The organism is Vibrio sp. YT-18 (genome assembly GCF_033337345.1).
In the GTDB taxonomy this organism is placed as follows: domain Bacteria; phylum Pseudomonadota; class Gammaproteobacteria; order Enterobacterales; family Vibrionaceae; genus Vibrio; species Vibrio alginolyticus.
The window spans coordinates 173015-288357 of sequence record NZ_JAWOQO010000004.1; the positions used below are offsets into that span (position 1 = coordinate 173015).

At 45.7% G+C, this 115343-nt stretch carries 109 protein-coding genes (1 of these 109 cut by a window edge); 42 read left to right on the plus strand and 67 right to left on the minus strand.

Annotated features, from left to right (window positions below; genetic code table 11):
- Positions 1 to 30: 30 nt before the first annotated feature.
- From mutM to R7M72_RS07685, 6 genes are all read right to left on the minus strand, one after another.
- Complete coding sequence (gene mutM / locus R7M72_RS07660) at positions 31 to 840, minus strand: bifunctional DNA-formamidopyrimidine glycosylase/DNA-(apurinic or apyrimidinic site) lyase (RefSeq protein ID WP_053303393.1); 810 nt, start codon at positions 838 to 840, stop codon at positions 31 to 33.
- Positions 841 to 942: 102 nt separating this feature from the next.
- The gene (locus R7M72_RS07665) at positions 943 to 1419 is read right to left on the minus strand and encodes a hypothetical protein (protein WP_025998646.1); all 477 of its coding nucleotides are present in this window, start codon (positions 1417 to 1419) and stop codon (positions 943 to 945) included.
- Positions 1420 to 1694: 275 nt separating this feature from the next.
- On the minus strand, positions 1695 to 1865 hold the full coding sequence (rpmG, locus tag R7M72_RS07670; RefSeq protein WP_004410866.1) for a 50S ribosomal protein L33: 171 nt from the start codon (positions 1863 to 1865) through the stop codon (positions 1695 to 1697).
- Between the two features lie 13 nt (positions 1866 to 1878).
- The gene (gene rpmB, locus R7M72_RS07675; RefSeq protein ID WP_005384783.1) at positions 1879 to 2115 is read right to left on the minus strand and encodes a 50S ribosomal protein L28; all 237 of its coding nucleotides are present in this window, start codon (positions 2113 to 2115) and stop codon (positions 1879 to 1881) included.
- Between the two features lie 302 nt (positions 2116 to 2417).
- The gene (radC, locus tag R7M72_RS07680) at positions 2418 to 3092 is read right to left on the minus strand and encodes a RadC family protein (RefSeq protein ID WP_017820707.1); all 675 of its coding nucleotides are present in this window, start codon (positions 3090 to 3092) and stop codon (positions 2418 to 2420) included.
- Positions 3093 to 3206: 114 nt separating this feature from the next.
- Positions 3207 to 4880, minus strand: a complete 1674-nt coding sequence (locus R7M72_RS07685) for a methyl-accepting chemotaxis protein (protein WP_017820706.1) — start codon at positions 4878 to 4880, stop codon at positions 3207 to 3209.
- Between the two features lie 193 nt (positions 4881 to 5073).
- On the opposite strand from R7M72_RS07685, the gene coaBC reads away from it, so the two are divergent.
- The 3 genes from coaBC (at position 5074) to R7M72_RS07700 (ending at position 7992) form a co-directional block, all read left to right on the plus strand.
- On the plus strand, positions 5074 to 6273 hold the full coding sequence (gene coaBC / locus R7M72_RS07690; RefSeq protein ID WP_053303394.1) for a bifunctional phosphopantothenoylcysteine decarboxylase/phosphopantothenate--cysteine ligase CoaBC: 1200 nt from the start codon (positions 5074 to 5076) through the stop codon (positions 6271 to 6273).
- 171 nt (positions 6274 to 6444) lie between these two features.
- Positions 6445 to 7035 carry a nucleoid occlusion factor SlmA gene (slmA, locus tag R7M72_RS07695; RefSeq protein WP_005379386.1) on the plus strand — a complete coding sequence of 197 codons (591 nt, stop codon included), beginning with the start codon at positions 6445 to 6447 and terminating at the stop codon, positions 7033 to 7035.
- A 6-nt stretch (positions 7036 to 7041) separates the two neighbouring features.
- Positions 7042 to 7992: a Kdo(2)-lipid IV(A) acyltransferase gene (locus R7M72_RS07700; RefSeq protein WP_033905948.1), complete on the plus strand. Its 951-nt coding sequence runs from the start codon at positions 7042 to 7044 to the stop codon at positions 7990 to 7992.
- 84 nt (positions 7993 to 8076) lie between these two features.
- Here R7M72_RS07700 and pyrE read toward each other — a convergent pair whose 3' ends face one another.
- Together pyrE and rph are read right to left on the minus strand one after the other, a co-directional pair.
- On the minus strand, positions 8077 to 8718 hold the full coding sequence (gene pyrE, locus R7M72_RS07705; protein ID WP_005379384.1) for an orotate phosphoribosyltransferase: 642 nt from the start codon (positions 8716 to 8718) through the stop codon (positions 8077 to 8079).
- 104 nt (positions 8719 to 8822) lie between these two features.
- Complete coding sequence (gene rph, locus R7M72_RS07710; protein WP_031780917.1) at positions 8823 to 9539, minus strand: ribonuclease PH; 717 nt, start codon at positions 9537 to 9539, stop codon at positions 8823 to 8825.
- A gap of 184 nt (positions 9540 to 9723) precedes the next feature.
- On the opposite strand from rph, the gene R7M72_RS07715 reads away from it, so the two are divergent.
- Complete coding sequence (locus R7M72_RS07715; protein ID WP_005384776.1) at positions 9724 to 10590, plus strand: YicC/YloC family endoribonuclease; 867 nt, start codon at positions 9724 to 9726, stop codon at positions 10588 to 10590.
- A 55-nt stretch (positions 10591 to 10645) separates the two neighbouring features.
- On the opposite strand, the gene R7M72_RS07720 is transcribed toward R7M72_RS07715, so the two are convergent.
- From R7M72_RS07720 to R7M72_RS07745, 6 genes are all read right to left on the minus strand, one after another.
- On the minus strand, positions 10646 to 11071 hold the full coding sequence (locus R7M72_RS07720; protein ID WP_136976541.1) for a phosphate-starvation-inducible protein PsiE: 426 nt from the start codon (positions 11069 to 11071) through the stop codon (positions 10646 to 10648).
- A 168-nt stretch (positions 11072 to 11239) separates the two neighbouring features.
- Positions 11240 to 12079: an ABC transporter ATP-binding protein gene (locus R7M72_RS07725; protein ID WP_005379372.1), complete on the minus strand. Its 840-nt coding sequence runs from the start codon at positions 12077 to 12079 to the stop codon at positions 11240 to 11242.
- Positions 12080 to 12114: 35 nt separating this feature from the next.
- Positions 12115 to 12972 carry an ABC transporter ATP-binding protein gene (locus tag R7M72_RS07730; RefSeq protein ID WP_080960121.1) on the minus strand — a complete coding sequence of 286 codons (858 nt, stop codon included), beginning with the start codon at positions 12970 to 12972 and terminating at the stop codon, positions 12115 to 12117.
- A 9-nt stretch (positions 12973 to 12981) separates the two neighbouring features.
- Positions 12982 to 14808: an extracellular solute-binding protein gene (locus R7M72_RS07735; RefSeq protein ID WP_064368906.1), complete on the minus strand. Its 1827-nt coding sequence runs from the start codon at positions 14806 to 14808 to the stop codon at positions 12982 to 12984.
- Between the two features lie 38 nt (positions 14809 to 14846).
- The gene (locus R7M72_RS07740; RefSeq protein WP_005379369.1) at positions 14847 to 15890 is read right to left on the minus strand and encodes an ABC transporter permease; all 1044 of its coding nucleotides are present in this window, start codon (positions 15888 to 15890) and stop codon (positions 14847 to 14849) included.
- A gap of 1 nt (position 15891) precedes the next feature.
- Positions 15892 to 16917 (minus strand): ABC transporter permease subunit, encoded by a 1026-nt coding sequence (locus R7M72_RS07745; protein ID WP_005384771.1) that lies wholly within the window; start codon positions 16915 to 16917, stop codon positions 15892 to 15894.
- Positions 16918 to 17737: 820 nt separating this feature from the next.
- Between R7M72_RS07745 and R7M72_RS07750 the strand changes: the two genes are divergently transcribed.
- The 13 genes from R7M72_RS07750 (at position 17738) to R7M72_RS07810 (ending at position 33751) form a co-directional block, all read left to right on the plus strand.
- The gene (locus tag R7M72_RS07750) at positions 17738 to 20338 is read left to right on the plus strand and encodes a TonB-dependent receptor plug domain-containing protein (protein ID WP_017634998.1); all 2601 of its coding nucleotides are present in this window, start codon (positions 17738 to 17740) and stop codon (positions 20336 to 20338) included.
- Positions 20339 to 20403: 65 nt separating this feature from the next.
- Positions 20404 to 21168 (plus strand): DUF3450 domain-containing protein, encoded by a 765-nt coding sequence (locus tag R7M72_RS07755; protein WP_005379365.1) that lies wholly within the window; start codon positions 20404 to 20406, stop codon positions 21166 to 21168.
- A 3-nt stretch (positions 21169 to 21171) separates the two neighbouring features.
- The gene (locus R7M72_RS07760) at positions 21172 to 22533 is read left to right on the plus strand and encodes a MotA/TolQ/ExbB proton channel family protein (protein WP_318056120.1); all 1362 of its coding nucleotides are present in this window, start codon (positions 21172 to 21174) and stop codon (positions 22531 to 22533) included.
- Between the two features lie 9 nt (positions 22534 to 22542).
- Positions 22543 to 23070 (plus strand): MotA/TolQ/ExbB proton channel family protein, encoded by a 528-nt coding sequence (locus R7M72_RS07765; protein ID WP_047103760.1) that lies wholly within the window; start codon positions 22543 to 22545, stop codon positions 23068 to 23070.
- A 25-nt stretch (positions 23071 to 23095) separates the two neighbouring features.
- Positions 23096 to 23503 carry an ExbD/TolR family protein gene (locus R7M72_RS07770; RefSeq protein WP_005379359.1) on the plus strand — a complete coding sequence of 136 codons (408 nt, stop codon included), beginning with the start codon at positions 23096 to 23098 and terminating at the stop codon, positions 23501 to 23503.
- Positions 23504 to 23507: 4 nt separating this feature from the next.
- Positions 23508 to 24140, plus strand: a complete 633-nt coding sequence (locus tag R7M72_RS07775) for an energy transducer TonB (protein ID WP_005379353.1) — start codon at positions 23508 to 23510, stop codon at positions 24138 to 24140.
- A gap of 9 nt (positions 24141 to 24149) precedes the next feature.
- Positions 24150 to 25373, plus strand: a complete 1224-nt coding sequence (locus R7M72_RS07780) for a tetratricopeptide repeat protein (RefSeq protein ID WP_169644337.1) — start codon at positions 24150 to 24152, stop codon at positions 25371 to 25373.
- A gap of 448 nt (positions 25374 to 25821) precedes the next feature.
- Positions 25822 to 26445 carry a guanylate kinase gene (gene gmk / locus R7M72_RS07785; protein ID WP_005379347.1) on the plus strand — a complete coding sequence of 208 codons (624 nt, stop codon included), beginning with the start codon at positions 25822 to 25824 and terminating at the stop codon, positions 26443 to 26445.
- A 181-nt stretch (positions 26446 to 26626) separates the two neighbouring features.
- Positions 26627 to 26899 carry a DNA-directed RNA polymerase subunit omega gene (gene rpoZ / locus R7M72_RS07790; RefSeq protein WP_005379346.1) on the plus strand — a complete coding sequence of 91 codons (273 nt, stop codon included), beginning with the start codon at positions 26627 to 26629 and terminating at the stop codon, positions 26897 to 26899.
- A 39-nt stretch (positions 26900 to 26938) separates the two neighbouring features.
- Positions 26939 to 29059, plus strand: coding sequence for a bifunctional GTP diphosphokinase/guanosine-3',5'-bis pyrophosphate 3'-pyrophosphohydrolase (gene spoT, locus R7M72_RS07795; protein ID WP_005379340.1), 2121 nt, complete (start codon positions 26939 to 26941; stop codon positions 29057 to 29059).
- Positions 29060 to 29111: 52 nt separating this feature from the next.
- Positions 29112 to 29795 (plus strand): tRNA (guanosine(18)-2'-O)-methyltransferase TrmH, encoded by a 684-nt coding sequence (gene trmH, locus R7M72_RS07800; RefSeq protein WP_017820702.1) that lies wholly within the window; start codon positions 29112 to 29114, stop codon positions 29793 to 29795.
- A gap of 253 nt (positions 29796 to 30048) precedes the next feature.
- Positions 30049 to 32130: an ATP-dependent DNA helicase RecG gene (gene recG / locus R7M72_RS07805; protein ID WP_315956759.1), complete on the plus strand. Its 2082-nt coding sequence runs from the start codon at positions 30049 to 30051 to the stop codon at positions 32128 to 32130.
- A gap of 232 nt (positions 32131 to 32362) precedes the next feature.
- Positions 32363 to 33751, plus strand: coding sequence for a uracil-xanthine permease family protein (locus R7M72_RS07810; protein ID WP_047103752.1), 1389 nt, complete (start codon positions 32363 to 32365; stop codon positions 33749 to 33751).
- Positions 33752 to 33822: 71 nt separating this feature from the next.
- Here the strand turns inward: R7M72_RS07810 and envZ are convergent, their stop codons facing one another.
- From envZ to R7M72_RS07835, 5 genes are all read right to left on the minus strand, one after another.
- Positions 33823 to 35115, minus strand: coding sequence for a two-component system sensor histidine kinase EnvZ (gene envZ, locus R7M72_RS07815; RefSeq protein ID WP_017820700.1), 1293 nt, complete (start codon positions 35113 to 35115; stop codon positions 33823 to 33825).
- 102 nt (positions 35116 to 35217) lie between these two features.
- The gene (gene ompR, locus R7M72_RS07820; RefSeq protein ID WP_005379333.1) at positions 35218 to 35937 is read right to left on the minus strand and encodes a two-component system response regulator OmpR; all 720 of its coding nucleotides are present in this window, start codon (positions 35935 to 35937) and stop codon (positions 35218 to 35220) included.
- A 129-nt stretch (positions 35938 to 36066) separates the two neighbouring features.
- On the minus strand, positions 36067 to 36462 hold the full coding sequence (locus R7M72_RS07825; protein WP_017635004.1) for a DUF1090 domain-containing protein: 396 nt from the start codon (positions 36460 to 36462) through the stop codon (positions 36067 to 36069).
- Between the two features lie 105 nt (positions 36463 to 36567).
- Positions 36568 to 37059: a transcription elongation factor GreB gene (greB, locus tag R7M72_RS07830; protein ID WP_053307281.1), complete on the minus strand. Its 492-nt coding sequence runs from the start codon at positions 37057 to 37059 to the stop codon at positions 36568 to 36570.
- A gap of 117 nt (positions 37060 to 37176) precedes the next feature.
- Positions 37177 to 39057, minus strand: a complete 1881-nt coding sequence (locus R7M72_RS07835) for an ATP-dependent zinc protease (protein ID WP_318056121.1) — start codon at positions 39055 to 39057, stop codon at positions 37177 to 37179.
- A 229-nt stretch (positions 39058 to 39286) separates the two neighbouring features.
- On the opposite strand from R7M72_RS07835, the gene R7M72_RS07840 reads away from it, so the two are divergent.
- Complete coding sequence (locus R7M72_RS07840; protein WP_315956758.1) at positions 39287 to 41608, plus strand: Tex family protein; 2322 nt, start codon at positions 39287 to 39289, stop codon at positions 41606 to 41608.
- A 104-nt stretch (positions 41609 to 41712) separates the two neighbouring features.
- Here R7M72_RS07840 and R7M72_RS07845 read toward each other — a convergent pair whose 3' ends face one another.
- Positions 41713 to 42177, minus strand: coding sequence for a hypothetical protein (locus R7M72_RS07845; protein ID WP_005379316.1), 465 nt, complete (start codon positions 42175 to 42177; stop codon positions 41713 to 41715).
- 124 nt (positions 42178 to 42301) lie between these two features.
- Complete coding sequence (gene bioH, locus R7M72_RS07850; RefSeq protein WP_005384724.1) at positions 42302 to 43069, minus strand: pimeloyl-ACP methyl ester esterase BioH; 768 nt, start codon at positions 43067 to 43069, stop codon at positions 42302 to 42304.
- An 84-nt stretch (positions 43070 to 43153) separates the two neighbouring features.
- Here bioH and R7M72_RS07855 point away from each other — a divergent pair, with 84 nt between their 5' ends.
- The 4 genes from R7M72_RS07855 to cysQ all read left to right on the plus strand — a co-directional run bounded on the left by R7M72_RS07855 (position 43154) and on the right by cysQ (position 46179).
- Positions 43154 to 43879 carry a phosphoribosyltransferase family protein gene (locus tag R7M72_RS07855; protein WP_205461479.1) on the plus strand — a complete coding sequence of 242 codons (726 nt, stop codon included), beginning with the start codon at positions 43154 to 43156 and terminating at the stop codon, positions 43877 to 43879.
- 97 nt (positions 43880 to 43976) lie between these two features.
- Positions 43977 to 44561, plus strand: coding sequence for a Fe-S biogenesis protein NfuA (gene nfuA / locus R7M72_RS07860; RefSeq protein WP_005379313.1), 585 nt, complete (start codon positions 43977 to 43979; stop codon positions 44559 to 44561).
- A 176-nt stretch (positions 44562 to 44737) separates the two neighbouring features.
- Positions 44738 to 45307 carry an ADP compounds hydrolase NudE gene (nudE, locus tag R7M72_RS07865; protein ID WP_005379309.1) on the plus strand — a complete coding sequence of 190 codons (570 nt, stop codon included), beginning with the start codon at positions 44738 to 44740 and terminating at the stop codon, positions 45305 to 45307.
- Positions 45308 to 45351: 44 nt separating this feature from the next.
- Complete coding sequence (gene cysQ, locus R7M72_RS07870; RefSeq protein ID WP_205461481.1) at positions 45352 to 46179, plus strand: 3'(2'),5'-bisphosphate nucleotidase CysQ; 828 nt, start codon at positions 45352 to 45354, stop codon at positions 46177 to 46179.
- Positions 46180 to 46471: 292 nt separating this feature from the next.
- Here the strand turns inward: cysQ and R7M72_RS07875 are convergent, their stop codons facing one another.
- Genes R7M72_RS07875 through gspC form a run of 12 tightly spaced genes read right to left on the minus strand, consistent with a single transcriptional unit; the run spans position 46472 to position 57780 of the window.
- Positions 46472 to 47233, minus strand: a complete 762-nt coding sequence (locus tag R7M72_RS07875; RefSeq protein WP_017635007.1) for a type II secretion system protein N — start codon at positions 47231 to 47233, stop codon at positions 46472 to 46474.
- A 1-nt stretch (position 47234) separates the two neighbouring features.
- A complete protein-coding gene (locus R7M72_RS07880; protein WP_047103746.1) occupies positions 47235 to 47726 on the minus strand; it encodes a type II secretion system protein M in 492 nt (163 codons plus the stop codon).
- Between the two features lie 7 nt (positions 47727 to 47733).
- Complete coding sequence (gspL, locus tag R7M72_RS07885; protein WP_053303405.1) at positions 47734 to 48936, minus strand: type II secretion system protein GspL; 1203 nt, start codon at positions 48934 to 48936, stop codon at positions 47734 to 47736.
- Complete coding sequence (gspK, locus tag R7M72_RS07890; protein ID WP_005382999.1) at positions 48905 to 49915, minus strand: type II secretion system minor pseudopilin GspK; 1011 nt, start codon at positions 49913 to 49915, stop codon at positions 48905 to 48907. Before gspK ends, gspL begins: the two co-directional genes overlap by 32 nt.
- Positions 49908 to 50585, minus strand: a complete 678-nt coding sequence (gspJ, locus tag R7M72_RS07895; RefSeq protein ID WP_132936677.1) for a type II secretion system minor pseudopilin GspJ — start codon at positions 50583 to 50585, stop codon at positions 49908 to 49910. The genes gspK and gspJ overlap by 8 nt, the downstream gene beginning before the upstream one ends.
- Positions 50572 to 50961, minus strand: a complete 390-nt coding sequence (gspI, locus tag R7M72_RS07900; RefSeq protein ID WP_017635009.1) for a type II secretion system minor pseudopilin GspI — start codon at positions 50959 to 50961, stop codon at positions 50572 to 50574. The genes gspJ and gspI overlap by 14 nt, the downstream gene beginning before the upstream one ends.
- Positions 50948 to 51547, minus strand: coding sequence for a prepilin-type N-terminal cleavage/methylation domain-containing protein (locus tag R7M72_RS07905; protein ID WP_031779019.1), 600 nt, complete (start codon positions 51545 to 51547; stop codon positions 50948 to 50950). Before R7M72_RS07905 ends, gspI begins: the two co-directional genes overlap by 14 nt.
- Positions 51548 to 51576: 29 nt before the next feature.
- Positions 51577 to 52020, minus strand: coding sequence for a type II secretion system major pseudopilin GspG (gspG, locus tag R7M72_RS07910; RefSeq protein WP_005379298.1), 444 nt, complete (start codon positions 52018 to 52020; stop codon positions 51577 to 51579).
- A 59-nt stretch (positions 52021 to 52079) separates the two neighbouring features.
- Positions 52080 to 53297, minus strand: coding sequence for a type II secretion system inner membrane protein GspF (gene gspF / locus R7M72_RS07915; RefSeq protein ID WP_005379297.1), 1218 nt, complete (start codon positions 53295 to 53297; stop codon positions 52080 to 52082).
- A complete protein-coding gene (gene gspE, locus R7M72_RS07920) occupies positions 53297 to 54799 on the minus strand; it encodes a type II secretion system ATPase GspE (RefSeq protein WP_005379296.1) in 1503 nt (500 codons plus the stop codon). The genes gspF and gspE overlap by 1 nt, the downstream gene beginning before the upstream one ends.
- On the minus strand, positions 54799 to 56817 hold the full coding sequence (gene gspD, locus R7M72_RS07925) for a type II secretion system secretin GspD (RefSeq protein ID WP_005379295.1): 2019 nt from the start codon (positions 56815 to 56817) through the stop codon (positions 54799 to 54801). The genes gspE and gspD overlap by 1 nt, the downstream gene beginning before the upstream one ends.
- Positions 56818 to 56853: 36 nt before the next feature.
- A complete protein-coding gene (gene gspC, locus R7M72_RS07930; RefSeq protein WP_005379294.1) occupies positions 56854 to 57780 on the minus strand; it encodes a type II secretion system protein GspC in 927 nt (308 codons plus the stop codon).
- A gap of 253 nt (positions 57781 to 58033) precedes the next feature.
- Between gspC and hslR the strand changes: the two genes are divergently transcribed.
- From hslR to R7M72_RS07950, 4 genes are all read left to right on the plus strand, one after another.
- Positions 58034 to 58420: a ribosome-associated heat shock protein Hsp15 gene (gene hslR, locus R7M72_RS07935; protein WP_005379292.1), complete on the plus strand. Its 387-nt coding sequence runs from the start codon at positions 58034 to 58036 to the stop codon at positions 58418 to 58420.
- Between the two features lie 31 nt (positions 58421 to 58451).
- On the plus strand, positions 58452 to 59327 hold the full coding sequence (gene hslO, locus R7M72_RS07940) for an Hsp33 family molecular chaperone HslO (protein ID WP_005379290.1): 876 nt from the start codon (positions 58452 to 58454) through the stop codon (positions 59325 to 59327).
- A gap of 336 nt (positions 59328 to 59663) precedes the next feature.
- Positions 59664 to 61292 (plus strand): phosphoenolpyruvate carboxykinase (ATP), encoded by a 1629-nt coding sequence (gene pckA, locus R7M72_RS07945; RefSeq protein WP_315956757.1) that lies wholly within the window; start codon positions 59664 to 59666, stop codon positions 61290 to 61292.
- 190 nt (positions 61293 to 61482) lie between these two features.
- Positions 61483 to 63600, plus strand: a complete 2118-nt coding sequence (locus tag R7M72_RS07950) for an AsmA family protein (protein ID WP_318056122.1) — start codon at positions 61483 to 61485, stop codon at positions 63598 to 63600.
- Here the strand turns inward: R7M72_RS07950 and R7M72_RS07955 are convergent.
- The 3 genes from R7M72_RS07955 to R7M72_RS07965 all read right to left on the minus strand — a co-directional run bounded on the left by R7M72_RS07955 (position 63586) and on the right by R7M72_RS07965 (position 65960).
- On the minus strand, positions 63586 to 64503 hold the full coding sequence (locus R7M72_RS07955; protein ID WP_005379283.1) for a bifunctional GNAT family N-acetyltransferase/hotdog fold thioesterase: 918 nt from the start codon (positions 64501 to 64503) through the stop codon (positions 63586 to 63588). The two genes, R7M72_RS07950 and R7M72_RS07955, sit on opposite strands and share 15 nt — an antisense overlap.
- A 106-nt stretch (positions 64504 to 64609) precedes the next feature.
- Entirely contained in the window at positions 64610 to 65044 is a 435-nt protein-coding gene (gene dtd, locus R7M72_RS07960) for a D-aminoacyl-tRNA deacylase (protein WP_258480667.1), read from the minus strand.
- Positions 65016 to 65960 (minus strand): virulence factor BrkB family protein, encoded by a 945-nt coding sequence (locus R7M72_RS07965; RefSeq protein ID WP_005379281.1) that lies wholly within the window; start codon positions 65958 to 65960, stop codon positions 65016 to 65018. The genes dtd and R7M72_RS07965 overlap by 29 nt, the downstream gene beginning before the upstream one ends.
- Positions 65961 to 65994: 34 nt before the next feature.
- Between R7M72_RS07965 and R7M72_RS07970 the strand changes: the two genes are divergently transcribed.
- Positions 65995 to 66636 carry a DUF2959 domain-containing protein gene (locus R7M72_RS07970; protein ID WP_005382972.1) on the plus strand — a complete coding sequence of 214 codons (642 nt, stop codon included), beginning with the start codon at positions 65995 to 65997 and terminating at the stop codon, positions 66634 to 66636.
- Positions 66637 to 66667: 31 nt separating this feature from the next.
- Here R7M72_RS07970 and R7M72_RS07975 read toward each other — a convergent pair whose 3' ends face one another.
- Positions 66668 to 67210 (minus strand): AAA family ATPase, encoded by a 543-nt coding sequence (locus tag R7M72_RS07975; RefSeq protein ID WP_031779018.1) that lies wholly within the window; start codon positions 67208 to 67210, stop codon positions 66668 to 66670.
- Positions 67211 to 67282: 72 nt separating this feature from the next.
- The gene (gene typA / locus R7M72_RS07980; protein ID WP_005379276.1) at positions 67283 to 69112 is read right to left on the minus strand and encodes a translational GTPase TypA; all 1830 of its coding nucleotides are present in this window, start codon (positions 69110 to 69112) and stop codon (positions 67283 to 67285) included.
- A gap of 530 nt (positions 69113 to 69642) precedes the next feature.
- Here typA and glnA point away from each other — a divergent pair.
- The 6 genes from glnA to add all read left to right on the plus strand — a co-directional run bounded on the left by glnA (position 69643) and on the right by add (position 78271).
- Positions 69643 to 71052: a glutamate--ammonia ligase gene (gene glnA / locus R7M72_RS07985; protein WP_005379275.1), complete on the plus strand. Its 1410-nt coding sequence runs from the start codon at positions 69643 to 69645 to the stop codon at positions 71050 to 71052.
- A gap of 195 nt (positions 71053 to 71247) precedes the next feature.
- Positions 71248 to 71829 carry a DUF4124 domain-containing protein gene (locus tag R7M72_RS07990; protein WP_017821939.1) on the plus strand — a complete coding sequence of 194 codons (582 nt, stop codon included), beginning with the start codon at positions 71248 to 71250 and terminating at the stop codon, positions 71827 to 71829.
- Positions 71830 to 71962: 133 nt separating this feature from the next.
- On the plus strand, positions 71963 to 73009 hold the full coding sequence (gene glnL, locus R7M72_RS07995; protein ID WP_318056123.1) for a nitrogen regulation protein NR(II): 1047 nt from the start codon (positions 71963 to 71965) through the stop codon (positions 73007 to 73009).
- 57 nt (positions 73010 to 73066) lie between these two features.
- On the plus strand, positions 73067 to 74470 hold the full coding sequence (gene glnG, locus R7M72_RS08000) for a nitrogen regulation protein NR(I) (protein ID WP_017821941.1): 1404 nt from the start codon (positions 73067 to 73069) through the stop codon (positions 74468 to 74470).
- A 102-nt stretch (positions 74471 to 74572) separates the two neighbouring features.
- Positions 74573 to 77119: an EAL domain-containing protein gene (locus R7M72_RS08005; RefSeq protein WP_315956753.1), complete on the plus strand. Its 2547-nt coding sequence runs from the start codon at positions 74573 to 74575 to the stop codon at positions 77117 to 77119.
- 147 nt (positions 77120 to 77266) lie between these two features.
- Positions 77267 to 78271 (plus strand): adenosine deaminase, encoded by a 1005-nt coding sequence (gene add / locus R7M72_RS08010; RefSeq protein WP_318056124.1) that lies wholly within the window; start codon positions 77267 to 77269, stop codon positions 78269 to 78271.
- Between the two features lie 69 nt (positions 78272 to 78340).
- On the opposite strand, the gene hemN is transcribed toward add, so the two are convergent.
- The 5 genes from hemN to R7M72_RS08035 form a co-directional block, all read right to left on the minus strand.
- Positions 78341 to 79732: an oxygen-independent coproporphyrinogen III oxidase gene (gene hemN, locus R7M72_RS08015; RefSeq protein ID WP_213905866.1), complete on the minus strand. Its 1392-nt coding sequence runs from the start codon at positions 79730 to 79732 to the stop codon at positions 78341 to 78343.
- A 184-nt stretch (positions 79733 to 79916) separates the two neighbouring features.
- Positions 79917 to 80405 (minus strand): DUF2489 domain-containing protein, encoded by a 489-nt coding sequence (locus tag R7M72_RS08020; protein ID WP_005379254.1) that lies wholly within the window; start codon positions 80403 to 80405, stop codon positions 79917 to 79919.
- Between the two features lie 7 nt (positions 80406 to 80412).
- Positions 80413 to 80955, minus strand: coding sequence for a Der GTPase-activating protein YihI (gene yihI / locus R7M72_RS08025; RefSeq protein WP_005379252.1), 543 nt, complete (start codon positions 80953 to 80955; stop codon positions 80413 to 80415).
- Entirely contained in the window at positions 80955 to 81593 is a 639-nt protein-coding gene (locus R7M72_RS08030; protein ID WP_005379250.1) for a class I SAM-dependent methyltransferase, read from the minus strand. The genes yihI and R7M72_RS08030 overlap by 1 nt, the downstream gene beginning before the upstream one ends.
- Before the next feature lie 839 nt (positions 81594 to 82432).
- Positions 82433 to 83050, minus strand: coding sequence for a c-type cytochrome (locus tag R7M72_RS08035; RefSeq protein WP_005379248.1), 618 nt, complete (start codon positions 83048 to 83050; stop codon positions 82433 to 82435).
- Positions 83051 to 83209: 159 nt separating this feature from the next.
- Here R7M72_RS08035 and yihA point away from each other — a divergent pair, with 159 nt between their 5' ends.
- Positions 83210 to 83869 carry a ribosome biogenesis GTP-binding protein YihA/YsxC gene (yihA, locus tag R7M72_RS08040; protein ID WP_031779017.1) on the plus strand — a complete coding sequence of 220 codons (660 nt, stop codon included), beginning with the start codon at positions 83210 to 83212 and terminating at the stop codon, positions 83867 to 83869.
- Between the two features lie 747 nt (positions 83870 to 84616).
- Here the strand turns inward: yihA and polA are convergent.
- The 3 genes from polA to hemB form a co-directional block, all read right to left on the minus strand.
- Positions 84617 to 87403, minus strand: coding sequence for a DNA polymerase I (gene polA / locus R7M72_RS08045; protein WP_053307273.1), 2787 nt, complete (start codon positions 87401 to 87403; stop codon positions 84617 to 84619).
- A gap of 619 nt (positions 87404 to 88022) precedes the next feature.
- Positions 88023 to 88457: a GNAT family N-acetyltransferase gene (locus R7M72_RS08050; RefSeq protein ID WP_005379245.1), complete on the minus strand. Its 435-nt coding sequence runs from the start codon at positions 88455 to 88457 to the stop codon at positions 88023 to 88025.
- 127 nt (positions 88458 to 88584) lie between these two features.
- Positions 88585 to 89646, minus strand: a complete 1062-nt coding sequence (gene hemB, locus R7M72_RS08055) for a porphobilinogen synthase (protein WP_031777176.1) — start codon at positions 89644 to 89646, stop codon at positions 88585 to 88587.
- Between the two features lie 184 nt (positions 89647 to 89830).
- On the opposite strand from hemB, the gene R7M72_RS08060 reads away from it, so the two are divergent.
- The gene (locus R7M72_RS08060) at positions 89831 to 90592 is read left to right on the plus strand and encodes a TatD family hydrolase (RefSeq protein WP_005379240.1); all 762 of its coding nucleotides are present in this window, start codon (positions 89831 to 89833) and stop codon (positions 90590 to 90592) included.
- Positions 90593 to 91051: 459 nt separating this feature from the next.
- On the opposite strand, the gene tatC is transcribed toward R7M72_RS08060, so the two are convergent.
- The 7 genes from tatC to rmuC form a co-directional block, all read right to left on the minus strand.
- On the minus strand, positions 91052 to 91804 hold the full coding sequence (gene tatC, locus R7M72_RS08065; RefSeq protein WP_005379234.1) for a twin-arginine translocase subunit TatC: 753 nt from the start codon (positions 91802 to 91804) through the stop codon (positions 91052 to 91054).
- Positions 91805 to 91872: 68 nt separating this feature from the next.
- On the minus strand, positions 91873 to 92271 hold the full coding sequence (gene tatB / locus R7M72_RS08070; RefSeq protein ID WP_017635021.1) for a Sec-independent protein translocase protein TatB: 399 nt from the start codon (positions 92269 to 92271) through the stop codon (positions 91873 to 91875).
- A gap of 3 nt (positions 92272 to 92274) precedes the next feature.
- Positions 92275 to 92520 (minus strand): Sec-independent protein translocase subunit TatA, encoded by a 246-nt coding sequence (tatA, locus tag R7M72_RS08075; RefSeq protein WP_005382958.1) that lies wholly within the window; start codon positions 92518 to 92520, stop codon positions 92275 to 92277.
- A gap of 52 nt (positions 92521 to 92572) precedes the next feature.
- Positions 92573 to 94207 carry a ubiquinone biosynthesis regulatory protein kinase UbiB gene (gene ubiB / locus R7M72_RS08080; protein WP_262600256.1) on the minus strand — a complete coding sequence of 545 codons (1635 nt, stop codon included), beginning with the start codon at positions 94205 to 94207 and terminating at the stop codon, positions 92573 to 92575.
- Positions 94204 to 94839 (minus strand): SCP2 domain-containing protein, encoded by a 636-nt coding sequence (locus R7M72_RS08085; protein ID WP_005379213.1) that lies wholly within the window; start codon positions 94837 to 94839, stop codon positions 94204 to 94206. Before R7M72_RS08085 ends, ubiB begins: the two co-directional genes overlap by 4 nt.
- An 11-nt stretch (positions 94840 to 94850) precedes the next feature.
- Entirely contained in the window at positions 94851 to 95630 is a 780-nt protein-coding gene (gene ubiE, locus R7M72_RS08090; RefSeq protein ID WP_005379210.1) for a bifunctional demethylmenaquinone methyltransferase/2-methoxy-6-polyprenyl-1,4-benzoquinol methylase UbiE, read from the minus strand.
- Positions 95631 to 95707: 77 nt separating this feature from the next.
- Positions 95708 to 97240, minus strand: coding sequence for a DNA recombination protein RmuC (gene rmuC / locus R7M72_RS08095; RefSeq protein ID WP_033905890.1), 1533 nt, complete (start codon positions 97238 to 97240; stop codon positions 95708 to 95710).
- 168 nt (positions 97241 to 97408) lie between these two features.
- Here rmuC and R7M72_RS08100 point away from each other — a divergent pair, with 168 nt between their 5' ends.
- Both R7M72_RS08100 and R7M72_RS08105 read left to right on the plus strand, forming a co-directional pair.
- The gene (locus R7M72_RS08100) at positions 97409 to 98314 is read left to right on the plus strand and encodes a DMT family transporter (protein WP_262600258.1); all 906 of its coding nucleotides are present in this window, start codon (positions 97409 to 97411) and stop codon (positions 98312 to 98314) included.
- Between the two features lie 194 nt (positions 98315 to 98508).
- Positions 98509 to 100956, plus strand: coding sequence for an EAL domain-containing protein (locus R7M72_RS08105; protein ID WP_318056125.1), 2448 nt, complete (start codon positions 98509 to 98511; stop codon positions 100954 to 100956).
- An 18-nt stretch (positions 100957 to 100974) separates the two neighbouring features.
- Here the strand turns inward: R7M72_RS08105 and R7M72_RS08110 are convergent, their stop codons facing one another.
- From R7M72_RS08110 to R7M72_RS08125, 4 genes are read right to left on the minus strand one after another with little or no spacing between them, the layout of a single operon-like run.
- Positions 100975 to 102045: an AI-2E family transporter gene (locus tag R7M72_RS08110; protein ID WP_005379202.1), complete on the minus strand. Its 1071-nt coding sequence runs from the start codon at positions 102043 to 102045 to the stop codon at positions 100975 to 100977.
- 45 nt (positions 102046 to 102090) lie between these two features.
- Positions 102091 to 102417 carry a hypothetical protein gene (locus tag R7M72_RS08115; RefSeq protein ID WP_005379200.1) on the minus strand — a complete coding sequence of 109 codons (327 nt, stop codon included), beginning with the start codon at positions 102415 to 102417 and terminating at the stop codon, positions 102091 to 102093.
- Complete coding sequence (locus R7M72_RS08120) at positions 102407 to 102919, minus strand: hypothetical protein (protein WP_033905884.1); 513 nt, start codon at positions 102917 to 102919, stop codon at positions 102407 to 102409. Before R7M72_RS08120 ends, R7M72_RS08115 begins: the two co-directional genes overlap by 11 nt.
- Before the next feature lie 48 nt (positions 102920 to 102967).
- Positions 102968 to 103216, minus strand: coding sequence for a hypothetical protein (locus R7M72_RS08125; protein WP_005379196.1), 249 nt, complete (start codon positions 103214 to 103216; stop codon positions 102968 to 102970).
- Positions 103217 to 103577: 361 nt separating this feature from the next.
- On the opposite strand from R7M72_RS08125, the gene R7M72_RS08130 reads away from it, so the two are divergent.
- Positions 103578 to 104015: a DUF2383 domain-containing protein gene (locus tag R7M72_RS08130; protein WP_005379194.1), complete on the plus strand. Its 438-nt coding sequence runs from the start codon at positions 103578 to 103580 to the stop codon at positions 104013 to 104015.
- 148 nt (positions 104016 to 104163) lie between these two features.
- Complete coding sequence (locus R7M72_RS08135; protein WP_005379193.1) at positions 104164 to 104562, plus strand: hypothetical protein; 399 nt, start codon at positions 104164 to 104166, stop codon at positions 104560 to 104562.
- Between the two features lie 202 nt (positions 104563 to 104764).
- Here R7M72_RS08135 and R7M72_RS08140 read toward each other — a convergent pair whose 3' ends face one another.
- From R7M72_RS08140 to R7M72_RS08160, 5 genes are all read right to left on the minus strand, one after another.
- Positions 104765 to 106429, minus strand: a complete 1665-nt coding sequence (locus R7M72_RS08140; protein ID WP_318056126.1) for a diacylglycerol kinase family protein — start codon at positions 106427 to 106429, stop codon at positions 104765 to 104767.
- Between the two features lie 144 nt (positions 106430 to 106573).
- Positions 106574 to 107005, minus strand: a complete 432-nt coding sequence (locus R7M72_RS08145) for a hemerythrin domain-containing protein (protein ID WP_005379185.1) — start codon at positions 107003 to 107005, stop codon at positions 106574 to 106576.
- A 103-nt stretch (positions 107006 to 107108) separates the two neighbouring features.
- Positions 107109 to 107306: a hypothetical protein gene (locus R7M72_RS08150; RefSeq protein WP_005379178.1), complete on the minus strand. Its 198-nt coding sequence runs from the start codon at positions 107304 to 107306 to the stop codon at positions 107109 to 107111.
- Positions 107307 to 107314: 8 nt separating this feature from the next.
- Positions 107315 to 107491: a DUF1328 family protein gene (locus R7M72_RS08155; RefSeq protein ID WP_005379177.1), complete on the minus strand. Its 177-nt coding sequence runs from the start codon at positions 107489 to 107491 to the stop codon at positions 107315 to 107317.
- A gap of 45 nt (positions 107492 to 107536) precedes the next feature.
- Positions 107537 to 108088: a BON domain-containing protein gene (locus R7M72_RS08160; RefSeq protein WP_005379174.1), complete on the minus strand. Its 552-nt coding sequence runs from the start codon at positions 108086 to 108088 to the stop codon at positions 107537 to 107539.
- A gap of 436 nt (positions 108089 to 108524) precedes the next feature.
- Here R7M72_RS08160 and R7M72_RS08165 point away from each other — a divergent pair, with 436 nt between their 5' ends.
- The gene (locus tag R7M72_RS08165; RefSeq protein ID WP_005382945.1) at positions 108525 to 109868 is read left to right on the plus strand and encodes a sigma-54 interaction domain-containing protein; all 1344 of its coding nucleotides are present in this window, start codon (positions 108525 to 108527) and stop codon (positions 109866 to 109868) included.
- Between the two features lie 93 nt (positions 109869 to 109961).
- On the opposite strand, the gene R7M72_RS08170 is transcribed toward R7M72_RS08165, so the two are convergent.
- The 3 genes from R7M72_RS08170 to ftnA form a co-directional block, all read right to left on the minus strand.
- Positions 109962 to 111155: an NAD(P)/FAD-dependent oxidoreductase gene (locus R7M72_RS08170; protein ID WP_005382944.1), complete on the minus strand. Its 1194-nt coding sequence runs from the start codon at positions 111153 to 111155 to the stop codon at positions 109962 to 109964.
- Positions 111156 to 111335: 180 nt separating this feature from the next.
- Complete coding sequence (gene uspB, locus R7M72_RS08175; RefSeq protein WP_005379169.1) at positions 111336 to 111659, minus strand: universal stress protein UspB; 324 nt, start codon at positions 111657 to 111659, stop codon at positions 111336 to 111338.
- Positions 111660 to 111750: 91 nt separating this feature from the next.
- On the minus strand, positions 111751 to 112278 hold the full coding sequence (gene ftnA, locus R7M72_RS08180) for a non-heme ferritin (protein WP_005379167.1): 528 nt from the start codon (positions 112276 to 112278) through the stop codon (positions 111751 to 111753).
- 282 nt (positions 112279 to 112560) lie between these two features.
- Between ftnA and uspA the strand changes: the two genes are divergently transcribed.
- The gene (gene uspA / locus R7M72_RS08185; RefSeq protein ID WP_005379165.1) at positions 112561 to 112986 is read left to right on the plus strand and encodes a universal stress protein UspA; all 426 of its coding nucleotides are present in this window, start codon (positions 112561 to 112563) and stop codon (positions 112984 to 112986) included.
- A 64-nt stretch (positions 112987 to 113050) separates the two neighbouring features.
- Positions 113051 to 113929 (plus strand): carboxylate/amino acid/amine transporter, encoded by an 879-nt coding sequence (locus tag R7M72_RS08190; protein WP_017635030.1) that lies wholly within the window; start codon positions 113051 to 113053, stop codon positions 113927 to 113929.
- Between the two features lie 69 nt (positions 113930 to 113998).
- Here R7M72_RS08190 and R7M72_RS08195 read toward each other — a convergent pair whose 3' ends face one another.
- Both R7M72_RS08195 and R7M72_RS08200 read right to left on the minus strand, forming a co-directional pair.
- The gene (locus R7M72_RS08195) at positions 113999 to 114571 is read right to left on the minus strand and encodes a hypothetical protein (RefSeq protein WP_017821113.1); all 573 of its coding nucleotides are present in this window, start codon (positions 114569 to 114571) and stop codon (positions 113999 to 114001) included.
- 186 nt (positions 114572 to 114757) lie between these two features.
- Positions 114758 to 115343: the 3' portion of a class I SAM-dependent methyltransferase gene (locus tag R7M72_RS08200; protein ID WP_025768285.1), read on the minus strand. The gene runs 194 nt beyond the window's last position; 586 of the gene's 780 nt are visible here — the last part of the coding sequence; its start codon lies off the right edge, out of view — the gene reads right to left on this strand; it ends in the stop codon at positions 114758 to 114760.

Consider the following 115343-nt stretch of genomic DNA (forward strand, 5'->3'; position numbering starts at 1 on the left):
ACAACAACTTAAGCTCGATATTAGCTCGTCTTACTTCTGACACTCACTACAAAAGAAGGTATTACGCTGCCCTATTTTTAGCTCTTGAAGTCGTTCGCCGCATGCTGGGCATGGCTCTCCGGCTTTTCCGTAAACTAATAACTCTTGTGCGAAGTAACCCGGCTTTCCATCGGCTTGCGCAAAGTCTTTCAGCGTAGTCCCACCTTGCGTAATGGCAATCTCAAGTGTCATTTTGATATTTTCAACAAGTACCCCCCACTCTTGAGAAGTAAGCTTACCTGCGGGCCTTGAAGGGTGAATTCGAGATTTAAACAACGACTCATTCGCGTAGATGTTCCCGACACCAACCACGACTTTGTTGTCCATGATGAACTGCTTGACGGCAACACGCTTATTTTTAGCTTTCTCCGCTACATATTCCGCATTGAACTCTTTAGTTAATGGTTCAGGCCCCATGTTTGCTAGTACAGCATGTGACTCGCCAGGAGCACACCATAACCATGCCCCAAAACGACGCGGATCGTTATAACGCAGTATTTTTCCACTGCTTAGTTTGAGATCCACATGATCGTGCTTTGCTGGCGGAAAGTCGGCATCTAGGACACGTAAAGACCCCGACATGCCCAAGTGAACAATGGCTGTACCTGTGTTTGTCTCGATCAGTAAGTATTTCGCACGACGGCTAATCGCACGGATCACCTGCCCTTCCAATTTTTTAAGCTCTGTAGGAATATCCCAGCGCAATTTAGGCGTTCGAAAAGTAAACGACTGGATCGTTTGTCCAACCATGTGGGGGCTAATCCCCATACGACTGACTTCAACTTCTGGCAACTCAGGCATTAGATTCTCCAATTCACCGGCTAATAGTTCTCGCTGCTAGCATAATCGAAAAGAAAAACGATAAATAGGGAAGCTTATTAGGGGTATAGACGCAAAAAGGCTTTACTCTGGCATAAGGTAGTTTTCATCAACGGAGATAGCGACCCATTTGTCTTGCCAGGTTTTAAATAGCCAAAAATCAGGTAAACGAAAGAAAGTCACCCGCTGCGGCTCTTCGAGATCCTGATACCAGACTTCTACCGTTTCAGGTACCGCTAGGTTAGGCTTTAAATGGTCGTACTGTTCTGAGGTAAGCTCGGTCCCTTCCAATGATTGCCAGCGTGATACAAGCTCACTGATCGGTGCATCAACTTTGATGTTGGATTGCCACCGTCCATCATGCAGCTCGAACTCCCAGCCACTATAGTACAAAGACTCCACCGTATAGTCGGAGCGAAGTACATTTGGGTAAGGGTCTGCTTGGTCTGTTAATAGGTAAGTTTTGATCCACATCGGCGCATTTAAGATCACTATAAACGCGATAATGCCCAGAATAAGAATATTGTTCCATCGGCGGCGACGAGCCGGACTCACACGCATAACCATCTCTACTCTCTTATCGTTATGAGTAAATTACCAAAGAGTATTGAGCTTGACTAGAACAACGGTGTGCAAGTGAGTAGGGAGTGGTGACTAAGCGGCAGAGAGCGATCAATCAAAAATTCGAGTATAGAGTCGGACCAGTAAAATAACTTCAGCAGTACTTTATAATCCGATGACGTACTGAACACTTTATCTTCAGCACTTTTATTCAGGTAATAAAAAACCCAACTCGAAAGTTGGGTTTTTCAATTCATCAAAGAGACTGAAACCAATTATTTGATTTTTGCTTCTTTGTACATAACGTGCTGGCGAACTACTGGATCAAACTTTTTGATCTCAAATTTGCCTGGCATGTTACGCTTGTTCTTATCAGTTGTGTAGAAGTGGCCTGTACCTGCAGAAGATACTAGACGGATTTTCTCACGAACGCCTTTCTTTGCCATTGCTTATTTCCTCTTAAACGTTTTCGCCACGTGCACGCATGTCTGCAAGAACAGTATCAATACCTTTCTTGTCGATGATGCGCATACCTTTAGCAGATAGACGTAGTTTAACAAAACGTTTTTCGCTCTCTACCCAGAAACGATGAGTTTGTAGGTTCGGCAGAAAACGACGCTTAGTAGCATTTCGTGCGTGTGAACGGTTGTTACCCGTTACTGGACGCTTACCAGTTACTTGGCATACTCGTGACATGAATGTCTTCTCCAAAATCGTTTCAGCTCGATATCAACCTTGGTGGCCGAACCTCTCTATCTCTCGAAAAGAAGTTAGAGGTTAAGAACCGCTATGGAAAATCCATACAAGGCTATCAAAGGTCGCGCATTATACTAACTTGATATGCATTGCTCAAGACCCGAACAGATCCTTTTTACAGGTTTTCGTGATCTTTTTTTAGACAGCAGATTTTTTTAGCAGTCCAAGCTGAATTCAGTTAAAAATTTAGTGGCGTGGATGATAGCAGATTTTTAGCAACTAACAACCTAAAAAACGCACAGTTATATCCAGCCTCTTTCAGCAAAAGAGACACTTTCCCCATCTCCGATGACGAAATGGTCCAAAATACGAATATCCACCAATGCTAATGCGTCGATGAGACGCCTTGTAATCCTTCTGTCAGCTTGGCTCGGCTCAGCGACGCCTGAAGGATGATTGTGCGCTAGAATCAAAGCCGCCGCGTTATGATGCAGAGCACGCTTGACGACTTCTCTCGGATACACCGACGCTGCATCCAACGTTCCTTCAAATAAAATTTCGTCTTTTATCACTCGGTGCTGGTTATCGAGAAAAAGAATATAAAAAGCCTCTCTTTGCCGATCCCTTAAAATAGAAGACAGATATAACTTAGTTTGGTCGGGGCTGGTTAAGGCATCACCACGCTTTAGCGTCTCCGCCAAGTAACGTTGTGTCATTTCTAGTACCGCTTGCAACTGAACATACTTGGCTTGCCCTAATCCTTTGTGACGACAAAACTCTTCTTCTGATGCTGAAAATAGTTGTCTGAGCGAACCAAAGTCTTGAATAAGGAAGTCTGCAAGCTCAATCACGTTCATTCCGCGGGTGCCTGTGCGCAAGAAGATGGCCAGCAGTTCGGCATCGGTCAAAGCTTGCGGCCCTCGTTGCAGTAGCTTCTCCCTGGGCATGGACTCATTTGGCAAAGCTTTCAGTATCATCTGATGTCTCTTTATATGGAAAGTGTCCCTATTCCACAAAACAAAAAGCGAAAGTCGAGTATGACTTTCGCTTTCTTCGTACCATTAGTGCTTTCCATGCAACTTAACAGTTCATCAGAGTTTAAAGTTGCCAACCAAGCCGTGAATTTCCGTTCCAGACTGTGATAGCTGCGTGCTGATTGACTCGGCATGCTGCAACGTCTCATTAATGTTGTTCACGATCTGTTGAATAGCCACTAAGTTTTGGTTGATGTCTTCTGCAACCGCACTTTGTTCTTCTGCGGCAGACGCGGTTTGAATACCCATATCTCGAATTGTTCCGATAGAATGATGAACACCAGAAAGAGATTGCTGAATGAGCGCAGATTCTTCCGCCGTTTTGACACCTCGTTTTTGGCTCACCGACATCGTACTGACCGCTCTTGATACACCATTTTGTAGCTGCTTGAGCATGTCGCCAATTTCATGAGTACTATTTTGCGTACGACTGGCTAACGAGCGCACTTCATCCGCAACGACGGCAAACCCTCGACCTTGCTCACCGGCTCTAGCCGCTTCAATCGCCGCATTTAGGGCCAACAAATTCGTTTGCTCGGCTATCTCGCCAATCACATCCAGCACTTTGGTTATTTTTTCGGTCTGTAAACTCAACTCAGAAATTGCATCTGACGTGCTGTCTATCTCCGTCACGAGTTCGGTAATGCCTTCTATTGCTTGCTCGACCTCATGCTGAGCGGCGGTGACTTGACTGTTGGCATCGTCAATTGCCTGCGCGGTCGCATTGGTATTGCTGGCTACTTCTTTGGCAGTCATGCTCATTTGCGTCACTGCCGTCACGACTTTGTCCGTCTCTAAACAGTGATCCTGCATTTGACCGCTCGCTTGGCTGGTCTGAGTGTTCAGGCTTTGAGAAACGGTCTGTACTGTCGTCGCAGAGCGATGAATGTCCTGCATCAGTGGGTGCAGCTTATCCATAAACTCATTAAACGCGGCCGCCACTTCACCGACTTCATCCTGACTTTCGACTTTTAAACGAGCCGTTAAGTCACCGCCGCCTGCGGCAACATCTTTTAATGAAGCCGCGACATGTTGTAATGGCTGAATGCCTTTAGACACCACGATACTGGTGAGAACACTGGTAATGATCAATCCAATAACGGAAATCAACACGGCAGATAATGTATGCTCTTTTAGCTCTTGAGTCTTTAACTCTCTGTGCATCGCAACTTGCTGGTCGATGTCATCAATATAAACGCCAGTACCTAAAACCCAGTCCCATTTCGATAGATATTCTGCATAGCCCAACTTAGGCGCTTGTGCGTCAATGGTCGGTTTGTGCCACGAGAAATAGAGGAACCCATCCCCTTTTTGAGAAGCGTCAATCAAGCCCGCAATAACTGCGACCCCATTTTCATCTTTTAAGTCGTAAAGGTTTTTACCCTCTAATGCAGGTTTGATGGCGTGCAACGTATTCACACCTTGAGAGTCGTAGGCAAAAAAGTAGCCATCGCTTTCAAAGCGCATGGCTTTCAAAATTTCTTTTGCTGCCTCTTTATTACTTCCATTTACATCCGCGTCGTATAACGGTTTTATCGCCGTCACGCCCATCATCATGTAGGCTTGTAACTCTTTCTTTTTCGTTTCGATGAGCTCTTGCCTGTCTCTTGCCAGCTCCGCTTCCAAACTTTTACTGCTGTTGATGTAATACACCACTGAGATCAACGTAGTGATCAACAACAGCGGAATTAGGGTTATCAGCAGCAATTTGTTTCGACTTTTCAACACCATGGTTTCCACTACCTCTTTTTCTTTTCAGACTTGCAAACTCCGCGCAACTTGTCTGTGAGGTAGGCGAGAATTTTCCCTTCCTCGGTCAGATTAATACTCTGGAGTTTGATGTGAATTATCTTCTCGTTATATATGCTCGGGCGGTCAGACTTTGAATTGTGTTAAAATCCGGTCATCAAATTGGAGATCTCACATGCAAACACTAGCAGGAAAGAAAATTCTACTCGGCATCAGTGGCGGTATTGCCGCGTATAAATGTGCGGAGCTAACCCGTCGCCTCATAGAGAGAGGAGCGCAAGTTCAAGTTGTAATGACGAAAGCCGCAAAAGAGTTCATTACCCCTTTAACCATGCAAGCCGTTTCGGGCCGTCCTGTCTCGGACAGTTTACTAGACCCAGCAGCGGAAGCCTCTATGGGCCATATTGAATTGGCCAAATGGGCAGATTTAGTGCTATTAGCGCCAGCGACCGCGGACTTAATCGCGCGCATGTCCGCAGGCATGGGGAACGATTTACTTACTACGCTCGTGCTCGCGACGGATTCCCCTGTTGCTGTTTCTCCTGCGATGAATCAACAGATGTATCGCAATATCGCAACCCAAGAGAACATCGCTACGTTAGCGCGTCGTGGTATGCACATCTGGGGCCCTGCGGCAGGAGAGCAAGCCTGTGGTGATGTGGGACTAGGTCGAATGCTGGAACCAATGCAGCTAGTACATCTATGTGAACAGTTCTTTCAACCAAAATTGTTAGAAGGTAAGTCGATACTCATTACCGCCGGACCAACTCGCGAAGCGATTGATCCAGTGCGTTACATTACTAACCATAGCTCCGGGAAAATGGGCTATGCATTGGCGAGCGCCGCAGCGCAGATGGGAGCAAAAGTCACCCTCGTGAGCGGTCCTGTCAGTTTAAATACGCCCGCAGGTGTTGAGCGCATAAATGTTTCCAGTGCCCAAGAGATGCACGAAGCCGTTATGACACATGCAAACCAGCATGATGCCTTTATTAGCTGCGCTGCCGTTGCCGACTACCGCCCACAAACGATCGCGTCTCAAAAGTTGAAAAAGACAGAAGACAACGACGAAATGGTCATTAATATGGTTAAAAATCCTGATATTGTTGCATCTGTGGCAGCAATGACGGAGAAGCGTCCGTTTACCGTCGGTTTTGCGGCTGAAACCAATGATGTAGAGACCTATGCTCGAGGCAAGTTAACAAAGAAAAACCTCAATATGATCTGTGCAAACGACGTTTCGGTTGCAGGGCAAGGATTTAACAGCAACGACAACGCGATTACCCTTTACTGGCCTGAAGGTGAACTTGCGCTCGCTTTAGAATCAAAAGAAGCATTGAGCTTTAAAATTCTCGAAAAAATGCATCAATTGATGTAACTAACGTTTGAAAACCCTGCCAATTTTTTACAAAAGCTGGCATAAATTTGGTACAAAAATGACAACTAAGGGTGTTAAATCTCCCATTCCACCCTTAGTGGTCTAGTTTGAGGCGAAATAGCGTCTTATAATCCCCTCCGCTCAACTTTGTATTTTGAAAGGAAGTAACTAATGGCCGGCAGTAAAAAATCCAACCGTCGTGAAGAGATCTTACAAGCATTGGCAGAAATGCTTGAATCAACAGATGGCGCTTCACGCATTACTACGGCAAAACTGGCCAAGCAAGTCGGCGTTTCAGAAGCCGCGCTGTATCGTCATTTCCCAAGTAAAGCGCGCATGTTCGAAGGGTTGATTGAGTTCATTGAAGAAGCCTTGATGACACGCATCAACCGTATTCTAGACGACGAAAAAGATACACTAGAGCGTATTCGTATGGTGATGCACCTTATTTTGGCGTTCTCTGAACGTAACCCAGGTCTGACACGCATTTTGTCGGGTCATGCTCTAATGTTTGAAAATGAACGTCTACGTGAACGCATCAATCAACTCTTTGAGCGTATAGAAACACAATTGCGCCAAATCCTGCGTGAACGTAAGATTCGTGAAGGGAAGTCTTTCCCTGTCGAAGAGCGCATCCTAGCTGCGCAAATTCTGGGACAAGTTGAGGGGAGCCTAAACCGCTTTGTGCGTAGCGACTTTAAATACCAGCCGACTGCAAACTTTGACGAGTACTGGGCGCTTTTAAGTGCACAAATAAAGTAAAAGACTATGAGTAAAGACAAATACACGCAGCCCGAGTTTTCTCTTTCACTTCTTCACCCTCGTAACTGGGGCGTATGGCTTGGTTTTGGTCTGTTGGCCATCCTCGTCAATATTCTTCCTTATCGGCTGCTGCTTTCATTAGGTCGTTCACTCGGTAAACTTGGCATGCGCTACGGTAAAAAGCGTGTCCACGTTGCTCAGCGTAACTTAGAATTGGCCTTTCCAGACAAAACACCTGAAGAGATTCAACATATTGTTGAAGAGAACTTCAAAAATACCGGTATGGCACTGATAGAAACCGGAATCACTTGGTTCTGGCCGACTTGGCGCTTTAAAAACCTGATCGTCGAGAAAGATCTCGGCGCACTGCGTGAAAAAGCCAAAGAAGGTAAAGGCGTCCTACTTTGTTGTGTCCATGCTCTTAATCTAGAGATCACTGCGCGTGCTTTCGCCGTGTTAGGCGTGGCCGGGTACGGCGCGTTTCGTCCGCATAATAATCCTGCTTATAACTTTATCCAGTATTGGGGACGAACACATAACGGCAATAAACTGATTGATCGTAAAGATGTAAAAAAGATGATTCGTGTTTTACGCAGCGGTGAGCGTCTGTTCTATTTACCGGATCACGATTACGGTCGCAAAAAATCAGTATTTGTGCCCTTCTTTGCCGTAGACGATGCGTGTACGACAACAGGCACGAGCATTCTGGCGTATACCTCAAAATGTGCGATCATCCCAGGCTCAGGGTTTCGCAATGACGAAGGAAAATACGACATCATCGCCGATAAGTGCATTGAAGCCGACTATCCACAAAAAGACGAAGTCGCCGCTGCCGCTTATATGAACAAGTATGTGGAAGAAGTCATTCTACGCGCTCCAGAGCAATGGATGTGGCTCCATAAACGCTATAAAACCATGCAAGATGAGCATGTCGAGAAAGGCATTCGCTATAAGTAAGTGGTCACGGCGATAAATCCAAAAACAAAAAAGGGCAGATGAATATCCATCTGCCCTTTTTACTTTTTCAGAAAAAGTAACCAATTAAATGCCGTATTCTGCGCGGTACGCTTTAACTGCTTCTAGATGCTCTTTGTCTGTGCCTTTCTCTTCAAGGAAAGTCACAAGGTCAGTCAGGCTAACGATTGAGATGATTGCACAACCAAAGTCACGCTCCACTTCTTGGATCGCAGACAACTCACCTTTGCCTTTTTCTTGGCGGTCAATCGCAACCAACACACCAGCAAGGTCTGCGCCATTTGCTTGAATGATTTCCATCGATTCACGAATCGCAGTACCTGCTGTGATTACGTCATCCACTAGCATGATGCGACCTTCAAGCGCAGAGCCTACAAGGTTACCGCCTTCGCCGTGATCTTTCGCTTCTTTACGGTTGAAGCAGTAAGGCGTGTCGATATCGTGGTGATCCGCCAGCGCGACCGCTGTTGTCGTCGCGATTGGGATACCTTTGTACGCCGGGCCAAACAGCACATCAAACTCAATGCCTGAATCAGCGAGCGCAGCTGCGTAAAAACGACCAAGACGCGCTAGGTCACGACCAGTATTGAAAAGACCAGCGTTAAAGAAGTAAGGGCTTTTACGGCCAGATTTCAAAGTAAACTCACCAAACTTAAGAACTTCTTTCTCAAGTGCAAACTCAATAAATTCACGCTGGTATGCTTTCATTATTTTCTCTCTATGTCCTTGGTTTCTTGTGTCTCTTCTCGACAATCATTCATTTCTCTATTGTCGAGATAAAAAAATAGCCCCCATAATGGGAGCTATCTAAATCAATTGGCTAACGCCGCCTTCTGCGCTGCGACAATTTCCGTAATGCCGACTTTCGCCGACTCGAGCAATGCCATCAGCTGTTCGTGACTGAACGGTTCACCTTCTGCGGTGCCCTGAATTTCAATCATCTTGCCTTCTTCGGTCATTACCACATTCATGTCTGTGTCTGCCGCTGAATCTTCAACGTATTCAAGATCACACAATACTTCGTCGCCTAGTAAGCCGACAGAAACTGCCGCTACGTGGCCTTTCATTGGATTCGCTTTTAGCTTGCCGCTATCCACTAGGTGTTGGAATGCATCGGCCATTGCAACACTTGCGCCGCTGATAGATGCAGTGCGAGTGCCGCCGTCTGCTTGGATAACGTCACAGTCAACGGTGATCATGAACTCACCCATGGCTTTTAGATCGACCACAGCGCGTAGGCTTCGCGCGATAAGACGCTGAATTTCCATCGTACGGCCGCCTTGTTTGCCACTTGCCGCTTCACGACGAGTACGAGAATGTGTTGCTCGAGGTAGCATGCCGTATTCAGCTGTAACCCAGCCTTTACCTTGACCTTTTAGCCAACGTGGCACAGATTCTTCGACGGTCGCATTACACAACACTTTGGTGTTACCGAACTCAACTAGCACTGACCCTTCAGCGTAAGCTGTGTAGTTACGAGTAATTTTGATAGGGCGAACTTGATCCGCCTTGCGATCGTTTGGACGCATGGGCATCTACCTTAAATATGAGGAGAAGACGATTTGGTTGGGCGAAGATTATAACGGAATAGATTCCGGATTCATAGGTTACGCATCTGGCACAACATAAACAATCCATACATCCCGCGCACCTATCGACGCAGCGTGATACACTCTTGAAGTAATTTTCAAAAAATGAAGACAGGAAAATTCGATGATTTACAGTATGACAGCGTATGCACGCAAAGAAGTAAAAGGCGATTGGGGCTCTGCGGTATGGGAAATCCGCAGCGTGAACCAGCGTTATTTAGAAACATACTTCCGCATGCCAGAACAATTTCGCGGGTTAGAGCCCGTTTTACGTGAGCGCTTTCGTAAGCGCTTAGCGCGAGGCAAAGTAGAATGTAATCTGCGTTTTGAAGCAAACCCTGCCGCAAAAGGTGAGCTTAGCATCAATGAAGCGCTTGCTAGCCAGGTAATTAAAGCCGCTGAACAAGTCATGCACATGACTGGTGAACTGAGCCGAATCAATCCATTTCAAGTCATGCAATGGCCGGGGGTAATGGAAACGCCAGAGCAAGACATGGATGCGGTAAATAAAGTGCTACTAGAAGCGTTTGATGGCGCAATGGATGAATTTATTGAAGCGCGCGCTCGTGAAGGCGAGAACATGAAGGCGCTGATTGAGCAACGCCTAGAAGCGATCACATCAGAAGTTGTGAAAGTGCGCGCACGCATGCCAGAAATACTAGAGTGGCAACGTGAGCGTCTGTTCTCTAAATTTGAAGATGCGAAAGTAGAGCTAGACCCATCTCGCGTTGAGCAAGAGCTTATCCTTCTGGCACAGAAATCAGACGTAGCAGAAGAGCTAGACCGTCTTGATTCTCACGTAAAAGAAACCACAAACATTCTGAAAAAAGGTGGCGCAGTGGGTCGTCGTCTAGATTTCATGATGCAAGAGTTCAACCGTGAATCGAACACGCTAGCGTCGAAATCCATCAGCACCGACATCACCGCATCGGGCGTTGAACTGAAAGTTCTAATTGAACAGATGCGTGAGCAGATCCAAAACATTGAATGATCTAAAAGTCATCGAGTATTGAAACAAAAAAGCCCCGCTAATACGGGGCTTTCTTTTATTCGTCTTTTTCCAAGGTACTGTTATCAACGTAGGGCCAATAATGGTGCCCAATTCTGATCAGCAAAGTAGCCGCAGCCAAAATAAACGCAGCCAGAGATAACCACACAACCAAAACTGCATCCAGCTCTTTCATTCCGAGAGTGATATAGCGGGCGATCGCCATCATCGCGATGTAGATAGGATAGCGTACCGGAATTTTACCGTTCATCACGAACTGCTGCACCATGGCGAGCACTTCCAGATAGATAAACATCAACAGAATATCTGTGAGTAAGACACGCTTCTCTACAAATACGTGCACAAACTCTTGCATCATGGCGTACAACGTCGCCAAGGTAATAGAGACTAATAATACCGCCTCCAAAATATGGAAGATTCTCAGGAAAGGTCGACTAAAGGATTTCGGTAAATTCGACGGCATGGTCCATTATCCAAACAAAGAAAATAGGCCTTGAGTTTAGCATGCAACGATCTTCAATCAATCAGAATAAACATCAGTGTAAATCGACTCCAAGTCCTGGCATTTGCTTATAAAAACGCTCCGCTTATTTGGCGGAGCGTTTTTGTGTTATAGGACCTGTGGCATCACTTACGCCACTTGCTGCTTTTTTTCAGCTACGCGCTTTTTCTTCCGATATTTAGGGTGAGTGATCGGAATCGCAGATAGGAGTTTTTTGGTGTATTCGTTTTGCGGGTTTGCATAAATTTCTTTAGCGCTGCCTGCTTCTACCACTTTACCAAAATACATCACGGCAACTTTGTCAGAGACATGTTTCACCACAGAGAGATCATGAGAGATAAATATGATCGCCAAATTCATTTCTTGTTGCAGTTGTAGCAATAGGTTCAAGATTTGCGCCTGTACCGACACATCTAACGCAGATACCGATTCATCACAAATCAGTAGTTTAGGCTTCAATGCAATCGCGCGAGCAATACCGATACGCTGCCGTTGTCCGCCTGAAAATTCATGTGGATAACGGTTTACTGCCGTTTCTGGTAATCCCACTTTGATTAAAAGCTCTTTTACCCATTGTTTACGCTCTGTTGGCGTGCCAATTTTATGAATAACAAACGGTTCTTCCAGAATCATACCGATGGTATGACGCTGATTGAGTGACTCCATTGGGTCTTGAAAGACGATTTGCATGTCTTTACGCAGCGAGCGCATCTCTTTCACAGACAATTTTGTGATGTCTTTACCTTCAAAGAAAATCTTACCTTCCGTTGGCTCGTATAACTTTAAGATCGTGCGACCAAGGGTGCTTTTACCACAACCTGACTCACCAACTAGCCCCAGTGTTTCACCTTCAGAAACAGACAGTGAAACCCCGTCTACCGCTTTGATGGTGTAGCCTTTCTTGAACAGCCCTTTACCAGAAACAAAGTGCTGCTTAAGATTTTCAATTCTTAATACTTCTTTTGCCATAACATCCTCTTTTATGACTGGTTCACTTTGCCCAGTTAACTGGCAAACATACTGGCATCAATAGGCTTGATATCGATCATCTGCTTCGGCTCATTATCTAAGCTCGGCATCAACCCCATCAAACGCTCTGTGTATGGGTGCTGCGGGTTATCAAACAACTCAAAAATTTCTGCTTTTTCGACAATACGTCCGCCATACATCACGGCAACATCATCACACACTTCTGCCACAACCCCGAGATCGTGAGTGATGAAGATCATCGCCATGCCCGTTTCTTCCTGAAGCTCGTTCATCAGTTCAAGGATAGACGCCTGAACCGTAACATCCAACGCTGTAGTCGGTTCATCACAAATCAGAATATCCGGCTTACAGGCCAATGCCATCGCGATCATGACACGCTGGCGCATACCACCAGATAGGTTATGGGGATACTCATTCAATCGCTTCTCTGGCATTGGAATTTTTACTTTTGCCAGCATCTCAATCGCGTACGCCTCCCGCTCCTTTTTGTCGAGCTCAGGTCGATGGAGCTCAAGCACTTCACATATTTGACGACCAATGGTGTGCACTGGGTTGAGCGCAGTCATCGGGTCTTGGAAGATGATCGAAATGCGATCGCCACGCATGGCGTACATCTCTTCCGCAGGCAAATCAACTAGGTTGGTGCCGCGATAATTCACTTCACCTTTAATGATGTTGCCATATGGCTTAGGTAATAGCCCCATGATCGACATTGAGGTTACGCTCTTACCACTACCTGACTCTCCCACCAGGCCGAGTGTACGTCCAGCTCGCACATCAAAGTTCACACCATGCAGAACCTTCACTGGCCCATCATCGGTGGTAAATTCAACTTCGAGATCTTTAACACTTAGGATTACATCGTTTTCCATAACCAATCCTTACAGCTTATAAGTGTCATCTACGACAACGACAGGTTCAAAAGCTTTGTCTGACTTCATCGCTTGTTTCGTTTCTTTTTTGATATCACTATCAATCCAGTAAGTGCCATCGCCTATGATTGCACCACTGAACAGCGCCTCTGTCATGCGATTCATTGGCTTATCTGGAAACTTTAACCAGCGCCAGTGACCATAGCGGACATAAGGAACCATGTAGCCTGGGACGATAACGTGAGCATCAATGATGTCACGCTGAATCTCATGACCTAGCTGGATCTTTTTATCCATATCCATGCCAAAACGATACTCGATGATCTTTTCATCCAGTTCAGGCGTGCTGTAGTTTGTGAAAGAGTTAGTTTGCGGCTTGTTCGCATTGACTGAATGGAAGTACTCCCAATACGTTGGGATCTCAGACGTACCCATATCTAAGAAAGCCAAATCGTGCTTTTTCTCACGTACGTATTTGAACATAGATGAGCCATCAACTAACTTGAGCTCAACATCCAGCCCTGCTAGCTTGGCTTGCTCACGCAAAAATGCAATACGAGGAGTATGAACAGGTGTTCCGTAGGTCAGCTCGAAGCTTAAGCGCTCACCTTTATCATTAACACGAATACCATCAGAACCAATTTTGTTAAAACCTGCGGCTTCGAATGCCTCGGCCGCTTTTGCGGGATCAAACTTCGGTGCCTTAGCATCTGGTAGGGTGTATTTACCATGACCATAACCGGTCGGGTTCGGTTTACGGGAGTAGTCGCCACGCATGACATTCTCTATCATGCCATCAAAGTCAATCGCGTAAGTAATGCCCTTGCGAATGTTTAAATCATCCAGCAAAGGCATCGCGGTGTTCATCCATACACCACCAGCCCCAACTGGAAATTGGTTGTAACCCCAGAACTTTTGAATGTATCCCTTTTGGTAAGGTTCCGTATTCGATTTATCATGCCATAAGCTTGGTAAAACAAGACCAAATGCGTCCAGCTTCCCTTTCTCAAAGTGCTTCATCGCGATATCACTGTCGCGAATCACTGTGATGCGGATTTTGTCGACATTATAACGATGTTGATAATACTTATTGCTGTAACCCCACCAGTCTTCACCGACATGTTTGAAGGTAACACTTTTACCTTTTTTAATGTCATCTAGGTAGTATGCACTGGTCGTTGGTTCACTTTTAAAATTGTAGTAGCGGACAAAGTTGTCATGTATACCGTCACCATTTTCATCTTTTGAAGGGTTAGCATAAAAATGTGCGGGGCGTGGGCGCAGAGCCCCCATTCGTAACAGCAATTCTTCCGGATTGAACTCTTTCGCCGCCTTAACAGCAAACGTATGAGTGTCGTACTTGATAACATCCGCAATCGTTTTGTTGTAGTAATCGTTGTACCAAGGTTCCAAGATGTCTTTGGAACGATAAAACTTCAGCATGAACACGAAATCGTCGGCAGTCACAGGTTTGCCGTCCGACCATTTGGCTTCAGGGTTGAGTTTAAAATAGACCGTTTTGTTGTCACCTGCTAACGCCCACTCGTTAGCAAGCTCAGGGATGAACTCTAAAGTATCTGGGTGGCGGACCACCAAGCCTGGTGTTTCATCTAAGATAAAAGAACGTAGCCCTGCATTAGCGTCTGGACCAACACTACGTAACGTCTGCGGGAAACTTGACATAAAGGTGCGATAAGTCCCTCCACGTTTCGCTTCTGGCGAACCATATTGAGGCTCATCCCAGTTTGTTTGCCAGTTTAAGTCGGTCGGAAGCGTTGCTGACATTGCACCAAAACTCAGGGCGCTCAGCGTGGACGCTAAAAATAATTTCTTCATAAAACTTCCCTTTTTTATGTTTTGCTCACAATGCTCGCTTAAACATAGCGTGTGAATTTTTTCGGGTCGAAAGCCGCTCGAATGGCTTCACCAATAAAGGTCACCATTACCAGAACCAGAACAATAGAAGTCACTACTGACGCAACAATCCATGGCGAATCTAAGTTTGACTTACCTTGTTGCAGTAGTTCACCCCAACTTGGCGTTGGTGGCATCAAGCCTAAGCCTAGATAATCGAGAGCAGTCAGTGCTGTGATGTTAGCTGCAATAGTGAAAGGCGCTAGGGTTACAATCATCACCATCGTATTTGGCAAGATGTGATTAAACAAGATACGTCCAGTCGATGCCCCTAAAGCACGAGCCGCCATTACATATTCTCGTGCCGCTTCTTTATAGGTCATGGTCCGCATGTACCATGTCATACCCATCCAAGTGAAAAGCACGTTAATAGCGACAAAGAGAGCAAACGTCGGCTGAACGATTGAGACAAGAATCATAATGACGTACAAAAACGGGACCATTGACCAGATTTCGATAAGTCGCTGTACAAACAAGTCAAATTTACCGCCCCAAAAACCCATAGCACAACCGACTGCAGTACCGATCGCGTAGGAAATGGCCATCGTAAGCAACGCAAATCCCATCGCCGTTCTGAATCCGTAGACGAGTCGCGCCAAAATATCGCGACCTATCACATCTGTACCTAAATAATGCTTATTTTCGGCACTAGGTGCTGTTGGCGGGAAATCACCACTAAAATCTTGTTCATATGGGTTCCACGGCACAAGCGGCAAAATAACAAAGTTGTCGCCCCCTTCAGCCTCAAACGCTTTTTGCAGTACACGATAATCGGCTTCACTGGATGACTCTTGGCCGAATTCGCTACCTAAACGTACGTCACTGACAACAGGAAAATAGTAGCTACCATCGTACTTGACGACTAGCGCTTTACTGTTGATCAAAAGTTCGGCGAATAAAGAAAGGATCAACATGATAGAAAGAGCAACAAACGACCAATAGCCTCGTTTGATCTCTTTAAAGTGACGAATTTTCTTTTGAGTTAATGGACTAACTTTAATCATGTTACGCTCCAAACTTCACACGTGGGTCGACTAAAGCAACACAAATATCTGAAATGATGTTACCAATGAGCAGTAACAACGCATTAATGGCGACAATACCCATAACAACAGGGTAATCACGCTCCATGATTGATTCGTAACCTAATAAGCCAATGCCATCAATATTGAAGATAACTTCAATCAGGAAGGCACCGGTCATGAAGAACAACAAAGAGTTACCAAAGTGACTCGCGATTGGAATTAAGCTGTTACGCAACGCGTGCTTACGAACTGCTTTTTTGAAAGGTAATCCTTTCGCAATTGCGGTGCGGATGTAATCTGAGGAAAGGTTTTCCATCAGGTTATTTTTCATTGTCATCGTCAGCGTGGCAAAATCACCAATGAGGTAACAGATCAAAGGCAACACCGCATGCCACATAATGTCTTTAGCGCGTTCAAAGAAGGTTTCGTAATCGTCGAAGTCATCGCCGACAAAGCCTCCCATCGGAAACCATTCCAAGTGATAACTAAATAACGTGATCAGCAATACACCCACCACATAACCTGGTAGCGCGTAGCCTACGAAAATGAGTACTGAAGAAGCGGAATCAAACACAGAACCGTGCTTGAGTGCCTTATAGTAACCAAGAGGAATCGAGATAAAATAACTAATAAAGAAGGTCATGCCGCCATAAAACAACGACACTGGCAAACGCTCTGCGATCATGTCCGAGACAGGCTCGTAGTAACGCGTCGACTCGCCAAGATCTAGCATTACCAAACGACTTAACCACTCGACGTACGCTTCCGTTACAGGTTTATCCAGGCCATAAAACGCATTCAGCTCCGCGATTTGATCGTCAGAAAGGGCCGTATTACCACCCGCAGACGTCATTGATGCGGCGCCATCTCCCTGAGACTGCATTTGTGACAACATGCGTTCAACAGGTCCGCCAGGCACGAAACGAGTGATAGCAAAGATGAGAATAGTTATCCCGAGAAACGTTGGGATAACCAACGCCAAACGGCGTAAAAAGTACGACAGCATATACAACTTGCTCCTTGTCTACTGTCCAGTTCAAACGGAGTGAAAGAGGATATTTTCCGCCCAAAATGGTGCATATTTATCTCGTAGTAACTAAAACTGTTGAAGCACACTCCCTGCGCCTCAAGAGCTAGACTTTTCTACTACTGCAATAATTTCAGCGTCATATTTATCTTGAATCCACATCAGCTTCAAGTGTTTGAAACCAAAACATGACAAACTTCCTTCGATGTCGAAAAACAGAAATGTTTTTGTAAAAAATTATAAAAAACCACAAAAATAATTCATACAGAATATCAATCTAGGCTGTTTAGAGCCAAAACCCTACATAAAAATGCACCCTACACACATAAATAGACACATAATCCAAGGTTATATTTGACCTAAAAATACGAGTGAGCCCTTTAACAGCAATGGGTATCATATTTTGATACCACCTAATAAGTTCGAGCTAACAAAGTATGGATTCGATATAAAACTCATCTCAGAACAATTCACTGGAAAAATATCTTTTTCCAGATTCAATTACCCACTAAAAAACCATAGGCAAGATAAGTCATTAAAGTTTATAAGAAACACAAAATACGGTGTTTTATTGAAATTTAATCTCGATTCATAAACCTTATTCGGTTTTTTATTCCGCCTTTTAAATAAAGCCTGGTTATTTACATCTTTTTTACATTTAAGCATCCCCGTTTACCACTGGTTTGACTTCCTTTTTTCATCTCGGTTATACATTGGCCGAACGTTAACGAAATATTAACGTCACATTTGGCCGCTATGCGGCCAGACATAGGAAATAATAATAATCGGAGCAACAAGGATGTATAAAAACACAACCGCTTTATCTGTTGCGATAAGCCTTGCTTTGGGGACAGCAGCAGTTGCAGCCCCAGCAACAGCACTGGCAGAAGAGCAGCAAGTTGAAAAACTTCAAAAGATGAAAGTTACTGGTTCGCGTATCTCCACGACGGATATGGAAGGTCCTTCACCAGTTACTGTTATTAATAGTAAAGACATTGAGTCTAAAGGCTTTAACAGCGCGCAAGACGTATTGAACAGTTTGACCCAAAACACAGGTGGTGTAATGGCTCAAACAGACTCTTTCTCGTTTACACCAGCAGCGCAGTCAGTCAACTTACGTGGCCTTGGCGCGTCACGCACATTGATTCTTATTGATGGCCGTCGTCTTCCTCAATACCCGCTAGCACAAGATGGTACATCTAACTTCCAAGATATCGGCCAAATCCCTGTCGCCGCTATTGAGCGTGTTGAAGTAATGACCGACTCAGGTTCTGCTATCTACGGCTCCGACGCAATCGGTGGTGTCGTAAACTTCATTTTAAAGAAAGACTTTGATGGCGTTTCTGTAAAAGTACGCGCGGGTGACGCGACGGATGGTGGTTACCAAAATGGTCGTTTAGACGTTGTAGCTGGCAAAAACTTTGACGACAAACGTATTCTCTTCGTTGGCCAATTTGCGGGCAACGAAATGCTAAAGCAATCTGACCGAGATGATTGGGCTGGCGATGACGGTTCTAGCCGTTCTCAGCTAAGTGGCTACTCTAGCTACGGTGCAAACTTTGAAGGCGCCAACGGAACACTTCTAACACCAGCTGATGCTGGTTCTTCCTGTAAAGAAGTCGTTGGTGATGCCGCGATTGAACGAGCGGATGGAAAGTGTGGTGTTAACCGCTCTGCATACCGAACATTAAAACCAGAAAACAAACAAGTAGACCTACTTTTACGTGGTGAAATGGACATTAACGACAATGTCACTGCCATGGCAGAAGCCCGTTTTGGCTACAAGTCTACAGAATCTGAATTCGAACCTAACCCTTACAGCGTTGAAGTTGATGCCACTCACTTCCGCGGCGAAGGCGAATACACTCGCCGTATGGTCGAATTTGGACCACGCGAAAGTAACACTGAAGCCGATTCTTTTGGCTTAACCTTAGGCTTGAACGGCCTGCTTGCTGATACGTATGATTGGGACCTATCCGCTGGTTACTCTGAGCAAAGCGTTGAAACAAGCAACCCAGCAATCTTCCTAACTCTCGACCAAGCTGTACAAAATGGTGATGTCGATCTTCTAGGGCCTATCTCTCAAGACGTTGTAGACAAATACAGCGGCACTTCAAGCAAAGAAGCTTACTCAAAGCTTTACTCTGTTAACGGCTCACTGGCTGGTGATTTGGTTGAACTTCCTGCAGGTATGTCTGGCTTTGCTGTTTATGGTGAATGGAACCGTACTGACTACAATGAGACGATTGATGCGACAACAGCAGCTGGTGGTTTCTCTGGTCTAGGTGGAACATCAGGCGGCGGTGACCGCGATCAGATTGGTCTTGGTGTTGAAGCTCTTATTCCTATCATTGAAGATTTAGAAATGACTGTCGCTGGTCGTTACGACCACTACTTCGACGACTCGGCAACTGGCGGCGCATTCACTCCTAAAGTAGCCCTAGCATACCGTCCTACTGACACCCTATTGCTACGTGGTAGCTACGGTCTAGGCTTCCGAGCTCCAGACTTGAAGCGACTATTTGGTGATCAAACTCGAGGCTTTGGTTCTGGTTTTGACCCTGTGCTTTGTGCCAACGCTGGTGGTAGCGGCCCACAAGATAAAGACAAGTACCCAGAGTGTGATACTCAGTACTTCGATACGCTTAATGGCCCTAACTCTGAGCTGAAAGAAGAAACAAGTACAAACATTAACTTGGGCCTAGCGTGGGAGCCTGTGGATGATCTTGGTGTAACTGTTGACTGGTACCACATCAAGATGGAAGACGTCGTAACAGCACCAACTTACCAAGACGTAATTAACGATCCAGGTAAATACCCAGGTACTGAAGTCGTTCGTAACCCAGATGGCACCATCAAGTCGGTATCCTATGGTCCAGTGAACCAGTCGTATGAAGAGCGTTCTGGTATTGACCTAGCGATCAAATACGCATACGACACTAATGAGTTCGGTTCATTTAACACGCGTGTTGCTGTAACGAAGATCTTGATTGCTGAATATCAAGAAAACGACAGCGAGCCTGTAACGGATGAAAGAGATTTCATGCCTGAATACACCGCAACGTTAAATCTTGGCTGGGCATATGAAGATGTCGCTATCAACCTATTTGGTAAATACCGCGACCGTATGTGTTCAAGCTACGCAAACCGTTACTACTTTGATGACTGTGATTCTGCTAAAAAAGCGGGTTACAAAGCAGAAATCGCTAGTATGACAACGTGGAACCTAACGGCTTCTTACCAATTCAACGAGAGTGGTCGTGTAACTCTTGGTGCTATCAACATGTTTGACAAAGTACCGCCTGCAGATCCTCTAAGCGATACCTCTCCATTCTATGCAACTGGGTATGACGATCCAATCGGACGTCAGCTATACGTCGAGGCATCATACGACTTCTAAAAAATATTTGGCGCGGGTTTTCCGCGCCCTTTTCGACTGACTAAAACACTGACAAGGATGCAACCATGAAATTCAAGGAATTTGGTCTCAGTGCCATAGCTGCAGCATTGCTTACTATCAGTAGTAGCTCTATAGCGGCCAACTCTGGTGCTGTCGTTTCCACACAAGCAAAAGCAAATCAATCTTCAGAAGCTTCGCAACAAAAAATCGACAATTATGCCGAAAGTACTGAAGGCATGTTGGCAGAATACAAAGGCTTACTACGTCAAATCGACAGCATGAAAGTCTACAACGAGCAAATTAATCGTATGGTTCAATCACAGCAAGGTGAATTGGACTCATTAAATAACCAAATTGCTCAGATCGATCAAACGGCAACAGAAGTAGTGCCACTAACACTTAAAATGATCGATGCACTCGATGAGTTTGTGACTCTCGATCTGCCTTTCCAGAAAAAAGAACGTAATAAACGTGTCCAAGAACTGCGTCGTCTCATGGATCGCGCCGACGTAACGACTTCTGAGAAATTCCGTAAAGTGATGGAAGCCTACCAAATTGAAGAAGGCTTCTCTCGCTCAATTGAATCTTACAAAGCTAGCCTAGATAGAAATGGGGAAACCGTGACTTACGATTTCCTACGTATTGGTCGCACGGCGCTTTTATTCCAATCTCCAGACGGTGGTGAGACAGGTATGTGGAACCAACAAACACGTCAATGGGAAACATTACCGGAAAGCTACCGCATAGCGGTACAGCAAGGCCTTCGTATCGCGAAGAAGCAAGCGCCACCAGCGCTAATCAAATTGCCTGTATATGCTGGGGAGGAATAAGAGATGAAAGGATTCAAAACTCTAGCCGCTGGTCTACTAGCGAGCTTATTTATGGCTTCAGGCGTACAAGCAGAAACGCCTAAAAACCTATCTGAACTACTCAAAAACGTAAAATCAGAAAGCATCGTTGAGTCAAAAGAGAATAAAGCCCGTGAAGCTGAGTTCAAGAACAATCGCGATAAGCAAGCGGTATTATTGCAACAAGCTCGCGAAGAGTTAGCTGCGCAGCAAGCACTGGGCGATCAACTTAAAGCAACATTTGATGAAAACGATAAGCAGCTAACTGAACTAACAGAAACCCTACGTGTTCGCTCTGGTACTTTGGGCGAAATGTTTGGTGTGGTCCGCCAGTATGCGGGCGAGTTTAAGGGCTTATTTGCAGCCTCTCAAAACGCTGTTCAGTTCCCAGAGCGTGACGCTCTACTAACGAAACTGGCTGGAAGCAAAGAACTGCCATCAACACAAGAGCTAGAAGCATTCTGGCATACCATTCTTCAACAAGTGGTTGCCTCAGGCGAGACAGCAACAACCCAAGCAACGGTTGTTTATGGCGAAGGTAAAGAAGCGGTTCGCGATGTTACTCTTGTCGGTGAATTTAACGCGATTGCCGATGGTAAGTACGTTACTTATGTACCTCAAACAGGTAAGTTCGAAGAACTCTCTCGACAACCTCGCACCAATATTACACGTCATGTTGCGGGCTTTGAGTCAGCGTCAAACAGCTATGAGCCACTGTTTATTGACCCATCCCGTGGTGTAATTCTGTCTCTACTTGTACAAAGCCCTACCGTTCAAGAACGTATTGATCAAGGTGGCATTGTAGGTTACGTCATCCTTGGTATGGGTGCAGTTGGCGCTATCATTGCTCTAGTTTGCTTCCTACGCCTTCAAGTGATTGGCGGTAAAATGCGTAAGCAAGCGAAATCAGAAACCGTGATTCCTGGTAACCCTCTGGGTGAAGTTATCCAAGCTTACCAAGAACACAAAGGTGACAACCTTGAAGATCTTGAAGCGAAACTGGACGAAATCATCCTACGTAACGCACCGAGCATTGAACGCTTTATCAGCTCAATCAAACTGTTCGCTTCTGTAGCACCACTTCTAGGTCTACTGGGTACGGTTATGGGTATGATCGGTACGTTCCAAGCAATCACACTATTTGGTACAGGTGATCCTAAGCTAATGGCTGGCGGTATCTCTGAAGCTCTTGTTACAACCATGCTAGGTCTGGTTGTCGCAATTCCATTGCTGTTCCTTTACACCATCGTACACAGTAAAGGTCGTCGTTTGGTTCAAACTCTTGAAGAACAGAGTGCAGGCTTCATCGCTCGCTATCAGGAAAAACTACATAAAGCCGAAAGCTAAGGAGGCGTTATGTGGTGGTTAGTTGGAGAACTTGAATCAATTAGGCGCTTCTTGGGAATGGGTGGCGATGTACTCGTCGCCATCTTCATCCTCAGCTTTATGCTGTGGGCAGTATTGTTAGAACGTTGGTTCTATTTTGCTGCCGTCGCTCCAAAAGCCATGAAAAAAGCCGTTGGCTCATGGCAGGAGCGCTCAGAGCACCAGAGCTGGAACGCTAAGATGATCCGACAAGAAATTGTTTCTCGTCAGGACATTGAGAATAAAAAGGGCCTGCCAATCGTGAAAGTATTGATTGCGCTTTGTCCCTTACTGGGTTTGCTCGGCACCGTTGTTGGCATGATCCAAGTATTCGACATCTTAGCGGTAACAGGAACAGGAAGCCCTCGAGCAATGGCCTCGGGGATCTCAAAGGCAACAATCCCAACTTTAGCCGGGATGGTGGCTTCTCTATCAGGACTGTTCTTTAGTTCACGTCTTGATCATTTAGCCAAAGTCACAACGCAAAAGCTGGAAGATAAGCTAAAGCATATTGCCTGAGTAAATGGAATTAGAGGTATAGGTCATGAAAAGACGCTATAGCAGTGATAGCAGTGATGAAACCGCTATCGATATGACACCGATGCTCGACATCGTATTCATCATGTTGATCTTCTTTATCGTAACAACATCGTTCGTAAAAGAAGCTGGTCTAGAAGTAAACCGCCCGACGGCAAGCTCTGCGCAAACCGTGAAAAAAGGTAACATCATGGTCGCAGTTGGTGCGGCGGGTGATGTTTGGGTTGATAAACGCCGCATCGAAGTGGACGCGGTTCGCGCGAATATTGAACGTCTTCGTGCAGAAAGCCCTGATGGCGCAGTTGTTATCCAAGCCGACACAGAAGCAAATGCTGGCGTAGTCGTGAAGGTTATGGACCAGATCAAAATGGCAGGTGTAGAAAGCATCTCCATTGCCGCAACCAATAAGGATTAAGCTTATGCGGTATCTGGCCTCAATTGCACTGGCGCTCATTGTCTCCCTCGGGTTGTTCTGGGGGATGGACAAGCTAGTAAACAAAGAGCGCCACGAGTTAGTGTCGAATGATGACCTGCGTATGGTCGAGTTTATTCGCATTAAACCAGACGAAAAAATACAGGAGAAAAAACGCGAACTTCCAAAGCCACCACCGCCTAAGCGTCCGCCGCCGCCGCCAGAAATGAAAGTGACAGCGACAGTAAAACCGGTGATGGAGCAGACCCCAATGGATATGCCAAAGCTTGACCTACCCGTAAATGTTACAGGTGGTTCGGTGCTTGGACATTATAGCCAGGGTGGAGGTGCGCAACTCGCGGGTAGCGGAGGTCCAACACCTCTAGCGACATTCCAACCTCAAATGCCTAGGAAGGCTGCGAAAGCAGGAATAGAAAAAGGGGTCGTCTTATTAGAGTTTACTGTCAACGCACGTGGTGCCGTAGAGGACATCAAAGTTCTTAAAGAGCAACCACGACGCTTAGGCCTCGGTCGAGCGGCAAGAAAAACAGTCTCTAAATGGACATTTAAACCAAAATTGGTTGACGGGAAACCTGTTAGCTCGCGCCTATCGCAAGAAATAGAGTTCTCAACCAATTAAGGAGTCACGATGAAAAGTTTATGGAAAAGCAAAGTGGCTTCTTTAATTCTCTTCGCAGGAGTGGCAATGACCGCTCCTACGATGGCAAAAGAAGCTCCTCAGTTATCAGATCGGACATTTCGAACCGTTAACAAAGTGCAAGAGTTGATCGCAACTGAAAAATATTCAGCAGCGAAAGAAAAACTAGCAAGCGCTTTAGAAAGCACAAGTTCGAAAAAATACGACCGAGCAGTTTTACTTCAGCAGACTGGCTTTTTGTATTCGCTACAAGACAATTATGTGCAAGCAGCAAAATACTTTGCCGAAGCATTACAGCTCGACGCACTTCCCGTTCCTGTTGCTCAACAAGTTCGCTACAGCTTGGCTCAGCTTTACCTAGCTGAAGAAAAGTATACGTTGTCTGTAAAAACGATGAAGGAATGGTTCAAGGTTGCAGAAACAACCAAAGAGAAGCCTCAAGCTCATGCTTATATCACGTTAGCGAGCGCTTATGTTCAGTTGGAAGATTACAAAAATGCAATCCCGCCAACCAAAAAAGCCATCGCGATGAGCAAGAGCCCAAGTGAGTCTTGGTACTTAATTCTCGTTGCATCTCACTACGAGTTAGGCCAGCTGAAAAGCGTTGCCAGTGTACTCAAAACTCTGACTTCAAAGTACCCTCAGAAAAAGCGTTACTGGATGCAACTTTCTGGTGTCTACATGGAGCTAGGTCAAGAGCGCAACTCTCTAGCCACCCTAGAAATGGTTTACAAAATGGGGAAACTAGAAGGAGAGAAGGAATATTTACGCTTTGTAAACTTCTTGGCTTATCAAGGTATTCCATATAAAGCAGCCAAAACTCTTGAAAAGGAAATGGCAGCTGGAAACATTGAAAAGACGAAGGAAAACTATGACCGCCTAGCCAGTTTCTGGCAGCAAGCTAAAGAGCTAGATAAATCAATTCTCGCTTATAAAAAGTCATATAACCTCGCTCCTTCTGCTAAAACGCAAATTCAGATTGCTCGCTTAATGATACAAGACAAGCAGTATTCTGAAGCAACTCGTTTTGTAGAAAGCGCGGCATCCAGTGCCTCTAAAGAGCAAAAGGCAGAACTTGAATACATTCGCGGGATGGCCTATTTCGAGCTTAAGCAACCACAAAAGGCCTTGCAGGCGATGAAAGGCGCTGCTCAATCGCCAAAATTCAGGTCAACCGTTAGCCCTTGGATAAATTTCCTAGAGTCTCAAGGATAATTCGAAGATTAAGTGTGAGTCAGTCGCACGCCTGGGGAAGTGAAAGCTTCCCCTTTTTTCCGTTTTATCTTTATTAACCCCTATTTTTAACCAGAGTCACTCACGCAAGCCAAATCGGGACTCTAAACCTAAAATCAGCACACTAAACGGTTGTAGAAATGGTTTTAATAACAGAGTGCGCGGATGGTAAGTCCTGTACCACGCTCCTTCTTCGCTGTTTAGGAACACTCTGGCGTAAGTAACTATTTCATCTGGGACGATCACAGACAGAAAGATCAACTGGTAACAAAATAGAGATCATGATACTCTTCGCCTCCATTTTTCTGGCGGGATTATCACCAACATCCACCCCTTTGGTGGTTGATTTCTCAATGCCAGTGCTATCGTTATAAGAATGTCGAACTTTCCTTCGGCACTCAATCAATCCAATCAAAAGTGGAACAGTACAATGGGCAAAGGTACTCTCTATATCGTATCTGCACCTAGCGGCGCAGGTAAATCTAGCTTGATCTCAGCGATGTTGGAACGCAACCCAACCTACGCAATGAAAGTGTCTGTGTCTCACACCACGCGCAACATGCGACCTGGTGAAGAAAATGGTGTCCACTACCATTTTGTAGCGAAAGATGAGTTTGAAGCCCTGATCGCTAAAGGTGACTTCCTAGAATACGCAGAAGTGTTTGGTAATTATTACGGCACATCTCGTGTATGGATTGAAGAAACACTAAATAAAGGTATCGACGTTTTTCTAGATATCGACTGGCAAGGCGCACGCCAAATCCGTGAACAAATGCCAGAAGCCAAAAGCATCTTCATCCTGCCACCATCAAACGGTGAGTTAGAGCGTCGCTTGAACACTCGTGGTCAAGATAGCGATGAAGTGATCGCAAAGCGTATGGCTGAAGCCAAGTCGGAAATCTCTCATTACAACGAGTACGACTACGTGATCGTAAACGACGATTTTGATACCGCTTTGATGGATTTTAAAGCTATCTTGCGTGCTGAAAGATTGAAGGAAGAAAAGCAAGCTGCTAAATATAAAGGTATGCTTGACGCGTTGTTAGCAGAGTAACTTCAAAAAAGTCACGCTGTAAAACATAAAGAATTTCCCGTTTTTTGCCCAGTGCGAAAAACACAATAAACTACCTGAGAAAGTCCACAAACGGTGGCTTGTCTAATTGCTAGTAAATAAAGTAGTTAGGTTGTATACTTTCTCGTCATTCTAAAATTTTAGTTAACTATTTGGAGTCCTCATGGCACGCGTAACTGTTCAAGACGCTGTTGAAAAAGTTGGCAACCGTTTCGACCTAGTACTGATTGCGGCTCGCCGCGCTCGTCAAATGCAAACTGGCGGTAAAGATGCACTAGTGCCAGAAGAGAACGATAAGCCAACGGTTATCGCTCTACGCGAAATCGAAGAAGGTTTAATTACTAAAGAAGTTCTAGACGCTCGTGAACGTCAAGAACAGCAAGAGCAAGAAGCGGCAGAGCTAGCGGCAGTAAGCAGCATCGCTCACAACCGTTAATTCTGACTTTAGAATTCAACAACCTCCCGGGCCTATAATTTGTATCTATTCGATAGCCTCAAAGACGTTGCCCAAGAATACCTAACAGAGCCTCAGATTGAGGCTCTGCGTCAATCTTATGTGGTAGCGAGAGATGCCCATGAAGGGCAAACCCGCTCTAGCGGTGAACCATACATCATCCACCCTGTCGCTGTGGCTCGTATCTTGGCCGAAATGCGCCTTGATATCGAAACCCTCCAAGCTGCTTTGCTGCATGACGTCATTGAAGACTGTGATGTAACTAAAGAAGATCTCGAAGAGAAATTCGGCAACACTGTCGCAGAATTGGTTGATGGTGTATCTAAACTGGACAAACTCAAATTCCGCGATAGGAAAGAGGCTCAGGCTGAGAACTTTCGTAAGATGGTTCTGGCCATGGTGCAAGATATCCGCGTCATTCTGATCAAACTGGCTGACCGCACGCACAACATGCGTACGCTTGGCGCGCTTCGACCAGATAAAAAGCGTCGTATTGCTCGTGAAACGTTAGAAATTTACGCGCCCCTCGCTCATCGTCTTGGTATTCACAATATCAAAACCGAACTCGAAGAGTTGGGCTTTGAGGCGCTATATCCCAACCGCTACCGCGTACTGAAAGAAGTGGTTAAAGCCGCACGTGGTAATCGTAAAGAGATGATCCAACGCATTCACAGCGAAATAGAAGGCCGTCTGCAAGATTTTGGCTTGAATGCTCGCGTCGTTGGTCGTGAGAAAAACCTGTTCTCTATCTACAACAAGATGAAAACCAAAGAACAGCGCTTTCACACCATCATGGATATCTATGCGTTCCGAGTCGTTGTTGATACCGCTGATACTTGTTATCGCGTTTTAGGCCAAGTACACAGCTTGTATAAGCCACGTCCTGGTCGCATGAAAGATTACATCGCGGTACCAAAGGCGAACGGCTATCAATCGCTACACACTTCCATGGTTGGCCCACACGGCGTACCTGTTGAAGTTCAGATCCGTACTGAAGATATGGATCAAATGGCGGACAAAGGTGTCGCGGCACACTGGTCTTACAAAGACAAAGGCGACAAGTCTGGTACCACTGCGCAAGTGAAAGCTCAGCGTTGGATGCAAAGCCTGTTAGAGCTACAACAAAGCGCGGGTAACTCATTCGAATTCATTGAAAACGTAAAATCCGATCTTTTCCCAGATGAGATTTACGTCTTCACACCAAAAGGTCGTATCGTTGAACTACCTTTAGGCGCAACGGCTGTCGACTTTGCCTATGCCGTACATACCGATGTAGGCAACTCTTGTGTTGGTGCTCGTGTTGATCGTAACCCTTACCCATTGAGTAAGGCATTGAAAAACGGTCAGACAGTGGAAATTATCAGTGCCCCTGGTGCGCGTCCGAATGCGGCATGGCTGAACTATGTCGTGACTTCTCGTGCCCGCACTAAGATTCGACAAGTACTGAAAACGATGCGTCGTGAAGAGTCGATTACTTTAGGTCGTCGCCTACTTAATCACGCACTTGGCCGTCACTCGATTGATTCAATTTATCCAGAAAATATCCAAGAAGTCTTGAATGATCTTCGCCTAGAAAGCATCGATGATTTATTGGCTGCTATTGGATTGGGTGAGTTGATGAGCATTGTGATCGCACGTCGTCTCCTTGGTGACACCGAAGAGCTCACGACAACAAGTTCAATCCCAACGGACTCGAAGAAGAAGCTTCCGATTCGTGGCGCAGAAGGCTTATTGCTGACGTTTGCAAATTGTTGTCATCCTATCCCAGATGATCACATTATTGCTCACGTATCGCCTGGTCGTGGTTTGGTTGTTCACCGAGAAACATGTCCGAACGTTCGTGGTTATCAGAAAGAGCCAGACCGTTATATGGCTGTCGCTTGGTCTGAAGACTACGATAAAGAGTTCATTGCTGAACTTAAAGTCGACATGCTTAACAACCAAGGTGCTCTTGCAGAACTTACCAACGTGATCTCGAAAACAGGATCAAACATTCATGGCCTTTCAACGGAAGAACGTGATGGTCGTCTATACACTGTGACTGTGCTGTTGACGACGAAAGATCGTGTCCACCTTGCTGGTATCATGCGTAAGATTAAGGCAATGCCTCAAGCAACCCGAGTCAGACGCAGAAAGAACTAACCTCTATCGCCACCTACTCTGTTAGGTGGCGATTTTTTATACCTCAATAAATATGAACCTAGAACGTTACAACCGTATTCACCAAGTCCTAAAAACTCGCCAAACTGATCTGACACTTTGTCTCGAAGAAGTACATAAGCCAAACAACGTCTCTGCCGTGATCCGCACCGCTGACGCGACAGGCTTACACAAAGTTCACGCAATTTGGCCTGACAAAATGCGTACGCTGAGCCATACCTCAGCTGGCGCGCGTAACTGGGTTGAAGTGGATACTCACGATTCGATTGAAACTGCGATTACCGAACTCAAAGCGCAAGGTATGCAGGTTTTGGTGACCAATCTTTCGGACACCGCCGTCGATTTTCGCGAGATCGACTACACCAAACCAACGGCAATCATTTTAGGCAGCGAAAAGGTTGGCGCTTCAGAGCAAGCCAAACAGCTTGCTGATCAAGACATTATTATCCCGATGGTGGGCATGGTGCAGTCACTAAACGTATCGGTTGCCAGTGCCGTAATTTTGTATGAAGCGCAACGTCAACGTGAAGCCGCAGGCATGTACGACCGAGAAGAAAGCGCTCTGCCTAAAGAGACAATCAACCGTATTCTCTTTGAACGTGGTCACCCAGTGCTGGCAAAGGTCGCGAAACGAAAAGGGCTCGTTTACCCACCACTCGATGAAGAAGGTCAAATCATCGCCGATGACGCGTGGTGGCAAGAGATGCAAAGCAAGTAACAGACTTTCGTCATCCTGAACGGCGGCGAAGGAGCGTGGTTCAGGATCTAATTCTCAAATATACAGATGCTGATAGTGTTAACTTCAGCGACATACTTGTTGAAAATAGAATCCTGATGTCGCTAAAGCTCCTCGGAATGATAGGTTATCAGTCAAATCATGACACTAACTAAAGCATGACTATTTTTTCCTGTACAAAAACACAGCTCCATGGTTAACATACTGCTATGTTAACCATTTTCTTGAGCCCTCTATGTCCGCCCAAATGTTATCTGCCGTCCCATTAACCTCCCTTTCTGGAGTTGGCGCGAAAGTCGCAGAAAAACTCGCCAAAGTTGGCTTACATAGCGTTCAAGATTTGCTGTTTCACCTTCCGTTACGCTACGAAGATCGTACTCGTATTTACCCTATTGCCAAACTGCATGCTGGCCTTTGGGCGGCAGTGCAAGGTAAGGTCATGGCAGTCGACACCATCTTCGGTAAGCGCAAAATGCTAACGGTAAAAATCAGCGACGGTAATGGCACTATCACGCTGCGCTTTTTCAACTTTACCGCAGCCATGAAGAACAATTTCACGCAAGGTAAGTTAGTACATGCTTACGGTGAAATTAAGCGCGGTGGCATGGGTTTGGAAATTGTTCATCCTGACTACAAGTTTTACGTCAGCGAGCAAAAGCCCGATGTAGAACAGAGCTTAACTCCTGTTTATCCCACTACAGATGGTTTACGCCAAATCACATTGCGCAACCTTACCGAACAAGCTTTAGCCCTGCTTGATAAAACCGCAGTGCAGGAATTACTTCCATCTGGGTTGTATGACCATCAAATCACGATGTCGCAAGCGCTGCACACCATTCATCGCCCACCACCAACCATTAATTTAGATGAGTTTGACGAAGGCAAACATCCTGCCCAAATCCGCTTGATCATGGAAGAATTGCTCGCACAAAACTTATCGATGCTGGCGGTGCGTAGCAAAGGTCAGAAGGATTCAGCGCTACCTCTCGGTCCTTGTCATAAACTAAAAACGCAGCTTTTAGCCCAACTGCCTTTCTCTCCTACAAACGCTCAAACCCGAGTAGTACAAGAGATTGAAGCCGATCTAGAAAAACCGCACCCAATGATGCGATTAGTGCAAGGCGATGTTGGTTCGGGGAAAACGTTGGTTGCCGCTTTGGCCGCTGTTAGAGCCATTGAGCATGGCCATCAGGTGGCACTCATGGCGCCAACCGAACTATTGGCCGAGCAACACGCTATCAACTTCGCAAACTGGTTTGAAACAATGGGCATTCAAGTCGGTTGGTTAGCGGGCAAACTCAAAGGTAAGGCAAAGGAAGCCGAGCTGGCTCGTATTGCCAGTGGTGAAGCGCAAATGGTAGTGGGTACTCACGCGCTATTCCAAGAGCACGTTGAATTTCATCACCTTGCTTTGGTCATCATTGATGAACAACACCGCTTCGGTGTCCATCAGCGATTAGAATTGCGTGAAAAAGGCGCAAAACAAGGCGCCTACCCACATCAGTTGATCATGACGGCGACGCCTATTCCTCGCACCTTAGCGATGACCGCTTACGCCGATCTGGAAACTTCCGTGATTGACGAGCTACCACCGGGTCGAACGCCGATTCAAACCGTTGCCATTCCAGATACAAAACGTGACGACATCGTCGAGCGTGTCCGAAATGCCTGCTTAAACGAAGGCAAGCAGGCATATTGGGTGTGTACCCTGATTGATGAGTCGGAAGTATTAGAAGCGCAAGCCGCGGCAGATACCGCAGAAGAGCTTCAACGTAAGCTACCGGACGTAAAAATTGGTCTAGTACACGGACGAATGAAGCCGGCAGAGAAACAAGCGGTGATGCAAGATTTCAAAGACAATAAACTGCATTTGCTGGTCGCAACGACAGTGATTGAAGTTGGTGTGGATGTACCAAACTCTAGCTTGATGATCATAGAAAACCCTGAACGTCTTGGTTTGGCACAATTACACCAGTTAAGAGGTCGCGTGGGCCGAGGTTCCGTTGCTAGCCATTGTGTACTGCTGTACCACTCTCCGCTGTCAAAAACCGCGCAAAAACGTCTCGGAGTACTACGTGAAAGTAACGATGGCTTCGTCATTGCGCAGAAAGACCTAGAAATTCGTGGCCCTGGAGAACTATTGGGTACAAAGCAGACAGGTCTTGCTGATTTCAAAATCGCAGACTTAGTTCGAGATCAACGCCTGATTCCCGAAGTTCAGCGTATTGCGCGTCATATTCATGACAATTACCCGTCTAACGCAACAGCGATTATCGATCGCTGGTTGGGTGAGCGGGATATTTACTCCAAAGCGTAATGATTGAAAGCGAGCCAAATGGCTCGTTTTTTAATGCGTCAAAAACAAAGCAAACGTTTGCTTTTTGAGTAAATCTCTCTATAATCGCGCACAAATTTTTAAGTGTGTTAGATCACACTCCACCAACCTGAGTTGACTCTGATTAACAGCAATCACAGGTAACGACGTCAACTCCACCCTGCTCTCCCATTCAGCGAGAACTAGGGACATATTGCGACTAGCGAGACAAACAATGACAACTTCAAACCGATCTTCGGAACTGGTCTATCAACTCAACGATCGACCACCTTTGCCTCAAACCATTTTTGCCGCACTTCAGCACTTATTGGCGATGTTCGTCGCGGTTATCACTCCTTCACTGATCATCTGTCAGTCTTTGGGTGTACCAGCAGACCAAACGAACACCATCATCAGCATGTCTTTGTTTGCGTCAGGCGTGTCTTCGTTTATTCAAATTCGCACCATTGGCCCAATTGGCTCTGGTTTACTCTCTGTTCAAGGTACCAGCTTTAACTTTTTAGGTCCTATTATTGGTGCAGGCCTATCGCTGAAAGCCGGTGGAGCAGACATCAGCACCATGATGGCTGCCATTTTTGGTACGATTTTAGTCGCATCATTTGCAGAAATTTTCCTATCTCGCGTATTGGAGCATGCCCGCCGAATCATCACTCCGCTCGTTTCAGGCATCGTCGTCACTCTTATCGGTCTCACACTGATTCAAGTCGGCTTAGTATCAATGGGCGGTGGCTACGCAGCATTAAATGAAGGAACCTTCGGCAGCTTAGACAAACTTGCTCTGGCTGGAACGGTACTTGGATTAATTGTGATTTTAAACCGCTCGAAAAACCCATACATCCGTGTGGCTTCAATCGTGATTGCGATGCTAGTGGGCTACATCATGGCGTATTTTATGGGGATGGTAGATACTTCTCAGCTAGGCGCAACCGAGATCGTAGCACTGCCCGTACCAATGCAATATGGCTTATCGTTTGACTGGTCTCTGTTCATTCCGCTGGTACTGATTTTCTTTATTACCGCACTAGAGGCCATCGGTGATATTACCGCAACATCTGAAGTGTCTGGTGAGCCAGTAAAAGGCCCAGTGTACATGAAACGCATTAAGGGCGGTGTGTTAGCAGACGGCTTAAACTCCGCAATCGCAGCCGTTTTCAACAGCTTCCCGAACTCAACGTTTAGCCAGAATAACGGCATCATCATGCTAACAGGAGTCGCGAGCCGCTACGTGGGTTACTTTATTTCTGGCATGTTAGTGATTCTTGGCTTGTTTCCTGGCGTCGCTAGCTTTGTTCAGCTGATTCCTGAGCCAGTACTTGGCGGCGCAACGATTGTCATGTTTGGTACGATTGCTGCCGCTGGTGTGCGTATTATCTCTCGTGTTGAGCTCGATCGCCGCGCAATTCTGATCATGGCCTTATCCTTCTCAATGGGACTTGGTATCGCACAAAAACCAGAGATCCTGCAATTTATGCCAGAATTTATTAAGAGTATTTTCTCAACTGGTGTTGCAGCAGGTGGCATCACAGCGATCATTTTAAATCTACTTCTGCCAGAGAAACTGGAAGACGAAGATGAACTTCCTCAGGAAGTGAAAGAGTCTTAAGATTATTGAGAATAAGAAAAGCCCAACCTATTTAGGTTGGGCTTTTTGTTTAAAGGGTGCAGGCCATCGACTTACTTGGTAGGAAAGCTGATTTGAGCGATTAAACCGCCTTCACTACGATTACGCATCACCACAGAGCCTGAATGTTGGCTGATTATACGCTTCACAATCGCCAACCCTAGCCCAGTGCCTTCACTACCGCGAGCGGTGTCACCACGCGTAAAGGGTTCAAATAACCTCGCGATTTGGGAATGCTCGATACCCGGTCCGTTGTCCTCTACTGAAATCCACACTAGCTGCTTATCTGCTGTCACACCAGTGCTGATTTTGACCCAGCCATTGCCATAACGTAGCGCATTCACAACTAAGTTACTGATCGCCCGCTTAATCGCAATCGCGCTTCCTTTGGCTGGCGGCAAGTTAAGATTAAGATCTGTTTCAATTTCAACCTCATAACCACCTTCAGAACTGGCGACGTCACTGGCAATCGTACTGATATCAACCGCTTCAAACGATTCTTGGTTCACCGGTTTGAGATAATCCATAAACTGACTGATGATCTCATTACATTCTTCCGTATCGCTAATGATCCCCTCCGCAAGATAGCTGTCCTCAGGAGACATCATTTCTGTCGCTAGGCGAATACGCGTCAGAGGCGTTCGTAAGTCATGGCTAATCCCCGCCATTAATAAGGCTCGGTCTTCTTCTAGCTCTTGAATACCTTTCGACATTTGATTAAAGGCTCGAGTTACAGAGCGAATCTCCGATGCGCCTTTCTCTGCTAAGGGGGGCGGGATCTCACCTCGACCGACGTCTTTCGCGGCTCTCTCTAAAGCCAAAAGTGGACGGTTTTGCAAACGAATAAACAACCAACCACCAGCAATGATCAGCAGCGCCATAATCAAACTGTTACGAAACAGCGGTGCAAAATCTTCTTCTTGCAGCTCAGATAACGGAATACGAATGATGGAGTTCGGCAACTTTTCGATGTGCATCCACAAAATGTAACTTTCATCGCCAAGCAATAAGCGTACTTCTGTAGGCGAACCCAGCTCTTGGCTCATTTCTTCAGACATCAAATCAATCGACATTGCGTGATGAAATTCAATCGCCTTATCGCTGTCAAGGCTGTGAACCGTCACCCCTAATCTTTCTAATAATTGACGCCTTAACGGTGCATCAGACTTTAAAGGTCCTTCATCATCAAGCACCAAATTGAGCTCATGGGCGAGAATTTTATTGAACTGCTGCAAACTCGGCATCAACGCGTAGTTAAAAACGGCGTAGTAAGAGAAAACTTGGCTCGCGAGAAGCAAAGAGATGAACAGCAGAATAGATTGTGTCAGTGAACTTCGGATGCGCATGGAACGTTCCTAGTGGCCCTAATCGCGAAATTTCAGCCTTCAAAGGGAAAGTAATGAAGGCTGAAGTTGCTATAGCCAAGTGCTGGCTATGGAGTGAAGAGGTTACACCTCTTTGCCGTCTGGGACGAAAACATAACCTAGGCCCCATACGGTTTGAATGTAGCGCGGCTTGCTCGGATCGTCTTCTAACATGCGACGTAAACGTGAGATTTGTACGTCAATAGAACGTTCCATTGCAGAATATTCACGGCCACGCGCCATGTTCATCAATTTGTCTCGTGACATTGGCTCACGTGCATTCATCACGAGCGCCTTTAGAACAGCAAACTCTCCAGAGGTGAGTGGCATTGCCTCGTCACCGCGGAACATCTCGCGAGTGCCTAGATTGAGTCGGAACTCCCCGAACTCCACCACTTTTTCTTCCGTGCTTGGTGCACCCGGCAACTCTACAGTTTGGCGGCGTAATACGGCCTTGATGCGAGCCAACAATTCGCGTGGGTTAAACGGTTTTGGCAAATAATCATCCGCCCCTACCTCAAGACCTACGATGCGGTCCACTTCATCACCTTTCGCGGTGAGCATTAAGATTGGCAACATATTGTTCGCGTGGCGTAGACGACGACAAATTGACAAACCGTCTTCACCTGGCAACATTAGGTCCAGCACCATTAAGTGAAAGTTTTCGCGCGTTAGTAGGCGATCCATCTGTTCGCCATTGGCGACACTTCGTACCTGAAAACCTTGCTCAGAAAGGTAACGCTCCAATAGAGCACGTAAACGAGCATCGTCATCAACCACTAAAATTTTATGATTTTCTTGCATTGAAACATCCTTTCAGAAGCGTCTATTGTCGAAAATGTATCACTGTTTTTCCTAACGTGCTCAAGCAAATTGTTACTCTTTTTATCTTAAGCGCTTTATTCTCTCTCTAGCAGGTATTTTCAGCACCTACTATTGACCATAATTCCATTCCAGTTCACGTTTGGCCTCAAGCAGCTCTTGCTGTGCCTCCGCCAACTTGTGACGTTTTTTCTCAATTTTGTCTGCTTTACCTGAATGCTGAGCTTCGACTAATTCTTCCTCTCGCTCCTCAACTTCTTTAGTCTTTTCTTCCACTTCTGCTTGCAGCTCTTGGCGCAGCTCACCTTCCGAGCATTCATTCTGGATAGCGGAAAGTGCTTGCTCCAAGCCTTTAATTCGATGTTCATTACCTTGCGCTTTTGCATACTCGAGCTGTTGCTCTACCGCTAACTCTTTAGCGTCACAGCCTTTCACTTCATCTTGAGCAAAAACTGAAAGTGAGAAACCTATTGTTAGTGCAGCACTACACATGACTGCTTTGTTCATTTTACTTCTCCGAGAAAGGCACCATGCCTTTATACCAAATATTCTGACGTTGAGACCCAAGTCACTCCTAGTGAACTTCATGAGACTTGAATCGGTGATAAAGCCTCAGTCTTCCGAGGCCGGTTGAATATATTCAATTGAGTTGATGAACCACTCTTTTTCACCTTCTGGGGTGCGTACCGTGAACTCTTCATCCACTTGTTTTTTCAACATCGCTCGCGCCATAGGTGAATCGATAGAGATGTAGTCTTTCGCATCGCCATAAATCTCTTCAGGCCCGACAATACGAAACTTTTTCACTTCTCCTGCCTCATTTTCTATTTCCACCCATGCACCAAAAAAGACTTTGCCTTCTTGTTGCGGAGAATAGTCAACGATCGTGACTTCTGGCAGGAATTTACGAAGGAAGCGGACACGACGGTCGATCTGACGGAGTAAACGTTTATTGAAGGTGTAATCCGCATTTTCTGAGCGATCGCCCAGGCTCGCCGCCCAAGTAACGATCTTGGTGATTTCCGGGCGCTTTTCATTCCAAAGGTAATCATGCTCTTGTTTGAGTTTGTTGTAACCTTCTCGTGTAATCAGCTTAGTTTTCAAATTAACTCCTATCTCAACTAAAAAATGCTGCTCTTTGGCAGCATTAAGGAGATGATATACCCAAAGGTCCAATGTTGTTCAGGCTTTGGGTATCAAGGTGATAAGGCGGCCAGAGTGTTACTTTTCGTAATCCGGTTTTTGCGTCACGATGTAATTCGTATCACTCGAAACAACCGCGCCATGTTTTAGGAAGTTTTTACCTAAAATCATGCTGTAATGGAAGCGACCTCGGTCCTGTAAGTTGACTCGGATCTTCTTCTCTAATTCGCCAAGCTTAACATGCATTTCAACCACAGGGCGTACGTTCGCTTTCTCGCCTTTCTTCGCTTTAATACGCATGACATCAACAACAGGCTTGGTAAACGCCTGTTTCATGCCAAGATCGTTCTCATAGGTAAAGCTCACCATGTCTTTGCCGTCTTTCTTAAACTGCTTGATGTTCTTAGCATTGATTGAGCTTACATCTGCACCCGTGTCTAACTTCACAGGGAAAGACATCCCCTCAACTTCAGCCACTTCGATATGGCCAGCTTTGAAAAGTGGCCTTGCATCTAGTAGATGGTCTGCGCGAGTGTTCAGCAACACACCACCCTTGGCTATGTCATGACCAAAGACGAAAAAGGGTTGAGTGTCACCCTCATCAAGCACATCGAGCGCAAACTTCATTGATGTGTCTTTTCTACCGAGAAGAAAGTCTCCTTCGACAACAGGGCGAACCGCGCTGCCAACCTTGAGCTTTTTCAACATTGGTTTGGTGATTTTTTCTTCTTTCCCCTCATCGTTCATTAAATAAAACGTGACGGATTCATCCTTACCTTTTTCTGTTACTTCAAACCCATTTACACGCAGTAATGGCGTTTTCACAGTAAAAGTGGGGTAAGCAGGGACGGTATAACCATCAATGGTGACCTGTTCTTCTGGTGAAACGACAAGAGGTTTTGATTTGAGTGCGCTTTTGAACGTTTTTTCTACGCCACCCAGTAGATTTTCTCTGTCCGTATCAATAACAAAGTGCTGACTCGCGACGTCCCGACCTAAGCGAATTTGCGAACTGAACTTACTGCGATCACGCAGATACACCAACCAACGTTGAGTTTCATTTTCGCCGACTTTGACGGGTAAATAGACTAAAGGGCGCTCGCTTTTGGTCGTTTTCAGCATTCGTACCAAGGGTAATGTCATTGGATGACGCTTGCCATTCTCGCCCTCTAACATAAAAGAGACTTCGTTATGCTTCTTGTCTACCTTGATGTCCAGTGCATGGACGTTGGTATAACGGCTAGAAGTTGAGATGCTGATCTTATATGGCACACCTTCGACTTCAACCGTCTCTTTTTTGCCAATCATTTTTGCGCGTGGCTGTTCTTGAAGGTAATCGTAACCAGCGAAGACCCATGCGTTATCATCGAGATAGGTTTTACCAATCAAGATAGGAGAAGAGAATTGCGTACGCTTGGTCAGGTTCACTTCCGTATCAACGGTGTGACCAGCGATTGTCATCGGCATTTTTATTGTCGGGCGTAGGATGGGCTTTTTGCTTGTTCGACTGCGAATCGCGCTCACTCTTTCCAGATCATCGGTAATCTGTATTTCCTTCCCTGTATAAGGGTGAGGAACCGTAAAGCTAACCTTTACTTGATATGGCTTAAAGCTGTCGGCGTCCCACTTTGCCTTCGTACCACCTAAGTCATCGACAATCGCCCAAAGTAACTCGTTATCTTTCAAATCTTGGTAATCTGGGTGTGAGCTACTGACATGGATATTCTCCGCATGCATCGATGTCGTATCTGCACCAGTATCAATCTTGCCAATAAATGGCACCGCTTTTAGTTCCGGAATGTCACTGTAGTAGACGCTCTCCACACGCCCTAGTACCAATTTGTTATCGAGCTGATAAACGGGAGCTTGTGTGGTTCCTGAGATAGACTGCGCCCAACTAAGCGGGGCGACAAGTAAGGCACTCGTAAGCGCTAACGCCAAAGACATTTTTTTCATCATGATTATCCGTATAAGCCGAGGTACATTTAGTGATATCAACAACCGTGGAATTAGGTTAGTCGATAACTGCGGATATAAGTTCTCAATTTAATTACAGTTTTGACATAAATCTGACTGATGTCCACCAGCGCCCGGTAAATTTTTGCCTCGTTAATTTAAAACATTGCAAATTCTTCGAACGACCCCAATGTTCTATACAACCAAAACCGAATTAAAAGAGAAAACACGGATGAGCCAAGCTATCTGTCGCATGATTGCTCAAGAACTGAATGTTCGCCCAGAGCAAGTCAACGCCGCTGTCACCCTAATTGATGATGGCAACACTGTCCCTTTTATTGCACGTTACCGCAAAGAGGTGACGGGGGGCCTTGATGATACCCAGCTTCGTACTTTGGACAGCCGTCTGTCTTACCTTCGTGAAATGGATGATCGCCGTCAAACCATCCTCAAATCAATCCAAGAGCAAGGCAAACTGACGCCAGAGCTAGAACAAGAGATCGCGCAGGCAGACAGCAAAACTCGTCTTGAAGACTTATACCTACCTTACAAACCCAAGCGTCGTACGAAAGGTCAGATCGCGATTGAGGCTGGTCTTGAGCCGCTCGCAGATCAGCTTTGGAATCACCCACAAACCGAGCCAGAAAGCGAAGCAAGCAAATACCTTGATGCAGACAAAGGCATCGCAGACACCAAAGCTGCATTGGATGGCGCTCGCGCGATCATCATGGAGCGCATCGCAGAAGACGCAAACTTACTGGAAAAAATTCGCAACCACTTAAATCGCAATGCGGAACTGGTCTCACGAGTCGTTGAAGGCAAAGAGCAAGAAGGCGAGAAGTTTAAAGATTACTTCAACCACAACGAGCCCCTAAGCAAAGTGCCATCGCACCGAGCACTGGCGATGTTGCGTGGCCGTAACGAAGGCTTCCTGACATTGGCGATGAACGCTGATCCAGAACAGGAAGAAGGCGCTCGTCAGTCTTACTGCGAAACGATTATCGCCGACCATTATGGCGTAACGCTAAGCAGCGCACCTGCGGATACCTGGCGTAAGCAAGTGATCAGCTGGGCATGGCGCATCAAAGTATCGATGCACATGGAAACCGAGCTAATGGGCGCAATGAAAGAGCGCGCTGAAATCGAAGCGATTGAAGTATTCGCCACTAACCTAAAAGACTTGTTGATGGCAGCACCGGCCGGCCCTCGTGCAACACTTGGTCTCGATCCGGGTCTGCGTACAGGTTCAAAAATCGCGGTTGTCGACTCAACAGGTAAAGTGCTTGCAACCGAAACCATCTACCCTCACCCACCACAAAAACAATACGACAAGTCAGCACAAATCGTTGAGCAGTTGGTGCGTAAGTGCAACGTGGATTTGATTGCGATTGGTAACGGTACGGCTTCACGTGAAACCGACAGCTTTGTCGCAGACGTCATCAAACGTGGCAACCTGAAAGTTCAGAAGATCATAGTAAGTGAAGCGGGGGCTTCGGTTTACTCAGCGTCTGAGCTTGCAGCAAAAGAGTTCCCGAATATGGACGTATCACTGCGTGGTGCAGTGTCGATTGCACGTCGTTTGCAAGATCCATTGGCTGAACTCGTGAAAATTGATCCGAAATCTATTGGTGTGGGTCAATACCAGCACGATGTAAGCCAATCTATGTTGGCAAAACGCCTAGATGCGATTGTGGAAGACTGTGTAAATGCGGTTGGTGTTGATGTGAACACCGCTTCTGCCGCACTATTAACACGCGTAGCAGGCTTATCAAGCACCATCGCGCAGAACATTGTCGACTTCCGCGATGAAAACGGTCGCTTTGAAGCACGTACAACCTTGAAGAAAGTACCTCGTTTAGGTCCTAAGGCGTTCGAGCAGTGTGCGGGCTTCCTACGAATCATGGATGGTAAGAACCCACTTGATGCGTCTGCGGTTCACCCAGAAGCGTACCCAGTGGTCAAAGCAATTTCTGAGAAGAACAACAAAGACATCAAAGCACTGATTGGTGATTCAAGCTTCCTTAAAGGTCTGCATGCGGTCGATTACACCGACGATAACTTCGGCGTTCCAACCATTACAGACATCATCAAAGAGTTAGACAAGCCGGGTCGTGACCCACGTCCAGAATTCAAAACGGCGACCTTTGCAGAAGGTGTAAACTCGGTATCTGACTTGGAACCGGGCATGATTCTAGAAGGTGTGGTATCAAACGTAGCCAACTTCGGTGCCTTCGTTGATATTGGCGTTCACCAAGATGGTCTCGTACACATCTCTGCACTGACAGATCGTTACGTGTCTGACCCACGTGAAGTGGTGAAAGCGGGCGACATCGTCAAAGTGAAAGTGATGGAAGTTGACGTGCAGCGTAAGCGTATTGGTCTATCGATGCGTATGAACGACGAACCGGGTCAAGACAACCGCAGCCAACGCTCATCAGCAGCGCCACGTCGTAATGACCAACCGCAGCGTCGTCAGCCTCGCCGTGATGATTCGTCATCGAACAGCGCGATGGGCGGTGCGTTTGCTGCAGCGTTTGCTAAAGCGAAAAAGTAACCTTACCTAGGCTTCACCGCTAACGAGCTTTCATAACTAAAAAGAAAACGCTCCAATCAGTCAACCTGCTTGGAGCGTTTTTGTTTGAGTAGGATATTGAGTCGTCATAATACTGCTATCACTTCTGACGGGGTATGGGGAGCGACTGCATGACCATAATGAAACTTGATCACCTTCCTGCGCTTTTCCATTAATCCTTCATTGATCGCAGCATCCAAAATGCGCTTTGGTAAGCGAAAGCGGATCGCGTAGCCTTTCCCCTGGTCTTCACTATACGATTTGAGCGCAAGCAAACTAAAAAGCCGTTCTAGTGTATCTTCCGGCTCTTCTTGATAACGCGTGTCGACTTCCGTTTCCATATCATAATCAGGATGCTCTGAAGGATCCCAAGAAGACTGACGTCGGCGCTTGTCATCACCTTTTACTTTTCGCTCTGCATTGGTTTTGGCCAATGCGACCGTTGGCGTTACAGGCTCTCGGACTTTATTGTCGCGAGCTGCTTGTTCCGTCTGCACATTCACGGATGGGGCGATCAGTGGCACACTTACGTTGGTCGGTGACACAATCATTGCGAACCCTCCTCAGAGTCGCCCAACTCGTCAATATGGCTTAGCTTTATTGGCTAATAAAACCTCACCAGTCTTTATGTCGACCACTTTTTAAACAACTTGAGGTATTTCCGTTCGCACTTGCTCAATCGTGAGCAAACTCTCGGATTTGAACACAAAATTCGTCATGTTCGGTGATAAAAGGCGCATGAGAGGACTGATTAAAAACAAACTGCTGGGTATGAGGCAACTGTTCACTCAAATCGTTAGCTACTTTAATTGGCACCAACCCATCTAAACGGCCATAAAGACGCAACATTGGAACAGAAAGAGACGTCAACGCATCGCGCAGATCCACATCAGCAAGGATGTTTAGCCCAACTAACAGCGATTCAGGGTTTGGCTGAGGGCGCGATAGTACCGCTTGCTTGAGCTGTTTAACGTCTTTACGCGCTGATGGGCTTCCCATCGCTTGCAACGCCATAAAGCGCTCAATGGTCAGTGAGAAATCTTCTAGCAACTGAGAGGTGAACGCACTCAGTACATTCGGTTGAATGCCACGCCACGGTTTTTCTGCGGCAAATTTAGGTGAGCTGGCAACCGTAATCAACTTAGCCACGCGCTCGGGCATATTTAATGCCACATGCGTCGCCACTAAACCTCCGAGGGACCAACCAAGCCAAATCGCTTTCTCTGGCGCACCTTGCACCACCAAGTTAGCAATATGGTCTAAATCTTCAGCATGAGATTCGGCGCTATGTCCGTACCCCGGAAGGTCAACCACATGAACTCGGAAATAAGGTTGAAGAGACTCGACTGTCTGCTGCCATACCGCACCATTCATGCCCCAACCATGCAGTAACACCAAATCTGGTCCCTGACCAAATGACTGCCAGTGTAATTTCGTGCTCATGCTCTCAATCTCTCCCACTTATTTTATTCCCTACGGCTTCAGCCAAGCGTTAGGCTGAGTAAAATATCACCATGAATAAACGCTATGTTATCTCATCACTGGCAAAACATCATGCATCGTGTATTGAGCAGTCAATGTGGCCTGTGTCGGTTCCCTATTCAAACACCAAGCCACACAAATACTCTGCGCTGGTGCGAGCACTGTTTAAAATACCTAACTCCGGTAAAACGATGTCAACGCTGCGGTTTATCATTACAGAAAGAAGAAATGAGTACGGATAGTATGTGTGGTGAATGTCTTTCAAAGCCACCGCCATGGCAAAGGCTGTACACGTTAGGCGATTACGACTTTCCCCTTTCACGGGAAGTACAACGCTTTAAAGATCACGGAGAGTCTTGGCATGTAAAAGCATTAACCGAGCAACTGGCACAGCGCATCACCACGCCAGCTCCAATCATTACCAGTGTGCCATTGCACTGGCAGCGTTACCTGCGCCGGGGTTTTAATCAAAGTGATGTTTTAGCCCGACACCTCGCCAAGCAATTGCAGACTAATTTTGATGCGAAGGTCTTTCGTCGAGTAAAGCTCGCCCAATCACAGCGTGGTAATACCAAAACAAGCCGTGAACAAAACTTAAAAGGCGCGTTTATTCTCAATAAGCGCCCTCACTCTTCCCATGTTGCCATCGTCGATGATGTAGTCACCACAGGCAGTACCGTCCGACAATTATGTCATTTACTACTTGAAGTTGGCGTAGAAAGCATCGATATTTACTGCATCTGCAGAACACCTGCTCCTCGTTCTCTCTAGATCGCTTCGCCATGCCTTAGCATCAAAAAGACTAGACCCATACGTCAACAAGAGTAGAATAGCAGCAGTAACCTACAAATTTACTCGGGTATTCGTCGTGTCAAATATTACTATTACAGAAACTGCGCAAACGCATTTCGCTAACCTTTTAGGTCAACAACCTGAAGGCACTAACATTCGTATTTTCGTTGTGAACCCAGGTACACAAAACGCTGAGTGTGGCGTGTCTTACTGCCCACCAGAAGCAGTAGAATCGACCGACACTGAACTCTCTTACAGCGGTTTTTCAGCTTACGTTGATGAGCTAAGCCTGCCATTCCTTGAAGACGCTGAAATCGATTTTGTTACCGATAAAATGGGCTCTCAGTTAACGCTAAAAGCACCTAACGCTAAAATGCGTAAAGTTGCGGACGACGCACCACTGGTTGAGCGCGTTGAGTACGTTATCCAAACTCAAGTGAACCCACAACTTGCTGGCCACGGTGGTCACGTAAACTTGGTTGAGATCACTGAAGACGGTGTTGCGATTGTTGCATTTGGTGGCGGTTGTAATGGCTGTTCTATGGTTGACGTAACACTAAAAGAAGGCATCGAGAAAGAGCTGCTAAACCAGTTCATTGGTGAACTAACCGCAGTTCGTGATGCTACAGAACATGACCGTGGTGATCACTCTTACTACTAAGAGTAAACACTGTCAGAAAATGGGAGGCTTCGGTCTCCCATTTTTGTATCGATACTGAGGTGATGGTGAGATGCTTAGCTCGACTCGTAAAATCCGCTAGAAACTCAGGCGGAGTTCTCATATATTAAGAATCTTACGCATCTCGTAAACGCCAACGACACCAAGGAGCCAGCGTCATGCCGAAACGAACCCCACCAGAGATACTCTCATGCCAGACGGTTGCAAAATCCAAACTGTTTGCTGTGGAAGCGCTCGACCTTCGTTTTTCCAATGGTGAGCACCGTACTTATGAGCGTATGAAGCCAAGTGGACGAGATGCTGTAATGGTAGTCCCTGTAACAGAACAAGGCGATTTATTACTGGTGCGTGAATACGCCGCTGGAACTGAACGTTACGAGCTAGGTTTCCCAAAAGGGCTGATTGACCCAGGAGAAACACCACACCAAGCTGCGGATCGTGAGTTAAAAGAAGAAATCGGCTTTGGCTGTAATCAGTTAACCCCGTTGAAACAAGTTATCCTCGCGCCATCTTACTTTTCGAGCAAAATGACTCTATTTTTAGGACAGGCGCTTTATCCAGAGAAGCAAGAAGGCGATGAGCCTGAACCACTGGAAATTGTGCGTTGGCCACTTGCGCAAGCCGAAGAGTTATTAACTCACATGGATTTCTGTGAAGCACGAAGCATCACAGCGCTAATGTTGGCACTGAAACACTTACCAAACACCACTCACAAGCATAACCAATAACGGTCATTAGAACCGAATAACACTGTGAGTAAGGACTATCACTTATGCCAATGACAAAAGATCTATCTCACCTACTTCCTCAAGCCATCGAGATTGCCCGCAGTGCTGGGCAAATGATCCTCGAAATATATGAAAAGAAGCAATACGAGGCCTACACCAAAAGTGACGAAACTCCCGTCACAAGTGCAGATATTGCAGCTCACAAGTTCATCACTGAGCGCTTGAGTGATCTGACGCCTGACATTCCCGTGTTGTCAGAAGAAGACGCAGACATAAGCTTAGAGCAACGCGCTCAGTGGGAACGTTATTGGTTAGTCGACCCTCTTGATGGTACTCAAGAATTCATCGCTCGCAGTGGTGACTTTGCCACTATTATTGCGTTGGTCGACAACAATCGACCAACCATGGGCGTCGTTTACGGCCCTGTATCTGGCGTGACTTACTACGCTTATAATGGCAAAGGCGCCTGGAAAATTCCCGACATGTCGGACAGCGTCAAAATCCATACACACAAACACGAACAGCCAGAGCAAAGCATCGCAATTGCTATTAGTCGTCGCCAAGACATCAATCGTATTACTAACCGTATGAGCAGCGCCTGGAATTACGACTTAATACCGCTCGGTTCTGCAGCATTGAAAGCATGCCTCGTCGCGGAAGGGGCGGTAGATTGCTATCTCCGACTAGGTCCAACAGGTGAGTGGGACACCGCTGCGACACAATGCATTGTTGAAGAAGCTGGCGGCCGTATTCTCAGCACGCAATTAGAACCGCTGTCATATAACGAGCGGGAAACACTAGAAAACCCGAATTTTATTGTTCTTGGTGATGCGGATTTACCTTGGAATGAGATTTTACAACGCAAAGATTAAGCGCCCTATCGGTAAAATTTAGATCACAAAATTCTAGCAATAGAAAGGCCACGAATATCTTCGTGGCCTTTTCTTTTTGACCTTCTGTACAGCACTTGGAGTATTTGGCCTACTATGTTCCAATTGCCTGTAAAGCTGAACGAAAGAAAACAAATCAATTAAAAATCATGGTTTTAAATTTCCATTCATTCCCAATGTACAGCGAATAGAGGTTTTAGCTTACAATGATCCAAAAGCAAAAAGAGCTGCACAATAGCAGCTCTTTTAAGATATTGGATTTTGTCACGATAGGTTAGAAGCGCCCTTGGTAGTTAAACTCATATTGACCTTGAGCATTCGGCTTACCCAACCATTTCAGTTGCTCCCCCATGCTGGATGGGAACTCTGCACCAGGTTTGAACCACGCTTTGGTTGAGTACCGTTGATTAGGCATCAGTTCAGCGGAAAACGCCGCAGAGACTTGTTTGCTGCTCTGCTCACCAGTTGCCGTCAATACACTATCCTGACAGTTTATATCGGCAATCACAGGACCGAGATCTAAGCTGCCAACGGGGCTTTGAATACCACTGGCATTCCATACTAAAGTGCCTTCACCGTTCTTACACCAAGGCGCAGCATAAGTCGCATGACGAATATTCAGCTCAAGCTGCCCATCAACACCAACAGGCACAGGGAGGCGCGCTTGCTCAACAACTTTTACCGCCGGAATCGAGGCAACTAAGTTTTTGGCATAAGGGCCATCACTTAAGCTATAGCCGACAAAACCGCGCCCACGAACGTCCATTTCACTACCACGACCAAAGCGCACAGCAAACTCAGCTTTACCTGTCAGTAGACTCGACCATTGGAAATCCCAATTAACTTCTCCAAGGTTCTGGCGCTGCCAACGAATACTAGCAGCTTGACCTTGCCATACCGAACCGTTGGCTCCTTGAATGTCCAGGCCTCTCACTGTTGGTGCTTGTTGTAACACCCAAGAGACTGGTAATCCCATTAAAAGACTGACTGAAAAAAAGACGATAAAGATAACAACGTAAAGTACTGCTCGCTTCACCTTAACCTCGCTTAAACTGAAGGCGGTTTACATCGATCATGCCCGCTTGCTCTGTTCGGTCGATATCTAAAAATTCGACTTCAATACCCTGTTGCTCTTTCAAGTAACGTAACCAATCCACTAGTTGATTAAACGCGAGTGGTTTGATCCACACTTGAACGCTCTCATTACGAGGTTGTACTCGAATCAACTCAACTTTATAACGACGAGCTGAAGAAGAAACTAACTGATTCAACGGTTGACTAGAGTAGCTCACACCGCTGCTTTTTCGCAGTGCAGTGATGCCATCCGCTTTATCTTGTACCCAAGCTAGCAACTGCTTTTCACTTTGAATACGTGACTGAGCTAGCTCCGCACTTTGACTCATTGGTTGTAATAAACCCCAATAAATAATACCGATAACGGCAATAGCGCCACATCCCATGACCAAACGCTGCTCACGCTGCGAGATGCTGCTCCACCAAACCTGAGCTTGAGAAATTAAATTTTTCATCATCACCTCACAAACGCTTCAAAACAAAGCTGCCAACCACAACGTTATCGCTACGGTTCAACTGACCTTGCTCAACATTAAACTTCTCTGCCAATTTCACACGAGCCTGCTCAAAAGGTTGGAAGTCTGAACTACGAGCCTGAATACGTACTTCGCCACGTTGTCCGTCGTATTTAAAGCTAGTGATCTCCAAGTCGCTGACCTGACCAAGCGTCGCGGGTAATGCCGCCAACCATGACAACATTGCCTGCTGACCACCTCCACCAGATAAGCGGCGCTCTTCATCATCCATTTGTCGTTTGAGGTAACTAACGGTAGGAATGCGTCTTTTATTTGGGAACACTTGGCGGAAAATACGCTCACTCTCCTCACGATACGCTTGAGCTTGTGCTTCGTACTTGTGGACCACGAGCAACTGCTGCGCAACCATGACAACGATAAGCACCCCCGCAGCAATGGTGGCTTTTTGCCAGAGCTTCCAGTATTTACCCCAAGAAGATTTCGGCTTGAAGATCCCAGTCAGCAAATTGACTTTGCTTTCTGTCACCCCCTTCGCCAGTAAAGCCATCGTCATTTCTTCTGGTTGCGGCTCCCATATTTCAGGTAACGCAGATTCCGGGACCGAGCTATAGCAATCGAGCTTCCAACCTTCATGATTTTGTAGATAAGAAGAGAGGTAAAGGTCTAACCAAGAAGCGTCGACAACCGCGCCCTCTGTCACAGAGTGACGAATTAGCCATTGCTCGCCAATCATTGCAGCACTGCTGTGATCTCCACGAACCGGTAACGCAAGCACATCGGGTAAAATGCGTTTAATGGCGATACCTTGGCTTGAGAAACGTTGCAGTACAGTCTGAATCCAAGCACGTTCAACTGCGCAAATCTGCGCTTTATCCGCTTGTTTACCCAACACGCTAAAGTGCAGGCCATCAACGTCCTGAGCAACTTCGTCTTCCACTAAGTACGGTAACATCGCCTCGAATTGGCGTGTTGCACCAGGCGGTATATCCACTTGCGTCAGGACCACATCATTACTCGCCAACAGCGCCACAACTTGGCGCTGACCAGCATATGAGACCAATTCATCTAAGTGTTCCCACCCGGCGATTTCACCGCTAGCAATCACTTCCTGTTGATCTGTCGACCACACCACCCAAGGAATGGTACTTTGTTGTTCGCTACTCAGCCGAACGGTCAGAAACTCGCTCACTGATCCCTCCAAAACGACGGCGAACTACGGTCACCGTTTCTCTATTTGTACTTTGCAAAAGGCTTCGGATACGTACACGTGATTCATCCACCAACACTTGTGCATCCAATTCAAAAAAGGCGCTATCCACACCCAAATAGCCTTTGGCGTTTTTCTTTACATCTTCACTTAAGCCAGCCATTTCTGACTCTGCTAAAAATTCATCAATGCTATCCCACCCATCAAATGGGCGTTTTTCAATTAGCTGAATCGCATCACTACTGCTTAAGTTTGGTGAGAACATTGCCACCAAAATCGGAGTTTGCTCAACATCAATCGTATTCACGTTTAAACGCCAGTCATCACTTGGCAATGCACAGACCAACGGCTCCAATTTTTGGAAAATTTCACCACTCACCTGATAGACAGCCCGTAACTCGGAAGCATCTGCCATCCAACCATTTGATGCCAAATAGGAAGGTTTCATCGCTTCATATGTGCTGTCTTCAACCCCAGTAGTCGAACGGACAGAGTCATCAGCATCAATGTATTCCCAAGTAGAGTCTGCAATGATTTCTGCTTGATATGGCTCGACATCCAACTCTTCTAATAGGCGCTGCAATACATTCACTAAATATGGTCTTGTAATTTGCTGACCCGTTGGTTGCACACGACTCAATACATTTAGATTAAAGCACGCTTGCTTGTCTCTAATTCGTCCCGCCGCTTGACCATAATCTAACGGATAGACTTGCTCTTTTATCGCCCACGGTTGACTCATATTAATCGTGTCGGTGTCTTTATAACTTTGTTCGATACCCACTTTTGCTAGCGCCTCGACGCCAAGGCTGTACCAGTACGCTTGCTGGTAATTGATTTGATTAGCGCCTCGCTGAAACTGTAAGAACAAACGTTCCGACATGCTGGCGGCAACCGTCGCCATAATCGCCAGCAACATCAACACTATAATCAAAGCAACACCGCGCTGACGGTTAACCATTATTGCTGTCTCCTGAACTTTCCTCTTTCTGACTCAATGTGCCATCAGGAGTGAGATAAGTGCGGGCAATTTCTCCATAGTCTTTGAGAGTGAGAACAACAGAAACCGCTTTCGGCAGCGCTTTTTCTTCAGCCCACTCTTTTTTCCATTGCTTACCATCATAGAAACGCATATCAAATGACTCGACCTGCGTTAGCAATGGAGTAACAGTACCTTGTTGCCCAACCGGCGTATCAGGATAGCGCCACCATACTCGCTGCAGTGTTTCTTCTTTTAAGCGATAGCCAACCTTGGTTACTTCTCCACGAGGGAACTGCTGCTGAGGATTGTGCCAACCTAAACGGGCAAACATCAGCCCTTTAGTATCGGAGTCCAACAGGTAATCGGACCAAAAAATTAGCCGGCTAGCAGGCTCTTCACCATTAGTACGTGTTTGACGCATCGCCATTTGACGAAAATCGTTATCCATCATAACCATGGCACGCTGAATTTCGTTTAAGCGTTGGGTTCGTTCTTGTGATAGCGCATTGCTACGCTGTACTTGCGATACCACTTGGTACGCTGCGACACTTAAACTGGCAAAGATGGCAATCGATACCAACACTTCAATAAGTGTAAAACCTTTTACCCTTTGGCGCGTGTTTGCGCGGAGATGATTATTGCGCCACATAGCTTCGTACCGTTACTACAGGGCTCGCGCTTTTCTCTACCGAGACGCTCACATCAAATGCTTTCAGCAATGGCTGCGTCGTGGCGACTGGCGTGACTTTCCAGAACCAAGTGCGTCCTGCCAGCTCTTCTGTGCCGTTTTTCGCTTTGAGTTCTCCGGTATTCAACATCACATTTGCCATCTGATTATCCACAACCATGGCTGCAAACATTTTTTCTTCTAGATAACTGATTGTATTAATATGCTGGCTCACAGAGCGAATGACACTGATGGCAGCGGTAGCGAAAATTGCCAGTGCGACCAATACTTCCAGTAAGGTCATGCCTCTCGTCCGGCGATGACTCAAATTTGGGCGAGCTTGCTTAAAATTGCGCATTCTCATCCTCTTTCACTTCTTCGCCCGGAGCTAATAACAAAATTTGTCCACTTTCTTTGCCAATGACTCGCCAACCGTCATTAAAGGCATCACCATTTTGCGGAAAAAAAGACAGGGTAAATGGCGTGACTTCGGCGCTGGAAAAGATAAACACTTGCGGTGGCTGAATTTTCTTTTCGTCCTCTTCTTCTGCGAACATGTCTTCATCAAAAAGAGAACCTGGTTTGAATAAGCGCTCATCATTATCCCAAGCACCACCTCCGAGCTCGAGTTGTAGCGTAATATCTTCTTCTAGCTTGGTTTTGCTCGGAATCTGCTTTAATTTCAGAGGCTGCCAACCTTCTGAGGTTAAACTCAGTAGAGCGTAGGTCGATTTGGTATCATCCACTCGAACGCCAAAATCTTTACCGCTCAGCACCGCTTCTTCATTGAGCAGCTGTAAACGCTGAAAAAAGCTTTGAGCATACTGTTTGGAAAGATCTTTTTGGCTAGTCGGTAACGTCGAGATCACGGCCACAGCCGTAAGAGATAGCAAAACCAGCACCAATAGAATTTCTATCAATGTAAAACCGTTATGTTTTCGCATTTGTTTCATTAGTGCTGGCTTAGGCTCAATTATTGGAAGTCTTGCATGTTCCAGTTGCCAATATCTGCAGCTGGACCTTCTCCACCCTCTTGGCCATCTGCGCCTAGAGTGAAGATATCGATTGTACCGTTATCACCTGGGCTTAAGTATTGGTACTGGTTGCCCCAAGGGTCATTAGGAAGACGTTTGATGTAACCACCATCACGGTAGTTGCGTGGCTCTGGGTTAGATGGCTTACTAACCAATGCTTCTAGACCTTGGTCCGTTGTTGGGTAAACGCTGTTATCCAACTTGTACATATCTAAGGCATTTTCCAACGCGACAATGTCCGTAATCGCTTTTTGTTGGTCAGCCTTCTCTTTGTTACCCAATAGGTTTGGAACAACAAAACTTGCCAAAATACCTAGGATAACCACAACAACCATCACTTCTAAAAGTGTAAAACCCTGTTGTTTACTACGCTTAAACTTCATTTTTTTCTCCGAAAGTTAGATTAAAGCCATGCCGTTAGTAGACACGTCTTAATTCGAAATTATCCACTCATCAAGTTATTCATTTCTAGCATTGGCATCAAGGTCGCCATCACAATGAACAACACTAATCCAGCCATTAATGCAATCAGCGCAGGAGTAAACACACCCAGAGCAATATTGACTGTTGATTCAAAGTTTTGATCTTGGTTATCGGCAGCCCGCGTCAACATGCTCTCTAATTCACCACTTTGCTCACCACTGGCGATCATGTGTAGCATCATTGGTGGAAACAAGCGAGTTTGATCCAACGCCTTACGCAGACTAGCCCCCTCTCGAACGTTATCCGCTGCAAGCAAGACTTGCTGCTTCACATAACGGTTAGACATAACATCTACCGCAACGCGCATACCCTCTAGAATTGGAATCGCACTGGAAGTACAGATCGAAAGCGTTCGTGCGAATCGTGCGGTATTCAAACCTCGAGAGATCTTACCTATTAGCGGTAAGCTCAAGATTTTTCTGTCCCAAGCTAAGCGAAAGTCTGGCTTTTGCAACGCCAGTTTGAGGCCATAGAAAAGCGCCACCAGCACAACGAAAATAATCAGCCCCCAATCTTGCACAAACTCACTGGCTGCCAGTAAAAATTGCGTCGATTGAGGTAACTCTTGGCCCATCTGAATGATGGGTTCAATGATTTTAGGAACAACTGTCGCCAATAAGAACGAAACGATGACAACCGCGAATACCACCAAAACTACAGGATAAATCATGGCTTGAAGCAATTTAGATCGCATCTTTTGGCGGTTTTCGACGTAGTCTGCCAGTCGCTCTAATACGGTATCGAGGTGACCTGATTTTTCGCCCGCCGCAACCATGGAGCGGTACAGTTCATCAAACACATGTGGGTAATCGGCAAAACTGTCGGCAAGCGGATAACCCTCTGTTACTTTCGAGCGAACCGCAGCCAACATAGAACGAATCCTCGGCTTTTCAGCCTGCTCAGAGACCGCACGCAAACACTCTTCCAAAGGCATACCTGATTGGACTAGCGTAGACAATTGCCGTGTGATGAGTGCCAGCTCAGATGTTGAGACGCCGCGCTTAAAGCTGACTGAACCTGAAGACTTAGCCGATTTAGCTTTCGTCTCAACCACTTCAATCGGGATCATCCCTTGCTCTTTGAGTCGCTGGCGCACTTGTCGGGCGTTGTCCCCTTCTATCGTGCCTTTTTTATGCTTGCCTTTTGCATCTAGCGCTTTGTACTCAAATGCCGCCATTAGGTTTCCTTCGTCACTCGCATCACTTCTTCAAGTGACGTAATGCCACGACGCACTTTGCTTAAACCATCGCTGCGAATACTTGGCGTATGGGCGCGAACGGCTCTCTCAATTTCTTGCTCACCAGACTCTCGGTGAATCAACTCTTGTACTTGCTCATCAACCATAATGAGCTCGTGGATACCTGTTCGACCTCGGTAGCCTTTTTGGTTACACGCTTCACAGCCTTTTGCTCGGTGCAGTTCTAACGGTTCATGCGCTTCCATACCAAACAGTTTTTTCTGTTCCGCATCGGCTTCATACGGCTCTTTACAGCTTGGACAAAGCGTTCGAACTAAGCGCTGCGCTAGCACCCCTAATAACGAAGAAGAAATAAGGAATGGCTCAATACCCATATCACGTAGACGCGTAATCGCACCCACTGCGGTGTTGGTGTGGAGAGTCGACATTACCAAGTGACCCGTTAAGGACGCTTGCACTGCAATTTGTGCGGTTTCTAAGTCACGGATCTCACCGACCATCACCACATCCGGGTCCTGACGCAGAATGGCACGCAAGCCGCGCGCAAACGTCATGTCGACCTTTGGGTTCACCTGAGTTTGACCGATGCCATCAATATCAAATTCGATCGGGTCTTCAACCGTTAGAATGTTGCGTTCGTTGCTATTGATCTCTTGCAAGCCAGCGTACAAGGTGGTGGATTTACCAGAACCTGTCGGGCCCGTCACCAAGATGATACCGTGAGGGCGGCCAATCAAGTGACGGAAGTTGTCATGCACTGAAGGGGTCATGCCCAAACTATGTAAATCAAGACGAGTCGCGTTTTTATCCAACAGACGCATTACCACGCGCTCCCCATGAGAGGACGGCATCGTCGATACACGCACGTCCACCGCACGACCACCGATACGCAACGAAATACGGCCATCTTGAGGCACACGCTTTTCTGCGATATCTAGTTTAGCCATAACCTTCACACGAGAAACCAGCAAAGGCGCTAGCTTACGACTTGGGGTCAGAACTTCACGTAATACGCCATCGACACGGAAACGAATCGAAAGGGTTTTCTCGAACGTCTCAATATGAATATCCGACGCACCTTCTTTGATCGCTTCACCCAACATGGCGTTGATCAATTTGATGATTGGCGCATCGTCTTCCGATTCTAATAAGTCTTCATCATGCGGCAGTTCTTCAGCCAAAGAGAAGAAATCATCGCTATCAGCACCAATATCTTCCATCAACTGACGCGCTTCAGACGAGTCGCGTTGATATGCTTCAGTCAGCTTTTTATCAAAGGCTTCTTTATCGATAGGTTGCGGTACGAAGCTTTTCTTTAATACACGACGGACTTCAACCAGAGCCGCAGGGTTAAGCGGCTCGACATAGTAAAGAATAGGTGGACGCTCAGGATGCTCTGTCTCCAGCACCAGTTTAAAGCGGTTGGCAAAACTGAATGGCAGACGACGCATACTTGGCGCTGTGTCTAACATATCAACCATTAGTTGTTTTCCATTTGATCAATAAACGCTTGGATCTCTGTTGGGTGCTGACGCTCCTGGCCAAAGGCTGGCATAACCGGGATCTTCTCGTCAGCCATCAACTTCAAACCTTGATCCGCTTTGTAAAGCTGTTCTGCGCGAATAAAGTTGTATTTACGCTGCGTAATACCGTCGGCCGTCACACCATCGCGAATAATCGTCGGCTTGATGAACACCATCAAGTTACGTTTTTCTGTTTGCGTGCTAGTTGACTTGAACAGATGGCCAAGTACCGGAATGTCACCCAATAGCGGCACTTTAGACTCACTTTCAAGTGCGCGTTCATCGACCAAACCACCAAGAACCAACATCTGACCATCTTGGATCATGACAGAGGTGTTTAACTGTCGTTTAGCAAAGCGAACGTCAACCGCACCGTTTGCGCCTAATACGTTGGAAACTTCTTGTTCAATGTTTAACTGTACAGAGTCACCTTCGTTAATTTGTGGCACTACTTTGAGTTTGATACCGACTTCTTTACGGTCAACCGTTTGGAATGGGTTGTCGTTGTTTGAGCCAGCCGTAGAGCCCGTAATAACCGGAACCTCTTCACCCACAATAAATGATGCTTCACCATTATCCATTACAGTGATACTTGGAGAAGATAGAATGTTTGAGTTGGAGTCAGAAGCAACAGCACTAATTAGCGCTGTCCAGTCACCCATGACAATACTCATTGCCGCACCGTTTACTCCGCTAAGTGCTGACGCTAGCGTAGAGTAGTCACCTGATTCAGTAACATCATATGGCGTTCGTTCGCCATTAGAGTTGGTATAGTATTCAGTTCGGGTTTGATCTTTTGCTTCTTCTAGCCCAACCATCACCTGACCAATCGGGGCTCCTGAGTTACCGTACTGAATTACAGCACCCGTTTCTAATGAACCCCACTGAACACCTAGGTTAATACCATCACCTTCAGACATTTCGACAATTAACGCTTCAATAAGAACCTGAGCACGACGAATATCGAGTTGAGAAATGACGTCTTGTAATGCCATCATAATATCTGGTGGCGCTGTTAAAACTAACGAGTTAGTTGCAGCGTGAGCAGCAATGACGACCTCACCACGCGATGCACCTGATGTTTTCTGACCGGCTTGTTTTTCAGCTTGCAGGTTATCGGAAACACCTTTCAATACATCCACCAAATCTTCAGCTTTCGCATTTTTCAGGTACACAACTCGGTTGTTACCTTTTGTCGCCATTTCAACATCAAGTTGACGAATCAAACGTTTCAAGCGGGCTCTTACTTTTGGATCACCAGAAATTAAAATCGCGTTAGTACGTTCATCGGCCACAATTTTAGGTTCAAGGAACTCTGGCGTGCTTTTCTGATTCGCACTTTTATTCAGTGCTTCAACAATGCGTACCATTTCAGCAGCAGATGCATTACGCAGCTCTACCAATTCAATTTCTTTATCACCGGCTTGGTCAACACGCTTGATGATCTCTGCTAAGCGATTCACTACTGCCGCACGACCTGTGATCAAGATAATATTCGCTGGATCATAATGAACCACGTTACCGGCACCGGCGTTATCAATCAGCTGACGAAGTAGAGGAGACAACTCTCGAACCGACACATTACGCACCGCGACAACTCGAGTGATAACACTATCGCCTTGCGCGCTGCCATCACCTAACACAGGGATTGCTGAGGTTTTTGAGTCTTTTGCTTTGATAACCTTAAGTACCCCATTGTCCATCTCTACGACTGCGTAACCGTATACTTCAAGGACATTAAGGAAAAAGCTGTAGTATTGCTCTTCGTTAAGAACGTCATAGCTGCGGACATCGATTTTACCGCGTACTGAAGGATCAACAATGATGGTCTTTTCGAGGTTACGACCCACTATGTTGATGAATTCTTGAATATCAGTGCCTTTAAAGCTCGCACTAAATTCGTTTGCCATTGCACCTGGTACGCAGAGTAAACTTCCTGCTAGTAGCCAAGCACTTTTGCTGAACCAATGTTTCACGTATGTCTCCCTGAACTTACGCCGGTTGCCTAAGTCTTACAATTGGATATAGATATCGTACTGTTGGCCGTCTCGCTCAACAGTTAAATTTAATTCTTGCGGATCGCTCATCACTTGCATCAGTTGTACTGAAGAAGACGGGTCACTTAAATCGATCCCGTTCAGTTGAACCGCAATATCGCCAGGTTGTAGTCCTACATCATTAAATAATGCGGCATCACGACCAGGTGATACTCGATAACCAACAATGTCTCCGTCTTTTTTGACGGGTGAAATGGTGATGTATTTAAAAACGCTTTGTGGATCTTTCGCAATTTCCTCGCGGATTTGCTCTAATTTCTCTCCAACGTCAGACGTCGCTGCTTCTGCTCGCTGAGCTTGCGCCCTAGCTACCTGCGGCGATTCAGATAGCTTCTTATATTCTATACCTTCCATCATTAAGGTCTCGTCTCGACCTTGGTTATCAATGATGACGCGATCCACCAATACCGCTTTTAGTGTCGCACGTGTCCCTTCGATTTCTTCACCCAAACCGTACGTAGCTTGCTTACCTCGGTTAGCAATAACAGCAAGGCTGGTGTTGGCATCACTACTTGCAACCGCACCGACCAGCGTAAGGTTAAGGCGCGTCTTAGGGGCGTCTTTAACAATAGGCTGTTCTACAACCGCCGCTTTTTGCTCAGTGTATTTACCGAATAGGTTGGCATTCTGAAGGGCATTAAAATCTATCGCGTCGCCTTTATTGCTCGCAGCAACGCTACTCGCCGATGGACGCCATTGCGGCACTTCCGACGATTGAGGTATGGCTAACCACACAATTTTGCCAAGTATCCATCCTGTTATCGCAATAAACAGACAGGTAAGCAACAAGCTAAGTTTGGCTTGAATGGTATAATGATTGGACTTGATCTGAGCCAGTAGCGGTCTGCTTGATAATCCTGCACTTAGCTCTAAACGTTTCACTGAATGGATTCCTTTATTCTAACGTCCGTCATTTAAGCTATAACGATAGCTATCGACTTTAAATTGCTAAATTTGCAATAAAATTATTACTCAACAAAGAGCAGTGAACTATATCACAAGTTGTCTTTCATACCTTTTTCTTATGCAGTTTTTGCCAACTCCCTTGAAAAAAATACGCCTTGACTCCATCTGTAGGTGAATAATCCATCACTCATTGCTGTATTCGGGCAGTGATTAGATAGCGTAGTGTTCTATGAGTTCCCTAAATGAAGCCGTTAGGCTAGATAAATGGCTATGGGCCGCAAGATTTTACAAAACCCGCTCCATCGCGCGTAACATGGTCGATGGCGGTAAAGTCCACTATAATGGCCAACGAAGCAAGCCGAGTAAAATCGTTGAAGTGGGCGCTGAAGTCAGACTTCGTCAAGGCAACGAAGAAAAAATCGTGATCATCGAACAAATCTCAGATCAACGCCGAGGCGCTCCCATCGCACAAACCTTATATCGCGAAACCAATGAGAGTATCGCGAAACGTGAGGAACACGCGACTCAACGTAAGCTTAATGCCCACAACCCAAGTCCGGAACGCCGCCCAGATAAAAAGCAGCGCCGAGACATCATTAAGTTCAAACACCAATAAAAGCCGGAATTACCAACGAGGAAAGCACTCCATGGCAAATAATGTTTTAAACCGCTACCTATTCGAAGATCTTTCAGTACGTGGCGAGTTGGTACAATTGGATGAAGCGTACCAACGTGTTATCTCCAGCAAGGAATATCCGGCAGCAATAGAGAAACTGCTGGGTGAGCTACTCGTTTCAACTACTCTTTTAACTGCCACTCTTAAGTTCGAAGGTTCGATCACCATCCAGCTACAAGGCGACGGTCCTGTGTCTCTTGCCGTTATCAACGGTGACCATAACCAACGTGTTCGTGGCGTAGCTCGCTGGGAAGGCGATGTTGCCGATGACGCAAATATTCACGATCTAATGGGTAAGGGCTACCTTGTGATCACCATTGAACCGAAAAACGGCGAGCGTTACCAAGGCGTCGTTGGACTAGAAGGTGACACTTTAGCAGAAGTGCTAGAAGGCTACTTTGCAAACTCAGAGCAGTTAAAAACGCGCCTATGGATCCGCACTGGTGAGCATGAAGGCAAAGCACACGCAGCAGGTATGTTGATTCAAGTGATCCCTGACGGCACTGGCTCTCCAGATGATTTCGAACATCTAGAGCAGCTCACTGACACAGTAAAAGATGAAGAATTGTTTGGTTTAGAAGCGAACGAGTTATTGTATCGACTATATAACCAAGACAAAGTACGTCTGTACGAGCCGCAACCTGTCGAGTTCCATTGTGGCTGTTCTCGTGAGCGTAGCGGTGCCGCAATCATCACCGTTGAGAAAGCTGAAATTTATGACATTTTGGCAGAAGTTGGATCAGTTTCTTTACATTGTGATTACTGTGGCACAACTTATACGTTCGACGAATCTGAAGTCACTGAACTGTATGCACAAGCTTCTACAGACAAGAAAACCCTGCATTAATTTACATAGCTTATCAAGCACGTAATTTACCCTACAAAAGGCCAGCTTAATGCTGGCCTTTTTGTGATCAACCCCTCGTAATAACTAGCCTCAAGCGTAATAAAACAACTGCTTAATTTTAAACAATTAATAATGATTTTGCCCTAGCGCAAAGGATTGCGTGCACGATAGACTATTCCCACCAATATGTGACGGGTTACCTAAAACCTTATTGAAATCATGGGTAAATTTTGAGCTATCTCCCTGTTTTCTCCCCGCCCCGTTGCTAGCATGGTGAGCAGATTAAAATTAAAACATTCTTACAAAATCCCTACAAAATCCTTATAAGGAGCACCTATGACCGTTATGGAACATACTAAGGCTGCAACACTTGATCTAACCAAGCACGGACTGCATAACGTAAAAGAGGTTATTCGCAACCCAAGCTACGAAATGTTGTTTGAGGAAGAAACGCGTGAAGACCTAACCGGTTATGAGCGCGGCGTGGTTACTGAACTAGGTGCGGTTGCCGTTGACACTGGCATCTTTACTGGTCGCTCACCAAAAGATAAATACATCGTCAAAGACGCTACGACAGAAGAACATATGTGGTGGACGTCTGATCAAGTGAAAAATGATAACAAGCCAATCACTCCTGAAGTGTGGGACGAGCTAAAAGAACTGGTCACAAACCAGCTTTCTAACAAACGCTTGTTTGTTGTTGACGGTTACTGTGGTGCAAACCCAGATACACGTTTGAGCATTCGTGTTATCACAGAAGTCGCATGGCAAGCGCACTTCGTTAAAAACATGTTTATTCGCCCGACGGAAGAAGAGTTAGCGACATTTGAACCAGACTTCGTAGTAATGAATGGCGCAAAATGCACTAATCCAAAATGGGAAGAGCAAGGCCTGAACTCAGAAAACTTCACCGTATTTAACCTAACTGAGCGCATGCAACTTATCGGTGGTACTTGGTACGGTGGTGAAATGAAGAAAGGTATGTTCGCGATGATGAACTACTTCCTTCCACTAAAAGACATCGCATCAATGCACTGTAGCGCTAACATGGGCAAAGATGGCGATGTAGCGGTATTCTTCGGTCTATCTGGTACGGGTAAAACGACCCTGTCGACTGATCCTAAACGTGCGCTAATTGGTGATGATGAGCACGGCTGGGATGATGACGGTGTCTTCAACTTCGAAGGTGGTTGTTACGCAAAAACCATCAAACTTTCTAAAGAAGCGGAGCCGGACATCTACAACGCAATTCGTCGTGATGCACTGCTAGAAAACGTAACAGTACGTGGCGATGGATCTATCGATTTTGATGATGGTTCGAAAACAGAAAACACACGTGTTTCTTACCCTATCTACCATATCGATAATATCGTTAAGCCAGTATCAAAAGGCGGTCACGCGAATAAAGTAATCTTCCTATCAGCCGATGCATTTGGCGTACTGCCTCCAGTATCTAAATTGACACCTGAGCAAACTAAGTACCACTTCCTGTCTGGCTTTACCGCCAAACTAGCGGGAACAGAGCGCGGTATTACTGAGCCAACACCAACTTTCTCTGCTTGTTTCGGCGCGGCGTTCCTAACGCTCCACCCAACAAAATACGCGGAAGTACTGGTAAAACGCATGGAAGCAGCGGGCGCTGAGGCTTACCTAGTGAATACTGGTTGGAACGGCACTGGCAAACGTATCTCTATTCAAGATACACGCGGAATTATTGATGCCATTCTTGATGGTTCGATTGAAGAAGCACCAACTAAGCACATTCCAATCTTCAACCTTGAAGTACCAACGTCACTACCAGGTGTGGAACCTAGCATTCTAGACCCTCGCGACACGTACGTTGACCCACTTCAGTGGGAAAGCAAAGCGAAAGATTTAGCAGCGCGCTTTATCAATAACTTTGATAAGTACACAGACAACGCTGAAGGTAAATCTCTGGTTGCGGCTGGTCCTCAGATTGATTAAATCGAGTAACAGCGACGTCGCGTAAACGCAGTGAAAAGTTGGCATTAACTTATCACCTTTACGTAGGCCAAGTTACAAAAATTGCTTCAAGCCCCTCTTTTGAGGGGCTTTTTATTGAATACCACAGAATATTGATACAAGCTAAAGCCTATCTAGTTTTATTTCATAACACACGTAGGTTCTAGCAAAGATGAAAACAGCGCGTCGAGTTCTACTTCTGTTACTGGTTATCTTAGTTGCCATTCCAGCCGCTACGATTGCGCTGCTAACAACATCTTACGCGGACGCAACCTGGCGCTTGCTGTCAAACACCTTTTCTCTTCCCTTCCGGGCCGGAAGCGTGCGTTATGACTTTCCCTATCACCTAACTTTACAACGCGTGAACACCAGCGGAGACGATGCGTCTTACATCGAGCAAGTCGATTTATGGATGAATCCCGATGTTTATCGCGATGGTAAATGGATCGTTGATAGTTTATTGATTGATGGTATGAGCTTGCAGTATGGCGCACCAAAGCTCCCAGCTTTAGAGAACGTATTATTCCATCAAATCGCGCTCAAAAATATTGATTACGCCGACGAGCATTTCTCTGCCAATGGCATTGATCTTCAAATTCAATCACCACAATGGAGTGATCAATTAATACCATATGGCGAAGTTCAACTTGCGGCCGACCAACTCTATTGGAATGGCGAAGCCTTTAATCAAGTTTTAGTCGATATAGACTACAAACCGCAAGACAGTACGCTTTATGGCACCTCTTTTAACTGGCGTAACAGTCAAATATCTGGGCAAGGGGAGCAGTATCCTCAAGGTTGGTCTTTAGTAAATGTGACCATCAACAAGCTGAAACTGAGTAATACGCAGCGCCAATCACTGCTTGCAAAACCTTGGCACGATCTACCATTTAACATTAATCATATTAATAGCTTAGATTTGCTTAACGCCGATATTGAATGGGGCGACTGGCACTGGCAGAACTTGGATCTTTCTGTGGAAAACGCCACACTGCCACTGTCTCTCTGGAAGACAAAAGCTCAAGTGTCATTGCAGGCGGATAGCGTTCGATTCCAGCAGCAAACCGCAATAGAGCCACGTTTGAGTGCCGCTATCGAGCCAGGAGTAATCCAGCTCAACGAGCTCAGCTTAGATTGGCAGCAAGGTCGAGTGCAAGTTTCTGGATTGTTCACGCCAACACAATGGAAGCTCAAAGAAGCCTCTATTCAAGGCCTCAAGTGGGCAACACAGCCAGAAGACAACCTAAATTGGTGGCACGCCGCCACCAGCGAGTTAGAGCATGTTGCAATCGAACGACTCGACATTGAGCGCAGCCAAATTATCCAGCTATCTCACGAACCTTATTGGCAACTTTCCGGTTTAAATATCGAAGGGCAACAGCTTGATATTAAACAGTCTGCTCAACGTTGGGGCCTTTGGCAAGGCGAATTGGAAGTCAGCGTTGTCAACGCCAGCTATGACCAAATACTCACGTCTCACGCAGCACTTGCCATGCAAAGCAAAGATGGCTTTTGGCAATTGACTCGCCTTTTTGCGCCACTCGAGCAAGGCTACGTAGAAGGCATCGGACAAATAGATTTGAGTACCCCGAGCCAACCTTGGGCGCTCAACGTCAATGCTGATGGTATTCCCTTATCGCTCTTCCACGATTATTTTTTACCCGACACACTGGCTATTGATGGTTTTTCCGATCTCAGCCTCGATCTACAAGGGTTATCAGGTGATCGCAACATGCTGGCCTACAGCTTATCGGGTGAAGTGGAAGCCAATCTCCGAGATACCCGCTTGAAGTCCCAAGCGGATCATTCGCTCAAAGCCATTACCTTAAGTCCACTGCGTTTAAGCGCGCAACGAGGGGAAGTTGCCATAACGCCGGTCACCATCTCAGGAAAAGCCATAAGTGGTAAGGTTTGGGGAACATTTGATATGGCCAACAACCCGCTAAGTGGCATTACTTATCAATTGGAAGAGTCGTGCGGAAACATTGAAGGCGATCTACTAAGTGGCGAAACCCACCGTAATGAGTGCGTGAACGCATCAAAACTGGCCGAGCCTACTGATATTGAGACTCCACAGAAAAATGAACCTTCCATCGAGCAGCCAATCGTAATTGATAACATCAATTTGGAGACTCAAGAGGAAGAGCTTTACGAAGAAGTTATCGAAGAAGATGAAGTACCCGACACGAATTCCGCAGCAGAACAAACCCTCTCACCGACAGAGCAAGAAGGTGAAACAGATAAGCGCCCAGCAGATCAGTCGGCGCTTACCCCATCAGCAACTGAGTAACTGCGAGTAGTTCGGTATCAGCATATAGGTACCGACAAAATCAACAGCTGGCGTGTCACCACTATAAATCACTACGTGAATAACGATGCGTGCTTTGCGTCCCGACTCCAATCGGTCTAGGTCACCACTGATCCCATCCAACGAAGTACTCGCCACGGGGTTTTGTTCGACTGGTTGACGATAGCGAATCGAGCTGTCGGCCAACACAATATCACCGTGCAGCCCACGCTCTTTAAGCAGCAGCCACGTCATCCCCCACCCTGTCAGGGTTGCTAAGGTAAAAGCTGACCCAGCGAACATGGTGTTATGCGGATTAAGGTTAGGATTAAGCTGCGCACAGCATTCAAACTGGTAACCCGTGTACTGGTTAATTTTGATCCCCATTTTGTCGCTAATTGGGATTTGTTGCTCCCAGCGCTGTTGAAGCTCAGTACACCATTCAGGGCGACGTAACACATTGGCCATCGGATCCAGTTGCTTCACCATTTGCTGATGGCGCACAGGGCCACGCTCATCGGTCAGCTCACCTCGACGCTCAAAGCCATTTTTTTCATAAAAGGCGATGGCATCTTCACGGGCATTACACACCAAGCGTTTCGCTCCTTCCTGGCGTGCTAACGACTCTAGTGCAACCAAAACCAGCGAACCCATCCCTTTGCTACGGCGATTATTTTTAACCGCCATATAGCGGATCTGGCCATCATTGTCCGGCGTAATGTATAAACGGCCAATCGCCATAGGACGACCTCGACCATCAACAATCATGCGGTGATGACTCATTTCGTCGTATTCATCGCGCTCTGAGCCGATCGGCATACGCCATGGCTCACGAAGCAGTTGCCAGCGAAACTGATAATACTTGTTTATCTGATTATCGGTTTTGGGAGTAATGAGTTTGAACATATCAATCCTTTGAAAGCACAACACTAATCAGTGTCGGAAAAATTACTCCAAGCCAATTCCATGAGCTTGGAGTTAAAGCTTAGACTATGGCGCCTGTGTTACCAGATTAGACCTGCAACCAAAACGTCACAGGACCGTCATTCACCAAGGACACTTTCATATCGGCAGCGAAGCGGCCACGCTGTGTGGGTAAGACTTCTTCACACAAGTCAGAAAAGTAATCATACAAGCGCTCTGCATCAACAGGATGCGCACCGCGAGAAAAGCCAGCTCGCGTGCCTTTTTTTGTATCCGCAGGCAGCGTAAATTGAGAAACCACCAGCACTTTACCTTCCACCTGTTTAACGTTCAGGTTCATCTTGCCTTCGTCATCTTCGAACACACGGTAGGTTGCAACACGCTCCATTAAACGCTTTGCTTTAGCTTCATCGTCGTCCTTCTCTACGCCCAATAAGACCAGCAGACCACGATCAATTTCTCCTACGACTTCACCATCCACGCGGACGGCTGCTTCACTGACTCGTTGAATTAGCGCTATCACTACTCTCGCTTCCTTCATCTGTTAACTGAGATTCAGCGGTCGAGTGTATCATGTCTAAATCTTCACTCCAGTGCTCTCGCTCACCAAGCGCAGCCGTAACTTCCGCCCCCAATAACACGATCATCCAGCATAAATACACCCAAACAAATAAGATAGGAATCGCCGCTAACGCGCCGTAGATGAGCTGATAAGACGGAAACTGAGTGATGTAAAGCGCAAAGCCTTTTTTACTCAACTCGAACAGTATCGCGGCGACTGCTGCCCCCATGGCACCATGAGCGAGGTGTACTTTTTTATTCGGCACTAGAATATACAAGCCAAGAAAAGCAAAAAAGGACAGCAACAACGGTAGCCAACGCAGAAATAAATTAAACGCACCAGATAATGTCTCGTTCTCTAAAATTTGCAGCGAAGTCACGTACGACGTCGCCGCAATACTCGCACCGACCATGATCGGCCCTAACGTGAGTACCATCCAATACATAGAGAATGAAAAGACTAAACGGCGCTTGTCTTTAACTCGCCAAATGTAGTTTAAGTTCTTATCAATGTTGGAAATCAGCATGACCGCTGCGATGAATAAAAAACCACCGCCAACCGCGCTCATTTTGCCCGTATTCGCCACAAATTCCTGTAATGCCGTATGTACAGCTTCTCCAGAAGCTGGCACAAAATTCTCAATAATGTAGCCTTGCAGCACCTCACCAACGTTCGCAAAAACGGGAAATTTCGACAATATTGATAACAATACCGTCAGCATTGGCACGATGGATAACAAGGTAATGTAGGCAAGATAGCCCGCGTTCACATTCACACGGTCATGCGTTAATCGCTTAAGAAGATACTTAAAAAACGCGACGCAACTTGGCAGTAGATTGATTAATCTCGCCTTGTAACTCTCTGATAACTGGTTCATAGTTCATCCCATAATTAGCGCCGAGGACATAAGAATGCCTTATTTATTAGCAATTGTACTATCAATTTTCACTTTAACAGGGTGTCAATCTGCTTATTACTCAGCAATGGAGCAGGTTGGGTATCATAAACGAGATATTATGGTCGACCGCGTCGAAGATGCCAAAGAATCTCAACAAGATGCACAAGAAGAATTCACCAGTGCACTTGAAGCCTTGTCTGCGATCACCAACTTTGATGGTGGTGAGCTAGAAAATGTCTACAACAACATCAATGACAAATACGAAGATAGCGAAAAAGCGGCTCAAGACGTACGTGACCGTATTGCTGCGATTGAAGACGTATCCGGCGCACTGTTTGATGAGTGGCAAGATGAGCTAGAGCTGTACTCGAGTGCGAAACTGCGTCGTTCAAGCGAGCAAAAACTACGTGAAACCAAAGCCTCGTACAAAACCATGCTTAGCGCTATGAAGCGTGCAGAGAAAAAGATGACACCGGTACTGGATACGCTACGTGACAACACGTTGTACTTAAAACACAACCTTAACGCCAGTGCGATTGGTTCTTTGCAAGGTGAGTTCTCTAGCTTAGAGAAAGACATTCAGTTTGCGATCAAACAAATGAACGAAGCGATTGCAGAGTCCGATAAATTCCTACAAAAGCTCAATCAAAAGTAAATGATTTAGACCTCCTCCTAGTGAGGAGGTTTTAGTCGGCGACCTCACCGAGTAAACCGATGACTCTTCGAACAAAGCCTACCCTCTCTGGTACAGTTCCCCATGGCACTTCTACCACTTCATAACCCAACTCAGTATAGACACTCACTAACGACTGATGAATCTCCAATGCTTCTTCAAAGCTGTGCGGACGCACTTCATCTTGTACGTAAATGGATGCTTCAGGTCGACAAGTAAACACCTGACTATGGTACCCAGCGCTTTCGGTTAAGAAAGCTTGGTCAACCTTACAGCCGCCCACTTGTAGGTATGCAATGATGTCGGGGATGGCGCGATCAACAAACGCAACATCATGACAACGCGCATCACTCTTTTGTTTGTCCATCAACCCAAGGCATAACTTGGCAAACTCAGGTAAATTCGTCCACGGCAAAATACCATTTTCTAACTGGCTTTGCTGCTCAATCAAGTCGCGAGACCCTTCAGGAAACGTGGCATAACCACACGCGTCTAGCGCATTCAGCAGTGTTGTTTTTCCCGCACCAGGCCCACCGGTGATAATAATCGGGTTCATATTCAACTCCAGAAAACAAAAAGCCCCGAGCATAACTCGAGGCTTCTTCTTAATTGAATCGCTTAACGAAAATTATTTCGCGCCACGAGAAGCACGCTTACGGTCGCTTTCCGTTAGGAACTTCTTACGGATACGGATGCTTTCAGGCGTTACTTCTACTAGCTCGTCGTCATCGATGAATTCTAGTGCTTGCTCAAGAGTCATCTTGATAGGCGGAGTAAGAACCTGTGCGTCATCTGTACCAGATGCACGAACGTTGGTTAGCTGCTTACCTTTCAGTGCGTTTACCGTTAGGTCGTTGTCACGGCTGTGAATACCGATAACCATACCTTCGTAAACTTCAACACCGTGACCGATAAATAGACGACCACGCTCTTGAAGGTTGAACAGTGCGTTAGTTAGCGCTTTACCCATCGCGTTCGCGATTAGTACACCGTTTACACGTTGACCGATGTTACCGCCTTTGTGAGGGCCGTAGTGATCAAACGTATGGTAAAGAAGACCTGAACCTGAAGTCAGTGTCATGAATTCCGTTTGGAAACCGATCAGACCACGTGATGGCATAACGAAGTCCATACGCACACGACCTTTACCGTCTGGAGACATGTCTTTCAGCTCACCTTTACGTAGGCCGATGTTCTCCATGATGCCGCCTTGGTGCTCTTCCATTACGTCGATAGTTACCGTTTCGAACGGTTCCATCAACTGACCATCTTCTTCTTTGATGATTACTTCTGGACGAGATACTGCTAGCTCGAAGCCTTCACGACGCATGTTTTCGATCAGGATAGAAAGGTGAAGTTCACCACGACCTGACACGCGGAATTTATCTGGATCGTCTGTTTGCTCAACGCGTAGTGCAACGTTGTGTACCAGTTCCTTCTCAAGACGCTCAAGGATGTTACGTGACGTTACGAACTTACCTTCTTTACCCGCGAATGGAGACGTGTTTACTTGGAATGTCATCGTTACTGTTGGTTCATCAACAGACAATGGTGGTAATGCTTCTACTGCGTTTTGTGCACAGATAGTGTCAGAAATTTTCAGCTCGCCAAGACCAGTGATTGCGATGATATCACCCGCGTTAGCTTGTTCCACTTCGTGACGCTCTAGGCCAAGGTAGCCCATTACTGTACCCACTTTACCGTTGCGAGTTTTACCATCAGCACCAATAATGGTTACCTGCTGGTTTGGTTTAACGCTACCACGAGTTACGCGAGCCACGCCGATAACACCAACGTAAGAGCTGTAGTCTAGCTGAGAAACTTGCATCTGTAGTGGACCATCAAGGTCAACATTTGGCGCGTCAACAACATCAACGATAGTTTGGAATAGTGGTTCCATGTTCTCGCCAGTTTCGCCTTCTTCTAGAGAAGCCCAACCATTAAGTGCTGATGCGTAAACTACTTTAAAGTCTAGCTGGTCATCAGTTGCACCTAGGTTGTCGAACAGGTCGAACACTTGGTCCATAACCCAATCAGGACGTGCGCCAGGGCGGTCAATCTTGTTGATTACAACGATTGGTTTTAGACCGTGAGCAAACGCTTTTTGTGTTACGAAACGCGTTTGAGGCATTGGACCATCAACTGCGTCAACGATAAGTAGTACAGAGTCTACCATCGACATGATACGCTCAACTTCACCACCGAAGTCCGCGTGTCCCGGAGTATCTACGATGTTGATACGGTAATCGTTCCAGTCGATTGCTGTGTTTTTAGCAAGAATGGTAATACCGCGCTCTTTCTCGATGTCGTTCGAGTCCATGACTCGCTCTTCAGCTTCACCGCGAGACTCAAGCGTGCCTGATTGTTGTAGCAGCTTGTCAACCAACGTGGTTTTACCGTGGTCAACGTGCGCGATGATCGCGATATTTCTTAATTTATCAATCTGTGGAGTAGCCATGGATATTGATTCACTTAGATAGATGAAATGCCCCCACGCTGAGAACGGGTGCTCTCTGGCGACATTTGCTGATTAAAAAAACGGCCATAATGTACCAGATTTTAGCAAAAAGCCTAGAAATATGTGATCTACTCCCGAGCATTTCTGCGATTTTTACGCTTAATGCCCATTTTCTTCCTCAGAACGAATTGATTAAACGCAACTTTATTCTAATCGATGCATAATTCAAATTGACTCTTGCTCAAAAACTGGGCTGAATACGCAATGTACCTGTCACATTATGGTGCAACAATGATTTTTGGCACCATAATAGTGCAAGCAAAGATCATTTTGGTGCAAGCAAGTGCACCAAACTAGCATTCAAAAACACAATTGCTTGAAATTAATGGAATATTTTTTTTGGCACGGTTTTGGCTTTAGTTAAAACAGCATCGATTAATGAAAAGTCAAATTGATTAATCAATGCCAGGTTTCATGAATAATTCATAAATCGAGCTTTTACCGCTTATTAACACTGGAGGTTATCCAAGATGTCAGTAGAAAACGTTCTATCGCTGATCCAAGAAAACGAAGTTAAGTTTGTTGACCTACGCTTCACTGATACAAAAGGTAAAGAGCAGCACATTTCGATCCCTGCTCACCAAATCGACGCAGACTTCTTCGAAGAAGGTAAAATGTTCGATGGTTCATCAGTTGCTGGCTGGAAAGGTATCAACGAATCAGACATGGTAATGATGCCTGACGCATCTTCTGCTGTGCTTGACCCATTCACGGAAGACGCAACACTAAATATCCGTTGTGACATCTTAGAGCCTGCAACAATGCAAGGCTACGACCGTGACCCACGCTCTATCGCAAAACGCGCTGAAGACTTCATGCGTTCTACAGGTGTTGCAGATACTGTACTTATCGGTCCTGAGCCAGAATTTTTCCTATTTGATGACGTGAAGTTCTCGACGGACATGTCAGGCTCTTTCTTCAAGATCGACGACGTAGAAGCGGCATGGAACACAGGTTCTGACTACGAAGAAGGTAACAAAGGTCACCGTCCAGGCGTTAAAGGTGGTTACTTCCCAGTAGCTCCAGTAGATTCATCTCAAGACATCCGTTCTGCTATGTGTCTAGTAATGGAAGAAATGGGTCTTGTTGTTGAAGCGCACCACCACGAAGTGGCAACGGCGGGTCAAAACGAAATCGCAACTCGTTTCAACACGCTAACAACCAAAGCTGACGAAATCCAAATCTACAAGTACGTTGTACACAACGTTGCTCACGCGTTTGGTAAAACAGCGACGTTTATGCCTAAACCACTTGTTGGCGACAACGGCAGCGGTATGCACGTTCACCAGTCTCTAGCAAAAGATGGCGTAAACCTATTTGCTGGTGACAAGTACGGCGGTCTATCTGAAATGGCGCTTTACTACATCGGTGGTATCATCAAACACGCTCGTGCAATCAACGCATTCGCTAACCCATCAACAAACTCGTACAAACGTCTTGTACCAGGCTTCGAAGCACCAGTAATGCTAGCTTACTCAGCGCGTAACCGCTCTGCTTCAATCCGTATCCCAGTGGTACCAAGCCCGAAAGCACGTCGTATCGAAGTTCGTTTCGGTGACCCAGCGGCGAACCCATACCTATGTTTCGCAGCAATGCTTATGGCTGGTCTTGACGGTATCAAGAATAAGATCCACCCAGGCGAAGCGATGGATAAAGACCTTTACGATCTTCCAGCTGAAGAAGCAGCAGAAATCCCAACTGTTGCATACTCACTAAAAGACGCGCTAGCAGAGCTAGATGCTGATCGTGAGTTCTTAACAGCGGGCGGCGTATTCTCTGACGACTTCATCGATTCATACATCGACCTTAAGTCTCAGGACGTAGAGCGTGTAAACATGACAACTCACCCTGTTGAGTTCGAACTTTACTACTCTGTGTAAGGTCGACACTGTGTAAAATGTAAACACAGCAATAAAATATTAGGCTCGCCTCGCAGGCGGGCCTTTTTTGTATTCGCCACTCAAGCTTCGACGTTTAACATAAGAGGATAATAAAAATACGCTTAGAATTTTTCCTTACAGGTCAAAGAGCTAAGCCATTGAAACGTGAAATCATCGAACAAGAGAAGGTGAGCAATGAAAGTTCAGCTTATTCCATCACTGTGTGCACTCAGCGGATTGTTAATCGCCTCTACCGCCTTCGCGCAGGTCGCGTATACGTGGGTAGATGAAAATGGCGTGGTTCACTTTAGTGATACGCCAAACAAAGGAGCAAAAGCGATCGCACTGCCAAACCTTGAAGCCAGCGCACCAGCTCCTGAGGTAGAAAGTACTGAATCGCTCGCACCTCAGACTACGCCATCTACTGCATCACAAAACAAGCCAGAGAAAACAACCGAGAAGCCTCTTCCATTACAACTTTCAATGCAGACCCCCAAGCACAACGAGACCATCCGTAACAATCGAGGCATCATCAATATTCAATTAGAAACCAATCGCAAGCTTGGTATCGGTGAGCAATTGCAATTGTTACTCGATGGAAAACCCTATGGTGCACCACAAAACCATATAGTGTGGCAGTTAAACAATATTGACCGAGGCACTCACACACTTGCTGTGCACGCGAAAAGAAGCGGCAAGCTTATTGCATCTACTAGCCCTATAACGGTGCATTTACATAGAGCAAGTGTTAAGCCGACCGTAAAAGGGGCAAAATAGAATATCTGGTGAAAAAAAATCACATCACAGCGGTGCTTTTCACTTTTTCTTCTAAGATTTATTCGCCATACTTAACGTTCAATTGCACCATTATTGTGCATCGCACAATCTTAAAGCAAAACAAGGACGTAATGTGGATACCAGTCTTCCTAGTGCCATTCTCAACAATATGGTGACAGCAACGCTGATTCTTGATGATGGATTGGCCATCCGTTATGCCAATCCGGCTGCCGAATTGCTGTTTTCTCAAAGCGCTAAACGAATTATTGAACAATCACTTTCTCAATTGATTCAGCATGCGTCGCTGGATCTCGCGCTGCTCACTCAACCGTTGCAAAGTGGCCAAAGCATCACCGACAGTGACGTCACTTTCGTTGTTGATGGCCGCCCTTTAATGCTAGAGGTGACGGTTAGCCCTATCACTTGGCAAAAGCAGTTGATGCTTCTGGTCGAGATGCGCAAAATTGATCAGCAGCGCCGACTCTCTCAAGAACTGAACCAACACGCCCAACAACAAGCAGCGAAGCTGTTAGTCCGAGGGCTTGCACATGAGATTAAAAATCCGCTTGGCGGCTTACGCGGTGCGGCGCAATTGTTAGAAAAAATGCTGCCAGAGCCCTCTCTCACCGAATATACACACATCATCATTGAGCAAGCAGACCGTTTAAGGGCGCTCGTGGATCGATTACTAGGACCTCAGAAGCCAGGTAAGAAGACACAAGAGAATCTGCACCAAATTCTTGAAAAGGTTCGCCAACTGGTTGAATTAGAGTCACAACGCTCAATCATCATTGAACGAGATTATGACCCAAGCTTGCCAGAGATTTTGATGGATACAGACCAAATCGAGCAGGCAATGCTTAATATCGTCAGTAACGCCGCACAAATTCTTAGCCATCAAGAGCACGGGAACATAACCATTCGCACCAGAACGGTGCATCAAGCCAATATTCACGGCAAACGCTGTAAACTCGCTGCTCGTGTCGAAATCACAGACAACGGCCCAGGTATTCCACCGGAACTACAAGACACGCTGTTCTATCCCATGGTCAGTGGCCGCGAGGGAGGAACTGGATTAGGGCTATCTATTTCGCAAAATTTGATCGACCAGCACAATGGAAAAATAGACGTAGAAAGCTGGCCTGGTCACACAACATTTACTATTTATCTGCCGATCTGAGTGCGCTAATGGACTTCAAGTCGCGTCAGTTTTTCGGTTTGCTGCAAGGATTACTACATGAGTAAAGGATATGTTTGGGTCGTTGATGACGACAGTTCAATTCGCTGGGTAATGGAGAAAACGCTCTCCTCTGCCAACATCAAATGTGAAACCTATGCCGATGGGGAAAGCGTGTTAATGGCGCTCGAACGCGAAGTGCCGGATGTTCTAGTATCAGACATTCGCATGCCAGGTATTGATGGGTTGGAGCTACTAAAGCAAGTACAGCGCGATTACCCAGACCTTCCCGTGATTATCATGACCGCGCATTCAGATTTAGATGCGGCAGTGAATGCGTACCAAAAAGGTGCTTTTGAATATTTACCAAAACCTTTTGATATTGATGAAACTTTAACTCTGGTTGAACGAGCCATTGCACACAGCCACGAAAACAAACGCGAGCAGCTCTCTCCAGAAGACATTCCAGCAGAAACGCCTGAAATTATCGGTGAAGCACCAGCGATGCAAGAGGTGTTTCGCGCCATTGGTCGTCTTTCTCGCTCCTCTATTTCAGTCTTGATTAACGGTGAATCGGGCACGGGTAAAGAACTCGTTGCTCATGCACTGCACCGTCACAGTCCACGTGCTAACAAACCTTTCATTGCGCTCAATATGGCGGCGATTCCCAAAGACTTGATTGAATCAGAACTGTTTGGCCACGAAAAAGGCGCGTTTACGGGGGCAAACAATGTTCGTCAAGGACGATTCGAACAAGCCAATGGCGGCACTCTATTTTTAGACGAAATCGGCGACATGCCATTGGACATTCAAACTCGTTTGCTACGCGTTCTAGCTGACGGGCAGTTTTATCGAGTGGGCGGTCACTCTCCGATCAGTGTCGATGTACGAATTGTCGCGGCAACACACCAGAACTTAGAAAAGCTGGTGCAAGAAGGTGACTTCCGTGAGGACCTCTTTCATCGCTTAAACGTGATTCGCGTGCAGATCCCGGCACTGCGTGAGCGTAAGCAAGACATTGAAAAGCTTACACAGCATTTTCTTATCCGTGCGGCTGATGAGCTTGGTGTGGAAACAAAAACTCTCCACCCATCGACCGTGGAGATTCTTAACCGCCTTGATTGGCCTGGCAACGTTCGTCAATTAGAGAATATTTGCCGTTGGTTAACCGTTATGGCCAGTGGTAGCGAAGTGTTACCAAATGACTTGCCAAGCGAACTACTCGAAGAGAAAAAATCCATTTCAGACTCTGCACATGGTAGTTGGCAAGAACAATTGGCGGATTGGGCACGGCATTCACTCGCAGCAGGAGATAAAGAACTACTTTCTTACGCTTTACCAGAATTTGAACGCATTTTATTAGAAGCAGCCTTAGAGCACACTAAAGGTCATAAGCAAGATGCCGCTAAAGTATTAGGCTGGGGGCGAAATACACTCACCAGAAAATTAAAAGAATTGTACTGACAATCACTTACGTGGTGCGTTAACAACGAGCGTCGTTTGTCACTCGATATTAATAAAAACATCAGTACAATTGTGGCGCACCACTATCTATGTGATTAGGCGATGTCTACTGCTACGACTCAAATTACACTGCGTACTGCTGTTCTGATTCCATTTGTCATGATCTTCTTACTGGCGATCGGTGTCATTGTCTACGTCCAAAAACAAAGTTACGAAGAAGTGGTCACGGATATCAGTGACAAGCAACTTTCCGTGTTAACCGAAAGTGTCCACGACCACCTCAATAGCTATCTACGTAAGCCTTTTACTGCGGTTATGGCTCTCGCGCACAACGTCAGCTATCACAACCTTTATCGCCCTCACGATACCTCAGACATTCAAAACTACCTGCTAAGTGCATTCAAAAATCTTTACCAATCGATACCGCAGTTGGATGTAATCGCATTTGGTTCAGAAAACGGCGACTTTGCAGGCTTTCGCCGCGAACTTTCCGACGATTACACCTTAATGGTGCAAGATCGCCACACCGATGGTGATCTGGTTATTTATGGAACCAACCATGTGAGTAACAACATTCGAACGGTTATCTCCCAATACGATCCTCGCACTCGCCCATGGTATAAGCCCGTTGCGGAGAGCCAAAACGCCACTTGGTCTGAAATTTATACCAACGCTGATGAACGCCAGGATATTACGCTATCAGCCATGACGCCGGTGTACAAACACGACCAATTTGCTGGTGTTTTGGTGACAGACATTCGTATCAATACATTCAACGAATTCCTGCGCGAGTTAAAATACAACACTAAAGCGTCGGTCTACATCATGGACCCAGATCATCGTTTAATCGCTCACTCAGGCCCGGGAAGCGTCATCTCATGGGGCACAAAATTTTCGGATAAAGGGCAGCGTTTGCTTGCCGCTGAAAACGCAGACCCGATCATCAAAATCAGTGCGAGCCGCGTCCGGTCTTTCGATCTCAACAACACCAAGCAACCTTATACTTTTTCATTTGAACATGATGGCCAACGTATTTTCAGTCGGCTAACCCCGTATCGAGACCAAGACGGCTTAACATGGTTTATCGGCACCTCCATTTCGGAGTCTGAGCTTCTCGGCCTGTTACCGAAAAGCCAGCAAGAGAGTTGGCTCGTTGGCATTATTGTAAGCCTATTTGGGATCGCCATCAGTTGGATCATTTTCAACCGAGTTACCAGACCAATTAACGCGACGGCCGCCGCCGCTCAGCACCTGGCAAATGGGGATTGGGATAGCGGCATGCCAAAGCCTGGTTATGTGTATGAGACAACCGTACTGGTTCATGCTTTTAATGAAATGGCGAACAATCTAAGAGCTTCATTCAAAGCATTGCGTGAACAGTTGGTTTATGACTCTCTAACACGCTTATATAGCCGTCAGGGTTTGGTCGAAATCTGTGAAAATCAGTCTGATCTTTGTCACGGCAGTTTATTTTTACTTGGCATCAACAAATTTAGAGATATCAACGACAGTGTGGGTCATCACAACGGCGACCAGTTGTTGGTCAGCATCGCTGAAAGGCTAAAACAGCAGTTTCGTGACAACGCATTATTGGCTCGGATTGGTGGTGATGAGTTCGCGGTGTTTCTCTCAAATGTCGACACTGAAACCAAAATTAAACAAACCGAACGTCGATTACAGCAACTCTTTTCCACCCCATTTATGGTGGAAGGCGAGAATGTAGTGATGAAGATTTCACTTGGTATTGTACAAACCCAGCCAAACGAAACCATGCCTTTATGGTTACGCAACGCCAGCATCGCATTAAGTTACGCTAAACAAGACTCACTGACTGGTGTTTGTCACTACAGCCCAGAACTAGCGAGCGCTTCAAAGTTTCGTACGCAAATGCTGACCAAGATCCAAACTGGCATTGAAAACCGAGAGTTTATTCCTCATTACCAACCGATTGTGGATCTCGTCAGTGGCACAGTGTGTGGCGCCGAAGCACTGGCGCGTTGGCATAGCGACTCAGGTATGGTGTCACCATTAGATTTTATTCCAATCGCGGAAGAAAGCGGCATGATCAAAGCCATCGGCCAACAGATTCTGTTACAAGCTTGTCGCGACACTTACCAAGCGATCGAAAGCAAACAGTGGCCGTCGGACTTCCAACTGCATGTGAATATCTCCGTTAATCAACTATCTTGCCCAAGTTTTGTCGATACGGTGATAAGCGTATTGGATATCACGAAATTACCAGCAAGTAACCTCACACTAGAGATCACAGAATCACGCATCATTGATAGCGCACCGACCACACTAGAAAATATGACTAAACTGCGTGAAATGGGTATTGGTATCGCGATAGATGACTTTGGCACCGGCTACTCATCACTGGGTTACCTCCACTCTCTGCCGTTTACCTGCTTGAAGATTGATCGCACCTTCATCAATCAACTCACACAAGAAAACTTAAACAGTTCAGTCGTCGCTGCCGTCATCAATATCACAGCAGGTCTCAAAACTAATGTCGTCGCGGAAGGTGTCGAGGATAGCAATCAAGCACAATTACTGCGCTCTTTAGGCTGTAATCAGGTGCAAGGCTTCTACTACAGCCGCCCTATGCCACTAGAAGAATGGCCAACACATTTGGTGAACATGAAATAGAAAAGAGCCAGAATCGTTGATTTCCTAGTCATCCTCTACTGACAATCTACCCAACTGTTATTTATACTTAACTGCAAATCTTACCCATGTATTGTCACAGATGATGTTTGGGCCCTGTTCCAGTTCATAACTATCCGGATCGACAAAATGATAACGAAGAACCTTCCTCTAACTGATTTGCACCGTCACCTCGACGGTAACATTCGTACTAAAACGATTCTTGAGCTAGGCCAAAAGTTTGGCATTGCCCTACCAGCGTACGATATTGAGTCTCTCACTCCTCACGTTCAAATTGTCGAAGCGGAACCCTCTCTTGTTGCTTTCCTTTCTAAGCTCGACTGGGGTGTTGCGGTACTGGGCGATCTAGATGCGTGTCGTCGTGTCGCATACGAAAACGTAGAAGACGCGCTAAATGCACAAATCGATTACGCTGAGCTGCGTTTCTCTCCTTACTACATGGCGATGAAACACAAGCTACCAGTAGCGGGGGTTGTTGAAGCCGTCGTGGACGGTGTGCAAGCGGGTATGCGCGATTTTGGCGTGAAAGCCAACCTGATCGGTATCATGAGTCGTACATTTGGTACTGACGCATGTCAAGAAGAACTGGACGGCATTCTGAGCCAGAAAGATCACATCGTTGCCGTCGACCTTGCGGGTGACGAGCTAGGCCAACCGGGTGATCGCTTTGTGTCTCACTTCAAGCAAGTACGCGATGCTGGCCTTGGGGTAACGGTCCATGCTGGTGAAGCAGCAGGTGCAGAGAGCATGTGGCAAGCAATCAATGAGCTGGGCGCAACTCGTATCGGTCACGGCGTAAAAGCGATTCACGATCCAAAACTGATGGATTACCTAGCAGAAAACCGCATTGGTATTGAATCTTGCCTGACGTCAAACTACCAAACAAGTACGGTAGAAACGCTAGAAAACCACCCTCTCAAGCAGTTCCTAGAGCATGGCGTTCTTGCGTGTTTGAACACTGACGATCCAGCGATTGAAGGCATCGAACTGCCATACGAATACGAAGTAGCGGCACCAGCCGCTGGCCTGAGCCAAGACCAGATTCGCCAAGCGCAAATCAATGGCCTTGAGATTGCGTTCCTTTCAGAAGCAGAAAAATCGGAACTGAGAGAAAAAGTAAAAGATCGCGCTTAAATCCAGCGAAAACATAAAAAAATGCCAGCATCTGCTGGCATTTTTTATATCTTGAATCTGTATCTCTGATTAAATAACACGAGAGAATTGTTGCTGACGTGCCTTTGCTCGCAGGTACTTATCGAAGCTCATACAAATATTACGGATCAGCAAACGACCTCGCAGCGTCACACGAATTTCATTGTCATCCACTTCCACCAGCTCATCGTTGATGAAGGTCTGAAGTAGCTGTAAGTCTTCTTTAAAGTACTGATCAAACTTCACTTTAAACTCAGACTCAATGGCTTTCTTGTCTAACTTGAAGTTACAAATCAGCTGCTTAATCACTTCACGACGGAGCAAATCATCGGAGTCCAGAGAGACCCCTTTCCATAGAGCGTGACGAAGTTCGTTGACTTGAGCGTAGTATTTCTTCAGCTCTTTCTGGTTTTGCGCGTAAGCATCGCCGATCATCGAGATTGCAGAAACACCAAAGCCAACCAAGTCACATTCACCTTGTGTGGTGTAGCCTTGGAAATTGCGATGCAAAATACCTTCGCGCTGGGCAACAGCAAGTTCATCGTCCGGCAAAGCAAAGTGGTCCATACCGATAAATTGGTAGCCAGCACCAGTCAGTGTCGCGATGGTGTCTTGCAGAATCGCCATCTTCTCCTCTGCTTTTGGCAGGTCTTCGTCTTTAATCTTACGCTGCGCTGCAAATAGCTGTGGCATGTGCGCGTAGTTAAACACGGATAGACGGGCCGGCTGCATCTCTAGCACTTGTTCTAGAGTCTTGGCAAAAGATTCTTTGGTCTGCTTCGGTAAACCGTAAATCAAATCTAGGTTCGTCGAACGAAAGCCTAACTCTTTTGCGCGCGCAACCATCGCAACGATGAACTCTTCATCTTGCTCACGATTCACCAGTTTTTGCACTTCTTTGTTGAAGTCCTGCACACCGATGCTCAAGCGATTGAAGCCTTCACTACGCAGATGATCCAGCATGGTCAGCTCGATTTCACGCGGGTCAACCTCGATACTGATTTCAGCATCGCTACTAAAAGTAAACTCTTGGCGTAGCAGGCTCATTACACGCGTGATTTGCTTTTCAGAGAGAAACGTCGGTGTACCACCACCAAAATGCAATTGCGTCACAGTGCGACCAACAAGTAATGCAGCACGTTGACGAATTTCGTGTTCAAGCACGTCGAGGTATTCATCCGCTTTGTGCGAGTGGCGTGTAATGACTTTATTACATCCACAGTAGTAACAAAGCTTGTGACAGAACGGAATGTGTACGTACAGCGATAATGGGCGTTCTGGGTATTGAGTGCATGCCATATCATAATCAGAAATGGTGAACGCTTCATGAAACTCCAGCGCCGTTGGGTACGACGTATAACGAGGCCCGGAATAGTTGTACTTATCCAATACCGCTTGATCCCAGACGATTTGCTGTTTCGATTCAGTGTGTTGATTCGACATGGTGGTACTTTCCGTTAAATGCTAGGGCAACGAAAGCCGTCACCCGATATTCAGAGCCGCTATTTTGCCATACGACGATGACAAGCGTGGCAACGCCGACTGGCTTTTTAAGTATAAAACTAAAGAAGTGCTAGCGTGATCACGATACCCCCATTAGCCATAAGGAGACTATTGGAGGTCGCGCTTAAATCATCTGAATATTGATTTGATTATTCAGTGGCTGGACGTTTTTCTGCAACACTTTGAGCTCCTCAATAATCGCATCAGTGAGGCGGCTTTCCGCTTTATGACGCGTCAAGTTCTGTTGCATACGCTCTTTCTTGGCAAGTTGTTGGCGTTCTTCGCCACGCGCCATATCTTTCACGATGTGGTAAAGCTCAGAAATCGCAGGGTACGTTTTATCGAAATCAACGCGGTCTTCACCTTGTACATAATCCATGATGTTATACACACGGATACTGATTTCAGATAAATCGCACTGGCCTTGAATGCCCGCCTGACACAAGGTATGCACATTCTCAAAAATGTTGGCGTTACGTTTGTCTATCGCCAATTTTTGATGCTTCAGCTGCAATTCCTTTTGCTTTTTCAATTGAAGCAGAAGGTAACCTGCATAAGAAGCGAGTGCGATGATAATCACAACACCAGCAATAGCTAATAAGGTTACATTCATAGCTTAATTATCCTTTATAGTCGTCGAAATTAATGTCGTCGAAATCTGCCAGCAAGTCATCATCGTTGCGCGTGCTTTTCTCAGCAGGTGCAGTGAAGTCTTCCTCTTCTTCAGGTTCCAACAAGCCTAGTTGGTCCATTAGCTTCTCAATGCGATCGAGTTTCTCATCGACGAATTTCTGTAGACCTGTGCCCAGGTTTTCACCCGCTTCAATACGGTCTAGCAACACGTTCAATTGCGCGTCATTTTCTAGCATCTCTAGTTCTTGCTCTGCCGACAAACGACGCTCTTGCTTCGTCATTTTCTTCGCAGGTTCAACAATCAGAGGTATTTTCTTTTTGCTGCCTAAGCGCGGGTCGCGATTTTGTGCAGCAGCTTGCTTTTTCTGCTCGTTAACTTCTGAGTTACGGTTACCCGTTTTCAGACCTTTACGCTTTTTAGCACGCTTGCGTAAGCGGCCTTCCACATCAGATTCTGTACGGTTACGAGTTACAACAAACTCAGGTGCACCAGCGGCACCCGGTTTTCTAGATTTTTTACTACGGCTCATTACTGGGGTTTCCTCAGTAAAATTACATCATTACCAATAAATTCGAGTTCGAGCTTATCCCGCTCTGCTAGGAACTGGAACGTGTCACGACTAAAGAACACTACGTGAGTGAGATCGTTCTTATAATGCCATGATTTGAAAGCCTCCACGTCGATGACCATTTTCGTCATCAGGCCTATCCAGCCCCCTGGCTTAACTAAATTCAACCATTGCTTCCACACCAAATCTGGGTGGTAGAGGTGCTCTATCACCTCTGTTGCTGTCATGAAGTCGTACGTTTTTTCTAAAACCGACGTATCAGGGTGGTAGTAGAGATCGTACAACGCCATGTTGTGCCCCGCCTCTTCCAGCATCAAGGAGAGCGTTGGACCAGGACCACAACCAAAGTCGATACCATTTGATTGTGGAGAAATTCGCTCTGTGATCGGGTCAGCAATACGCGACAAAAAGCGTCGGTAACCCAAATCATCGGGGTTGTTCTCATGCAAATCATAGTGAGCTTTTTCGCTTTCCGCATCCAAACGTTGGTCTGGATTTACGAATACCAAGCTGCACTGCTCACATTGAAGATATTCACGACGCTTATCTTCAAAATAATGGTGAGTGCGCTGATTTTGGCATAAAGGACAGGTATGCATGCTGACTTCCTCAAACAGGGATGCGAAACATACCAGAAAGTGAACTCGGATTGGAGTGTTGTTGAGTATTTTTTCAGCAATTTTTGTTAAAAAACTTTGTTTACAACCTATAAAGCTAAAGTAAGTGCTGTAATCTCAATTCAAGTTACGACTGAGCAAGTCAACGGATATAAAAAAAGCGACAGTCAGACTGTCGCTTTCTAAGTGCCATCAATTGGCGAAACTGTGTTGCACACATTTCGTGCACCAATGATCCCTTTGTTTTTAGAGCTTTCCCTGCCAAAAAGAGTTGTTTTTCATCTTCCTGATGAGTTTTGGCTATCCGTTTACTTCCTGTCTACTGAGCAACTTCCTGTGCCTGATCCGTTTCACTGTCTTAACCGTCAGACGAGATGACCATCCTTATCTGATAGGCTCCCTACCTATCTAAATCCCTTTCTAAATCACCAAGCATCCGAGCTACATCCTTGGAGACCTAAACCGTGGTCTTAAATCCTTACATTCACTCCCTGTGAACGACTTCTACTTTACGCCATCCCGTTATGCTCACAAGTAATGGGTTGAAAAAATAATCCGCCTATTTTTCTAAAAAATCAAAATTATCATTTAATCAAAAACTTAAAAACACTAACAAGAAAAAGCCAACATCAAGTATGGCAAATGTCTCACAAACTGCCGAGCCAACTATCGCTTTCGTATCCAAACTCGACTGTGATATCTGTCACGAACAAAAATGCCCTAGTGGATTCACTAGGGCATTTTTGTACAAGTTGCTCGAACGATGTAGGGACATCTACCCAACCAGCTCAAGATGCAGGATCTTGAGCGATTTAGGTATATTAGTGCAGACCGCCAACGTATTTAGACAGCACTTCGATATCTTCGTCTGTCATTTTCTTCGCGATGTCGCGCATCATGGCATTCATATCATTGCCACGGTCGCCATCACGGAATTTTTCTAGCTGAGCTTTGATGTAGTCAGCATGCTGACCAGAAATTTTCGGGAAACCTGAAAGCTCAGTACCATTGCCACGAGGACCATGACATGCAATACATGCGGTTAGGCCACGCTCGGCATCACCAGCGGTATAAAGCGTTTTGCCTTTTGCTACTACATCTTCAGGTGTTGAGTTTTCTGAAACTGGTAGCGAAGCGTAGTAAGCAGATAGGTCTGCGATATCTTCATCGCTCAGTGGCATTGCCATACCACTCATTACAGGATCGTAACGACCTTGTTTACCACCACTTGTCATGCCTAGCTTAAGTTCTTTTAACTGCTTCTCAAGATACTTAGCGTGTTGGCCTGCGAGTTTCGGGTACGTTGTTATTGCACTGTTGCCATCTGCTCCGTGACAGGCGACACAGGTTTGTGATTTTGCTTTACCAGCCTCAATATTACCTTGGGCCCATACTGAGCAACTGGCTAAAAGACTCAAAATTAGCGCTAATTTCTTCATGACATTCCATTATAATTATCAAGCTTCCAGTACCACGGAATGTGAACATACCGCGTACACTCATGGTACAATAGGCGACCTTATGCCGAGCACGGTTATTTTACACATTTTCACAAAAAAGTAATCAATCGACTACACAAAGTCGAGATGGAGTTAACAGTGAGCGTAAAAATTCATTACCAAAATACGCATTTCATCACCAGCGCACCCGATATTCGTCACCTGCCGGAAGACGAAGGTGTCGAAATTGCGTTTGCAGGACGCTCAAACGCTGGTAAATCGAGTGCACTTAACCGTCTAACTAATCAAAAAAGCTTAGCCAAGACATCAAAGACACCTGGTCGTACGCAATTAATCAACCTTTTCAAAGTAGAAGAAGGTTGTCACATTGTCGATCTGCCTGGATACGGTTTTGCTCAAGTACCGGTAGAGATGAAAAACAAATGGCAGAAATCTTTGGGTGAATACCTACAGAAACGCGAGTGCCTAAAAGGCTTAGTAGTTCTAATGGACATTCGTCATCCAATGAAAGATCTCGACCAACAAATGATTTTCTGGGCCATCGATAGCCACATTCCTGTGCAAGTTTTGCTAACCAAAGCAGATAAACTAAAAAGTGGTGCACGCAAACAAACTCTACTGAAAGTTCGTAAGCAAGTAGAAACTTTCGGTGGTGACGTTTCTGTTGATGTGTTCTCTTCACTGAAAGGATTAGGTGTCGATCAGCTACGTGCAAAACTGGATATCTGGTTTGCACCAGCACTAGCGCACCTGATAGAAGAAGACGAACAAGAGACACCTGCGAGCGATGAAGAATAATTAACAATATTTGTTAAATTTCTTCGACACGGCCCTACCATTTGGTGGGGCTTTTGTTTATCTGAACTAAATAACAGGCAATAAAAATCCCCGCCTTCCTGGCAGGGATAACGGGAGAGAAAAATTGGTAATTATTGTTATGTGACGAAGCATTGCTGAACTGAGATTCGATTTCAATAGGTTAAAAAGCGCTCTTGTTTCCTGTGCATCACCAAACATTCACTCGAAAAACACCCAATAGCGTTACAATTCAGACAGTTAAGCCAAGCAAAGCTTCAAAAAGATGTAACTTAGTTTCCTTCAAGAAAAAATAATAGTGTGACTGGCGTAAATTTACAGGATGAATAACGCAATAAATTTGAAGGAAAAATCGAGATTTTGCAGTGACTTAGAAAGGTCAAAAAAGAAGGTTTTTGAAGGCTTACTTTAAGCTACTGATCCAAAGGAATTATTTTCTTTCGCCCAATAAAAAACGCCCCAGTCAAAAACTGACTGGGGCGGCTGAATCAGCCTAATCCAATAACGTGAAACAAAAGGTCTGAAAGATAGAACATCTTACCTCTGTACCCTACGAGTATTAATGTACAACAATTGGTCAGAATTGCAAAGAATTTTTGTAGTTTTTTTTCATGAAACTTTTATTAAGCAACATCAAAGTTAACTTTGCGCTAGCTTTTTTAATCTCAAAAAAAAGCCAGCGTTTGTGCGCTGGCTCATAATTAATTGGTTATTTTGGTCTAAAAGTGACTAATGAGCTTGATCCCAGTTATCACCGTGACCTGCTTCTGCAACCAACGGTACTTTTAGCTCTGCTGCAGATTCCATCAATTTCTGTACTTTACTTTCAATTTCGGACAATGATGACTCTTCAACTTCAAAGACCAATTCATCGTGTACTTGCATTAATAACTTCACACGACCATTGCCTTCTTCCTGAATCCACTGATCAACCAACAGCATCGCTTTCTTAATGATGTCCGCAGCCGTACCTTGCATTGGTGCGTTGATTGCCGCACGTTCAGCAGCTTTACGACGCATCCCGTTGCGCGATTTGATTTCTGGTAAATGCAAACGTCGACCAAAAATCGTTTCAACATACCCTTTATCTGCTGCCGTGCTGCGTGTGTCTTCCATGTACTGCATCACGCCTGGGTAACGTTCAAAGTATGTATCCATGTACGCTTGAGCCTCACCACGAGGAATGCCTAATTGCTTCGCCAAACCAAACGCACTCATGCCGTAAATAAGACCGAAATTAACCGCTTTCGCACGACGACGTTGCTCACTTGAAACGTCCTCAATAGAAACACCCATGATTTCTGCTGCGGTTGCCGCGTGGATATCTTTGCCATCACGGAATGCATCCAATAAAGCTTGGTCGCCAGAAAGGTGCGCCATGATGCGAAGTTCGATTTGCGAGTAGTCGACCGCTAAGATTTTATGCCCTGATGGCGCGACAAACGCTTGACGAATACGACGGCCGGCTTCGTTACGAATTGGAATATTCTGTAAGTTCGGATCAGTAGAAGATAGACGACCCGTTGCGGTCACTGCTTGGTGGTAAGAAGTATGCACACGACCCGTTGATGGGTTGATCATCTTCGGCAGTTTGTCCGTGTAAGTTGATTTTAGCTTCGCCAGACCACGGTATTCCAAAATCAGTTTTGGTAGTGGGTAGTCTAGCGCGAGTTCTTGCAGAACTTCTTCATTCGTCGATGGTGTGCCTGATGGCGTTTTCTTCACAACCGGTAAACCCATTTTTTCAAATAGGATGGCTTGTAATTGCTTTGGCGAGTTCATGTTAAACTCTTGCTCTGCAATTTCGTACGCTTTCTTTTCAAGCTCATCAAGGCGAGCGGTAATCTCGACCGACTGCGCACTCAGCTTCATTTCATCGATAAAGACCCCAGTGCGTTCAATGCGCGAAAGAACTGGCACCAACGGCATTTCAATCTCTTCGTAAACTGTCTTCAGGCTTTCATCCTGCTCGATATTAGCAAACAAGCGATTGTGCAGACGAAGGGTCACATCCGCATCTTCTGCCGCGTATGGCGATGCTTGTTCCAGTTCGATTTGGTTAAACGTAAGCTGATTTTTGCCTTTACCTGCAATTTGCTCAAAAGAAATGCAGCTGTGCTGTAGGAAGCGAAGCGCCAAGCTGTCCATATCGTGTTTACCGCCGACACTGTTGTAGATATACGATTCCAACATCGTGTCGTGCTTGATACCTTTTAGCTCAATGTCGTAACGAGCGAGTACAGACGCATCATACTTTAAGTTTTGACCGACTTTTGCTTTCGTTGCATCTTCAAGAATTGGCTTCAGCTGTTCTAGTACCCAATCACGATCAAGCTGTTCAGGCGCATCTAAATAGTCATGTGCAACTGGCACATAAGCCGCAATACCTTCATCGACAGCGAATGACAAACCAACTAGATTCGCTAGCATGTAATCTAGGTTATCGGTCTCCGTATCAAATGCAAACAGCTCAGCCGTTTGAAGTTTATCTAGCCAAGCATTGAAGGTTTCTTTATCCAGAATTGTTTCATATTGGCTGCGATCGATTGTTACCGCAGAAGTTTCCATCTCGGCTTGAGAAGAAGAAGCTTGTGAAGATCCTGCAAGCTCTACGGCCTCCACTGATCCAGAACCGCCTTCAAGTAGTTCATTCAACCAAGATTTAAACGTCAGTTGGCCATACAGCTTCACTAATTCGTCTTTATTTGGTTCCGCTTTCAGCAATGATTCTGGCGTTTCCTCAAGCTCAACATCCAATTTGATGGTCGCGAGCTCATACGAAAGCATGGCATTTTCTTTGTTGTCGATGAGCTTTTTCGCCATGGTTTTAGAACCACGGAAACCAAGCCCTGCAATATCATCGAGGTTTTCATACAACTTCGTCAGACCACCAATACCTTGCAGTAGTGCGGTCGCCGTTTTATCACCGACACCCGGTACACCAGGAATGTTATCTACTTTATCGCCCATCAGTGCTAAGTAGTCGATGATCAACTCAGGTGGAATGCCAAACTTTTCAACCACACCTTCACGATCCATTACGACGTTTGTCATGGTGTTGATCAAAGTAATGTTATCATCCACTAGCTGCGCCATGTCTTTATCACCAGTACTGATCAATACAGGCATGCCCTTTTGTGATGCTTGGTATGCTAACGTACCGATGACGTCATCCGCCTCGACGCCAGGAACACAGATCAGCGGCAAACCCATTGCACGAATAACATTGTGTAATGGTTCAATTTGACAACGCAGGTCATCCGGCATTGGCGGACGATTCGCTTTGTATTCTGCATACATATCATCACGAAAGGTTTTTCCCTTTGCATCGAAAACCACCGCGATGCGCTCAGACGCAAACTGACGCATCATGCTGCGTAACATGTTCACGACGCCGTAAACGGCATTAGTTGGAATTTCACCATTGCTCATGGTGCCCGGGTAGGCGTGAAAAGCGCGATATAGGTAAGAAGAGCCGTCGATAAGGATCAACGGATTTTCAGGAATACTTGCCATAATTGTCTGTATCCAATTCAGTACTTGAGAGATCTGCCTAGGATGCCATGACTGCTGATCTGAATCTATCTTGTTCGCTCGATCTAGGTCGCGTAAATTTTTCCGACTTTATTCACGAAAACACCACTTCCTGTGGATAACTCTGTTTATAGAAATTATCCACTGGTTATCCAATAACAAAAAACACAAGAAAACACCAACCCAAACCATTGATTAATAACAACAAATTCGCATAACGGCGAGAAGATCAACGATCCTAAAATGATCATCGCATGTGGAAAAGATATTAATAGTGACGTCAAATAGAAATCGTAGAAAAGAAAAAAGCGACCCGAATGGGGTCGCCTAGCAGAAGTGGTAAAGCAAATTCTGTAAATAGAGCAGCTTAACCAAGAAGCTATAAATTACACTGGAAGCAATGTGAGCAATGTCGTGTCAAAAAGAATTCGTGCAAGTTCTCGGAAAAATGTTTCATCACTTCTCAACTTTCAGTTAATTAACTTCTGTTAATAAGTCACTCAACGTCCTTGTGAACTTTCCTCATTCCCTAAGACAGGTTTAATAATAATGATTCTCATTTCGTAGTCAACAGTTAAATGAGAAAAAATCTCATTTATTTTCACATTGCTTTAATGAAATGCACTCGAGATTCTCGAAGATTTACTTTTTCTTCAAACTTTTCAATTATATAGCCATTTCTCAATAACAAGCGAAGCATAGCCGGAAACTGGTTTCGAGATTTCACTTTTAATGTGTTGTAGCCTTGTTCTGCCACCCAATCCTCTTGAGCTTCCAAAAGCAGTTGTGCCACGCCTTCATTTCGAGCTTCAGGGACAACACCACCTAACCAGCTATAGAAAACACCATCCTCTAATTCGTAACCTATTTTGAAGCCGACAATCGTGCCATTTTTTTCTGCAACGAGGATTAAACTGTTTTTCTCTTCTAAACGTTGAGTCATGGAGTCTACCGTTTCTCCTTTCGAAAACTCGGTAACACGCGCCACAACTTGAAGTGCTTCTTCCAATGTGCCTTCACGAATCAGCATTGTCATTATTCTCTTCTCCAAAATAAAAATACCCAAGCACCTTGGATTGTTACTGTTGTAATCCGCCTGAGGTTACTTGGGTATATACAGACGAACAACTCTTGTTGGTCTGGTATTTCTCACTGAGCGATAATTACTCTTCTGTCGCTTCCGGAGTACGATTTAGGTGTTGAGCAGTTTGTGCATTCTCTTCTGCCAACCACTCAGCAACGTCTTTCGCAAAGTATGTTAAGATGCCATCTGCACCTGCACGTTTGAAGCACAATAGTGATTCCATCACAATTTCACGCTCTTTGAGCCAGCCATTCATGATCGCCGCTTTATGCATCGCGTACTCGCCAGAGACTTGATAAGCAAATGTCGGTACTTGAAGTTCAGTTTTTACTCGGCGAACTACATCTAAGTATGGCATACCAGGTTTAACCATCACCATGTCCGCACCTTCATTGATGTCTAGCGCCACTTCGTGAATCGCTTCATCAATGTTTGCTGGGTCCATTTGGTAGTTTTTCTTGTTGCCGCCTTTTAGATTTGAAGAAGAGCCAACCGCATCACGGAATGGTCCGTAGTAGTTCGATGCGTACTTAGCCGAGTAAGCCATGATTTGAGTATGAATGTAGCCCGCGTTTTCTAATGCTTCGCGGATCTTACCAATTCGGCCATCCATCATGTCTGAAGGCGCGACTACGTCAGCACCCGCTTCTGCATGAGACAAAGCCTGCTTAACCAATACTTCTGTGGTTTCATCATTCATTACGTAGCCATCTTCATCGATGATGCCGTCTTGGCCATGTGTCGTGAATGGGTCGAGTGCCACGTCTGTGATTACACCAATTTGAGGAATGTGTTCTTTAAGTGCTCGTACTGCTCGCTGAACCAAACCTTCTGGGTTGTAGGCTTCAGTAGCACATAAGCTTTTAGCGTCTTGGTTTACGACAGGGAAAAGCGCGATTGCTGGAACGCCTAGATTTGCAAGGTATTGTGCTTCTTCTAGCATTAAATCAATCGACAAACGCTCTACACCCGGCATGGACTCCACGCTCTCACGACGATCTTTACCCATAAGAATGAACATTGGGTAAATCAGATCATTAACAGAAAGTTGGTTCTCAGCCATCAAACGACGACTAAAATCGTGCTTACGTAAACGACGCATGCGGCGTGCAGGGAATGGACCTTGAATTGATACAGACACCATTTTCTCCTTGTCTGGACGGTTATGATGATCAAATCATCTGGTGAACAAAATCATATCACTCTTGATGCATGTTGCGAGTGACAATCTGGAAAAAGGTAATGAAAAAAACTGAAAATGACCCAGCACTCACACTCAAGTATACTTCGAATACGAAACCAACCATGAAGCACAGAGAGTAACGATGATCGATACCCACGCGCACATCTATGCTAGCGAATTTGATAACGACCGCGATGAAGTAGTACAACGCGCCTTAACGCAAGGCATTAATAAAATCCTGTTGCCAAACATCGATCTGGACTCAATTGAGCCCATGCTAAAAACCGAAGCGGCATATCCTGACGTATGCCACTCAATGATGGGGCTGCACCCTTGCTATGTGGATAACAACGTTGAGCAAACGTTGGAGATCATCCGCGGCTGGTTTGAGAAACACAAGTTTATTGCGGTGGGCGAAATCGGTATCGACCTGTATTGGGACAAAACCTATCGTGCTGAGCAAGAAATGGCGTTCGTAGCTCAACTTAACTGGGCAAAAGAGATGGATTTACCGGTCGTTATCCACACTCGTGATTCGATTGAAGAAACACTCACTTTGCTACGACAAGAGCAAGATGGTCGTCTGCGTGGTGTATTCCACTGTTTTGGAGGCAGCTTAGAAGAAGCACAAGCAATCAATGAGCTAGGCTTCCACTTAGGCTTGGGTGGCGTATCAACCTTTAAGAATGGCGGGATGGATAAAGTCATTCCACATTTGGATATGCAGTGGGTCATTTTAGAAACCGACTGTCCATATTTAGCGCCGGTGCCACACCGTGGTAAACGTAATGAACCAGCCTACACTTCTCTCGTTGCACAACGTGTTGCCGACTTGCGTGATGTCGACATCGCAACCATCGATGCCATAACGACTGAGAATGCCAAAAAGCTGTTTAATATTTAATTCACGAGAATTGAAAAAGCGACGAAATCAACGTCGCTTTTTTATCACCTAAACTATTGAATGAACGATTCAACCCGTTGAAATAGTAGAACAATCCATACAAAATTATTGATAAACATAATAATTAACTAGCAACTCTACTTACTTCTCATATCGTCACTTTACTTCGTCCGCTTTGCAAAACTGTCGACAACTCGACACATTATTTTTCTATACTGATTTACGCCCATTAATTAGCACAAATGTAAAACAGCATGAATATGGAAGTTGAAGTGTGTACACATGGTGCTTACTTACAACGCGTACCGCGCAGTTTTTTTCAAAAGCTGCTGGGCATCAAGGAAGTATACGTATGCACAAAATGTGGTTACGTCATGAAAGTTAAGTAATTAGCCCAAGAAAAAACCAACCGCAAAAAAAAGCGGCTCAATTGAGCCGCTTTTCACATCTAGATTAGCCTTATTCTTCGGTTTCCGCTTCTACTTCTTCGCTTCGACGAGTATAAAAACGCGCGAAGAACAAACCGACTTCAAACAGTAAACACATCGGAATAGCGAGTAAGGTTTGCGAGATCATGTCTGGTGGCGTTAACACCATACCTACGACAAACGCAGCCACTATAATATAAGGACGTTTCTGTCTTAAATCTTCTGGTGTAGTGGCCCCAGTCCAACACAACAAAATAATCGCAACAGGCACCTCAAATGCGATACCAAACGCCATAAATAGCGCCAGCACAAAGTCGAGATAACTCGAGATATCAGTTGCAAACTCTACTCCACCAAGAGAGATGGCGGTAAAGAAGCCAAACACCAATGGAAATACCACGAAGTAGGCAAATGCCACTCCACAGTAGAACAATAGCGAACTAGAAAACAGCAGTGGCATGATCAATCGACGTTCATGCTTGTACAAACCTGGCGCTACAAAGGCCCAAACTTGATACAAAATAAACGGCACCGCAATAAATACCGAAGCAATTAACGTCAGCTTAAGTGGCGTAAAAAAAGGTGACGCTACATCCGTAGCAATCATGGTCGCGCCTTCAGGTAGACGTTCTACTAAAGGTGCGGAAACAAACTCGTAAATGTGGTTAGAGAAATAAATTAGTCCGACAAACACGACCAACACTGCGAGGATTGAGCGCAGTAGTCGGTTGCGAAGCTCCAACAAATGACTAATTAAAGGTTGTGTCTGCTCGACGGTAGACATGGCAAACCTCTTATTAAAAACCAGATCAAAAAGGAGCTACCAATCACTAGTAGCTCCTCCTAATGAGACTATTCGGCTTTCTTATCTGCCGCTGTAACCTTGCTCTCTTGCGCTTTCACGGCCTCTTCGACTGCTGGCTCTGTTTTTACAGGCTCAGCCTCTGAATCGGTGTTCTTTGCGTAAGGACGATTTACAGATTGCGCTGCCTTCTTCAACTCTTCAACTGAAGATTTCAACTCAGGGGACAAATCATCCATCCCCATTTGTTCTGCTTTGCGCAAGTTTTCTTGCAGCTCTTGGACTTTCAGCTCGTGTGACAATTCGTCTTTGACGCTATTTGCCATACTCTTAGCGGCACCGATAAAGCGAGACACGCTGCGAATAGCATGAGGCAAACGCTCCGGCCCAAGAACGACCAGACCAACAACAGATATTAATACCAGTTCCCAAAAACCGATATCAAACACGTTTTACGCCTGCTCTTTGTCTTTTTTCGTTTCAGGAGCAGCTTCTTTTTTCTGCTGCTCTTCTAGACTTTTTGGTTCGAAGTCTGCGTCTTTGTCATTTTTCGCAGGTTCATCTTCGCTCATCGCTTTTTTGAAGCCCTTAACGGCACCACCCAGATCGCCACCGATACCGCGTAGTTTCTTTGTTCCGAATAGCAATACAACAATTACAGCAATGATTAGAAGTTGCCAAACACTGATACCACCCATTCTCTTTACCTCGGGTCTTTAAACAAACAAAAATATTTCAAGAGTTTAACGTCTATTGACGATAAGCTCGCCAACTAAGCAGCCAAAATGTGACACCTGCGATACCGCAGGCCAACGAAAGCTGCTCAAAAGCATCGTTCACCAATATTGCCGAGCATACGACTAAAGTCGCGCCAACGCCAAACAAAAACTTTCCTGTCGCCTGCTGGCGCTTGCTCTGGCGATACCCTTGATAAAGCTGATCCATACGTTGATTCATCGCTTTACCTTGTTTCAGGCTATCGTAAAGTAGCTCTGGCAGTTCAGGTAATTTCTCTGCCCAAAATGGTGCGCGGTCTTTAATCGCATTCACTAGAGCTTGCGGCCCAACTTGATTCATCATCCATTCCTCCAGGAATGGTTTTGCGGTCTCCCACAAATCAAGTTGAGGATATAGCTGCCTACCAAGCCCTTCCACGTACAACAGCGTTTTTTGCAACAGTACAAGCTGTGGCTGAACCTCCATATTGAATCGACGTGCCGTGTTGAACAAATTCAACAACACATGACCAAAGGAGATTTCGCACAATGGCTTAGCAAAAATAGGCTCACACACAATGCGAATCGCGAACTCAAACTCATCGACATTGGTATCCGCAGGCACCCACCCTGAATCCACATGTAACTCCGCCACTCGGCGGTAGTCACGATTGAAAAACGCCAGGAAGTTTTCCGCCAGATAACGCTTGTCTTCGCTATTAAGTGTACCAACGATTCCGCAATCTATCCCTATCCACATTGGGTTCTCTAGATGTTCGGGTTTGACGAACACATTACCCGGATGCATATCGGCATGGAAAAAGCTGTCTCGGAACACCTGAGTGAAGAACACACTCACACCGCGTTCCGCGAGCAATTTCATATTGGTGCCATTTGCTTTCAAGCCTTCAATATCAGAGACTTGAATGCCATATATTCGCTCAGAAACCATGACAGTTTCATTACTGAAGTCGGGAAAAACTTCAGGAACATACAATTCTTCGCTGCCCTCAAAGTTGCGGCGCAACTGAATGGCATTCGCCGCCTCACGTCGCAAGTCGAGTTCATCAAGCAGGGTTTTCTCGTACTCACGCACGACTTCAACTGGTTTTAAACGACGTGCTTCAGGCATCGCTCCGGCGACTATACGCGCCATTCGGTGCATCAGTTTTAGATCTGAATCAATGACTGGGCGAATATCTGGGCGGATAACCTTTAATACCACTTCTTGGTTAGTGTCTTTTATGCGCGCAGTATGTACCTGAGCAATCGACGCAGACGCCAGTGGTTTGATATCAAACTCGGTAAACCATTTTTCTAACGGACCACCTAATGCTTGCTCCATCTGCTTTTTTGCCAACTCGCCATCAAAAGGAGCGACTTGGTCTTGAAGTAAAGCTAGGGGATCAGCGATATGCGGAGGAAATAAGTCACGGCGCGTCGACATCATCTGACCGAACTTAATCCAAACCGGCCCCAGCTCTTGCAGTGCTAAACGCAGACGTTCACCGAGTGGTTTTTCTGGGTGCTTGTTCTTAATCCAAAACAAGCTTTTGCGCAGTAAAAGCGGAGCTTTGGTCAGTTGGTGATCGGGAAGCAGCTCATCTAAGCCGTATTCCAGTTGTACTTTGGCGATGTGGTATAAGCGCTTTAGTTCTGCTGGCGTCATGGTTTCTCCAATGCAGGCTTATCTGCATCCAGCTTATTCAGCAAAGCCGTTAAACGAGCTTCAATGCGAGAAGCCTGGCTGCGAACCTCATCAACTTGGTCGCAGAAATAGGCCACTTCTAACGGAGCGGGAGCCAGTTTCCATTCTTCAGTCACTACTTGCGCAAGATGACGCTGGTGTTTTTCTGCTTGAGACGCAAGAAAGTTGCCGATGTTTTTTGAACCTTGCACAAAGGTATGTGCGGCGACATCGCCAGTCACGCGAGACAACCACTCTTCAACATCTGGTTTGCAATCCACCATCAACTGAGAGAATTTCTGCGCCAATTGAATATCGCCTTCGAGTTCAAGTTTATCTTGTTTAATAAGACGAGTGATGTTGGCCTGATCGCGCAGCTCTGGTAACACACTCAAGTTGAGCGATAGATAGCAGTTAGGCTGCCCTTCGTAATGACCAAGCACATCAATTTGCTGACTAAAAACGAATGTCAGTGTTTTATTGATCTCTTTCAGGTGAACTTGAATAACTTGACCTTTTAGACGCGCTAAACGACGGCCCAATGCTGGGTCGTCTTTGATCAGTGTATTCAGTGACGTTTCAATCACAGCGGTGATAAGTGGTTCAAATGGCATGCCGTTAACCCTTAGAATTTATAACCGCGATGCAAAGCCACAATACCACCAGTTAAGTTGTAGTATTTGGTGTTTTCAAAACCTGCGTCTTGCATCATGCCTTCCAGCGTTTCTTGGTCTGGATGCATACGGATTGACTCCGCTAGGTAGCGGTAACTCTCTGAGTCATTCGCAACTAGCTCACCGATTCTCGGCAACAAGTGGAATGAATATGCGTCGTATACTTTCGATAACGGCTCTAGCACTGGTTTTGAAAATTCCAACACCAATAGACGGCCGCCTGGCTTCAGTACGCGGAACATTGAACGAAGCGCTTTGTCTTTGTCAGTCACATTACGCAAACAAAAACTGATGGTGATGACATCAAAATAATCATCTGGGAACGGCAGTTCTTCTGCGTTGGCTTGAACGTAATGCACGTTACCCACAATACCGTTATCACGCAGTTTATCGCGACCAACGTTAAGCATTGAGTTATTGATATCGGCAAGGATGACATGGCCTTCATCGCCAACAATGCGCGAGAATTTCGCCGTCAAATCCCCCGTACCACCACCTAGGTCAAGAATACGTTGGCCAGGGCGAGCGCCACTACAATCGATAGTGAAGCGCTTCCAAAGGCGGTGAATACCACCTGACATCAGGTCATTCATGATGTCGTATTTTGTTGCCACGGAGTGGAATACTTCGGCAACCTTAGTCACTTTTTCGTCTTTTGCCACTGTAGAGAAACCAAAGTGAGTGGTTTCATTCTCTAACGCTGTATTGGATTGCAAACTTGTGTCCGTCATTCTAATTCCTCTTAGGCAGCGCTTTCCTCTACGGGGCGTTTGTTGACAAATAAAATCGCCCACTGCACTGCGGGCGATTAGTTTACTTTATCCTCAGCCGGATGTCTTTCTACTAACGGGTCATTTTCTGAAAATGCATCACTCTGCGCTAACTGCGCGAGGTCGGAAGAAATCGGTCGTTTAATTTCAACTCCCAAGTGTTTAAAGCTTTCGGCTTGGCGAATCACATTTCCGCGCCCTGTGGCAAGCTTGTTCATCGCACCTTGATAGCTTTGATTCGCCTTATCCAGCGCACCGCCGAGCCCCTCCATGTCGTCTACAAACAATCGTAATTTGTCGTAGAGTTTTGTCGCACGCTGCGCAATCATTTTGGCGTTTTCATTTTGGCGTTCATTGCGCCATAGATTATCAATGGTGCGCAGTGCCACCAGCAACGTTGTTGGGCTCACCAAAATGATGTTTTGCTCCATCGCGTCTTTGATCAAACTTGGATCGGCTTGAATCGCGACTTGGAACGCCGGCTCAACCGGGATAAACATCAGAACATAGTCCAAACTCTGAATACCTTTGAGTTTGTGGTAGTCCTTCATGCTTAACCCTTTGATATGTGCACGTAGAGCAGCTAAGTGCGCATTCAAAGCCTGATCGCGCTCAGCATCAGTTTCGGCGTTGAAGTAGCGCTCATAAGCAACCAGCGCCATTTTAGAATCCACAACCACTTGTTTGTTTTGTGGGAGATGCACAATGACATCAGGTTGGTAACGCTTGCCTGCTTCATTTTGTAAGTTCACCTGAGTCTGATATTCGTGCCCTTCACGCAAGCCAGATTCGGCAAGTACCCTAGCGAGCACCACTTCGCCCCAGTTACCTTGCTGTTTGTTGTCCCCTTTCAACGCTTGGGTCAAATTAACCGCTTCGCGCGTCATTTGCTCGTTCAAACGTTGCAGGTTTTTCAGCTCATGCACTAGGGTATGGCGCTCTTTAGCTTCTTGGCTAAAGCTGTCATTAACGTGCTTTTTGAACCCTTCTAACTGTTCTCTAAGCGGTGACAACAAGCCTTCTAAACTCTGACGGTTTTGCAAATCGACCTTCGCGGTTTTTTCTTCAAACAATTGGTTGGCCAAGTGCTCAAATTGTTGTTTCAAGCGTGCTTCCGCTTGTTCTAAAATTTGCAGTTTTTCGGCATTAGCTTGGTTAATTTGCTCATGGCGAGCTTGCTGTTCACGCAGCTGCGTTTCTAGACGTGATTTGTGTTCACGCATTTGACCAAGCTCATCAAAGTATTGCTGGCGCTCTTGCTTTACAGCCTCGAAGTAACGCAGTTTTTCCATTGCTGCCATCAGCTTTCCATGTGTTTGGCGTACTTCAAACGCGGCTTTATCGCGCTCATCATCTAATTCATCCAACTCTTGCTGGGCATCGGCAAGGCTTTGCTTGACCTGTTCAAGTTGCTGTTGATGAAGCTGTTTTTCTGAAAAAAGTTGTTGCTCGAGAAGCTGAGTTTGGGTGATAAAACGCTGTTTCACCCACCAACCGGCAGCGACACCACTAAGCGTGGCAGCACAAAGAGAAGAGAGAATGAGAGATTGGTACTCAAGAATCCATTGCATAATAGCGAGTTAGCCTGTGTTTTGTATCTATAACAATGGTATTTAGACACTGGATAAATGTCCAGTTTGTTGGATGAAAAATCCTCGCATACACTAGGCCTTCCTATAATATTCTTTCTTCCGCTCAAATTATCCAAACCGAGCGGCACATCATCACGCAGAGGCATCATGAACGAGCGTCGCGCCCTAGGATTTGGGCTCTCAGCAGTATTACTTTGGTCTACCGTTGCAACCGCATTTAAACTCACGTTGGCAGAATTTACGCCGATTCAAATGCTATGTATTGCCAGCATCATCTCTGCGATTGCGCTAACAGTAATCTGTGGTGTGCAAGGTAAACTGGGCCAGCTAAGCGCTACATTTTTCTCAAACCCTTGGTATTACCTACTGCTTGGGTTGATTAACCCTTTGGCGTATTACGTTATTCTGTTCAAAGCATATGACTTGCTGCCCGCATCTCAGGCTCAAGCGATCAACTACAGCTGGGCCATCACCTTAACGCTAATGGCTGCTGTTTTCTTAGGACAAAAGATCCGTGGTAAGGACTGGCTGGCTTGCGGTTTTAGTTATGTCGGCGTGATAGTGATTGCCACACAAGGCAATCTTTTAGGCATGGAATTTGAGAGCCCGTTGGGTGTTGGTCTTGCGCTGCTATCAACGCTACTGTGGGCCGGTTACTGGATTTTAAATACCAAAAATAAGGCCGACCCTGTGGTTGGCGTTCTGCTCGGCTTTTTGGTCGCTATTCCATTCGCCATTGGTTTAAGTCTTTATGAAGGTGCTGACTGGCAGGCAATCTCAGCTAAAGGCTGGGCAGCGGTGACGTATGTCGGACTGTTTGAAATGGGGATCACTTTCGTTTTGTGGCTGAGCGCACTCAAATCAACGCAAAACACCGCGCGTATCAGTAATCTGATCTTTGCTTCTCCATTTATCTCACTCATGTTGTTAGCTACCATCATCGGCGAAGAAATTCACCCTTCAACCTTGATTGGCCTGGTATTGATCATCAGTGGCTTAGTCATTCAGCAAGTCTCATGGGGCAAGAAAACCAAAGCGGTAAACGCTTCTTAATCACCTATCAAAAGCCCTAAAAAACGATGCAATAAGTTGGATAAAAAAGAGATATAGATAACATTTTAATGATAGAAAGCACTTTACGCTGCTAGGATTTAGCTACGCGTTGGATACGATACTCACAAAGCCCAATAGCTTACGCTAGATTCTAATATAATTACCTTTGGGCGATTTAGGACTCGTTATTAATTATGTTTCGCTTCGCTATTCCTTCGCCTTTGATGGCAGACTGGCAACACGTTCTGCGACAATGCTGTAATGTAACTCAAGCTCAGGGACAGCTTTATACTCTGAGCGATACTCAGCAGTGGCTATCGACTGAGGTGTCCACCTCAACCCAAAATCATCGTGCTATCGTCGATGTGATAACGCAAGTTGTCGATCACTTTACGCCGACAGATTTTACAGTTAGCCATACCCCCTTTGAAGAGCAAACCTTGAGCATTGGACCGATTTGGCTACCTAATGGCGAATTGCTTGCCGTACTGACACTGACTCACCCTAATGATCAATCAACGGTTGTTTCGGCATGGCTAAGCGCAATCGCGGGGCGGATCAGCTTTGATATCAACTTGCACTGTCAGCAAGAACAAACGCGACATCAAAGCGCGGAAATAAAGCCAACACCAACACTACAAGAGTTTATCGACTGCCTTGAAGACCACGTATGGATAAAAGGCATAGATGGTCTTTATTCGATGACCAACCGAAGCGTAGAAAATGCGTGGCAAAAAACCAACAGTGAAATCATTGGAAAAGACGATTTTGCTCTGTTTAGCCATGAACGTGCGGAAAAATTCATTGATGCCGATAAATTGGTGGTAGCCACGGGCACGCAAAATATTGTTGAAGAATGCCGTCAAATTGATGAAAACAATAACCCCACTTGGCTAGAAACCATTAAGTCTCCTGTCCGTGATCATGCGGGAAACTTAATCGGCATTCTGGGGATGACACGTAACATCACCCGCCGAAAAATGGTAGAAACGCAGCTCTCCTTAGCGTCCCAAATTTTCAACAATTCGCAAGAAGGCATGGTCATTACAGACCGCAATGCCAACATCATTGATGTAAACACGGCTTTTACCCAAATTACAGGTTACCGCTCTGAAGAGGTGATAGGAAAAAACCCACGAATTCTGCGCTCAGGCCATCATGATCAAGGTTTCTATCAACAGTTGTGGCATCAACTCGAAAACAAAGGCCAATGGAAAGGCGAATTCATCAACAGAAAGAAAGATGGCAGCATTTATCCGCAATTAGCGACCATTAGCGCCGTAATGGACGATAAAAACCACCTTATTAACTACATTTGTGTGTTTGAAGATATCTCTGTGCGTAAGGCACACGAAGAAAAGCTGCAGCGCATGGCTTTTTACGATCCATTAACCAATCTACCTAATCGCACTCATTTACTTAGCTTACTCGAGCAACACATCGAAACCGGACACAAAAGCCAGCAGACGTTTGCCACCCTATTCTTAGATATCGACCATTTCAAACACATCAACGATAGCATGGGCCACTTCTGTGGTGACCAATTGCTGTCTAAGTTAGCGATTCGTCTGCAAGATGTGCTTCACCTCAATGCGCATGTGGCTCGCATTGGCGGCGATGAATTTGTGATTATTTTGCCAGACATCCATAGTGATGTTGCCTTACTGGAAACCGTCGGCGATATTCTAAGCGTATTCCAGCAACCATTCGACTTGGCAAACCACGACTCACTTCGTGTCTCGACAAGTATTGGTATTGCCTTGTACCCAAGAGACGGTCAAGACAGTGAAACCTTACTGAAAAACGCAGACACCGCGATGTACTTAGCGAAGAAAAATGGACGCAACGGCTACGCGTTTTACTCACCGGATTTGACCGATAAATCCGTATCCCATGTACGCATTCAATCCGCTTTGCATCAAGCAATAGAAAAACAACAACTCCGGTTAGAATTCCAACCGCAATACAATTTGGAACAAAATACGATTGTCGGCGTGGAAGCTTTATTACGCTGGCAGCATCCAGAGTTTGGCCTTGTACCACCAGCAGACTTTATTCCAATTGCAGAAAAAACAGGGCTGATTCAAAGCATTGGTGAGTGGGTGTTACAACAAGCCTGTTTGCAAGGTAATGCTTGGCTGGACCAGGGCATCGAGTTTGGCAAAATCGCCGTCAATGTTTCTGCGTTGCAGCTTCAGCAGTCAAATTTCATTCAGCGATTAAGTACCATCCTCGATAACACCGGATACCCTGCCCAACGGTTAGATTTGGAGATCACAGAGAGCTTTTTACTGATCGACCCTCAACAAGCCATTGCATCGTTAAATCAATTACGAGAACTGGGTATTGAGATTTCTCTGGATGACTTTGGAACTGGCTATTCGTCTTTGTCTTACTTGAAAGGTTTGCCAATCAACAAACTGAAAATTGACCGCTCATTTGTCAGTGATGTCCCAAGTAATAGCGACAGCAACGCGATTGTGAATGCCATTATTGCCATGGGAAAAACGCTGTCGTTGAAAGTCGTCGCGGAAGGGATAGAAACTCGGGAACAAGCCGATTATTTATTCGAAAAAGGCTGTATTTATGGTCAGGGATATTTATTTAGTCAGCCAGTGAGCGCTGAAAAACTGTTTCGTTGAACCAGCTTGCTCCTCAAGTCACTCTCGCGGTGCCACGTCCGCGGAGGTGATTTGTTTTGCTTGATTTTGGGTTGATTGGCATAGCTCTAGACGATCAACCAAAATATTGATACAAACCAGCAACGGCACACCGATCAATAGTCCCATTCCGCCCCAAAGCCAGCCCCAAAAAACAAGCCAAACAAAAATCACTAACGGGTTTAAGTTAAACCTTTTCCCCAATAGTGTTGGTGTAACAAACTGACTCTCAATCAAATTGAGCAGTAAATAGATAGACACCACCGTCAGCATAAAACTGACCGACTCCAACTGAAGATAAGCAACAAAGCCAAAGCTCACCATGGATATGACAGGGCCGAGGTACGGCGCAAAATTCATCACGCCTGCAAATGCGCCCCATAGAAATGGATCTTCAAGGCCTAGAACAAAAAACACGGCCCCGACACTCAACCCCAGCCCAGCATTCACTAAAGTGATGGTGCCAATGTATCGAGATAGGTCTTTCTGTAGCGCTTTGACCAACTCAATCGCTTGGCGCTGTTTGGCGAACCCATGTAAGTAAGACACTGACTTTCGAAATAAGCTTCGTCCATGATTGAGCATAAAGTAAACCATAAACAGCACGATCATCGCTTGTGTCAAAATCGTCGGCGTAGTGGTCGCGAGCGTTTTTACCAAAGAAAATACGGTGTTGTTCCCGACCTCATCCATACTCATATCGTTGGCGATATTCAATGGAGTATTAAGGTGATCAGCCGAAGCTTTAGTAACTTCGCTTACTTCTTGCGACACATTTTTCACGATACTGGGCAGCTCAGACCACCATTGCTTGGCGGGCTCCGACATGGCGGCAAGACCAATAATTGAGGCGCCAACGAGGAATGACAGCGTCAACACGACGGTAATAGCACGTGGTAAACCTTTGTCTTCAAGATAATTAATGAAAGGGCTGCACAGCAGAGAAATAAAGGTGCTAAGCACAATAGGTAACAATATTGGCTTGGCAAAATACAGCCCTGGGACGAGTAACAGGACGAGAAGCGTTGCGCCAATCGCAGTGTTGGCAGGAATGTTCAATTTCGCTGTCATAATAAGCTCAGAATCGGTAAGAAAATTTTGCGGTGAAATCCGCTATTAGAGTGGTTCGCCCTCTGTCGTCGCAGCGTTGCTTACTTGTGTTGCTGCATTTCCATTTTGCTCCGCATCTGACTCATCCAGAGAAGCTGCCGCGACCGGCTTTGTGAGCGAATCGGTAATATCAGACACGCTGCTAACCAATAGCCCCATTGACGAAATAGAAGAAGTCAGTCGAGACAATCGACCTGCTTTTGCTGCGGTAACGGCAACGACAGCACTAATGCCTAATGTCGTCCAAGGGTTTTCTCTCACAAACTTCTTGGTGGTAAACGTGAACATTTCCATCGACAAACAGCATTGCTCTAGAGACGCTTTACCTTCCATCCGCTTGATCCGCATGGCTCGATTGAGCTTTTGTAGCGAGCGCATCCCACCCCTCCTGTAATTGTTCTGTCGTATTTTTGAATCCAAGAAATCCAACTAAACGCTTCTGCCACCAGGCTAAAGCAAATAATGCCAAGCCTAATGATGTGATAAATACACCCACGGCAACATACACGTTGGCAGTTAACTGATAAGCCACCACCCCAGAGGCAAGGCACAAACTGAATACAAACAATACCGACAATAGAGTAAAAACAACGGTACACAGCAAAATCTGACGCACTGCGGACACGTTAACTTTCATCTCCAAGAGGAACAAATCCAACGTTGAACCTGACCATACTTTTAGCGATTTCGTCAGTTGGTCCAATTGCGCAAGAATGCTGCTCAAACCATTAATGGTTTGTTGGATATCCTGTTCTTCTGCCCCATCAGGGGCTCGGCCGCTGTCTGAAGCCGCCGAGCCTGATTGCTGATTGGTAACTTGCCCTGAGTTATTCATGTGAAGCCTCGCCTTTCTGTTGTGTGGCTTAATCCTTGGTGACCACTATTATTTGATCAGCTTCGAAACCGCCCAACCAGCAAGGAAGGCACAGCCTATGCTCAGCAATGGGCGCTCCTTGATTACATTTTCTGCCGACTTGGTCGCCTGCTGAACTTGCTGTGCACCGACATCCAGCTTCTCTTTGGCTTGGTCTTTCATCGCGCCAACAGCTTCCGTCGTGGCTTGCTCCGCTAAGTGATATGCTTCTTCTAACTGCTCTTGAGGTTTTACTGTGCTTTCTTTTGTAGTAGCCATAACTAGCCTCCATTAATGAGTTGAGTAGTGAATCAAGTGAAACAATGTTTGACCTCACTTACTCCCTACAAAGCCATATCCATGCCAGAATTTTAAGGTATTGTTTTTTATTGGTTTTATTTTTGTTTCGATAAAAAGCCGTATCTGTACGTGTAATTCTTTCCAGGCTTTCCCCGCCATTCTTGTAATTTTTTCTTAGCGCCTTACCGACTGTTAGCAAGTTATTGCAAAACAAGACATTAAGCCACTGATTAATAAGACTTAAAGTTCATTGGCATACAACCTGCTACTGAAGACGAAACATCGTGTTTGTATTCCATACGCTCAAACACCCCTATCACCAGTAAATAAGGAGTGGCATATGAAAAATGAAAACATCGCCTCAATCATTGAGCTTATCGAAAGCGGAAATGAAATTTACAACAAGGCCATCGAGAACATCGACAACACTTCTTTGAATAATGTGTTGGTAGAACTGCTCAGAGTACGTGAGCGTGCAGTCATTGAGCTCACTCCCTACTCTCTAGCAAGTAACAATGAAGAATCTGCCGACGACACTCCGGTTTCCTACACCATCAAGGCGCGTGAGGTTTACAGCGACGTGATGAAGGAAGTGTCCTCTGACAAAGAGTCAATGTATTTAGAACAGCTTGAAGGTGTCGAAAGCAAGGTACTCAAAGAGATTGAGAATTTGATTACTTCCCACCCAGAGCAGGCGGATAACTCGGTTCTGCTGAAAGTTCGTAGCGATATAAAAAGCTGCAAAGAAAAACTCAGCAGCATCAGCCTTATTAGCTAAAACCTGGTGGTCGCCTTTGCAACAAAGCTCGGTATTGAGCAAAGAAATGGCCAACTTGCTTTGGCCATTTCTGACAAGCCCACAGGCGCATTAACATAACCATCACGAGAAATGTCCCACGACAATAGTCATAAATAAAGAGGTCACTATGACATTGGATAACAATCGAGTAAGGGAGCTACTCGTAAAAATGACACACCATCGCCAAACGTGTTTGCCTCTCGTTAACCCGCAATCACATATGACACTCGCAAGAGCGGCATATCGATTCGTGAAAATAGAAAAAGTGATGATCAAAAAGATGGCGAAGCTGTTCTTCGATCAAGATGGTGAACAATTCATTGCAGAAAATGCCACCGAATACGGCGTTGCCGAGTTAGGCAATTACAAAGAAATGCATTTTATGAATAAATTACTGTTAGATGATTTAAAAGCCCTGCTTAGAGCCATTGACGACACCAACTTAACCGCACTTGTTTCTTATTGGTTAGCTGCTTTACAAGTTGAAAACGATGAAATTGAAAAGCACTTACCTCAGGGTGAGTAATTGTACTCGCCCTTCTTTCTTTCACTTTGTTTAAACCACATCCCCAATCAACCTAGTAAAAGGTGCAGATAGAAAAAAAGCCGCTGCATCTACGCAGCGACCTTAATAGCCTTTTTACGACGCACACCAAATCATCAAACAACACAGAAAAAGCGCCATGTAGAATACGAAGCAAATGGCGCGTTATCCGCGGATTACAGTGTTAAAGCGAAGCTGATTTACGTCTCTGGCTTGGAACAAATACGTTCAATGACTTTGGACGCAGCTTGATTGCCAGTTGCTCATCAGAATACAGTTCACCATCAATCACATACTCAATCGGTTTATTCGCAGAAATAGTGACGCTCTGAGCCGTCGCGTATTGAAAATGTGTCGATTCTTCCTGTGCGCCTACGCTCGTTAATGTCAGATCCGACAATGCGATAAGACGTCCGCCTAAAGACTCGGTGTTATCTAAATATGTGATATGCAGCTTGCCATCATCAGGCTGCGGCGCATCACCACCTTGGGCAAGCAACGTACTAAATGGAGCGATATTCGCAACGACAAAACTATGGACTTCAAGCGTTTGTGTATTCTTGTCGTGGTTTCCATCTTCAGTTGGAGCGTCTAACGATACGGTTAAAGCTTGCGTTTCTTCCGCCACTACAGCATTAAAAAAGCCGGTGAGGTAAGCGAGTTGTCCAAAAACATTTTTCTCTTCTCGCTGAGCGTGCTCGATCATTTTCTGTTCTAGCCCAATGCCTAAGACCAATAAAATAAGCCGCTGATTACATTCCGCAGTATCAATACGTTGGCAGTGTCCGCCAAGCAACGCTTCACACGCTTTTTCGACCGGTGAGAATTTTGCGCCAACGCCATAGAGCACATGACATAACGCATTGGCAGTTCCGAGCGGAACAATACCGAGTTTTAGGTCGGTATCCACCAATTGGCTAGCCACCTCTGTTACTGTGCCATCGCCACCAGCTACGATGATTTGCTTAGCTCCACTTTCTTTTGCCTGTTGTGTTAGCTGCTCGGCGCTGAGGTTTGTGGTGGTTTGATGAATACTCAAGCGATATTTTTTGGTTAGCTCACGAATCAAGTGCTGTTCGTTTTCCTCCCATTTGCCGCCACCTGAAACAGGGTTAACCACCATCCAAGTGGATTGATCCAGCCCCAGTACGCCTTTTTCACTGATCGCTCGTAACGTCCTAATCTGTAATTTATTTAATCTCGCGGTACTACGTACGTCATTGATTTTTTTCATCACAGATTCAACCGTCAGTGACGGGTCTTTGCTCAGTAAATACGCCGCCACAACAAACACTGAACGACCACGCCCTAACGCACAATGCACAACCACAGCCCGCGAGCACGAGATTTGAGTATCAATCCAGTTAATCGCATGGCGAAGGCGCTCTAGCGTTGGGGCTTTGTGGTCGAGTACCGGAATCGAAAGGTAATGAAACTGCTTGTCGGTCATCGCACTTTCAAGGCCTGCAAATTCTGCGGTGACATCGACAATACAAGAGATCTCATTGGATTCGAGAAAATCTAAGTCACTCTGAAACAAACGGCGAGATAGGTATAAATTGTCGCTGACTTTTTGGATTGGAGGCACAGTATCACGCCGTCTTTCCCAGGCGTTATACGCTCTAGCCCCCAATAAAAATGGAATGAATGCCCAGCGAATCCACCTGACAATCTTGCCATCTTGGTTTTTTCTAAAAATAGAGGGAATGTCGAATACGTAGGCTACGCTGACCAACGCTAAAGAAAGAGATATCCACAAGAACAGCAGACTAACGATAATTTGAGGCGTATATATAGCGGCCAATAAACTGATCAGAGCGCCAAGAATATAATATTTGATGATAAACATTCGCTCTCCTTGCCTTCAGCGAGTGCACTTTTTAGTGGAAGTTAGAATACGCGGGGGATTGAGCTTGGATACATGAACTTGAGTAAACGCCTTGATTGAGTGCCTTCCCGTGCCGAAATGGCACGAAAAGGTCCAACACTCTACCTAGCTTGCCATCTCTTCAACATAACCATCCGCTAGTTTCATTTTCTGCTTATCGGTCATTACCTTACCGGCTAACTGGAAGAAACGCTGCTCTTCTTCCTCAAGATGGTGCAACACTTTGTGACGCAAGGTTTTCATTAGGTTGAGCCACGCTGGCGAGCTCATATCGGTTGCATCAAGCTGTGCAATCACTTTATCAATTTCATGATGCTCTGCGATGCCATGGCGAGTGAGATCAATGGTCTTATCGCTATCTATTAAAGGCGCGTAGAAAAATCGCTCTTCTGCCGCTGCGTGCTGTTCGAGTTCCTCTTTAAGGTTGTGGTAAAACTCTTCACGAGCGGGGGAATCTCCAGACGTTTCCATCAGAGCATCGAGTAAAAGGCGCTGCTTTTCATGACTCTCTTTCAGTACATCAAATATGTTTTTCATCTTTGACTCCTTATCTGATTGTAAACAATTGGGACAAAAGGAAGGGCGGTGATTGACCGCCCCTCTCTTACATAGCTATGCGTAAAAACCTAACCTGATTCGGCTAACAATCTTGGTCTTCAGCGTTTAGGTTTTCTTTAATGTTTTCACATTCATCTTCAATCGCATTTTGGGTTTCTTCGGCGGCTTCATCTATCTTTTTGCCGGCCTGTTCCATTGGCCCTTCTTCACTACAAGCTGCCAACGCAAACACCAAACCGAATACTGCGGCGATACGGTAAATAAATGACGTAAGTCGCATGGAATCTCCTATCTATTTACGTTTTTTCTTCCCAGCAGAACAATCACTATTGATACAATTAATGACAATAGGAATAGGTAAAATATCACTTGCGCGATAGAGGCAGCAGCTCCTGCAATACCGGTAAAGCCTAATAGTGCAGAAATTAGTGCCAGTGCCAGAAAAATAAACATCCAACGAACCATAGTGTTACCTCCTAATAAAAGTGGGTTAAATCACTCGGCTCGCTATTATTGAACCACTTCTAGCTTATCAATCACCTTATTTACGTCATTGGTGTTATTTGCAATTGAAATTGCAAGATCATGCTCCGCATCTGAATTAACTTTACCTGCCAACGTTACCGTTTTGCGTTCTGTCGTTACATCAATATCCGTACCACTCACATTGGTATCCATTAGTAGGCGCGTTTTAACTATAGTCGTGATTTTAGAATCGGTCAGTGTAGCTAAAGCTTCTGAATCAGTTTCTTTCTTGCCTTCATTCACTACTGACAATTCGTTGTTTACTTTTTTCACACCATCAAGACCAGTAACAAGCTCTTCGGCAAGTGATTTTTCAAGATCATTGTTTACCGAACCAGAAAGGGTAACGACCTGATTCTCTACATCGGTATTGATATCAAAAGAGTTGAGATTGCTGTTTAGCAGTAGTGTGGTTTCAGCTTTACCATCTAGCCAAGCGTCCATGGATTCTTTTTCCCATTTATCACTCGCTAAGACTGCTGTAGATGAAGTAGCAAGAACTGACGTAAGTACAATTTTAGCTGCGATGTTATTCATGGTAATTCTCCTTTATTGACGTTGCACTTCCCTAGGAGCAAACCATGTGCCAACTTTATAACTCATTGTTTTTAATTGACTAATAAAGGAAAGAGGTAAAAATGAGATGAGCAATAAAGTATAAGCATGAATTATTTACACGTAAAAAATGTAATTTTTAATCGGTGATAAAGCCTCCGTCACTTGTGCCTAAATAACCTGATAAAACAGAAAGGCTATTTCCCCAGAATCAATTAATAGCAAACTTATTATTTTAAAAATAAAAATCTGAACAAAAGGAAATATCTACTGATGGCTCTCACCGATATATATCAAAAAGGGGCTAACAACATAAAAATACCGAACAAATCCTTAAATCTATGCTGACAATATTTTGTCTTGTGAAGTGAGAATAATCCACGTACATTGTTTCTGTCATAGTAAAGAGGACATTTCTATGTCGATGCCAAGCCTGTTTCTAAGAATACAAGATCCATCACTTAAAAATGCCATCGCTTCTTGCCAGGAACTGAACAAATTTCGTCTGCATGACATCGATGCCGCAGACCAATGGATTGAAGATTTCCTACAACTCAAACCGGAAGTTGCGATTGTTGAAGTCGCCCACTTTACTAGTGCAGATTATCAACGTCTTTCTAATATCGAAGACATCTACGATATGGACTTGATCATCATTAGCTCTGGCGCTCCAAACGAGAACTTGGATAAGCTGATGAACTTGGGTGCTATTTTTCACTACAGAAAGCCCGTTGATATTGCCATTCTGACGGACACCCTGAGTGAAGTCAGCCAGTACTATCAACACAAACAAGATCAAGGGCGTAAAGTGTCCACCAGCGATCTTGACCAATTTGGTCTTTTGGTCGGCTCTTCCTCTCCGATGCATCAGCTCTATCGTATGATCAGGCGCGTTGCTAAAACAGAAGCCAACGTCCTTATTGTCGGTGAAAGTGGATCAGGCAAAGAACTGGTGGCGCAGACCATCCACTTAGCGAGTGAGCGTAAACAGCAGCCCTTTATAGCGATTAACTGTGGTGCCATTAGCCCTGAATTGGTTGATAGTGAACTGTTTGGCCATGAGAAAGGCGCTTTTACCGGAGCAAATAAAACTCACCAAGGTGTATTTAAGCAGGCAGAGGGCGGCACCCTATTTTTAGATGAAATCACCGAGATGCCTATCGAGCATCAAGTGAAGCTATTGCGGGTGCTAGAAACCGGAGAGTATCGCCCAGTTGGCAGTAATACAGTTCATATCGCTAATACTCGCATCATTGCTGCTACAAACCGTGATCCTAAAATCGCCATTGAGGAGCAGTTCCTGCGTGAAGATCTGTTTTTCCGCTTATCGCATTTCCCATTAACGATACCGCCACTGCGAGAACGAGGCGGTGATATCGTCGGTCTGGCCAAGCACTTTATTGCGCACCGCAACGCCAATGAGGCAAAAACCAAAACGATTCTTGACTCTGCGATCCAAAAAATCGCTGCACACGACTGGCCAGGTAATGTCCGTGAGCTCAAACACACGATCGAGCGTGCATTTATTTTGGCTGATGACACCATCCGAGATGAACACCTGATCTTCGACACACCACCATTGGAAACAGGCACCAGCATCGAAGACCTTGTTCCGGCGGGCGTTTCGCTAGAAGAGCTAGAAAAAGCCGCCATTCTCAATACCCTTGAAGAGAATCAAGGCAATAAAACGGAATCAGCGCAGGAGTTAGGCATTAGCGTGAAAACGCTCTATAACAAACTCGAAAAGTATCAAGACGAGTAACTCGCTATGAGAATACAAAAAGAGTACTGAATACAACTCAGTGCTCTTTTTGTATCTTATCTTTTATGCAGTTAGGCTGCGTTTGGTGTTTGATTAAACCCACTGCCCCGCAACAAAACCGCTCGACCAGCACCACTGAAAATTGTAGCCCCCTAGCCAACCAGTCACATCCATCACCTCACCAATAAAATAAAGCCCTTTAATGTCTTTGCATTCCATGGTTTTCGAGGATAAGTGATCAGTATCGACACCGCCGAGTGTCACTTCCGCAGTTCGGTAGCCTTCAGTGCCATTCGGGGCGATATCCCAATGCTCTAGGCGCTCCACAATCGCCGCAAGCTCCTTTTGATTGAACTGTTTTAGCGGTTTATCGACTAGCTCTTTACGTTCAATTAAGACTTCAACCAGACGCTTAGGCAGCACTTTGGCAAGCGTATTCTTGAGTGACTGATTTGGATGCTTCTCACGACTGCGTTCTAATAACTCAGCAACATCATCGTTTGGCACAAGATTGATCAACACCTTTTGTCCGGCCCGCCAGAATGAAGAAATCTGTAACACTGCTGGACCAGATAACCCACGATGTGTGAACAACAGGGCTTCTTTGAACATGGTGCCATCTTCAGCCGTAATTTCCGCAGGTACCGCGATACCAGATAACTCAGCAAAGTCTTCTTTGTCTTCTTTATGCAGAGTAAATGGTACAAGACCTGCCGTGGTTGGGATAACTCGAAGACCAAATTGTTCCGCGACTTTATAACCAAATGGTGTCGCTCCCAGTTTTGGCATCGACAAGCCACCTGTTGCGATAACTAAAGACTCACATTCGACAATCTCAGTACCAGCATGCAAACGAAAGCCTTCATCAATTTTTTCAATCGAATGAACATCGCATTGGTAACGCTGCTCGATGTTCGGCATGTCACACTCAGCTAACAACATCTTCACGATATCTTTGGCCGTAAATGCATCGACACAAAACAACTGGCCGTGATCACGCTCTTCGAACTCAATGCCATGTTTACACACCATCGAGATGAAATCCCAGTTAGTGTATTGGGAGAGCGCCGACTTAACAAAGTGCGGGTTTTGACACAAATAGTGATTAGCTGAAACGTCGTAGTTAGTGAAGTTACAACGACCACCGCCCGAGATAAGGATTTTACGTCCTGGCTTTTTAGCATGATCGAGCACCAAAACACGGCGGCCTCGCTTGCCTGCTTCTGCAGCACACATTAAACCTGCTGCGCCTGCGCCAATTACAACAACATCAAATTTCTTACTCATCGGTAGCTCTTAGACTGATTGGTATCGAATCAAAATAAAAAAGGATGTGCACATTGCACATCCTTGCTTTCTAGGCGCGACATTCTACCGACAAATACCGAAAGGGAAAAGCGCTTAAACTCTAAGCGCTCTGTATGTCCGCAAAATCTCAGACAGAACAACTATCTAGATTATTGACTCTTAGAGAATGAAGGCTGCAAGTAGCGTCACGCCGAGCAACGCGGTCGATAGAACAAACAATTCACGCACTCTTTCACACTTACCAGTAAAAATTTCATCGTGGTGATGATGATATTCTTTACTTTTAATGTAGTGATACAACCTCACCTGCTTGGTGACATTTCCATGAGTGGTAAAAAAACCATTACCATCAACTTGCTGATATAACAGCGGATGCGCTTCACGCATGATATAAATTAGAGAACGAAGAGCGGTGAGATACCGGACCATATTAACTCCAGTTACCACCATTAGCGCAAATAAGATTGTGTCTCCACTGATCATCTTTTCCTCCCTACATCTTCAACAATGCTCAAGAGAAAAAGACGATCAACACTTCGTCTTTACCCGCTACTTACAACGTCCCAAAACGCGTTTACGCAGCTGGAGCATCCATGATTGAAGATGAACCTTCTTTCGCCATTTGTGCTAGATCTTTGTCAATGAAGAACAACGCTTTACCGTCTTCACCTACCAGTTCGATCTTATCTAAAATCCCTTTAAACAACTTCTCTTCTTCGTGCTGTTCTGACACGTACCACTGTAGGAAGTTAAACGTTGAGTAGTCTTGGCTAGTAAATGCAACGTGCGCCAGTTTGTTGATTTTTTCCGTGATCATTTGCTCATGTTCAAATGTCTCGCGGAAAACGTCACCTAGGCTCGCAAAGTCATGCTTTGGCGCATCAATAGCGCCTAAGATTGGCATTGAGCCAGTTTCACTCACGTAAGTGAATAGGCGTTGCATGTGCTCCATTTCTTCTACGGCGTGAGCGCGTAAAAATTCAGCCGCACCTTCAAAACCTTTGTCTTCACACCAAGCACTCATTTGTAAGTATAGATTGGATGAGAAAAATTCTAGGTTAATTTGCTCATTCAATTGTTCGACCATAGTTTGAGACAGCATGTTAACTCCTATTATTGTGCATGCAATATACCCAAGTAACCTCGAAATAAATGACGCTGCGAGAATAGCTTGGTCTGGCAGACACGGCGAAGTTTCACTTCAACTCTAGTCAGTAACACTACGCTTATTTCAGCATATCAAAGTCACTTGGGTATAACGCCACTATAACATGATTACTGAGACAAGACTTTGTACCTACGGCACCGATATGAGATCACTTCAGCAAATTTTTTTTGGGGTTGGTGCTAATCTAAAACTATGACCTTACAAGGAGATAGCAATATGAGTTACAAACACATACTTGTGGCAGTCGACCTTTCAGACGACAGTAAAGTGTTGATTAAGAAAGCCGTATCACTGGCTAAACCTCTGGATGCGAAAGTCTCTTTTATTCACATCGACGTGAACTACGCAGAACTCTACACCGGGCTTATCGATATCAATATGGCAGAAGCGCAACATCAAGCAATGGAAGCATCGCGCACACAATTGGCAAACTTCGCTGAATATGCGCAATACCCAATTGCCCATACTTTAGTCGGTAGTGGCGATTTGAGTAATGAGCTGTGCGATACCATTCAAGATTACAGTATTGATTTGGTGGTTTGTGGTCATCACCAAGATTTCTGGAGCAAGATTCTATCTTCGACTCGACAGCTGATTAACTGCTCACCAGTCGATATGCTGGTCGTACCGCTAAAAGACTGATTGGCGCAGCGATAAAACTTGGTTAGACTGCGGGCACATTTGTTGTTGATAAAGATTCTCATCCATGGCTTATCTATCCGCAGTTACCCTACTTTGGGCATTCTCATTTAGCCTGATCGGCGTTTACCTCGCCGGTCAGGTTGATTCTTGGTTCTCGGTGTTCATGCGCGTGGCACTGGCGAGCCTGGTTTTCATTCCCTTTTTGAAATTCCGTGGCGTTAGCAAACCCCTGATCGCGAAACTGATGACCGTCGGTGGCTTCCAGCTCGGCTTGATGTATTGCTTCTACTACCAATCTTTTTTGCTCCTTTCCGTGCCAGAAGTATTGCTGTTCACCGTATTCACACCCATTTACGTCACGCTAATCTATGACTTCTTGAAAGGTCGCTTTTCACCTTGGTACTTAGTTACCGCTGCAATAGCCGTATTTGGTGCCGCCTGGATTAAATTTGCAGGCATTAATGAAGATTTCCTACTGGGCTTTTTGGTCGTACAAGGAGCAAACCTCTGCTTTGCCATCGGTCAGGTGGGCTACAAATATATCATGGAGAGTGAACCCGTCGATTTGCCACAACACACCGTGTTTGGCTACTTCTACTTAGGTGCACTTTGTGTAGCAACCGTGGCTTTCGCGCTCATGGGTAACCTCGACAAACTACCTACCACTGCAACACAATGGGGCATTCTGACATACCTTGGGTTGATTGCTTCTGGTTTTGGTTACTTTGCTTGGAACAAAGGCGCGACTATGGTGAACGCAGGTGCACTGGCAGTAATGAACAATGCATTGGTTCCGGCGGGCTTGATTGTAAACATTGTGATTTGGAACCGCGATGTTGATGTCATGCGACTCGCCATTGGCGGTGCGATCATCATGCTATCCCTATGGATTAACGAAACCTGGGTGAAAAAGCGCGTAGAGATGAGCTACGCCAATAAGTAACGCAGCTAATCCTATAAACATTTCGACAATAAAAAACGCTCTCCGACTGGAGAGCGTTTTTTTATTTGATTAATGCACTTTGGCTTGTGAGATTGCGTTCATCAAAGCATTAGGTGGCGTTGGCAGCAACACTTCTAGTTTCGCATTACGCGCTTCCAGTTTACGCTGACGCTTAAGTAACTTTTGTTGTTTTTTCGCCACTTTTAGCAACTTCTTTTGCTGCTTATAGTGCTTTTTCAGTGCTTTTTTCGCTTTCTTGAGCGATTTTTTATCCGCTAAATCAAACCATACTGATGCGTCGGCTCTTACTGGCTCCGGAGATTTTTCGGCTTGTTTTTTCTCTTTCACGCGCTCAACAACACGCTTCACAATCGCGGCTTTTTCGTTGCTTTGTTTAGTGGTCACTGGAATCGCTTGTGATGGCAGAGCTTCAACCAATAAGCCACATGCTTGTTGCTCACTCAATGGCTTGTCTTGGCATTTTTGTGGAGGAATTGCGGCTGGCTTACAAAGGGTATCTTTGGCCGATGAAGAGCGTGCGCAAGAACGACAAACGAATTTTGGTGCGACAACTAAACGATGGATATCACCAAGTTCTGCCGCGATCTGTTTGCGACTCATTTTACATAAACGTTTAGCCATTCTACTACTCCAGCTTCCCAGTTATCGACCGCATCACAACAAGTGAAATAATAATAATTCTTAGTTAGATATACAGTCAGGAAAGGGAATTAGCAAGAGAAAACTATCAATAGAGACGAGGAAAGAGAAGCTGAGTCACAGCACGATACACCGTACTGTGACAAGAAAAGTTGAGCCGTCAGGAAGTTATGCCATCGATGCTTTAACATAGACATCGAAGCGATTTTTTTTCGTTTCAATCGCCATGGTCGGTTTTTTCTCGTTCAGCCAGTTAGCATAGTCTGGGCGTTTAACTACTACACGCTTTGTGGCTAACGCCATGGCTGGTTCTAGTAGGCCATCGGCGTCCAAATCGGCGCCAACCAACGATTGGAAAACGCGCATTTCTTTTTTCACGAGCGCCGACTTCTTTTTATTTTCTGGATGCGGATACATCGGGTCAAGATACACCACATCTGGCTGGACAAAGTCTTTATCTTGCGCCAATTGTTCCAACGCATCATGGCTAGAAGCATGGATTAGCGACATGCGCTCAGATACCCAGGTGCCGATTTCTGGGTCTTGTTTCGCTCGATCCAAGCCATCATCTAACAAAGCCGCAACGACTGGATGACGCTCGACCATCTGCACTTTACAACCTAGTGAGGCGAGCACAAACGCATCACGACCAAGACCTGCCGTGCCGTCTAACACGGTTGGCGTTGCCCCTTTGTTCAACCCCGCCGCTTTCGCAATTGCCTGACCTTTACCACCACCGAACTTGCGACGATGA

Excerpts from the sequence above, each read along its gene's own strand:
- mutM (WP_053303393.1), bottom strand. The coding sequence starts at position 840 with ATGCCTGAGTTGCCAGAAGTTGAAGTCAGTCGTATGGGGATTAGCCCC.
- R7M72_RS07665 (WP_025998646.1), bottom strand. The coding sequence starts at position 1,419 with ATGCGTGTGAGTCCGGCTCGTCGCCGCCGATGGAACAATATTCTTATT.
- rpmG (WP_004410866.1), bottom strand. The coding sequence starts at position 1,865 with ATGGCAAAGAAAGGCGTTCGTGAGAAAATCCGTCTAGTATCTTCTGCA.
- rpmB (WP_005384783.1), bottom strand. The coding sequence starts at position 2,115 with ATGTCACGAGTATGCCAAGTAACTGGTAAGCGTCCAGTAACGGGTAAC.
- radC (WP_017820707.1), bottom strand. The coding sequence starts at position 3,092 with ATGATACTGAAAGCTTTGCCAAATGAGTCCATGCCCAGGGAGAAGCTA.
- R7M72_RS07685 (WP_017820706.1), bottom strand. The coding sequence starts at position 4,880 with ATGGTGTTGAAAAGTCGAAACAAATTGCTGCTGATAACCCTAATTCCG.
- coaBC (WP_053303394.1), top strand. The coding sequence starts at position 5,074 with ATGCAAACACTAGCAGGAAAGAAAATTCTACTCGGCATCAGTGGCGGT.
- slmA (WP_005379386.1), top strand. The coding sequence starts at position 6,445 with ATGGCCGGCAGTAAAAAATCCAACCGTCGTGAAGAGATCTTACAAGCA.
- R7M72_RS07700 (WP_033905948.1), top strand. The coding sequence starts at position 7,042 with ATGAGTAAAGACAAATACACGCAGCCCGAGTTTTCTCTTTCACTTCTT.
- pyrE (WP_005379384.1), bottom strand. The coding sequence starts at position 8,718 with ATGAAAGCATACCAGCGTGAATTTATTGAGTTTGCACTTGAGAAAGAA.
- rph (WP_031780917.1), bottom strand. The coding sequence starts at position 9,539 with ATGCGTCCAAACGATCGCAAGGCGGATCAAGTTCGCCCTATCAAAATT.
- R7M72_RS07715 (WP_005384776.1), top strand. The coding sequence starts at position 9,724 with ATGATTTACAGTATGACAGCGTATGCACGCAAAGAAGTAAAAGGCGAT.
- R7M72_RS07720 (WP_136976541.1), bottom strand. The coding sequence starts at position 11,071 with ATGCCGTCGAATTTACCGAAATCCTTTAGTCGACCTTTCCTGAGAATC.
- R7M72_RS07725 (WP_005379372.1), bottom strand. The coding sequence starts at position 12,079 with ATGGCAAAAGAAGTATTAAGAATTGAAAATCTTAAGCAGCACTTTGTT.
- R7M72_RS07730 (WP_080960121.1), bottom strand. The coding sequence starts at position 12,972 with ATGGAAAACGATGTAATCCTAAGTGTTAAAGATCTCGAAGTTGAATTT.
- R7M72_RS07735 (WP_064368906.1), bottom strand. The coding sequence starts at position 14,808 with ATGAAGAAATTATTTTTAGCGTCCACGCTGAGCGCCCTGAGTTTTGGT.
- R7M72_RS07740 (WP_005379369.1), bottom strand. The coding sequence starts at position 15,890 with ATGATTAAAGTTAGTCCATTAACTCAAAAGAAAATTCGTCACTTTAAA.
- R7M72_RS07745 (WP_005384771.1), bottom strand. The coding sequence starts at position 16,917 with ATGCTGTCGTACTTTTTACGCCGTTTGGCGTTGGTTATCCCAACGTTT.
- R7M72_RS07750 (WP_017634998.1), top strand. The coding sequence starts at position 17,738 with ATGTATAAAAACACAACCGCTTTATCTGTTGCGATAAGCCTTGCTTTG.
- R7M72_RS07755 (WP_005379365.1), top strand. The coding sequence starts at position 20,404 with ATGAAATTCAAGGAATTTGGTCTCAGTGCCATAGCTGCAGCATTGCTT.
- R7M72_RS07760 (WP_318056120.1), top strand. The coding sequence starts at position 21,172 with ATGAAAGGATTCAAAACTCTAGCCGCTGGTCTACTAGCGAGCTTATTT.
- R7M72_RS07765 (WP_047103760.1), top strand. The coding sequence starts at position 22,543 with ATGTGGTGGTTAGTTGGAGAACTTGAATCAATTAGGCGCTTCTTGGGA.
- R7M72_RS07770 (WP_005379359.1), top strand. The coding sequence starts at position 23,096 with ATGAAAAGACGCTATAGCAGTGATAGCAGTGATGAAACCGCTATCGAT.
- R7M72_RS07775 (WP_005379353.1), top strand. The coding sequence starts at position 23,508 with ATGCGGTATCTGGCCTCAATTGCACTGGCGCTCATTGTCTCCCTCGGG.
- R7M72_RS07780 (WP_169644337.1), top strand. The coding sequence starts at position 24,150 with ATGAAAAGTTTATGGAAAAGCAAAGTGGCTTCTTTAATTCTCTTCGCA.
- gmk (WP_005379347.1), top strand. The coding sequence starts at position 25,822 with ATGGGCAAAGGTACTCTCTATATCGTATCTGCACCTAGCGGCGCAGGT.
- rpoZ (WP_005379346.1), top strand. The coding sequence starts at position 26,627 with ATGGCACGCGTAACTGTTCAAGACGCTGTTGAAAAAGTTGGCAACCGT.
- trmH (WP_017820702.1), top strand. The coding sequence starts at position 29,112 with ATGAACCTAGAACGTTACAACCGTATTCACCAAGTCCTAAAAACTCGC.
- recG (WP_315956759.1), top strand. The coding sequence starts at position 30,049 with ATGTCCGCCCAAATGTTATCTGCCGTCCCATTAACCTCCCTTTCTGGA.
- R7M72_RS07810 (WP_047103752.1), top strand. The coding sequence starts at position 32,363 with ATGACAACTTCAAACCGATCTTCGGAACTGGTCTATCAACTCAACGAT.
- envZ (WP_017820700.1), bottom strand. The coding sequence starts at position 35,115 with ATGCGCATCCGAAGTTCACTGACACAATCTATTCTGCTGTTCATCTCT.
- ompR (WP_005379333.1), bottom strand. The coding sequence starts at position 35,937 with ATGCAAGAAAATCATAAAATTTTAGTGGTTGATGACGATGCTCGTTTA.
- R7M72_RS07825 (WP_017635004.1), bottom strand. The coding sequence starts at position 36,462 with ATGAACAAAGCAGTCATGTGTAGTGCTGCACTAACAATAGGTTTCTCA.
- R7M72_RS07835 (WP_318056121.1), bottom strand. The coding sequence starts at position 39,057 with ATGATGAAAAAAATGTCTTTGGCGTTAGCGCTTACGAGTGCCTTACTT.
- R7M72_RS07840 (WP_315956758.1), top strand. The coding sequence starts at position 39,287 with ATGAGCCAAGCTATCTGTCGCATGATTGCTCAAGAACTGAATGTTCGC.
- R7M72_RS07845 (WP_005379316.1), bottom strand. The coding sequence starts at position 42,177 with ATGATTGTGTCACCGACCAACGTAAGTGTGCCACTGATCGCCCCATCC.
- bioH (WP_005384724.1), bottom strand. The coding sequence starts at position 43,069 with ATGAGCACGAAATTACACTGGCAGTCATTTGGTCAGGGACCAGATTTG.
- R7M72_RS07855 (WP_205461479.1), top strand. The coding sequence starts at position 43,154 with ATGTTATCTCATCACTGGCAAAACATCATGCATCGTGTATTGAGCAGT.
- nudE (WP_005379309.1), top strand. The coding sequence starts at position 44,738 with ATGCCGAAACGAACCCCACCAGAGATACTCTCATGCCAGACGGTTGCA.
- cysQ (WP_205461481.1), top strand. The coding sequence starts at position 45,352 with ATGCCAATGACAAAAGATCTATCTCACCTACTTCCTCAAGCCATCGAG.
- R7M72_RS07880 (WP_047103746.1), bottom strand. The coding sequence starts at position 47,726 with ATGAAAAATTTAATTTCTCAAGCTCAGGTTTGGTGGAGCAGCATCTCG.
- gspK (WP_005382999.1), bottom strand. The coding sequence starts at position 49,915 with ATGGTTAACCGTCAGCGCGGTGTTGCTTTGATTATAGTGTTGATGTTG.
- gspJ (WP_132936677.1), bottom strand. The coding sequence starts at position 50,585 with ATGTGGCGCAATAATCATCTCCGCGCAAACACGCGCCAAAGGGTAAAA.
- gspI (WP_017635009.1), bottom strand. The coding sequence starts at position 50,961 with ATGCGCAATTTTAAGCAAGCTCGCCCAAATTTGAGTCATCGCCGGACG.
- R7M72_RS07905 (WP_031779019.1), bottom strand. The coding sequence starts at position 51,547 with ATGCGAAAACATAACGGTTTTACATTGATAGAAATTCTATTGGTGCTG.
- gspG (WP_005379298.1), bottom strand. The coding sequence starts at position 52,020 with ATGAAGTTTAAGCGTAGTAAACAACAGGGTTTTACACTTTTAGAAGTG.
- gspF (WP_005379297.1), bottom strand. The coding sequence starts at position 53,297 with ATGGCGGCATTTGAGTACAAAGCGCTAGATGCAAAAGGCAAGCATAAA.
- gspE (WP_005379296.1), bottom strand. The coding sequence starts at position 54,799 with ATGGTTGATATGTTAGACACAGCGCCAAGTATGCGTCGTCTGCCATTC.
- hslR (WP_005379292.1), top strand. The coding sequence starts at position 58,034 with ATGAGTTCCCTAAATGAAGCCGTTAGGCTAGATAAATGGCTATGGGCC.
- hslO (WP_005379290.1), top strand. The coding sequence starts at position 58,452 with ATGGCAAATAATGTTTTAAACCGCTACCTATTCGAAGATCTTTCAGTA.
- pckA (WP_315956757.1), top strand. The coding sequence starts at position 59,664 with ATGACCGTTATGGAACATACTAAGGCTGCAACACTTGATCTAACCAAG.
- R7M72_RS07950 (WP_318056122.1), top strand. The coding sequence starts at position 61,483 with ATGAAAACAGCGCGTCGAGTTCTACTTCTGTTACTGGTTATCTTAGTT.
- R7M72_RS07955 (WP_005379283.1), bottom strand. The coding sequence starts at position 64,503 with ATGTTCAAACTCATTACTCCCAAAACCGATAATCAGATAAACAAGTAT.
- R7M72_RS07965 (WP_005379281.1), bottom strand. The coding sequence starts at position 65,960 with ATGAACCAGTTATCAGAGAGTTACAAGGCGAGATTAATCAATCTACTG.
- R7M72_RS07970 (WP_005382972.1), top strand. The coding sequence starts at position 65,995 with ATGCCTTATTTATTAGCAATTGTACTATCAATTTTCACTTTAACAGGG.
- R7M72_RS07975 (WP_031779018.1), bottom strand. The coding sequence starts at position 67,210 with ATGAACCCGATTATTATCACCGGTGGGCCTGGTGCGGGAAAAACAACA.
- typA (WP_005379276.1), bottom strand. The coding sequence starts at position 69,112 with ATGGCTACTCCACAGATTGATAAATTAAGAAATATCGCGATCATCGCG.
- glnA (WP_005379275.1), top strand. The coding sequence starts at position 69,643 with ATGTCAGTAGAAAACGTTCTATCGCTGATCCAAGAAAACGAAGTTAAG.
- R7M72_RS07990 (WP_017821939.1), top strand. The coding sequence starts at position 71,248 with ATGAAAGTTCAGCTTATTCCATCACTGTGTGCACTCAGCGGATTGTTA.
- glnG (WP_017821941.1), top strand. The coding sequence starts at position 73,067 with ATGAGTAAAGGATATGTTTGGGTCGTTGATGACGACAGTTCAATTCGC.
- R7M72_RS08005 (WP_315956753.1), top strand. The coding sequence starts at position 74,573 with ATGTCTACTGCTACGACTCAAATTACACTGCGTACTGCTGTTCTGATT.
- add (WP_318056124.1), top strand. The coding sequence starts at position 77,267 with ATGATAACGAAGAACCTTCCTCTAACTGATTTGCACCGTCACCTCGAC.
- hemN (WP_213905866.1), bottom strand. The coding sequence starts at position 79,732 with ATGTCGAATCAACACACTGAATCGAAACAGCAAATCGTCTGGGATCAA.
- R7M72_RS08020 (WP_005379254.1), bottom strand. The coding sequence starts at position 80,405 with ATGAATGTAACCTTATTAGCTATTGCTGGTGTTGTGATTATCATCGCA.
- yihI (WP_005379252.1), bottom strand. The coding sequence starts at position 80,955 with ATGAGCCGTAGTAAAAAATCTAGAAAACCGGGTGCCGCTGGTGCACCT.
- R7M72_RS08030 (WP_005379250.1), bottom strand. The coding sequence starts at position 81,593 with ATGCATACCTGTCCTTTATGCCAAAATCAGCGCACTCACCATTATTTT.
- R7M72_RS08035 (WP_005379248.1), bottom strand. The coding sequence starts at position 83,050 with ATGAAGAAATTAGCGCTAATTTTGAGTCTTTTAGCCAGTTGCTCAGTA.
- polA (WP_053307273.1), bottom strand. The coding sequence starts at position 87,403 with ATGGCAAGTATTCCTGAAAATCCGTTGATCCTTATCGACGGCTCTTCT.
- R7M72_RS08050 (WP_005379245.1), bottom strand. The coding sequence starts at position 88,457 with ATGACAATGCTGATTCGTGAAGGCACATTGGAAGAAGCACTTCAAGTT.
- R7M72_RS08060 (WP_005379240.1), top strand. The coding sequence starts at position 89,831 with ATGATCGATACCCACGCGCACATCTATGCTAGCGAATTTGATAACGAC.
- tatC (WP_005379234.1), bottom strand. The coding sequence starts at position 91,804 with ATGTCTACCGTCGAGCAGACACAACCTTTAATTAGTCATTTGTTGGAG.
- tatA (WP_005382958.1), bottom strand. The coding sequence starts at position 92,520 with ATGGGTGGTATCAGTGTTTGGCAACTTCTAATCATTGCTGTAATTGTT.
- ubiB (WP_262600256.1), bottom strand. The coding sequence starts at position 94,207 with ATGACGCCAGCAGAACTAAAGCGCTTATACCACATCGCCAAAGTACAA.
- R7M72_RS08085 (WP_005379213.1), bottom strand. The coding sequence starts at position 94,839 with ATGCCATTTGAACCACTTATCACCGCTGTGATTGAAACGTCACTGAAT.
- ubiE (WP_005379210.1), bottom strand. The coding sequence starts at position 95,630 with ATGACGGACACAAGTTTGCAATCCAATACAGCGTTAGAGAATGAAACC.
- rmuC (WP_033905890.1), bottom strand. The coding sequence starts at position 97,240 with ATGCAATGGATTCTTGAGTACCAATCTCTCATTCTCTCTTCTCTTTGT.
- R7M72_RS08100 (WP_262600258.1), top strand. The coding sequence starts at position 97,409 with ATGAACGAGCGTCGCGCCCTAGGATTTGGGCTCTCAGCAGTATTACTT.
- R7M72_RS08105 (WP_318056125.1), top strand. The coding sequence starts at position 98,509 with ATGTTTCGCTTCGCTATTCCTTCGCCTTTGATGGCAGACTGGCAACAC.
- R7M72_RS08110 (WP_005379202.1), bottom strand. The coding sequence starts at position 102,045 with ATGACAGCGAAATTGAACATTCCTGCCAACACTGCGATTGGCGCAACG.
- R7M72_RS08115 (WP_005379200.1), bottom strand. The coding sequence starts at position 102,417 with ATGGAAGGTAAAGCGTCTCTAGAGCAATGCTGTTTGTCGATGGAAATG.
- R7M72_RS08120 (WP_033905884.1), bottom strand. The coding sequence starts at position 102,919 with ATGAATAACTCAGGGCAAGTTACCAATCAGCAATCAGGCTCGGCGGCT.
- R7M72_RS08125 (WP_005379196.1), bottom strand. The coding sequence starts at position 103,216 with ATGGCTACTACAAAAGAAAGCACAGTAAAACCTCAAGAGCAGTTAGAA.
- R7M72_RS08130 (WP_005379194.1), top strand. The coding sequence starts at position 103,578 with ATGAAAAATGAAAACATCGCCTCAATCATTGAGCTTATCGAAAGCGGA.
- R7M72_RS08135 (WP_005379193.1), top strand. The coding sequence starts at position 104,164 with ATGACATTGGATAACAATCGAGTAAGGGAGCTACTCGTAAAAATGACA.
- R7M72_RS08140 (WP_318056126.1), bottom strand. The coding sequence starts at position 106,429 with ATGTTTATCATCAAATATTATATTCTTGGCGCTCTGATCAGTTTATTG.
- R7M72_RS08145 (WP_005379185.1), bottom strand. The coding sequence starts at position 107,005 with ATGAAAAACATATTTGATGTACTGAAAGAGAGTCATGAAAAGCAGCGC.
- R7M72_RS08150 (WP_005379178.1), bottom strand. The coding sequence starts at position 107,306 with ATGCGACTTACGTCATTTATTTACCGTATCGCCGCAGTATTCGGTTTG.
- R7M72_RS08155 (WP_005379177.1), bottom strand. The coding sequence starts at position 107,491 with ATGGTTCGTTGGATGTTTATTTTTCTGGCACTGGCACTAATTTCTGCA.
- R7M72_RS08160 (WP_005379174.1), bottom strand. The coding sequence starts at position 108,088 with ATGAATAACATCGCAGCTAAAATTGTACTTACGTCAGTTCTTGCTACT.
- R7M72_RS08165 (WP_005382945.1), top strand. The coding sequence starts at position 108,525 with ATGTCGATGCCAAGCCTGTTTCTAAGAATACAAGATCCATCACTTAAA.
- R7M72_RS08170 (WP_005382944.1), bottom strand. The coding sequence starts at position 111,155 with ATGAGTAAGAAATTTGATGTTGTTGTAATTGGCGCAGGCGCAGCAGGT.
- uspB (WP_005379169.1), bottom strand. The coding sequence starts at position 111,659 with ATGATCAGTGGAGACACAATCTTATTTGCGCTAATGGTGGTAACTGGA.
- ftnA (WP_005379167.1), bottom strand. The coding sequence starts at position 112,278 with ATGCTGTCTCAAACTATGGTCGAACAATTGAATGAGCAAATTAACCTA.
- uspA (WP_005379165.1), top strand. The coding sequence starts at position 112,561 with ATGAGTTACAAACACATACTTGTGGCAGTCGACCTTTCAGACGACAGT.
- R7M72_RS08190 (WP_017635030.1), top strand. The coding sequence starts at position 113,051 with ATGGCTTATCTATCCGCAGTTACCCTACTTTGGGCATTCTCATTTAGC.
- R7M72_RS08195 (WP_017821113.1), bottom strand. The coding sequence starts at position 114,571 with ATGGCTAAACGTTTATGTAAAATGAGTCGCAAACAGATCGCGGCAGAA.